Annotated in this window: 113 protein-coding genes and 5 tRNA genes (2 of these 118 running past the window's edge); 24 read left to right on the plus strand and 94 right to left on the minus strand. The window is 42.1% G+C overall.

Annotated features, from left to right (window positions below; translation table 11 throughout):
- From KF820_01925 to KF820_01965, 9 genes are all read right to left on the minus strand, one after another.
- Positions 1-79, minus strand: partial view of an ATP-grasp domain-containing protein gene (locus KF820_01925; GenBank protein ID MBX3457107.1) — the 5' end (the start) only. It extends 911 nt beyond the left edge of the window; only the first 79 of its 990 coding nucleotides appear in the window; the start codon lies at positions 77-79; its stop codon lies off the left edge, out of view.
- Positions 72-1,448: a UDP-2,4-diacetamido-2,4,6-trideoxy-beta-L-altropyranose hydrolase gene (pseG, locus tag KF820_01930; GenBank protein ID MBX3457108.1), complete on the minus strand. Its 1,377-nt coding sequence runs from the start codon at positions 1,446-1,448 to the stop codon at positions 72-74. The genes KF820_01925 and pseG overlap by 8 nt, the downstream gene beginning before the upstream one ends.
- Position 1,449: 1 nt before the next feature.
- Positions 1,450-3,474: an aminotransferase class III-fold pyridoxal phosphate-dependent enzyme gene (locus tag KF820_01935; GenBank protein ID MBX3457109.1), complete on the minus strand. Its 2,025-nt coding sequence runs from the start codon at positions 3,472-3,474 to the stop codon at positions 1,450-1,452.
- Complete coding sequence (locus KF820_01940; protein ID MBX3457110.1) at positions 3,471-4,298, minus strand: aldo/keto reductase; 828 nt, start codon at positions 4,296-4,298, stop codon at positions 3,471-3,473. The genes KF820_01935 and KF820_01940 overlap by 4 nt, the downstream gene beginning before the upstream one ends.
- Before the next feature lie 2 nt (positions 4,299-4,300).
- On the minus strand, positions 4,301-5,470 hold the full coding sequence (pseC, locus tag KF820_01945) for a UDP-4-amino-4,6-dideoxy-N-acetyl-beta-L-altrosamine transaminase (protein ID MBX3457111.1): 1,170 nt from the start codon (positions 5,468-5,470) through the stop codon (positions 4,301-4,303).
- On the minus strand, positions 5,470-6,477 hold the full coding sequence (gene pseB, locus KF820_01950; protein MBX3457112.1) for a UDP-N-acetylglucosamine 4,6-dehydratase (inverting): 1,008 nt from the start codon (positions 6,475-6,477) through the stop codon (positions 5,470-5,472). The genes pseC and pseB overlap by 1 nt, the downstream gene beginning before the upstream one ends.
- A gap of 47 nt (positions 6,478-6,524) precedes the next feature.
- Positions 6,525-8,249, minus strand: coding sequence for an ABC transporter ATP-binding protein (locus KF820_01955; GenBank protein MBX3457113.1), 1,725 nt, complete (start codon positions 8,247-8,249; stop codon positions 6,525-6,527).
- A 70-nt stretch (positions 8,250-8,319) separates the two neighbouring features.
- Entirely contained in the window at positions 8,320-8,820 is a 501-nt protein-coding gene (locus KF820_01960) for a transcriptional activator RfaH (protein MBX3457114.1), read from the minus strand.
- A complete protein-coding gene (locus KF820_01965) occupies positions 8,817-9,395 on the minus strand; it encodes a winged helix-turn-helix transcriptional regulator (GenBank protein MBX3457115.1) in 579 nt (192 codons plus the stop codon). Before KF820_01965 ends, KF820_01960 begins: the two co-directional genes overlap by 4 nt.
- A gap of 152 nt (positions 9,396-9,547) precedes the next feature.
- On the opposite strand from KF820_01965, the gene KF820_01970 reads away from it, so the two are divergent.
- Entirely contained in the window at positions 9,548-10,309 is a 762-nt protein-coding gene (locus KF820_01970; protein ID MBX3457116.1) for an SIMPL domain-containing protein, read from the plus strand.
- 2 nt (positions 10,310-10,311) lie between these two features.
- Here the strand turns inward: KF820_01970 and KF820_01975 are convergent, their stop codons facing one another.
- From KF820_01975 to KF820_02020, 10 genes are all read right to left on the minus strand, one after another.
- A complete protein-coding gene (locus tag KF820_01975) occupies positions 10,312-11,781 on the minus strand; it encodes an HlyD family type I secretion periplasmic adaptor subunit (protein ID MBX3457117.1) in 1,470 nt (489 codons plus the stop codon).
- Complete coding sequence (locus tag KF820_01980; GenBank protein ID MBX3457118.1) at positions 11,778-13,889, minus strand: type I secretion system permease/ATPase; 2,112 nt, start codon at positions 13,887-13,889, stop codon at positions 11,778-11,780. The genes KF820_01975 and KF820_01980 overlap by 4 nt, the downstream gene beginning before the upstream one ends.
- A 56-nt stretch (positions 13,890-13,945) precedes the next feature.
- The gene (uvrA, locus tag KF820_01985; GenBank protein ID MBX3457119.1) at positions 13,946-16,792 is read right to left on the minus strand and encodes an excinuclease ABC subunit UvrA; all 2,847 of its coding nucleotides are present in this window, start codon (positions 16,790-16,792) and stop codon (positions 13,946-13,948) included.
- A 38-nt stretch (positions 16,793-16,830) separates the two neighbouring features.
- Positions 16,831-17,757: a threonylcarbamoyl-AMP synthase gene (locus KF820_01990; protein ID MBX3457120.1), complete on the minus strand. Its 927-nt coding sequence runs from the start codon at positions 17,755-17,757 to the stop codon at positions 16,831-16,833.
- Entirely contained in the window at positions 17,758-19,152 is a 1,395-nt protein-coding gene (locus KF820_01995) for a nitronate monooxygenase (GenBank protein MBX3457121.1), read from the minus strand.
- 78 nt (positions 19,153-19,230) lie between these two features.
- Positions 19,231-19,800, minus strand: a complete 570-nt coding sequence (locus tag KF820_02000) for a DUF1013 domain-containing protein (protein MBX3457122.1) — start codon at positions 19,798-19,800, stop codon at positions 19,231-19,233.
- 144 nt (positions 19,801-19,944) lie between these two features.
- Positions 19,945-21,288 carry an MFS transporter gene (locus KF820_02005; protein ID MBX3457123.1) on the minus strand — a complete coding sequence of 448 codons (1,344 nt, stop codon included), beginning with the start codon at positions 21,286-21,288 and terminating at the stop codon, positions 19,945-19,947.
- A gap of 141 nt (positions 21,289-21,429) precedes the next feature.
- Entirely contained in the window at positions 21,430-22,185 is a 756-nt protein-coding gene (locus tag KF820_02010; GenBank protein ID MBX3457124.1) for a MetQ/NlpA family ABC transporter substrate-binding protein, read from the minus strand.
- Positions 22,186-22,189: 4 nt separating this feature from the next.
- Positions 22,190-22,828, minus strand: a complete 639-nt coding sequence (locus KF820_02015; GenBank protein ID MBX3457125.1) for an ABC transporter permease — start codon at positions 22,826-22,828, stop codon at positions 22,190-22,192.
- The gene (locus tag KF820_02020; GenBank protein ID MBX3457126.1) at positions 22,825-23,934 is read right to left on the minus strand and encodes a methionine ABC transporter ATP-binding protein; all 1,110 of its coding nucleotides are present in this window, start codon (positions 23,932-23,934) and stop codon (positions 22,825-22,827) included. Before KF820_02020 ends, KF820_02015 begins: the two co-directional genes overlap by 4 nt.
- A gap of 230 nt (positions 23,935-24,164) precedes the next feature.
- On the opposite strand from KF820_02020, the gene tssH reads away from it, so the two are divergent.
- From tssH to KF820_02040, 4 genes are all read left to right on the plus strand, one after another.
- On the plus strand, positions 24,165-26,762 hold the full coding sequence (gene tssH / locus KF820_02025; protein MBX3457127.1) for a type VI secretion system ATPase TssH: 2,598 nt from the start codon (positions 24,165-24,167) through the stop codon (positions 26,760-26,762).
- Between the two features lie 126 nt (positions 26,763-26,888).
- Positions 26,889-27,863 (plus strand): HlyD family efflux transporter periplasmic adaptor subunit, encoded by a 975-nt coding sequence (locus KF820_02030; GenBank protein MBX3457128.1) that lies wholly within the window; start codon positions 26,889-26,891, stop codon positions 27,861-27,863.
- Complete coding sequence (locus KF820_02035) at positions 27,856-28,779, plus strand: ABC transporter ATP-binding protein (GenBank protein ID MBX3457129.1); 924 nt, start codon at positions 27,856-27,858, stop codon at positions 28,777-28,779. Before KF820_02030 ends, KF820_02035 begins: the two co-directional genes overlap by 8 nt.
- Positions 28,776-29,906: an ABC transporter permease gene (locus KF820_02040; GenBank protein MBX3457130.1), complete on the plus strand. Its 1,131-nt coding sequence runs from the start codon at positions 28,776-28,778 to the stop codon at positions 29,904-29,906. The genes KF820_02035 and KF820_02040 overlap by 4 nt, the downstream gene beginning before the upstream one ends.
- On the opposite strand, the gene KF820_02045 is transcribed toward KF820_02040, so the two are convergent.
- From KF820_02045 to KF820_02280, 48 genes are all read right to left on the minus strand, one after another.
- Entirely contained in the window at positions 29,892-30,764 is an 873-nt protein-coding gene (locus tag KF820_02045; GenBank protein MBX3457131.1) for a phosphotransferase, read from the minus strand. The two genes, KF820_02040 and KF820_02045, sit on opposite strands and share 15 nt — an antisense overlap.
- A gap of 18 nt (positions 30,765-30,782) precedes the next feature.
- Entirely contained in the window at positions 30,783-31,124 is a 342-nt protein-coding gene (locus KF820_02050) for an alkylphosphonate utilization protein (GenBank protein MBX3457132.1), read from the minus strand.
- 375 nt (positions 31,125-31,499) lie between these two features.
- Positions 31,500-31,856 carry a 50S ribosomal protein L17 gene (rplQ, locus tag KF820_02055; GenBank protein MBX3457133.1) on the minus strand — a complete coding sequence of 119 codons (357 nt, stop codon included), beginning with the start codon at positions 31,854-31,856 and terminating at the stop codon, positions 31,500-31,502.
- 17 nt (positions 31,857-31,873) lie between these two features.
- Positions 31,874-32,893 (minus strand): DNA-directed RNA polymerase subunit alpha, encoded by a 1,020-nt coding sequence (locus KF820_02060; GenBank protein ID MBX3457134.1) that lies wholly within the window; start codon positions 32,891-32,893, stop codon positions 31,874-31,876.
- A 31-nt stretch (positions 32,894-32,924) separates the two neighbouring features.
- A complete protein-coding gene (rpsK, locus tag KF820_02065; protein ID MBX3457135.1) occupies positions 32,925-33,317 on the minus strand; it encodes a 30S ribosomal protein S11 in 393 nt (130 codons plus the stop codon).
- A gap of 14 nt (positions 33,318-33,331) precedes the next feature.
- Positions 33,332-33,709: a 30S ribosomal protein S13 gene (rpsM, locus tag KF820_02070; GenBank protein ID MBX3457136.1), complete on the minus strand. Its 378-nt coding sequence runs from the start codon at positions 33,707-33,709 to the stop codon at positions 33,332-33,334.
- Between the two features lie 12 nt (positions 33,710-33,721).
- Positions 33,722-34,381 (minus strand): nucleoside monophosphate kinase, encoded by a 660-nt coding sequence (locus KF820_02075; GenBank protein MBX3457137.1) that lies wholly within the window; start codon positions 34,379-34,381, stop codon positions 33,722-33,724.
- Positions 34,381-35,727 carry a preprotein translocase subunit SecY gene (gene secY, locus KF820_02080; GenBank protein ID MBX3457138.1) on the minus strand — a complete coding sequence of 449 codons (1,347 nt, stop codon included), beginning with the start codon at positions 35,725-35,727 and terminating at the stop codon, positions 34,381-34,383. Before secY ends, KF820_02075 begins: the two co-directional genes overlap by 1 nt.
- 16 nt (positions 35,728-35,743) lie before the next feature.
- Complete coding sequence (gene rplO, locus KF820_02085; GenBank protein MBX3457139.1) at positions 35,744-36,205, minus strand: 50S ribosomal protein L15; 462 nt, start codon at positions 36,203-36,205, stop codon at positions 35,744-35,746.
- A 10-nt stretch (positions 36,206-36,215) separates the two neighbouring features.
- Entirely contained in the window at positions 36,216-36,416 is a 201-nt protein-coding gene (rpmD, locus tag KF820_02090) for a 50S ribosomal protein L30 (protein ID MBX3457140.1), read from the minus strand.
- Between the two features lie 2 nt (positions 36,417-36,418).
- Positions 36,419-36,964, minus strand: a complete 546-nt coding sequence (gene rpsE / locus KF820_02095; GenBank protein ID MBX3457141.1) for a 30S ribosomal protein S5 — start codon at positions 36,962-36,964, stop codon at positions 36,419-36,421.
- Positions 36,965-36,973: 9 nt separating this feature from the next.
- Positions 36,974-37,333: a 50S ribosomal protein L18 gene (gene rplR, locus KF820_02100; GenBank protein MBX3457142.1), complete on the minus strand. Its 360-nt coding sequence runs from the start codon at positions 37,331-37,333 to the stop codon at positions 36,974-36,976.
- Positions 37,334-37,335: 2 nt separating this feature from the next.
- Positions 37,336-37,869 carry a 50S ribosomal protein L6 gene (rplF, locus tag KF820_02105; protein MBX3457143.1) on the minus strand — a complete coding sequence of 178 codons (534 nt, stop codon included), beginning with the start codon at positions 37,867-37,869 and terminating at the stop codon, positions 37,336-37,338.
- 12 nt (positions 37,870-37,881) lie between these two features.
- Positions 37,882-38,280, minus strand: coding sequence for a 30S ribosomal protein S8 (rpsH, locus tag KF820_02110; protein ID MBX3457144.1), 399 nt, complete (start codon positions 38,278-38,280; stop codon positions 37,882-37,884).
- 6 nt (positions 38,281-38,286) lie between these two features.
- Positions 38,287-38,592 (minus strand): 30S ribosomal protein S14, encoded by a 306-nt coding sequence (gene rpsN, locus KF820_02115; protein ID MBX3457145.1) that lies wholly within the window; start codon positions 38,590-38,592, stop codon positions 38,287-38,289.
- 11 nt (positions 38,593-38,603) lie between these two features.
- The gene (gene rplE / locus KF820_02120) at positions 38,604-39,143 is read right to left on the minus strand and encodes a 50S ribosomal protein L5 (GenBank protein MBX3457146.1); all 540 of its coding nucleotides are present in this window, start codon (positions 39,141-39,143) and stop codon (positions 38,604-38,606) included.
- Between the two features lie 13 nt (positions 39,144-39,156).
- Positions 39,157-39,477, minus strand: coding sequence for a 50S ribosomal protein L24 (gene rplX, locus KF820_02125; GenBank protein ID MBX3457147.1), 321 nt, complete (start codon positions 39,475-39,477; stop codon positions 39,157-39,159).
- The gene (rplN, locus tag KF820_02130; GenBank protein MBX3457148.1) at positions 39,477-39,845 is read right to left on the minus strand and encodes a 50S ribosomal protein L14; all 369 of its coding nucleotides are present in this window, start codon (positions 39,843-39,845) and stop codon (positions 39,477-39,479) included. The genes rplX and rplN overlap by 1 nt, the downstream gene beginning before the upstream one ends.
- Positions 39,846-39,855: 10 nt before the next feature.
- Positions 39,856-40,101: a 30S ribosomal protein S17 gene (gene rpsQ / locus KF820_02135; GenBank protein ID MBX3457149.1), complete on the minus strand. Its 246-nt coding sequence runs from the start codon at positions 40,099-40,101 to the stop codon at positions 39,856-39,858.
- An 8-nt stretch (positions 40,102-40,109) separates the two neighbouring features.
- On the minus strand, positions 40,110-40,301 hold the full coding sequence (gene rpmC, locus KF820_02140) for a 50S ribosomal protein L29 (GenBank protein MBX3457150.1): 192 nt from the start codon (positions 40,299-40,301) through the stop codon (positions 40,110-40,112).
- An 8-nt stretch (positions 40,302-40,309) separates the two neighbouring features.
- On the minus strand, positions 40,310-40,720 hold the full coding sequence (rplP, locus tag KF820_02145; protein MBX3457151.1) for a 50S ribosomal protein L16: 411 nt from the start codon (positions 40,718-40,720) through the stop codon (positions 40,310-40,312).
- Between the two features lie 22 nt (positions 40,721-40,742).
- Positions 40,743-41,420, minus strand: coding sequence for a 30S ribosomal protein S3 (gene rpsC, locus KF820_02150; protein MBX3457152.1), 678 nt, complete (start codon positions 41,418-41,420; stop codon positions 40,743-40,745).
- Positions 41,421-41,422: 2 nt separating this feature from the next.
- Positions 41,423-41,770 carry a 50S ribosomal protein L22 gene (gene rplV, locus KF820_02155; protein ID MBX3457153.1) on the minus strand — a complete coding sequence of 116 codons (348 nt, stop codon included), beginning with the start codon at positions 41,768-41,770 and terminating at the stop codon, positions 41,423-41,425.
- 2 nt (positions 41,771-41,772) lie between these two features.
- Positions 41,773-42,051, minus strand: a complete 279-nt coding sequence (gene rpsS / locus KF820_02160) for a 30S ribosomal protein S19 (GenBank protein MBX3457154.1) — start codon at positions 42,049-42,051, stop codon at positions 41,773-41,775.
- A 12-nt stretch (positions 42,052-42,063) separates the two neighbouring features.
- A complete protein-coding gene (rplB, locus tag KF820_02165; protein ID MBX3457155.1) occupies positions 42,064-42,879 on the minus strand; it encodes a 50S ribosomal protein L2 in 816 nt (271 codons plus the stop codon).
- Positions 42,880-42,881: 2 nt separating this feature from the next.
- Positions 42,882-43,190, minus strand: a complete 309-nt coding sequence (locus KF820_02170) for a 50S ribosomal protein L23 (GenBank protein ID MBX3457156.1) — start codon at positions 43,188-43,190, stop codon at positions 42,882-42,884.
- Complete coding sequence (rplD, locus tag KF820_02175; GenBank protein MBX3457157.1) at positions 43,187-43,810, minus strand: 50S ribosomal protein L4; 624 nt, start codon at positions 43,808-43,810, stop codon at positions 43,187-43,189. The genes KF820_02170 and rplD overlap by 4 nt, the downstream gene beginning before the upstream one ends.
- Before the next feature lie 31 nt (positions 43,811-43,841).
- Positions 43,842-44,483 (minus strand): 50S ribosomal protein L3, encoded by a 642-nt coding sequence (rplC, locus tag KF820_02180; protein ID MBX3457158.1) that lies wholly within the window; start codon positions 44,481-44,483, stop codon positions 43,842-43,844.
- A 14-nt stretch (positions 44,484-44,497) separates the two neighbouring features.
- On the minus strand, positions 44,498-44,806 hold the full coding sequence (gene rpsJ / locus KF820_02185; GenBank protein MBX3457159.1) for a 30S ribosomal protein S10: 309 nt from the start codon (positions 44,804-44,806) through the stop codon (positions 44,498-44,500).
- A gap of 60 nt (positions 44,807-44,866) precedes the next feature.
- The gene (gene tuf, locus KF820_02190; protein MBX3457160.1) at positions 44,867-46,057 is read right to left on the minus strand and encodes an elongation factor Tu; all 1,191 of its coding nucleotides are present in this window, start codon (positions 46,055-46,057) and stop codon (positions 44,867-44,869) included.
- A 31-nt stretch (positions 46,058-46,088) separates the two neighbouring features.
- Positions 46,089-48,164 (minus strand): elongation factor G, encoded by a 2,076-nt coding sequence (gene fusA / locus KF820_02195; GenBank protein ID MBX3457161.1) that lies wholly within the window; start codon positions 48,162-48,164, stop codon positions 46,089-46,091.
- 15 nt (positions 48,165-48,179) lie between these two features.
- Positions 48,180-48,653 carry a 30S ribosomal protein S7 gene (rpsG, locus tag KF820_02200; protein MBX3457162.1) on the minus strand — a complete coding sequence of 158 codons (474 nt, stop codon included), beginning with the start codon at positions 48,651-48,653 and terminating at the stop codon, positions 48,180-48,182.
- Positions 48,654-48,671: 18 nt separating this feature from the next.
- Positions 48,672-49,043 (minus strand): 30S ribosomal protein S12, encoded by a 372-nt coding sequence (rpsL, locus tag KF820_02205; protein ID MBX3457163.1) that lies wholly within the window; start codon positions 49,041-49,043, stop codon positions 48,672-48,674.
- A 353-nt stretch (positions 49,044-49,396) separates the two neighbouring features.
- Complete coding sequence (rpoC, locus tag KF820_02210) at positions 49,397-53,557, minus strand: DNA-directed RNA polymerase subunit beta' (protein ID MBX3457164.1); 4,161 nt, start codon at positions 53,555-53,557, stop codon at positions 49,397-49,399.
- A 22-nt stretch (positions 53,558-53,579) separates the two neighbouring features.
- A complete protein-coding gene (rpoB, locus tag KF820_02215) occupies positions 53,580-57,749 on the minus strand; it encodes a DNA-directed RNA polymerase subunit beta (protein ID MBX3457165.1) in 4,170 nt (1,389 codons plus the stop codon).
- A 216-nt stretch (positions 57,750-57,965) separates the two neighbouring features.
- Positions 57,966-58,340 (minus strand): 50S ribosomal protein L7/L12, encoded by a 375-nt coding sequence (gene rplL / locus KF820_02220; protein MBX3457166.1) that lies wholly within the window; start codon positions 58,338-58,340, stop codon positions 57,966-57,968.
- Between the two features lie 35 nt (positions 58,341-58,375).
- Positions 58,376-58,888, minus strand: coding sequence for a 50S ribosomal protein L10 (gene rplJ / locus KF820_02225; GenBank protein ID MBX3457167.1), 513 nt, complete (start codon positions 58,886-58,888; stop codon positions 58,376-58,378).
- 203 nt (positions 58,889-59,091) lie between these two features.
- Positions 59,092-59,778, minus strand: coding sequence for a 50S ribosomal protein L1 (gene rplA / locus KF820_02230; GenBank protein MBX3457168.1), 687 nt, complete (start codon positions 59,776-59,778; stop codon positions 59,092-59,094).
- A 4-nt stretch (positions 59,779-59,782) separates the two neighbouring features.
- A complete protein-coding gene (rplK, locus tag KF820_02235) occupies positions 59,783-60,211 on the minus strand; it encodes a 50S ribosomal protein L11 (GenBank protein ID MBX3457169.1) in 429 nt (142 codons plus the stop codon).
- A 100-nt stretch (positions 60,212-60,311) separates the two neighbouring features.
- The gene (nusG, locus tag KF820_02240; protein ID MBX3457170.1) at positions 60,312-60,842 is read right to left on the minus strand and encodes a transcription termination/antitermination protein NusG; all 531 of its coding nucleotides are present in this window, start codon (positions 60,840-60,842) and stop codon (positions 60,312-60,314) included.
- A 45-nt stretch (positions 60,843-60,887) separates the two neighbouring features.
- Positions 60,888-61,100, minus strand: coding sequence for a preprotein translocase subunit SecE (gene secE / locus KF820_02245; protein ID MBX3457171.1), 213 nt, complete (start codon positions 61,098-61,100; stop codon positions 60,888-60,890).
- 41 nt (positions 61,101-61,141) lie between these two features.
- Positions 61,142-61,218: transfer RNA gene (locus KF820_02250), tRNA-Trp, on the minus strand.
- Between the two features lie 110 nt (positions 61,219-61,328).
- Positions 61,329-62,519, minus strand: coding sequence for an elongation factor Tu (gene tuf, locus KF820_02255; GenBank protein ID MBX3457172.1), 1,191 nt, complete (start codon positions 62,517-62,519; stop codon positions 61,329-61,331).
- A 40-nt stretch (positions 62,520-62,559) separates the two neighbouring features.
- Positions 62,560-62,633 (minus strand) — tRNA-Gly (locus KF820_02260).
- Positions 62,634-62,680: 47 nt separating this feature from the next.
- Positions 62,681-62,766, minus strand: a tRNA-Tyr gene (locus tag KF820_02265).
- Positions 62,767-62,840: 74 nt separating this feature from the next.
- Positions 62,841-63,782 (minus strand): response regulator, encoded by a 942-nt coding sequence (locus KF820_02270; GenBank protein MBX3457173.1) that lies wholly within the window; start codon positions 63,780-63,782, stop codon positions 62,841-62,843.
- Positions 63,783-63,792: 10 nt separating this feature from the next.
- On the minus strand, positions 63,793-65,040 hold the full coding sequence (locus KF820_02275; GenBank protein MBX3457174.1) for a sensor histidine kinase: 1,248 nt from the start codon (positions 65,038-65,040) through the stop codon (positions 63,793-63,795).
- A complete protein-coding gene (locus tag KF820_02280; GenBank protein ID MBX3457175.1) occupies positions 65,033-65,728 on the minus strand; it encodes an iron-containing redox enzyme family protein in 696 nt (231 codons plus the stop codon). The genes KF820_02275 and KF820_02280 overlap by 8 nt, the downstream gene beginning before the upstream one ends.
- 129 nt (positions 65,729-65,857) lie before the next feature.
- On the opposite strand from KF820_02280, the gene KF820_02285 reads away from it, so the two are divergent.
- On the plus strand, positions 65,858-68,659 hold the full coding sequence (locus tag KF820_02285) for an ATP-binding protein (GenBank protein ID MBX3457176.1): 2,802 nt from the start codon (positions 65,858-65,860) through the stop codon (positions 68,657-68,659).
- A 6-nt stretch (positions 68,660-68,665) separates the two neighbouring features.
- Here the strand turns inward: KF820_02285 and KF820_02290 are convergent, their stop codons facing one another.
- Positions 68,666-69,316, minus strand: coding sequence for a toxin-antitoxin system YwqK family antitoxin (locus tag KF820_02290; protein ID MBX3457177.1), 651 nt, complete (start codon positions 69,314-69,316; stop codon positions 68,666-68,668).
- Positions 69,317-69,522: 206 nt separating this feature from the next.
- The gene (gene tssI, locus KF820_02295) at positions 69,523-71,817 is read right to left on the minus strand and encodes a type VI secretion system tip protein VgrG (GenBank protein ID MBX3457178.1); all 2,295 of its coding nucleotides are present in this window, start codon (positions 71,815-71,817) and stop codon (positions 69,523-69,525) included.
- Positions 71,818-72,040: 223 nt separating this feature from the next.
- Between tssI and KF820_02300 the strand changes: the two genes are divergently transcribed.
- Complete coding sequence (locus KF820_02300; GenBank protein ID MBX3457179.1) at positions 72,041-72,667, plus strand: outer membrane beta-barrel protein; 627 nt, start codon at positions 72,041-72,043, stop codon at positions 72,665-72,667.
- A 43-nt stretch (positions 72,668-72,710) separates the two neighbouring features.
- On the opposite strand, the gene KF820_02305 is transcribed toward KF820_02300, so the two are convergent.
- Positions 72,711-72,920 (minus strand): hypothetical protein, encoded by a 210-nt coding sequence (locus KF820_02305; protein ID MBX3457180.1) that lies wholly within the window; start codon positions 72,918-72,920, stop codon positions 72,711-72,713.
- A 73-nt stretch (positions 72,921-72,993) separates the two neighbouring features.
- Between KF820_02305 and KF820_02310 the strand changes: the two genes are divergently transcribed.
- From KF820_02310 to KF820_02320, 3 genes are read left to right on the plus strand one after another with little or no spacing between them, the layout of a single operon-like run.
- Entirely contained in the window at positions 72,994-73,326 is a 333-nt protein-coding gene (locus KF820_02310; GenBank protein ID MBX3457181.1) for a divalent-cation tolerance protein CutA, read from the plus strand.
- A 9-nt stretch (positions 73,327-73,335) separates the two neighbouring features.
- Complete coding sequence (locus KF820_02315; GenBank protein ID MBX3457182.1) at positions 73,336-74,460, plus strand: hypothetical protein; 1,125 nt, start codon at positions 73,336-73,338, stop codon at positions 74,458-74,460.
- Between the two features lie 58 nt (positions 74,461-74,518).
- A complete protein-coding gene (locus KF820_02320) occupies positions 74,519-75,085 on the plus strand; it encodes a hypothetical protein (protein ID MBX3457183.1) in 567 nt (188 codons plus the stop codon).
- A gap of 1 nt (position 75,086) precedes the next feature.
- Here KF820_02320 and KF820_02325 read toward each other — a convergent pair whose 3' ends face one another.
- Both KF820_02325 and rapZ read right to left on the minus strand, forming a co-directional pair.
- Positions 75,087-76,088, minus strand: coding sequence for an asparaginase (locus KF820_02325; GenBank protein ID MBX3457184.1), 1,002 nt, complete (start codon positions 76,086-76,088; stop codon positions 75,087-75,089).
- A complete protein-coding gene (rapZ, locus tag KF820_02330; protein MBX3457185.1) occupies positions 76,085-76,951 on the minus strand; it encodes an RNase adapter RapZ in 867 nt (288 codons plus the stop codon). Before rapZ ends, KF820_02325 begins: the two co-directional genes overlap by 4 nt.
- A 171-nt stretch (positions 76,952-77,122) precedes the next feature.
- Between rapZ and KF820_02335 the strand changes: the two genes are divergently transcribed.
- A complete protein-coding gene (locus KF820_02335; protein ID MBX3457186.1) occupies positions 77,123-77,557 on the plus strand; it encodes a copper chaperone PCu(A)C in 435 nt (144 codons plus the stop codon).
- A 48-nt stretch (positions 77,558-77,605) separates the two neighbouring features.
- Here the strand turns inward: KF820_02335 and KF820_02340 are convergent, their stop codons facing one another.
- Positions 77,606-78,664 carry a hypothetical protein gene (locus KF820_02340; protein MBX3457187.1) on the minus strand — a complete coding sequence of 353 codons (1,059 nt, stop codon included), beginning with the start codon at positions 78,662-78,664 and terminating at the stop codon, positions 77,606-77,608.
- 173 nt (positions 78,665-78,837) lie between these two features.
- Entirely contained in the window at positions 78,838-79,716 is an 879-nt protein-coding gene (locus tag KF820_02345) for a peptidyl-prolyl cis-trans isomerase (GenBank protein ID MBX3457188.1), read from the minus strand.
- Between the two features lie 162 nt (positions 79,717-79,878).
- Between KF820_02345 and secA the strand changes: the two genes are divergently transcribed.
- Complete coding sequence (secA, locus tag KF820_02350; protein MBX3457189.1) at positions 79,879-82,611, plus strand: preprotein translocase subunit SecA; 2,733 nt, start codon at positions 79,879-79,881, stop codon at positions 82,609-82,611.
- A 254-nt stretch (positions 82,612-82,865) separates the two neighbouring features.
- Here the strand turns inward: secA and yacG are convergent, their stop codons facing one another.
- The 3 genes from yacG to KF820_02365 all read right to left on the minus strand — a co-directional run bounded on the left by yacG (position 82,866) and on the right by KF820_02365 (position 85,501).
- Positions 82,866-83,015 (minus strand): DNA gyrase inhibitor YacG, encoded by a 150-nt coding sequence (gene yacG / locus KF820_02355; GenBank protein ID MBX3457190.1) that lies wholly within the window; start codon positions 83,013-83,015, stop codon positions 82,866-82,868.
- 51 nt (positions 83,016-83,066) lie between these two features.
- The gene (locus KF820_02360) at positions 83,067-84,308 is read right to left on the minus strand and encodes a polyhydroxyalkanoate depolymerase (protein ID MBX3457191.1); all 1,242 of its coding nucleotides are present in this window, start codon (positions 84,306-84,308) and stop codon (positions 83,067-83,069) included.
- 113 nt (positions 84,309-84,421) lie between these two features.
- A complete protein-coding gene (locus KF820_02365; protein MBX3457192.1) occupies positions 84,422-85,501 on the minus strand; it encodes a patatin-like phospholipase family protein in 1,080 nt (359 codons plus the stop codon).
- A gap of 117 nt (positions 85,502-85,618) precedes the next feature.
- Here KF820_02365 and KF820_02370 point away from each other — a divergent pair, with 117 nt between their 5' ends.
- The gene (locus tag KF820_02370; GenBank protein ID MBX3457193.1) at positions 85,619-86,428 is read left to right on the plus strand and encodes an MBL fold metallo-hydrolase; all 810 of its coding nucleotides are present in this window, start codon (positions 85,619-85,621) and stop codon (positions 86,426-86,428) included.
- Here KF820_02370 and KF820_02375 read toward each other — a convergent pair.
- The 8 genes from KF820_02375 to KF820_02410 all read right to left on the minus strand — a co-directional run bounded on the left by KF820_02375 (position 86,411) and on the right by KF820_02410 (position 97,754).
- Entirely contained in the window at positions 86,411-87,865 is a 1,455-nt protein-coding gene (locus KF820_02375) for a TrkH family potassium uptake protein (GenBank protein ID MBX3457194.1), read from the minus strand. The genes KF820_02370 and KF820_02375 overlap by 18 nt on opposite strands.
- A gap of 30 nt (positions 87,866-87,895) precedes the next feature.
- Positions 87,896-89,689, minus strand: coding sequence for a penicillin-binding protein 2 (gene mrdA, locus KF820_02380; protein MBX3457195.1), 1,794 nt, complete (start codon positions 89,687-89,689; stop codon positions 87,896-87,898).
- Entirely contained in the window at positions 89,689-90,198 is a 510-nt protein-coding gene (gene mreD, locus KF820_02385; protein ID MBX3457196.1) for a rod shape-determining protein MreD, read from the minus strand. The genes mrdA and mreD overlap by 1 nt, the downstream gene beginning before the upstream one ends.
- Positions 90,195-91,475 carry an MATE family efflux transporter gene (locus KF820_02390; GenBank protein MBX3457197.1) on the minus strand — a complete coding sequence of 427 codons (1,281 nt, stop codon included), beginning with the start codon at positions 91,473-91,475 and terminating at the stop codon, positions 90,195-90,197. The genes mreD and KF820_02390 overlap by 4 nt, the downstream gene beginning before the upstream one ends.
- Positions 91,476-91,676: 201 nt before the next feature.
- A complete protein-coding gene (locus KF820_02395; GenBank protein MBX3457198.1) occupies positions 91,677-94,151 on the minus strand; it encodes an autotransporter domain-containing protein in 2,475 nt (824 codons plus the stop codon).
- A 486-nt stretch (positions 94,152-94,637) separates the two neighbouring features.
- Positions 94,638-95,669, minus strand: coding sequence for a hypothetical protein (locus KF820_02400; GenBank protein ID MBX3457199.1), 1,032 nt, complete (start codon positions 95,667-95,669; stop codon positions 94,638-94,640).
- Positions 95,670-95,719: 50 nt separating this feature from the next.
- Positions 95,720-95,932: a hypothetical protein gene (locus KF820_02405; GenBank protein MBX3457200.1), complete on the minus strand. Its 213-nt coding sequence runs from the start codon at positions 95,930-95,932 to the stop codon at positions 95,720-95,722.
- 94 nt (positions 95,933-96,026) lie between these two features.
- Positions 96,027-97,754: a hypothetical protein gene (locus tag KF820_02410; GenBank protein MBX3457201.1), complete on the minus strand. Its 1,728-nt coding sequence runs from the start codon at positions 97,752-97,754 to the stop codon at positions 96,027-96,029.
- Positions 97,755-98,068: 314 nt separating this feature from the next.
- Here KF820_02410 and KF820_02415 point away from each other — a divergent pair.
- Positions 98,069-98,145, plus strand: a tRNA-Met gene (locus KF820_02415).
- 5 nt (positions 98,146-98,150) lie between these two features.
- Here the strand turns inward: KF820_02415 and KF820_02420 are convergent.
- Positions 98,151-99,524, minus strand: coding sequence for a substrate-binding domain-containing protein (locus tag KF820_02420; protein ID MBX3457202.1), 1,374 nt, complete (start codon positions 99,522-99,524; stop codon positions 98,151-98,153).
- A 153-nt stretch (positions 99,525-99,677) separates the two neighbouring features.
- Here KF820_02420 and KF820_02425 point away from each other — a divergent pair, with 153 nt between their 5' ends.
- Positions 99,678-100,397, plus strand: coding sequence for a methyltransferase domain-containing protein (locus KF820_02425; GenBank protein ID MBX3457203.1), 720 nt, complete (start codon positions 99,678-99,680; stop codon positions 100,395-100,397).
- Here the strand turns inward: KF820_02425 and KF820_02430 are convergent.
- A complete protein-coding gene (locus KF820_02430; protein MBX3457204.1) occupies positions 100,304-101,122 on the minus strand; it encodes a DUF2125 domain-containing protein in 819 nt (272 codons plus the stop codon). The two genes, KF820_02425 and KF820_02430, sit on opposite strands and share 94 nt — an antisense overlap.
- A 231-nt stretch (positions 101,123-101,353) precedes the next feature.
- On the opposite strand from KF820_02430, the gene KF820_02435 reads away from it, so the two are divergent.
- The 5 genes from KF820_02435 to glyS all read left to right on the plus strand — a co-directional run bounded on the left by KF820_02435 (position 101,354) and on the right by glyS (position 106,350).
- Entirely contained in the window at positions 101,354-102,235 is an 882-nt protein-coding gene (locus KF820_02435; protein MBX3457205.1) for a DMT family transporter, read from the plus strand.
- Positions 102,236-102,428: 193 nt separating this feature from the next.
- Entirely contained in the window at positions 102,429-103,043 is a 615-nt protein-coding gene (gene rpsD / locus KF820_02440) for a 30S ribosomal protein S4 (GenBank protein ID MBX3457206.1), read from the plus strand.
- A 242-nt stretch (positions 103,044-103,285) separates the two neighbouring features.
- Positions 103,286-103,362, plus strand: a tRNA-Asp gene (locus KF820_02445).
- A gap of 93 nt (positions 103,363-103,455) precedes the next feature.
- The gene (locus KF820_02450) at positions 103,456-104,325 is read left to right on the plus strand and encodes a glycine--tRNA ligase subunit alpha (protein MBX3457207.1); all 870 of its coding nucleotides are present in this window, start codon (positions 103,456-103,458) and stop codon (positions 104,323-104,325) included.
- A 3-nt stretch (positions 104,326-104,328) separates the two neighbouring features.
- Positions 104,329-106,350, plus strand: a complete 2,022-nt coding sequence (glyS, locus tag KF820_02455; GenBank protein MBX3457208.1) for a glycine--tRNA ligase subunit beta — start codon at positions 104,329-104,331, stop codon at positions 106,348-106,350.
- 11 nt (positions 106,351-106,361) lie between these two features.
- Here the strand turns inward: glyS and KF820_02460 are convergent, their stop codons facing one another.
- Complete coding sequence (locus KF820_02460; protein ID MBX3457209.1) at positions 106,362-106,928, minus strand: DnaJ domain-containing protein; 567 nt, start codon at positions 106,926-106,928, stop codon at positions 106,362-106,364.
- A gap of 11 nt (positions 106,929-106,939) precedes the next feature.
- On the opposite strand from KF820_02460, the gene KF820_02465 reads away from it, so the two are divergent.
- A complete protein-coding gene (locus KF820_02465; protein ID MBX3457210.1) occupies positions 106,940-107,224 on the plus strand; it encodes a BolA family transcriptional regulator in 285 nt (94 codons plus the stop codon).
- A gap of 10 nt (positions 107,225-107,234) precedes the next feature.
- On the opposite strand, the gene KF820_02470 is transcribed toward KF820_02465, so the two are convergent.
- From KF820_02470 to folP, 5 genes are all read right to left on the minus strand, one after another.
- Positions 107,235-108,419 (minus strand): ATP-binding protein, encoded by a 1,185-nt coding sequence (locus tag KF820_02470; protein ID MBX3457211.1) that lies wholly within the window; start codon positions 108,417-108,419, stop codon positions 107,235-107,237.
- 97 nt (positions 108,420-108,516) lie between these two features.
- Complete coding sequence (locus KF820_02475) at positions 108,517-109,284, minus strand: aminotransferase class IV (GenBank protein ID MBX3457212.1); 768 nt, start codon at positions 109,282-109,284, stop codon at positions 108,517-108,519.
- Entirely contained in the window at positions 109,284-109,850 is a 567-nt protein-coding gene (locus KF820_02480; GenBank protein MBX3457213.1) for an aminodeoxychorismate/anthranilate synthase component II, read from the minus strand. Before KF820_02480 ends, KF820_02475 begins: the two co-directional genes overlap by 1 nt.
- A complete protein-coding gene (gene pabB / locus KF820_02485; protein MBX3457214.1) occupies positions 109,831-111,219 on the minus strand; it encodes an aminodeoxychorismate synthase component I in 1,389 nt (462 codons plus the stop codon). Before pabB ends, KF820_02480 begins: the two co-directional genes overlap by 20 nt.
- Before the next feature lie 25 nt (positions 111,220-111,244).
- Positions 111,245-112,120, minus strand: coding sequence for a dihydropteroate synthase (gene folP, locus KF820_02490; protein ID MBX3457215.1), 876 nt, complete (start codon positions 112,118-112,120; stop codon positions 111,245-111,247).
- A gap of 54 nt (positions 112,121-112,174) precedes the next feature.
- Between folP and KF820_02495 the strand changes: the two genes are divergently transcribed.
- A complete protein-coding gene (locus tag KF820_02495) occupies positions 112,175-113,326 on the plus strand; it encodes a phosphoglycerate kinase (protein MBX3457216.1) in 1,152 nt (383 codons plus the stop codon).
- Here KF820_02495 and KF820_02500 read toward each other — a convergent pair.
- Entirely contained in the window at positions 113,306-114,109 is an 804-nt protein-coding gene (locus KF820_02500; GenBank protein MBX3457217.1) for an undecaprenyl-diphosphate phosphatase, read from the minus strand. The two genes, KF820_02495 and KF820_02500, sit on opposite strands and share 21 nt — an antisense overlap.
- 66 nt (positions 114,110-114,175) lie before the next feature.
- On the opposite strand from KF820_02500, the gene KF820_02505 reads away from it, so the two are divergent.
- Together KF820_02505 and KF820_02510 are read left to right on the plus strand one after the other, a co-directional pair.
- Complete coding sequence (locus KF820_02505) at positions 114,176-114,847, plus strand: glutathione S-transferase family protein (GenBank protein MBX3457218.1); 672 nt, start codon at positions 114,176-114,178, stop codon at positions 114,845-114,847.
- A gap of 61 nt (positions 114,848-114,908) precedes the next feature.
- Positions 114,909-115,343 carry the start of a hypothetical protein gene (locus tag KF820_02510; GenBank protein ID MBX3457219.1) on the plus strand. It continues 2,550 nt past the right edge of the window, so 435 of the gene's 2,985 nt are visible here — the first part of the coding sequence; the start codon lies at positions 114,909-114,911; the stop codon falls past the right edge of the window.

Consider the following 115,343-nt stretch of genomic DNA (forward strand, 5'->3'; position numbering starts at 1 on the left):
CATTTTTCTGGGCCATTTGTATTAAATAGCGGCCTGCTGCACCACCAACTCCGGTGATTAAGATCGTTTTTTTAGTCATTTTTAACCCAACAACAATTCTCTTCTCTTTTTACAAAACCTGCTTTAGCAAAAGATTTTTGTGAAGCCTGATTTTCTATATTAACATATCCGACAAGGGGCCTTTTTTCAAAACACCTTAAAATTACTTTTAATGCGCTTGTACCTATCCCTCGATTCTGAAATATTGGAATCACGTACCAATTGATCTCATATTCCGATTCTGTGTTCAGACTAACAGATATAAAGCCAGCATCATTCCCCATAAACTGAATAATATAAGCTACTTTCTCATTTATTATTGCCTGATTAAACCACTGCACATGCTCATCATAGGTTGGCACTTCTGGATTACGAAAATACTTGCGCAATCCAGGAATATTTTGCCACTCAAATAGAAGGTCAACGTCTCTTAAAGAGATCGGCCGAAGCGTTACATTTGCACAATTATTTTCAATTACTTTATTTATAATAGAATCAAAGTTCTGACCTAAACTCATAGTTAAAATCAAATTAATAAGTAAAGAAAAATCTTCTATATGGACAGCCTCGTTTAAATCAAATGATATCCCTTTATCCTTCATAAAATCAAATATCAACGCCTGGTTATCAGCCGTCTGGATAAGAACCTGTGGCAGCCCTAAATAAAGGCGTTCCCAGACACTACTACCCGCTGCACCGATACACAAATCGGCGTCGTACATGAGTTGAGCCATATCAGCATTCACATGAAAGGTAGCATCCAATTTATGCTCTAGAGCGTACTTTTCTAATGCCTCACGGTTAGCTGAAGTGAACCCTAAAACAATATCGATCTTACCCTGAAATTCACTTTTAACAATCATCTCAAGAGCTTTTAATGCATAATTTTTAGGATCACTACCACCGAGACTAACAAGAATTCTCTCAACTTTTGTTGTATTACGTCTCTTCTCAAGCGCTTTATCGCGCATTTGGCGAATTTCTTTGCGCAATAAAACATAGTCTATGCCCGTTAGAATTTCACAATGACTCGGCACTAAAGATTTATAGTCATCGACTGCACGGCCATAGGTTTGATCAAGCAAAATATCACAGTCATGCTGACGATTAGCAAGATCATCAATAACCAAGATTTTTCTCGCAAATTCGCGCATTTTTGATTCATAGTCATGATCTAAACCATAATGATCAATCACTAAAAAATCAGCTTTCTGACTCAATTCATCATCGGGATCAATTCTCTCGAATCGTGATAAGGCCGGGATAAAATCATAGGTTTCCTGAGTCGTAATGACTTTACAATTCCATCCTTTTTCAGCCAATTCATCTGCAATGACACAGGATCGGATTGCATGCCCCGCACCGACAGAAAAACTGGCTTCAAATCTGAAGAGAGCAATTTTGCTCATCCTACCTCACTTTAAACAGTGGTTTAATTGATGGTGTCTTCAAGATATCGAACAATCGATCTTGATGAACAGCATCGGCCACAATCCCACAAACATCTCTGAACGCATCCAAAATTTTGATCTGATCGACAGCGGTATGTCCAAAATTCACATTGAACGATCCGTTAATCAAAATTCCGCGTTTCAGCATCTCTTCTACAAATAGGGTCTTAATATCAAAACCGCTATACTTTCCGTAATCTTTATACGCCAGAATTTGCCACGGTGCTAAGCCTATAATCCCAATAACTTGGTCTAAATCATAGGATTTCAATATCGCTTGTGCTTGCGTCCCAATTTCTGAACCATAACTCCAAAGTTGATCCGTGACATTCTCACGAATGATTTTATCAACTGTCGCAATGGATGCAGCCAAGGATAACGCTTCCCCACCAAAAGTTCCAGAGAAGAAAATCTCTTCCATTTCTTTCATGATGTGATCTTGGCCAACGATTGCTGAAATTGGCATACCATTACCCATGGCTTTTCCAAAACAGGACAAATGCGGGGTTACGCCAAAATATTCTTGCGCACCGCCATTGGCAAATCTGAATCCGGTCACAACCTCGTCAAAAACAAAGACCGTTCCGTATTTTTCACATAGATCCTTTAGACCTTGCAAATATCCGGGCTGAGGTGCAGCTACATTGCAAGGCTCCATAATAAAGGCAGCATATTGCTCTGTTTTCAAAAGCTCTTCTGCCTTTTCAAGGTCATTATACGGTACCACTGAGGTCAATTCAGACACAGCCTTTGGAACACCTTTGTTTCGTGTCGTCGTCCCAATGTACCAGTCTTGCCAACCATGGTATCCACAAGCAATCACACGTTCACGGCCGGTGTGGGCTCGCGAAAGTCGGATAGCCGCCGATGTTACATCCGTACCGTTCTTAGCAAAACGTACTTTTTCAGCAGAGGGAATCAACTGGCATAACTTTTCAGCTAAAATGAATTCCAAGTCCGTGGCTAAACTAAATGAAATCCCGCGAGATAATTGGTCTTGAATCGCTTCATTAACATCCGGATCATTGTACCCCAAAACAACAGGCAATAAACCACTCACAAGGTCGACATATTCATTGCCATCCACATCCCAAACGCGCCCACCAACACCATGGGTGAGAAACATCGGGGATGTTCCTTCTGGATATTGAATATAGGACTTACTGAATGTTTGTGATCCGAGTGGAATTGTCCCAAGAGCACGTTTCAGCAATTCATTTGATATTGAAAAGTCTGTGTTAAATGTTATCTCTTCCTTTAAAGATTTAGCAAAACCTTCGTTACGTTTTTCGTCTGGGCGTTTGATTTCCGGATGTGCCGCAAGCACAGCTAAGACATCCCATGTGGTTGGCTCAGACTTACAATACGCAACAATATCAGAGATATAAGTCAAGTCTGCAGGGGAATCAACAGTCCAGCGATGATCGCTTAGATTGACTCCAACGCTCGGGACATTTTTAACGCGGAATTTGTATTGATTATTACGAATATACGGCGTTACATGTTCCCTATCACTTGGTCGTGTTGCGTTTTCATGGGCTTGGATCAGTGCTGCCATCGTGAAAACTTCGCAATCGAGTCCATCAGGCCACGTCGCCGGCAAAACATTTGACGCATAATCCGCCGAATCAGTTACCACCAAGTGTAAAACCTGAGATGCCAATGCTGGGTCAAGCAAAGGGCAGTCAGACGTAATTCGCATGATAATATCAGCCTTATAAGTTGTCGCTGCTTCATAATAGCGCGCCAGCACATCTGATTCGTTTCCACGAAAGCAATCGATCTGGTTGTTTTGGCAGTAATCATAAATAGCATCATCTTGGGACTCTGTTGATGTTGCAACAACAACCTGATCAATCAAAGCAATTCGACGAGCTCGGTCAACAACCCATTGGATAATTGTTTTATCCTGAAGCTTTTCCAAAACTTTCCCTGGAAAACGTGTAGATCCCATACGCGCTTGGATGATGACAACTTTATTCATGATAAAAACGTCCAGTTTTTGGGGTTAATAAGAGGGTGATCCACTGGTTGAAATTCAGGAACAGCAGTCTGATTCTGTAGAGCTTCAATAATTTGTTCAAGATCTTGTACGCTCGATACACCCAAGACCCAAGCAAACACAAAATCCTGCGCCATCGCCCAACTTAATAAGGAGGGCAATGTATTTCCTTGTATTTTTTTCTTCAAATCCAACCAATGAGTTTTTAAAGGAGCTAATCCCACAGGCAAATCATCAGCCAACAGAATGCCTTGTAAAAATAAAGACCGAGCATGAACTTCAATATTATTTGATCTTATAAATTCAACAAACGGGTCTGTCTTGCAGATTTGGTTAAACGGATTCAAAGGGATTTGAATAAGGTCAGGCATAAAATATGAGGCAAATGCATATAACTCCTCAGGTTCATAAATAGAAATGCCTAATTTTGCCTGTGGAAATGCACTTTTAAGACCTGTCATTAACTCTTGAATTTGTTCTGCTGAAACTTGAGCTAAATTCTGAGGATCATGAATCAAAATTCCATAATACGGGATTTGAGTTGCCGATAGTTTCTGGATAGCATCATTAACTTCATCAAGAACACTGATCTTAGTAATAATTCTTAGACCTTGCAAATCCTGCGGTGGAACGACTTCTGTTAAATTCCCATATCCCAGTGCCGTATCTAATCCGGAAAGCCCCTTAGATTTTGCATAAGACAAAACCTCGGATGCTGTTTTGGATGACAAGCTTTTGCCATCAGAAAGCACCCCATATGGCTTGACAAAATTAGCGGTTCCTAAAAGGACTTTTTGCAACATCACTATTATTTTCTTCCGCACAAGAAAAGTTGATTAACGACTTTTTGTTGGTCTTCCGTCGTCAGCCCCACATAAAGCGGCAAACTTAAACACTTTGAATAATAAGATTCAGCCCCCGGCAGAATAATCTCACCATACAATGCTTTATAGTAAGGTTGATGCGACAACGGGATATAATGAACCTGAGTTCCAATCCCTGCTTTTTTAAGATGCTCCATCACCTCAGCTCGCGTCATACCCAATTGATTGAAATCAATTAATACTGGGTAGAGATGCCAAGCCGTCTCAGACCACTCATGGTGGTGTATTTGCTGAACGATATTATTAGCAGCAAAAGCTTGGTTGTAAAAATCAATCATCGCTTGACGTTGGGCCTTAAAGGTAGCTAGTTTTTTCAGTTGACTCAACCCTAGGGCACAGTTGATGTCACTAACTCGGTAGTTATATCCCAAGTCGTGCATTTCATAATACCATACGCCTGTTTCTCCATCATTCAACCACTCAGATGGATGACGAACCATGCCATGGCTCCGCGCTAAACGCATGTTTTTTGCCAAAGCATCATCATTTGTTGTAATCGCCCCACCCTCACCCATCGCAATCGTTTTAACAGGATGGAAAGAAAATGTCGTGACATCCGAGAATGCATTCGCCCCTACCGGATAGCGAGTTCCATCAATAGTATAGACACTACCAACCGCATGCGCTGCATCTTCAATGATTTTCAGATTATGTTGACGAGCAACAGTGGCAATTTCTTTAAGTTTTTCGACTTGCCCTGCAAGATGGACGTTGACAACAGCTTTAAGGTTTTTATCCTTATGAGCCATAATGGCTGCAGATAGTGTTTCGGCTGTCATCAATCCCGTTTTCGGGTCAACATCCACAAAGACAACATCCGCCCCCACATAACGAGCCGCATTTGCCGATGCTAGAAAGGTAATAGCAGGGACAAGAACCACATCACCTGAACCAACCCCTAAAGCAAGCAAAGCCAAATGCAACGCTGTTGTTCCATTTGAACAGGCAATTGTGTGATTGGCTTGTACTTGGCGACCCAGCTCAGCTTCAAAAGCTTCAACAGCTGCACCGCCAGTGAGCCAATCCCCCTTTAGGACATTGACAACAGTATCAATATCATCTTGAGTTATTTGATGTCGACCATAAGGAATCATTATGCGTCAATCATTTCTTGAAGTTGTTCTGTTGTCAACCAATCATCATTGGTTTCACTAGAATAAACAAAACGTTCTGTTAGGTGCTTATACGGCACATCCTGACGCCAGTCTTTGACAAAACTCGGAAGAACAACATAGCGATCTTCGGTTTCAACTGTTTGTAATGCCTCATCAGACGTCAACATCCACTCATGGAGTTTTTCACCCGGGCGAATTCCAATAATGTGAGTCTTAACATCAGACTTAAGTGCCGTTGCTAAATCTGTGATTTTCATACTTGGGATGCGCGGGATAAAGATTTCTCCCCCTTGCATCAATGCCAAGTTCGATAGAACAAAATCAACACCTTGAGGTAAAGTAATCCAGAAACGAGTCATCGCATCATCGGTAATCGGCAAAGACTCAACACCATCAGCCAATAGTTTCTTAAAGAACGGCACAACACTTCCACGGGAACCAACGACGTTACCATAACGAACAGCTGAGAAGATGGTTGGATCTTCACCACGAATATTATTTGCAGCCACAAAGATCTTCTCTGCCGCAAGTTTACTTGCACCATAGAGATTGATTGGACTAACGGCTTTATCAGTAGAAAGGGCCAGAACCTTTTGAACCCCATTCTTAAGAGCTGCACGTACGATATTTTCAGCGCCAACAACGTTCGTATTGATGCATTCATACGGATTGTATTCAGCAATCGGAACATGTTTTAGAGCTGCGGCATGCACCACAATATCAACGCCACGGAATGCCATGTCTAGACGATCAAAATCACGAACATCACCGATAAAGTAACGCATACATGAATATTTCGATTCAGGAAATTTTTGAGCCATTTCATATTGCTTTAGCTCATCGCGGGAAAAGATAATCAGCTTTTTAGGTTTATAATTTTCTAAAACCGTTTTGACGAACTGATTTCCAAATGACCCAGTCCCACCCGTAACTAAGATTGTTTTGCCATCTAAATCAGGTTTTTTAATAAGAAAGTTTTTAAGCATTTTGTTTCCTTTGATTTACGAAGCTATTCAGGCCATAGACTGAATAGTTATTTCTTTTCGATCTCGACGATCTGCCCTTTATCCATTTTTACAATTCGATCACAGTCCTTCAGTGTCGTCAAACGATGCGCAATCATAATAACCGTGCGGTTTTGGCTAACTGAATGAATGGTCTCCATCACTTTTGCTTCGGTATCGTTGTCTAGGGCAGATGTTGCTTCGTCAAAGATTAAGACATCCGGATTGCGATACAAGGCACGCGCAATAGAAATTCGCTGACGCTCTCCCCCTGACAACCGAATACCACGCTCTCCGACAACCGTTTCAAGCCCTTCAGGCAATTGGTCAATAAATTTACGCAACTGTGCCGCATCAACAGCTTCACTAAGGCGTTGCTCATCGACTTCACTCTCACCAAAAGCAATGTTTTGTGCAATCGACGCATCTATCATATTTAAGCTTTGCGGAACATAACCAATATGCTGATGCCACTGCGGAGAATTCGCCGGATATTGACCATCGATAACAATACGCCCTTGCTCTGGTTTCAAAAGTCCTAAAATCATGTCGATTAAGGTTGATTTGCCAGAACCAGTTTCCCCTACAACACCAATACACTCACCCTTTTGAATCGACAACGTCACATTATTTAAGGCTAAGCGTTTTGTGTTCTGATATTTAAAGTTGACATCCTGTACATCAATAGATGACTTAAACGTCAAATCTGGTGCATCAACATAAGTATCTTTTAGAAAACTTTGATGATACTCTTGATAGACTCGATCAATGGATGGAATCGTTGATTTAAACAGATTTAACTGGCTAATCACCCGATTAAGACCAGGCATCAAACGAAATCCCGTATAAAGATAGCCTCCCATAATTCCCATCATGTCACGGGGTGCTTCATGGTTAAAACACATGATCGCCACAGCCGCGATAAAAATCCCGATAAACAAGACCTCAATCACCAAGCGGGGCGCAGTTGTAACCGCTGTTTGAATCGCTTGCACATGGGCTTTTGTTTGAAAATCCTCAGCAACACTATCGATAAACTCACGACGTTTACCCAAAAGAACTATTTCTTTAAAGCCATGAAAAAATTGAACTAACTTACCCCAAGCTTGTAGATCTGCCGCTTGAAGTTTTTGGCCATACCCATAAAACTTAGGCAACAAATACTTTGTTAAAAACAAGGCAATTATTCCACCAAGAGAAAAAATAGACACGGCTAGAACAGGATTAATATAAACGATCATACCCACCAGACAAACAAAGATGATTCCTTCTGACAAAATGGTCGCAACAGAAATCATCCCGCTCGTATAAACAAGATTAGAATCTCCTCCAATGACCTGTGCCCCTTGTGCAGCATTACGTGTCAAATATACGCTATAATCCATATTTGAATAAAGTTCCATCATGCGAAGTTTAAAATGGTAACTCATTTTCTGAACAGAAAAGTTTTGGAAGAAAATCTCAAACGCTGCAAAGACATTTTTAAAAAGATAAATAATCCCAACCATCAGGGCAACATAAACAACAGCCCGTCCGGCGGAAACAACCTCAACACCATATTTTGCAAAGTATTGTATCCCCAGCTCCGGATCATTCAAAACCTGAGCAAAAATAATAATAATGGACGCTGTCACCAATTCAAAGACAGATGTACCAACAGCAAATCCGGCAATAGCCAACCACTTGAGTTTTTCTTCCCGCTTGAGAAGACCTCTCATTTTCTTTAAGGCTGATACAATAGATGGCGTTGACATAATTCTTCCAATGCTACCGCAGTCCGGGTGAAAATCAACCAGACTACATCATAAATTAATAACTCTATTGCTAAGCGCGCTCAACAATAGAAAATGGCAGTGACACATGAGTCTCACGACCTAAGAACTTTAAGAGGACCTGCACCCGTTGCTGATCCGTCCAAGTTTGCACAATCCCAGTTTGTCCTTCAAAAGCACCGCGTAGAATTTGCACTTCATCTCCGGCAACTAAAGCCAAGGCTCCTTCTACAGGAAGAATCCCTGCTTCCTCTTGTTGACGCAAAGAATCAATAATACCAGCTGACACAACCGATGGTTTATGAGATTCCCCTGTCAGGACATGACTGACGCCGCGAGTTCCGTTTAAACTACGCCAAGCATCCCGTGCCAAATCCAATCCGACAAAGACATAGCGAGGAAAAAGAGGTACCAATACTTCATCAACTTTCCGAGCGTGCTTACGAATTTTCTTGATCTGAGGTAAATATACCTCAAAGCCCTGTTGCAGTAAATTTGTTTTCGCAACATATTCTTTATTGGGCTGAGTTTGAATAACACACCAGGAAATCATTTAGTTCCCCTTGAAATATGCAACAATGGAAGCGTCAAAATTTTATCTGGCACAATCAAACGACTGATGGTGTTATAAGTTGCTTGTGGCTCCACCACATCAGTTACCAAAACCCGATCAAAGTTAGTCAGATCATCATGGCAACTTACCACTTGAATTTTGATTTTATAAGACGTGCTAACAAGTTCTGCAATATCCGCAAGATCCCCTGCCCCAATCAAGGCCAATGACGCAACATCTTGAGACTGACACAATTGAAAGACCACATCGCATTGATTCTTGGCATCCCTAAAAAAACTCATGGATCGCGTCAAATAGTCACGAACCATAATTGTTTTCTCTCGCATTCCCTCAGGCGTTAAGAAGTATTTAATTCGTCTTGGTGAGATTTGACTCACGCGAATCCAACCTTTAGACGCGCATTTTTTAAGATACTGATTCATCAAACCCAAGGCAATTCCCAATTCATCGGCCATGGATCGTTGAGTCAATACAGGATTGCGCTCAATCTCAGTCAAGAGATGAACCAAAACTTTGGTTTCTGTTTCTTCGCGTGTATCCTGAAAGGCTGCCATTTAAAGATTTGATATTATTTTGTTCATGAACAAAACATAATATGGGAATAGCATTTTTGCAAGGGAAGTTTTAACCCTTGTTTCCCTCTTTTCTTTTGATTTAAATAACTTTAAAGTGATTGATATACCACTTAAACCTTTGGAACCAGATCATGTCAGAACAATCTAAGTCATCAGGGCTTTTATCACAAACCGGATTAGGCATAGCCTTAGGTATAGCCCTAATTGTCTGCACAGCACTTGCTACAAAAACCTATATTACGATTAAAGAGTCGCAAAATTATATCCAAGTTAAGGGATATGCAGAAAAGCCGATTGTCTCAGAAAGTGGTATTTGGTCAGGTACCATCAATGCAAGCAATGCTAATGCGGTTAATGCCTACAAAGCCATCGAAGAACAAAAACAAATAATGTTAAATCTTCTTAAAAAGGAAGGATATCCTCAAGATGATATTACTTGGGGAGCAATTTACCGCATTGCTGTTTATAAAAAGAGCCCTGACGGACAATATACAACCAATGAAATAGAAAGATACGAGCTATCACAAAACGTTGAAGTTGTATCCAAAGACGTCCAAAAATTATCAGGACTCCCTGCTAAGATTAATGATCTGAACCTCCAGGGACACGACGTTAGCGCTGGCTCTGTTCGGTTTTACTACCCCAGCGATAAACTTGACGCTTTAAAAGTCAGTCTTCTTGCTGACGCCAGTAAAAGCGCTAAGGAACGGGCAGACCAATTCGCCCTCAATAGCGGAAATAAAATTGGACGCCTCTTAAATGCACGACAAGGCGTATTCCAAGTCACAGCACCGAACTCAAGCGACATCTCTGACTACGGAACCTATGACACGTCGTCCATCAACAAAGTCGTGAAAATTGTAGTTACCATGACTTATAGCGTCAAAGAATAAGTTCAGCGCTCAGTAAAAGATCGATCGAACGTCTTTAAAATGGGTTTCAAGATGAATGCCATGACTGTGCGACGCCCTGTTTCGATATCCACGTTAACCTGCATCCCAGCGTTAATGTGGAGTTTCTTTCCATAGTGCTCGAGATAATTCTTCTTGGCACGAATATCGACTCGGAAATAAGGGCGTTCTTGTTTGTCCATTAAGGCATCGGCACTAACATTTTCGACAACTCCATCCAGTTGCCCATATATGGTAAAATCAAAAGTTGTGACTTTAATACGTACAGGCATATCTTTATGAACAAATCCAACATCATCCGGGGCAATTTTTGCTTCGATTAATAACTCATCATCTTGCGGAACAATCGTCATAATATCTTGTCCCGCTTGGATAACACCACCTTGAGTTTTGACAAGAGTTTCTTTCACAATTCCATCAATAGGTGACTTAATGTCTTGACGTTCCATGCGATCAATCATAATCGCTTTATTACTAGCAGTCTCTGCCAACTTAAACTCAGTATCTTTAAGTTCTCGTTGGGTTTGCGTATCATAATCTGATTTTACTTTTTTAATTTTTTGTTGAGACTGCTCAATAGCTGCTTTGAACTTTGGAAGCTGCTCGTTCAATGATGACATCTGACTTTTCAGCTCCAGCAATGCTTTTTTAGCTTCGATATACCGTAATTTAGAATATAACCCTTTTTCTGTTAGTTTTTGCGTAATTGTTGCCTGCTCTTCAGATAAGGGTAATTGTTCCTTAAGGAATTTTTCTTTTTCCTGAGCTTCTTTTAAAGCAGATTTTGCCGCCTCTAATTCTTTTTCAGCAATAACAGTATCATCTTTATATTTAGCAATAGCTGCATTATAGAGATCAATCTCTTGCTTAACAAGGTCAGGTAATTTTTGAACAAGATCCTCTGATGGTATAAAAGGTTGATTATTAGCTTGAGCTTTAACGCGTTGAATCGTAAGCTGAAGCCGCGCCTCATCTTCTTTATATTCCTTTAGTTTCGCTGCTGTTTGAGTAGAGTCAAGCTTAGCGATAATCTGCCCTCGTTTAACCCCATCACCCTCTTTCACAAGGATATCCGTCAGAATTCCCCCCTCAAGATTATCAATAACCTGAAGTCGTTTAGATGGCACAACCTGCCCTATTCCTTTGACCGTCTCATTAATATGAAAGAAACTCGCCCATAAAACAAAGATAACAAGGCCCCAACTAATAACACGCAAAATAAGACCCGATGGATTTGCTTCATATTTCTTCAAGATATCCTGTGTAAATAAACGATGACCTTCCGTCTGCTGAACAGTTTCACGATCCAAAGATCGATGTAAATATGCCTCTATTCTGACAGCAATATTTTGCTTAAAATTGGCTAAGAACACTAAGAGCTTATTCCAGCACTTCATTCCTACTTTTACATATCGCTTGAACAACTTAAGAGCTTCCTTTTTGGTCATTTTCATGATTCGGCTCCATCATTCTTTTTCATCTCAGTATTTTTCTGACGAACTTCGCTCAATTTACGCAAAACGTCATCTCTTGGACCATCCATAAACACCTGACCTTGCTCAACTAAGACAACGCGATTGACAATTCCCAAGGCTGTCATTCTATGTGTCACCAAAATCAAAGTTTGATCTGTTAGATAATGATTAAGCCGCTCTAAGAAATTAGCTTCGGATTGAGGATCCATTGAGGCTGTGGGTTCATCCATCAAAATAATTTTAGGATCAGTGATCAAAGCACGAGCCAGTGCAACGGCCTGCTTTTGTCCTTGGGATAGTCCCGATCCGTCCTCGCCGATCATCATATTAAATCCTTGCGGGTGCAATCGAACAAAATCCATAACACCGGCAAGTTCGCACACTTGCATAAATTTATCATCATCAACCTTCAGAAGGCCTGCCATAATATTGTGCCTTAATGTTCCTCGCCACAAGGTAATATCCTGAGGCACATAGCCGATATGGTTACGTAGCTCAAAAGGATCAAGTTGGCCAACATCAATGCCATCGACTAAAATATGGCCCGACGATGGCTGATACAGGCCCATGAGCAGTTTCTCAAAGGTTGTCTTGCCTGACCCAACACGACCGATAAAAGCAAGTCGACTTCCCGATGGAATATTTAGATTAAAGTTTCGAAGACTCTTAAGACGTTGCCCCGGATAGTTAAAATCCACATTAATGAACTCGACAGTCCCGTTAAGGTTAGGAATCCCTTGATAGCCCTGATGAGTTTGTCGTTCCTGCGGCATATTCATAATGTGGCTTAATTCACGGATTGAAAAAATTGATTGATTTATCCGACCAATAAGTCCTACGATCTGCGAAACAGGCCCTAAGGTTCGCGACGTTAGAATTGAACACGCAATCAACCCTCCGAAAGTTAAATCACCTTCTCCGATTTTATAAACCCCGGCAACAATAATCATGACATAGGCAATATTTTGAATAATCGATGTAATTGTCCCAACCACATGACTAAAATGCTTAAGATCATGACTCAGTTCAGCAGAATTCGTTAAAACATTTTCCCACTGGGTTTGGACTTTTGTGTGCATGTTAAAAGATTTTACAACTTCAAGATTTATTAATGAATTAATTAGGGTGCTGTATTTATTCTCACTGACTTCGTTTAGTCGTTTGACATAGTTGGACAAGGATGGTTGCACCAAAAAACTTACTAACAAAATCAGAATAATAGCAATAATGGGGATAAAAACTATATTTCCTGCAATTAAACCAATAACAATCAAGAGAAGAATTGTATAAGGCAAATCAGACAGCGTAACTAACGTTCCAGATGACATAAATTCACGTAAAGACTCAAATTCTTTCAAATGAAAAGCCATAGACGCTGAAGAGGCCGGTTTAAAGTCCATCCGCGCATTCATCAGTTTTTCAAACAGACTCGACCCGATTTGTACATCTGCTTTTTTACTAGCCTGATCAATAAAGTTAGATCGGATAATACGAAGTGTTCCATCTAATAAATAGATAAAAAGAACACCAATAGTTAGAACCCACAAAGTATCATATCCCTGATGGGGCACAACCCGGTCATAAACAGTCAGAGAATAAAATGTCGTAACAATCAAGAATAAATTAACTATTCCGCCTGCCAAACCTGCCTGGAAGTATAATGATTTGTGTTGTTTAATAATATTCCAGAACCAACCAAAAACAGAAAAGAAATCAGATTTAGGCCGCAATGTATGACTAAGGTGTATAACTGTATCTGTTGCAATATCATTGAATTCAATCAGAGTACATGTGGTTTTTGTATCCCAATCTTGGGGAGATATATAAGTAATATCTTCGCGACCAACCTTAGTAACAACGACAATGTCATCATTTTTCAATCGCACAAAGCATGGCAATGAAAAATGATATAATTCCGCAAGAGGGCGTCGTTCTTCCTTAGCCTCGAGCCCAACGCGAGCCGCCACCCGAGAAAAATACTCGAGGCTATTTTCGTCTCCTGCGGCAATCCCTGCCAAGAGAGATTCTTTAGTCTGAGGAGCCCCTTTTAAATGAGTGTAAAGCTCTAAGGCAGCAATGAGCGACATGGCATTCTCCTGTTGTGGAGAATAGTATAGATAAGATATGTTAAGGCTAAGTTAATTTAAGCAAGATACCCCTTCAAATATTGTCCCGTATAGCTTCCCTTAACCTTGACAATTTCTTCCGGAGTCCCGGATGCGACAACTCGCCCACCCTTATGGCCACCCTCTGGCCCCATATCGATGATATAGTCAGCAGTTTTAATAACTTCGAGATTATGCTCAATCACGATAACTGTGTTTCCTTGATCTACAAGGGTATGCAAAACTTCTAATAATTTGGCAATATCCTCAAAATGTAGTCCCGTTGTTGGTTCATCCAAAATATAAATGGTTTTACCCGTTGCTCGTTTTGAAAGTTCCTTGGCCAGTTTAACACGCTGAGCTTCACCTCCGGATAATGTCGTCGCCTGTTGCCCCACATGAATGTAGCCCAGCCCAACCCGTTGTAGTGTCTCAAGTTTATTACGAACCGATGGATGAGCATCAAAAAACTCAGTTGCTTCTTCAACGGTCATGTCCAAAACATCTGCAATAGATTTGTCTTTAAAACGAACTTCCAGTGTTTCCCGATTATAGCGTTTGCCATGGCACTGATCACACTGAACATACACGTCTGGTAAAAAGTGCATTTCGATCTTTAGAACACCATCCCCCTGACAGGCTTCACAACGCCCCCCCTTGACATTAAAGGAAAAACGCCCCGGTGCATAGCCACGCGATTTACTTTCCGGCAATCCTGCAAACCATTCTCGGATATTGGTAAAACAACCAATGTAGGTTGCAGGGTTTGATCGCGGCGTTCGGCCAATAGGTGATTGGTCGATATCAATCACTTTGTCCAAATGCTCAACCCCGGTTAATTCCTTGTAAGCACCGCCCGTCTCGCGACTTCCATTTAGTTTATTGGTTAATGCTTTATACAAAGTTTCAATCGTTAGTGATGACTTACCACCACCAGAAACACCCGTAATACACGTAAAAGTTCCAAGCGGGATTTCAATAGACACATTTTTTAAATTATTGACAGTAGCTCCTGTAAGCGTTAGCTTCTTACCCTTATGCCCTGCGCGCCGTTTTTCCGGTAAAGCAATTTTCTTTTTATGGGTTAAGTAAGCCCCTGTAATACTATCTGGAGAATTCATAATTTCCTGCGGCGTTCCTTGCGCAATAATCTGCCCCCCATGCGCTCCCGCCCGTGGCCCCATATCAATGACATGATCGGCCAAACGGATCGCATCTTCATCATGTTCAACCACAACGACAGTATTTCCAATATCCCGCAGATGTTTCAACGTCTCAAGCAACTTATCATTATCCCGTTGATGCAGACCAATGGATGGCTCATCTAAAACATACAGTACACCTGTCAACCCCGAGCCGATTTGTGATGCCAAACGAATTCGCTGACTTTCGCCTCCGGATAACGTCCCACTCGAACGCGATAATGTCAAATAATCCAGCCCCACATTGACCAAAAACATCAGGCGACTGTTAATCTCTTTTAGAATTCGATGAGCAATGTCTTGCTGTTTTTGTGTTAAATCAAGTCCTGTGAACCACAGTGCAGCCTCTTCAATAGACAACTGAGTCACTTGACCAATAGATCTTCCGGCAATCTTCACGCTTAAGGCTTCTGGCTTAAGGCGATATCCCTCACACGATTGACACGGCGTGGTTGTTTGATACTTGGTTAGCTCTTCCCGCATCCAATCGCTTTCTGTTTCCTTCCAGCGACGATCAAGATTCGGAATAACACCCTCGAACGGTTTTGTGGACTTAAACTTACGATAGCCGTCATCATACAGAATTGTTAGTTCTTGATCCCCGGTTCCATATAATAGCGCGTGCTGAAGATTTGACCCTAATTTTTCAAAAGGAGTATTCACATCCCCACCAAATTGCTCACAAACCGCAGCCAAAGTTTGTAAATACCATTCATAAACATGCGCAGCACGCTTGGATATATTATCGGCTGTTGACCACGGTGCGATCGCCCCTTGCTGAATTGTCAAAGCTGGATTAGGCACCACAAGTCGCAGATCAAAATTAATCTGAATCCCAAGCCCATCACATGTTGGACACGCACCATGGGGTGAGTTAAAGGAAAACAGACGAGGTTCAATTTCATCTAGCGTAAAACCAGAAACGGGACAAGCAAATTTAGAGGATAGAGTAAATGATTCCTTGGTATCAGCATTTTCCACATAAACCAAGCCATCACTCAATGATAGAGCTGTCTCTAGTGAGTCAGCTAACCGCGTAGCGACATCCGGATTAACAACAATACGATCAACAACAACTTCGATGTCGTGTTTAATTTTTTTATTGAGATCTGGCACCTCTTCTATATCATAAACAGTACCGTCAATACGGATACGCTGATACCCCTTTTTACGAAGATCAAGTATTTCCTTTTTATACTCGCCTTTTCGCCCCCGCACAATCGGCGCCAACAAAAGCAGTCGTGTTTTTTCAGACAAAGCCAAGATTCGATCAACCATCTGACTCACTGTCTGAGCTTCAATGGGCAGCCCTGTTGCCGGGGAATATGGCACGCCAATTCGAGCAAACAACAGACGTAAATAGTCATATAATTCCGTCACCGTTCCAACCGTAGAGCGGGGGTTTTTAGACGTTGTTTTTTGTTCAATAGAAATAGCAGGACTAAGCCCTTCGATGGAATCGACATCCGGTTTTTGCATCAATTGTAAAAACTGTCTGGCATAGGCTGACAAACTTTCAACATAACGACGTTGACCTTCAGCATACAGTGTGTCAAAAGCCAACGATGACTTTCCAGACCCACTCAACCCTGTAATGACAACAAGCTTATCCCGTGGAATATCCACATTAATATTTTTTAGATTATGTTCACGAGCACCGCGAATAGATATGGTTGAAGTCATGATAGTTACCCTAGTTGCCTATAAAAAAACAATCTAACTTAAGACGCCGCACGCCGCAATCGATCATTAATCGCTAATCCTAATCCATGATTTGGGATAGGCGCGACAGCAATCGCTAAAACGCCAGGATGATCCAGCTCGCGAATCATACGGAACAAATTTGCAGCTGCTTCCTCAAGATTTGCGGACTCACTTAAATTCAAATCACATTCCATTTGCCCAAAACCTAAGTACTTCTCACCGGACAACGGGGCAGCAACATTTAATCTGACTTTGACCGAGGGAGCATAATGACGATCCATCATCCCCGGAGCCTTAATCGCTCCGTCGTGCCCCCCAAGAATCACAGGACCAATAACATCTTGGATTCGTTCTATAGATAGACCACCCGGTCGCAAAATCACAGGAATATTGTCGCTTAGGTCAATAATCGTCGATTCAACCCCAACTTGCGTATTCCCCCCATCAATAATCAATGGAACTTTGGTCCCCAATGAGGCTTGAACATCTAATGCTGATGTCGGGGAAATTGTTTGCGATAAGTTCGCACTCGGGGCAGCTAGGGGTTTTGAATACGCTTTAATCAAAGCTTGTGCCATCGGATGAGCCGGTATGCGGACGGCTAATGTATCCAAGCCACTACTAGCCAACAATGAAATCTCGGAATCTTTATTCCGTTTAAGCACAAAAGTTACGGGGCCCGGCCAAAATCGATCAGCGAGTTTTTCAGCGCGTTCATCAAAATTAACATACTGTTTTGCTTGTTGCGCACTATGACAGTGGATAATCAGGGGATTAAATTCCGGACGCTGTTTCACTGCATAAATCTTAGCAACAGCTTGGTCATTCGTCGCATCTGCAGCCAATCCATAGACAGTTTCTGTCGGGATCGCAACAACATCACCAGCAACCAGGAGATGACAAGCTTGTTCTAATACTTCCGGTGAAAAAGCTTGGATATTCATTTAAAACCCAGTCAGAATCCGGTCAACTAACTGCTTAACGGTGGGGATAAATCCATTAGCATAGAATGGATCAGAGCCAAAACGATAAGCTTGATGCCCAGAAAATAAAAGATTCTGTTCCGGATTACCACCATGGCTGACATCTTGCAACGTTTTTTGAATGCAGAAAGAACGAGGGTCAGCCTTTTTACCAGTTGTTCCCGCTTCATTTTGCGCCCAATTACTAAAGTTACAGGCCGACAAGCATCCCATGCAATCAATTTGATCTTTGACAATCTGATTTTCATCAGCAGGGGTAACAAAAACGAGCGTTGAATCTGGTGTTCGCATTGCTTGGGTAAAGCCTTGAGCCATCCAGCTTTGAGCATTTTCTTTGTCATGCGATGTTACAAATACAATACGACCCCGTGCACCAATAGCAAGTTCTTCTGTATGATCGCCAAAAGCCTCAGTGGTAAAGGGGACCTGACGTTGAGAACGCCCGATTAATCCCCGTAAAAAGTCATTTTCAACAGCCGATGAGTAGAAACCTGTCGGGCTAAATCTATTTAGGTAGATATCACCTTCTTTTAACGTTAGAAGTTTCTTTTTCCATCCATCAGAAATTGTACTTTCTTGCGTCAAAAGTGGACGGGTTCCAAATTGAAAAGCAACAGGCCCGATCTCAGGATTATCAATCCAGTGCTGCCATTCACTTAACCACCAAACACCACCAGCCATAATAATTGGTGTTGCAGCTAAACCAACTTCGTTCATAACACGGCGCAATTCTTTAACACGGTCATACGGGGCTTCTGGTCTTTTAGGATCCTCGGTATTGGACAATCCATTATGGCCACCAGCCAACCACGGGTCTTCATACACAATACCACCCAAAAAGTCAGTAAATCTACCATAAGCACGCTTCCACAAGATAGAAAATGCGCGAGCTGATGAAACGATCGGATAATAAAAAACCTTATAGTGAGAACAAATCTCAGCCAACTTATAAGGCATCCCTGCCCCACAAGTCACACCATGAACCAGTCCTTTAACTTGTGAGAGAACGCCATGAAGGATAGGTTCAACAGCCCCCATTTCCCACAAAACATTCATATGAATTCGGCCATTACCATTTGACATCTCATGAGCAATCTTCGCCTGAGTGATCCCACCTTTAATGGCATAATTGATCAATTCATGATGGCGTTCACGGCGCGTACGACCATGATAAACAACAGGAATGAAGTTTCCATTTTCATCAAACGCATCAGCATTGACCGCTGAAAATGTACCAATCCCACCTGCAGCAGCCCAAGATCCTGCACTTTGGCCTGTTGAAACGGCAATTCCTTTACCGCCTTCGACCAAAGGGTAAACTTCTTTACCGGACATCATCATGGGATTAATAATCATTTCTTTTTCCTTATTGTTATTTTAGGCACCAACCATTCGCAGGCGATGCCGTTAATGACGCAACAATCAATAATTGCCTTACTCTTCTGCTGGATTCACAGAAGGCAGAACAGCACCAGTTTTTGCCAACTCAGCCTGAGCCTTTGCAATCGCTGCATCCAATTCACCTTGACGACATAAACCAAGATGAACAGGACTACGGGGTTTAATATTTTGGCTATTCCAGTGGGTTTTACCACGAACTGAATTAATCATATTCTTCGTTGTACCAAGTAATCTTGCTACGACAGCATCCGGCAATTCAGGATGGAATTTAATGAGCCAAGCAATCGCGTCCGGGCGGTCTTGACGTTTCGAAACCGGTGTATATTTACGGGTTTTCTTACCAAGAACGGAATCAGCCGTTACAATCGGATTCATCACAAGCTGTGCTGACGGATCCGCTTCACACCGTTTGATTTCTTCATCAGATAACTGACCAGCCGTAATCGGATCCAATCCAATCATACTACCACCAGACTCACCATCAGCAATAGCCTGAATCTCGAGAATATGCAACTGACAGAATTCAGAAATCTGATCAAACGTTAAGGCTGTATTTTCAACCAGCCAAATTGCTGTCGCCTTTGGCATCAGTGGGGCGGTCATTATCAAAGTCTCCACAAAAAATAAATTAATTACTTATAACAAGTTTTACTGCGTTTCACGATAAAATGCCACCCATTTTTTAAAAACCGCATTTTATCACAAAGCCACTCTATGAAGAGAGGTATGCTTGACTATTTCCTGCATCTAAGCTTTAGTGACTATCGTCGGCGCAGCTTCTTTCTTGTTAGGCAGCAACATAAAAATCGCAGCTAACGCAAGAGAACCAACAATCAAACTTCCTAAAAAGATGGTTTGAATTCCATAATGATGCGAGATAAAACCACCACCAGCCCCTGCTGCAAAAGACCCGATTGCTGCGATCAAGTAATAGGTACCAATTGCGGTTCCGCGAACGTCTTCATGAACATAATCCGTGATTAAGGACACAAACATGTTATGAACAATCCCCAATTGAATACCCCACAAGACAACACCAACAAAGAACATCGGCAAGCTTGTCGCCGTATACATGAAAAAGTCAGATAACGCTAGCGAGAAAACACCAAACAACATGACAGTTTTGCGCCCATACTTATCAGCAAACAAACCGCTGGGATAAGATGATGCACTGTAAGTCAGGTTGTACATACTCATAATAAGCGGGGCATAGGTTTTATCCATGCCAAAGGTATTGTGCGAATAAAGAACCATCAACGTTTCGCTAAATCGAGCAGCCATAAAAATCAAAACAATGATCATCAGTGTCCAATAATTCGTTCCCAAATTTTTTAGATCTTCAAAGCGAATCGGTCGACGACTTGATTTAATTTTGACAACCTGACCATCATTATCAACGTGTGACTTTGGCTCTTTGACATAAAAGGCCAGCACGATAAATGCTATAAATGCAGGGATTGAGGCAAGCCAAAAGACTTGCTGAAAATTATTAGCCGTATATAACATTGCTAAAAACCCAAGAATCCCCCCCATAAAGGACCCTGCCGTTCCAAGAGAGCGCATCAAACCAAAGCTAGCTGCCCGTTGCTCAACAGGCGCGACATCCCCAACAATTGCGTCACGCGGTGTGGCCTGAATACCATTCCCTACACGCTCAAATAACCTCGCAGCAAATACATTCACAAAGTTAGAAGAAATTGCCATCATCGGCTTGCTAATAACGGTCATAAAATACCCAACTAACATAATAGGACGACGGCGACGGAAATAATCACTAATGACACCAGAAAAGAGCTTCATAACAAAAGACAGCGCCTCAGCGGATCCTTCGACAATCCCAATAAGGCGCATATCCACCCCCAGAGATGTATTCAAGTACAAAGCTGACAAACTATAGATCACAATGTACGAGATATTGATGAGACACATAACCATACCAATCAACCACACAGTTGATGGGATTGCTTTCTTTTTGGACATCGTTTTATTCATGACACTTGACAAAAAAAAATCCTGCTGAGAACAGGAATCGGTGGGCAATTCGCCAAGAGATTGATGATCAGGATTTTCTTGCTTCAATTGTACTGTCATGAACCAATCCTCTTGAACTTGGGTTTGTAAAAATACACCCCTGATATAAGTATATAAAAAATTAAAATCAAGGCTGTTTTTTATTCAATATGATACTAACGTTTTTTGCACAGAATATTCAACACTCTTTTTTTAAAAAATTCATCCAACAAAAATCACAGCCCCCTTAAAAGTTTCGTCGACAAACTTTCGAACATCATTTGACTGGTAGATTTTAACAAGCGTCTTTACATCATCATTATCTTTAGTTGCTTCACGGACCACGATGATATTGGCATAAGGTGAATTATTATCTTCTGCAAACAACGCTGACTTTGGATCCATTTTTGCCAAAACAATCCAATCCGTATTAACCACAGCCAAATCTAAATCATCCAATGATCGCGGCAACTGTGGCGCATCCATTTCTTTGATAACCAAGTTTTTTGAGTTCTTAGTTATATCAAAAATCCCCGGGAGTTTTCTGTCTTTAAGCTCAATCAATCCTTGTTTTGCCAACAACAACAAAGCACGCGCACCATTCGTCGGATCATTCGGAATACCAATAATAGCTTTTTCCTTTAACGCGTCAACAGACTTAATTTTCTTAGAATATCCGCCCATCGGCATCAAGACAGTTTTCCCGACAGAAACGAGCTTAAATCCCCGATCCGCAACTTGGGCATCCAAAAAAAGTTGGTGCTGATAACTATTGGCATCCAGACTTCCCTCATTCAAGGCAATATTAGGCAGGACAAAATCATTAAACTCGACAACATCGATATCGATGCCTTGTTTTTTAGCAAGATCTTTTACTTTTTCTGCAATCATCGCATGAGGGCCAGCAGTTACGCCTAATTTAAAAGCTGCACAACTGTGCGTTATTATCAATGCAGCAAGAAATAATATTCTTTTCATCTGTTTATTTCCTTAACTTTGCAGCAAGCCAGTCCCCAATCATTTGGACAGATTGCACCATTACAACAAGAATGATGACAATATAAACTAACAGCTCTAATTCATAACGTTGGTATCCGTATCGAATGGCCAAGTCGCCAAGACCACCACCACCAACAGCACCAGCCATGGCAGAAAAACCGATCAGACTAACCATAACCGTTGTTACAGAAGATATAATAATCGGCAGTGATTCCAACAAGATAATATTCATAATAATCTGTCGGTCGGTTGCCCCGTAAGATTGCCCAAACTCAATTAACCCTCGGTCAATTTGCCTGAATCCATCCTCACACAACCGCGCCAAAATCAGTGTCCCAGCAATAGCTAGCGGCACTGAGGCCGCCCACATTCCAATAGTTGTTCCCACCAAAAACCGCGTCAGGGGCATTAACAAAACCATCATGATAATATAAGGAATAGATCGCACGCCATTCACCAAAAAACCAGCAACACCATAGGTAAATCGGCTTGGTCGCAAACCATAGCTAGAACGCACGTATAAAAACACAGCCAAAGGAACACCCAGCACAACACTGATGATCCCAGACACCGCAACCATCCCAAGCGTTTCCCAAAAGGATGAAATGACTAAATCAATCACAACCCACCATCCTTTGCCAAGTAACCTAATATTTCTGCAGCAACACCATGTTTACTAAAATGCGCCATCATCTTTTCCAAGACAGGATCGCTATACGGTGCTGACAACAGTAATGTCCCAAAAACACTTTGACGCAAGTGATCCATATTCCCTGCCAGAATACTGAGATTAACCCCATGAGTTTTAATCAAATCAGCAATAACAGGCTCACGCGACGATTTCCCCGAAAATACGAGTCGAATCAAAACATCCCCCATGACAGGACTCTCACTTAGATTTTCTTTGATATGATTCGGGAGTTCTTTTTCGAATAAATTTGCCAACAATTTCTTAGTAATCAGCTGCTGTGGATGCAACAGAATCTGCTCCAAATCCCCTTGCTCGACAAATTGCCCCTGCTCCATCACATAAACGAAGTCACTGATCTCGCGAACAACTGCCATATCGTGGGTAATCAAGACAATCGTCACCCCCAGATCACGATTCAATGCTTTAAGGAGAGCCAAAATATCTAAAGACGTCTGAGGATCCAAAGCTGAGGTAAACTCATCACACAGTAAAATCTTGGCATCATTAGCCAACGCTCGCGCAATCGCAACGCGCTGCCGCTGCCCCCCACTCAACTGATTCGGATAGCGATCCTCAAAACCCGCAAGCCCAACCTGAATTAATAAATCTCTAGCTCTCAATATAGCAGATTCAGAAGCAACACCCCGCCATTGTTGAGGAAGCATAACATTTTCCAACGCTGTGAGGCGCGTCAACAAATTAACTGACTGAAAAATAGTACCAACCTGACACAGCAAATCTCGTTGTTCTGAACTTGATAACCTTGATGTATCTTTCCCCAATATGGTTAAAGCTCCAGAATCCGGTTTTTCTAGCAAGTTAAAGCATCGCATTAATGTACTTTTACCAGCACCGCTCAAACCAATAATGCTATGGATTTTCCCCGCCTCAAAGACAGCACAAACCTTATCCAAAGCAGGGCGCGACGCCCCGGGATAAGTTTTAGAAATCTCAGTAATGTTAATCGCAGCTGTAATGGTTAAATCTTTCGTTTTTGTTAGTACATATACTATACGGTAATTTCCTATTTTAATCAATCAGGGGGTTTGGGGTATAGAAAGCAATATTAAACTCAAGGAACTAACTAAATAAATACGGAAATCTACTTATACCTCATTCTTTCTCCGCATACTTAAATTAAATCCGCCCAATTAAAACCATCTCTAATGTAAAGAAGAAGATCCTCACAATTAACCACAGCATTCACTGGACGAACGTCTCTATATTAGTTAAAATTATAAATAAATCAACTACGAATGAGACGACCATGGCAACTGAAATGAAAAATCTTGTCGCTAAACTTAACCACCCAAGCAAGCGTGCTCTTGAAGGGGCGGCAGCCATGTGTGTTGTCAAAACAAACTATAATGTTGAAATTGAACATTTCATCTACAAACTCCTAGAGCAAGCTGAAACAGATGTTCGCCAAATCCTAAGGCAATATGATATCGACATTGATTCCGTCAAACGTCATTTAAGTGGTGCCATTGATAAATTTAAGACAGGATGCACCGGAACCCCGGTTTTATCGCCCAACATTCTCATGCTATTGGAACATGCGTGGTCTATCTCGTCCTTAAAGCTTAATCAAACACAAATCAGAACCGCAGCTATTATCATGGCATTGGTCGACGTGGAACAAATTCGCGGAATCGTTTTAGAGTCGTGTCCTCTTATCCTAAGGGTTCCTCGGCATACCCTCCGCCACGACATTGAAACACTCCTTAAAGCCAGCCCTGAAAACCGGTTTGCATCCACAACCAGTAATACAACAGATCCGGAATCCGTAGGATTATCGCCGACAACACAACAGGAAACGCCAGCCCTTCAACAGTACGCAACCAATCTCAATGATTTAGTTACATCAGGGAAATTGTATCCCGTCTGCGGGCGCGACCGTGAAATATCACAGCTCGTTGATATCTTATCAAGGCGACGCCAAAACAATCCAATTCTTGTGGGGGATGCCGGCGTCGGGAAGACAGCTCTTGTTGAAGGACTTGCACAACGGATTGTCTCGGGTCATATTCCAACAAGCCTAGAATGCGCGCAAATTTATTCTCTTGATCTTGCATCATTGCAAGCCGGTGCCGGAATCAAAGGCGAATTCGAAGATCGCCTTAAGGCTGTACTGAACGACATTCAAGACTCAACACTTCCGGTCATTCTGTTTATCGATGAGGCCCATACTTTAATTGGCGCGGGCGGCACAGCAGGAACAGGTGATGCTGCCAATCTTTTAAAGCCAGCTCTGGCGCGCGGCGATCTGCGCATGATCGCAGCAACCACTTGGACAGAATATAAACGACATATCGAAGGTGATGCCGCTCTAACGCGACGGTTCGAGGTTGTCAAAGTGGCAGAACCATCGCTCGAAACAGCGGCCATGATTCTGCGTAATATTGCCCCATCCCTAGAAAAACATCACCGCGTTGAGATCCTTAATGAATCAATTGAAGCGGCCGTTAATCTATCTCATCGATTCTTACCGCATCGCAAGCTGCCCGATAAAGCAATCAACCTGTTGGATACAGCTTGTGCCAGAGTTGCTGTTGCCCGTAAAGGGATTCCTTTAGACATCGAAGAACTCGAAAGTAAAAAATCATTGATTAACATAGAACTGCAAATGTTAGCGCGTGAACATCGCAAAACACCAGACATATTAATGCGAACAAGCGCATTAAATGACGAGCTTAAAACCATAGAGATTACCCTTAAGAAATTAACGCAGCAATGGGATACGGCCCGTGATACGCTTAACCAAATGGAACAAACAATATCCCAAGCGACCCTTCCCAATATGGACAGCAAAACCGTTAGCCTTACTGATTTGCAAGCTTCCCTTGATCGTCAATTCTTGACACTCAATGCCTCTTATAATGTTGATCGCCGAGCAATCGCTCAGGTCCTCTCGTCATGGACAGGAATCCCGGCGACAACGATGCTCAGTTATCAAGACGGCCTTAAAATGGAAGATGTTTATAACCAGCTGTGCAACCGGGTTATTGGCCAGAAACATGCTCTTCACAAAATATCTCAAGCCGTTCTATCTTATTCAGCCGGACTCTCTGACCCCAATAAACCCATGGGTGTCTTTTTATTGGCGGGTCCAAGCGGCGTCGGTAAAACAGAAACGGCTCAGGCCTTAGCTCAAGTTCTAACAGGAACACAAGATAGTTTGATCCGCATCAACTTGTCTGAGTTTCAAGAAGCCCACACCGTTGCAACTTTAAAGGGAGCCCCTCCCGGTTATGTTGGCTATGGTAAAGGTGGCATCTTGACCGAAGCCGTCCGCCGCAATCCTTATAGCGTTGTCCTATTGGATGAAATTGAAAAAGCTCACCCCGATGTGATGAATCTCTTCTATCAAGTATTTGATAAGGGGATGATGGAAGATGGTGAAGGCATTGAGGTTTCCTTCAAAAACTGTCTGATCGTCTTAACATCCAATATTGGATCTGATATCATAACAGAATTGTGGGAAAAATATGACAATCAACCCAATGCAGACTTCTTTGCCACAGTTGAACCCAAACTTTGGCTCGCCCTTAACAAACGGTTTGCCAATGCGTTTCTTGCGCGCACAACAGTGATTCCCTACACCCCGTTGGGTATAGCAGAACTAGCTCAGATTACACGACTTAAACTGACAGAAATCGATGCTCGCCTTAAGAATCAACATAAAGCTGACTTGATTGTTATTGATGAAGATATTCAACGCATTATCGACATCTCTCAGAGTTTACAACAAGGGGCTCGTGCCATTGACAAAGTCTTATCAACGCAAGTTCTCCCGCGTATTTCTGAAAAGATTATGGCTGGGGGTGTCATTAAGGAGGTAAAATTGAGAGAGTTAGCAGGTTAAGGAAGTCACAATATCGTACACCGAACAAAACACGCATAACAAGAAAGATTATAAAGACATTAATCATTTCTTAAACCATAAGTCTTAGGATAAAACGAGGGGAAATACTAATGTATTATTATAGTAATGGCTCTATCAAAACAAAAAATTGCTATTAGCATAAGCCTTCTTTTTGTAATAATTCTATTATACAAGATTTTATCGCCATCTCCCTTCTTCCTCCCCGGATATATAGAAGGTAGATTCACTTATATAGCACCAACTCAAGCAGGCATTGTCACAGATATAAGAGTAAAACCAGGTGATCTGGTTGATGAAAACCAAGTACTCCTCAAACAAGATCCAATGCCACAACAAGAAAATGTCCAAGTAAAAAAACATCAACTTGAATCCGCTCAGGCAAAACTTGTTGATTTAGAAAAAGCCCGCCGTCCAGAAGAGATTAAAGCTCTGGAGGCTGCCGTTGAGCAAGCCAAAGCTGATTTAGTTTATGCTCAGGCTGAATATAACCGCAGTCAAGAATTAATTAAGCGCCATGCTGTATCCAAAGACCAATTACAAAGAGAATATTCGACATTTAAAAAACTTCAGGCCCGTATTATTGAATTAAATGCTCAACTGGAACTTGGAAAATTACCAGCCCGTGAAGACCAAATTATTTCCGCGCAAAAAGATGTAGAGGCCGCAAAAAACAGTTTAAAATCAGAAGAATGGTCACTCGATCAAAAAACAATAAAAACTCAGAAATCCGGGAAAGTTATTGATATTTATGTTCGAATGGGTGATTACCTTGCGCCAGGTTCTCCTGCTATTCAGTTTTTAACGCCCGACCAAATATTTGTAAACGTTTACGTACCTCAAGATAAAATCAACACATTAAAAACAGGGCAGAAAATATCATTTCATCTGGATGGCGATCCGACGTGGCATAAAGCTACGATTACGTATATTTCTCCTACAGCTGAATATACACCGCCTGTTCTATACACAGAGTCAGCACGACAAAAATATGTCTATCTAATCCGCGCAACACCGGATGATTCATCATTTTCATACCACCCCGGACAACCTATTGATATCGATATCACAGCCCATGACTAAATTTGCCATAGATGTGAAGAATCTTGAGAAATACTTTGGCCCCAAAAAGGTACTCAATGACCTGAGTCTCTCTGTGAAAGAGGGAAGTGTTTACGGGTTTCTGGGGCCAAACGGGAGCGGTAAAACAACAACTATGCGTATCATATGCGGCCTTTTAACACCAGATGGTGGCTCAGGAACCTGCCTTGGCTTTGACATAACCAAAGATTCTCAAGAAATAAAACAAAACATTGGCTACATGCCCCAACATTTTAGCCTTTATGAAGAATTAACCGTACGTGAAAATCTGAATTTAATAGCAAATATTTACACACCGGACAATCCTCAGCAATGTATCAAAGATACAATTGAGTGGCTGGGACTTGATGATTGGCAAAATCAACAAGCTGGCACACTCTCTGGCGGGTGGAAACAACGGCTATCGCTTGCTGGCGCTATTCTTCACAAACCCAAGCTGCTGTTACTTGATGAACCAACAGCTGGTGTCGATCCTATGGCTCGGCGTTTGTTTTGGAATTATATTTTTGATTTAGCAAAACAAGGTGTAACTGTTCTTGTCAGCACTCATTACATGGATGAAGCAAGTCGATGCAATGAAATTGCTTATTTATTTTATGGTGATATCCTTATGAAGGGAACAGGCAATCAAATCATCAAAGATTCAAAACTGGTCAGTTATGCAATACACCCCCCATATTCAGATGACCTTGAAACACGACTATTCGGCAACCCAGTTTTTGAACAGGTAGCTCATTTTGGCAATACCATACATGTTATTGGTAAAAACAAAAAAGAAATGGACACTTTTCTAAAAAAAATGCAAAAACAATCAGGAATAACTTATATGGAAACGATACCAGACCTTGAAGATATATTTGTCCACGTAACACAAGAGTGGGAAAACAAAAAATCATGACCTTGTCTTGGATAAAACTAAAAGCTCTTCTTGCCAAGGAATTCATCCAACTCTTAAGAGATAGAATCACATTTGGTTTTGTCTTAATTATGCCAATCATGCAATTGGTTTTGTTTGGCTATGCCCTAAATACAGACCCAAAAAACCTCCCTGCTATTATTCTCGATCAAAACAAAACCAACATATCCCGAAGTTTTATTCACCAGCTGGAAACCAGCAATTATTTTCGTATTCTCAATGAGAATTATGGAGAACAACAAGCAGAAAATGCAATGATAAAAGGACAAGCACTCTTTATCCTCAATATTCCCGCCAATTTTAGCCAAGACTTAATTAGAGGGCACCATCCAACCATCCTAATGACCGTTGATGCAACAGACCCGGTAACAAGCGCAAATGCTCTCGCGACGACTCAGGCTTTAAAATTAATCGGCCTACCCCATGATTTTGTCGGGCCACTCAGCTATCTTGCCCCGAAACAACCCTCATTTGATATTACCGTTCATAAAAGTTTTAATCCCGAAGGAATCACAAGTTATAATATAGTCCCCGGACTAATGGGCGTTATCTTAACTCTAACATTAGTGGTTGTTACCGGTATGGCCGTTACACGCGAACGAGAAAAAGGCACTTATGAACAATTACTTGCCATGCCCGTGAGTTCGCTGGAAGTTATGTTGGGGAAAATCACCCCCTACATCCTTGTGGGATATGCTCAGGTATGCGTCGTACTTTTAGCTGCAAAATTACTCTTCAATGTTCCATTCTTAGGGAGTGTAATTTTACTTTTTTTCGTCGTCACCTTATTCTCTAGCGCAAATCTCATGGTTGGTTATCTTTTTTCAAGCATTTCCAAAACCCAGATGCAAGCTACCCAAATGTCTGTTTTTTTCTTTCTACCGTCTATTTTACTATCCGGATTCATGTTCCCTTTCCAAGGAATGCCCTACTTTGCACAAATCATAGGCGAACTCCTTCCTCTGACGCATTTTGTTAGAATAACACGCGGCATCATGCTAAAGGGGGCAACATTTTCCCATATTTATAGCGATATAATTCCTATCATTATCTTTCTGGTCGCAGCCAGTTGGGTTTCTTTAAAGAAGTATAAATCAACCTTGGATTAAAGGGATTTGTTTTACAAAGCGGGTTGGATCTCCCTTATCCTCAACCTCCCAGCAAGCACCAAGAACTAATCGAACAAACACCCAGTCTAACACTATCTGTTCATCGACTTTGGCCAAAGTGGCTAAGCGTGATAGAGATAACGAAAAAGATTTTTTGGTCATAAACTGTGATGATACAGGTAAGGCAAATGCAGCGAGTTCAAACTCTTTTGGCCCAACGATTCCTTTTGGGTCTATGGCAACACCAACAGTTTGATGCGACAACACATTATCAAGATGCAAATCCCCGTGCAAAACAACTTGAGAATTTGAGTTAGCAAGCAATTTCTCAGCTAATACTCTAGCTTTTAAAATCAGCTTATTCGGCAAAGCGTCCACGTCTAAACGATCAAAAACCAGAAACCATTTTTGAATAGACTCAAAACCCTGAATACTAGAAGTTTTTGCTTTATAATAAAGGGAATCAGCGACCTGACTATATAATTGAATAGCCCGAGGCACATTTTGACTGGCAATCAAACTTAAGGGCTGACCAGGAATAACTTGCTCTAAGAGCAAAGCGCCCTCATGCTGATCACCCTGAATCAGGCGAACAATCCCCTGCCCTTCGAAATAGGTTAAAGCTCTAGTTTCATTTCGAATCACGTCAGAATCGATGCCTATTTTCAAACAAACGGGACCAAACTCGTCTGAATCAGCCAAAGCAATATAGTGCCAGGTCATATTAGAGACAGGCCGAACCTGAGTTAGCGCCCATTTTTCAGATAAACGCTCAACGATTCTTGGCAATTGTGCAAGCCACACACGTCCAGCACCTCCAGGTAAATTCAGTATATTAGTTTCAAAAGATGTTTGCATCCCGCAAGAGAATCCAGATTAACTTGTAACTTTTTTTACGTATTGTGACTTAAGTTCCATGCTTCCTCCCCCTTGCAGACGGCAGTCGATATCATGATCCCCATCAAGAAACCGTGTAATTTTAGCTTTGGTACCAACCTTTAAAACGGTAGAAGATCCTTTTACTTTTAAATCTTTAATTAAGGTAATGGAATCACCTACTTCCAAGGGGGTCCCATGAGCATCTTTAATAACCAACACATCTGAATCATCAGAATCTATAGAAGATTGAGTATGTCCACATTCAGGACAAATGATAAGCAAACCATCTTCATAGACATAAGGGGACGAACATACAGAGCAAATAAGGGAGTCAGACATAAGAACCTCAACAACTTACTTAAACACAATTGTCAGTTCGATATAAAAAACATCAGACACTCCCGTCATCTCCGACTAGCAAAGCTAGGGTTTCGCAGAAATGCTTAGCTTTGCTTGATTGGAGATCCACGAACGAAGAGAAGAGATTGGATTGTGGAGGGTAGAGAAATGAATTTATCTACTTTCCTCCCCCTCTACGTTCCCATCTCCGACACTGGATTCCCGATCAAGAAATTCTTAACGGTTTTTTTGAAAACCGAGAATCCCTAGCCGGGAATAACGGATTTTGTGTATTGGCCAATCTTCTTACTCAGAACTAACGTTAAATACAAAAAAGGGAGCTAAAAGCTCCCAAATTCAGAATATAGAGATCGATTAACGATCAACAAATTCGATAACAGCCATTGGCGCATTATCACCATAGCGGAAACCGTTTTTCATGATGCGTGTATACCCACCTTGACGAGCAGCAAAACGTCCGGCCAATTCATTGGTCAGCTTTGCAGCATGGGAGTCACTGCGAAGACGTGACGCTAGAATACGACGTGCGTGCAAATCACCTTTTTTAGCAATTGTAATCAAGCGTTCAATAATCGGACGCAATTCTTTTGCTTTAGGTAGTGTTGTTACAATTTGTTCACGTTCAATCAAAGCTTGGCACATGTTTGCAAACAAAGCTTGACGATGTGAAGATGTTCTATTTAATTTACGACCACTTAAACCGTGTCTCATTTTTATTCTCCAAAATCTTAATTAAATGGGTCTTCTAATCTTTTTGTAAGTTCTTCGATATTTTCTGGCGGCCAGTTTGGAATAACCATACCAAGGGTAAGACCCATTATTTCAAGAACTTCGCGAATTTCATTAAGAGACTTACGGCCAAAGTTTGGTGTCCGCAACATCTCATTTTCAGTTTTCTGGACCAGATCACCAATATAAATGATATTTTCATTCTTTAGGCAATTGGCTGAACGAACTGATAGTTCAAGCTCATCAACCTTACGAAGAAGATTTGGATTGAATGGAAGTTCAATTTTTCCTTCTTTCTTTTCAGCTGTTTTTGGCTCATCAAAGTTGATAAAGTTTGTCAATTGATCCTGCATAATACGAGCAGCAAGAGCAACAGCATCTTCAGGTTTTACAGAACCATCTGTACTGATTGTCATAACGAGCTTGTCGTAATCTGTCCGTTGTCCAACACGAGTTTGCTCAATTTTATAGCTAACACGCTTAACAGGGCTGAAAATTGCATCAACAGGGATCAAACCGATCGGACGATCATCAGATGATAGTGTATTCGCTGCAATATAGCCCTTACCGGATTCGATAGTTAGTTCCATATTCAGCTTTGCACCTTCATCAAGGTGGCAAATAATGGTATCACCATCAAGGATTTCAACACCGGCAGGACACTCAATTTGTCGAGCATAAACCGGGCCTTTTCCTGAAGCAGATAGCTTTACTTTCTTAGCGGTTTCAACAGTCGACTTCACTGACACTGTTTTCAGGTTAAGAATAATATCAGCAACATCTTCCATTACGCCTGGAATAGTGGAAAACTCATGCAAAACGCCATCAATCTTCACAGAGGTAATAGCAGCCCCTTGAAGTGACGACAGCAGAATTCGGCGCAACGCATTGCCTAAAGTTAGTCCATAACCTCTTTCAAGAGGCTCTACGATAATATCAGCATGGCGCAAATCAGCACTGCTGTACTTTACGTCTAGCTTATTTGGCTTAATTAACGCTTCCCAATTAGTCTGAAGCACTGGAATTCCCCACTACAATAAATTAACAATATTAGACGCGACGACGCTTTGGAGCACGGCAACCGTTGTGCGGGATTGGTGTTACGTCTTTAATGGATGTAACTGTAAATCCTGCAGCTTGAAGAGCGCGCAAAGCTGTTTCACGACCTGAACCAGGACCCTTAACAAATACAGAGATATTCTTAACACCATGTTCAGCTGCTTTTTTAGCGGCATCATCAGATGCAATCTGAGCTGCATATGGTGTTGACTTACGGGAACCCTTGAACCCCATTGCGCCAGCGGTTGACCAGGAAATCGCATTTCCTTTTTCATCCGTGATGGTTACGATGGTGTTGTTAAATGTAGAATTAATGTACGCGCATGCGTTCACTACATTCTTTTTTTCACGACGCTTTACGCGAGATGTATTCTTCTGTGCCATTATCTACTCACTTATTACTTCTTAGCAATTTTCTTACCAGCAATCGGAACAGCTTTACCTTTGCGTGTACGCGCATTAGTATGTGTTCTTTGACCGCGGACAGGTAAACCTTTACGGTGACGCAAACCACGATAGCAACCAAGGTCCATCAAACGCTTAATATTCATGGAAATTTCACGACGCAAGTCACCTTCGACAAGGTAATCAGCATCGATAATTTCACGAATACGTAAAATTTCTTGGTCAGACAATTCGTTTACGCGTTTGGATTCATCGACACCCAATTTCGCGACAATTTCTTTAGCCTTTACTTGGCCAATACCATAAATATATGTCAGAGCGATAATTACGCGCTTCTGAGTTGGTATGTTAACACCAGCAATACGTGCCACTGTTTTTTCTCCCTATATTTTAAAACCAGCCTGCGCCAAACTGATTTTTAAATCATTATTGACTGACACAGGATCTTTTGACGCATCTAGATCAACAACTAGATCTTTTTGCCTATAAAAGTCACAAACGGCCTGGGTTTGATCTAAATACGTTCTTACCCTATTCCTCAAGACTTCTGGTTGATCATCTGCTCGGCGAACAAATTCTGTCCCCTGACAACGATCACACACTCCATCTTGAAGAGGTCGTTTGTTTTTATCATGATAAACAGCGCCACACTCTTTACAGCTGAAGCGACCACTTACCCTGTCGACTAGTTGATCTAGATCGACTTGTAAATTAATTACAATACTAACATTCTCTCTTTGTACACCAAGTAGGTTATCAAATGCAAGTACTTGATTTAATGTACGCGGAAAACCATCAAAAATAATTTGTTTTCCTTTATGTGTATCAAGTTGGTCCTTAACAAGCGCGATAATAATATCGTCACTCGGAAAACTTCCTTGAGACATAATCTCTTTTACTTTAAGACCAATTTCAGAGCCCGAGGCAATTTCAGCCCGCAGCAAATCACCCGTTGAAATATGAACAAAGTTTCCGGTTTCCAACAAAAGCTCTGACTGAGTCCCCTTGCCAGAGCCAGGAGGACCAAATAACACCAGAATCATTATAGACGGCCTTTCATCTTAGCCTTCTTAATAAGGCCTTCATACTGGTGCGCCACTAAATGAGACTGCATTTGACTAATCGTATCGATCGTAACACTAACAACAATCAAAATACTTGTCCCACCAAAGTAAAACGGCAAAGCTACTTTAGATAAAACCAATTCAGGCAACAAGCAGATGGAGGCAAGATACAAAGATCCAATAACCGTCAATCGTGTCATAACATAGTCAATATAATCTGCAGTTGCTTTTCCAGGGCGAATGCCCGGAATAAACGTTCCCATCTTCCGAAGATTCTCTGCAGTTTCTGATGGATTGAAAACAATCGCCGTATAAAAGAAAGCAAAAAAGATAATCATTGCAGTCGAGCACAACATATACAGCGGCTTACCATGAGACATATACGAAACAAACATCCCTAACCAACTATCCGGGTTAGCAACCCCTGAAAAACCGGCAATTGTCGCTGGGAACAAGAGCAATGAGTTTGCAAAGATTGGCGGAATAACACCGGCACTATTAAGTTTTAATGGTAAATGCGTTGATTGTGATGTTGCGGGGCGATCCACAGCAACCTGACGCTTTGGATATTGAATCAAAATACGACGCTGAGCCTTTTCCATAAAGACAACATAACCGATAACAACAGCAACCATCGCCATAATGAAGATCAATAACCCCGTACTGATCGCACCTTCGCGAGCCGATACGAATGTTTTATAAAAAGATTGAGGCAAGTTCGCAACGATACCGGAGTAAATAATTAAGGATGTTCCGTTTCCGATACCGCGACTTGTAATTTGCTCACCTAGCCACATAATAAAGAGTGTGCCACCTGTCAATGTAACAATTGTGGAAAACTTAAAAAGGAAGCCCGGCATTACAACAGCAGACCCAACGCCAACTGTCATTTTTTCAAGGCCGACAGCAATACCAAATGCTTGAACAGAGGCTAATAGCACTGTCCCATAGCGGGTATACTGGTTCAACTTTTTACGTCCTGATTCACCTTCTTTTTTCAAGGCTTCCAGATGAGGCGAGACCGAAGTCATCAACTGAACAATAATACTTGCCGAAATGTAAGGCATAATGTTCAATGCAAAAATTGTCATACGACTAATAGCACCACCTGAAAACATATCAAGGATGCCGAAAAGTCCACCAGAGTTAGAAGCCGCAAACTCTTGAATTACGGCTGCATTCACTCCTGGCAAGGGGATGTAGGTACCAAAGCGGTATACAATCAAAGCCAATAATGTAAACACTATTCTCTTTTTTAGATCTTCAGCTTTTGAAAATGTCGAAAAGCTGAAACCGGATGCGAGTTGTTCAACTGCAGATGACATTGGTACCCCTACCCTCTTATGCTATAGCAACATTACCGCCAAGTTTTTCAACTTGAGCTGTTGCTGATTTTGTCGCACGAGTTACCTCGAACGATACTTTTTCTTTTAATGATCCTGTAGAAACCAAAGATACGGCATCGTACCACTTCTTCATGACACCAGATTGGATCAGAAGATTACGGTCGATTGTATCACCAGCTTTTACCAAACCATTTGCTAACAAGACATTGACCTTATCAAAGGTAAGTTCAAAGTACTTAGAAGCATGAATGTTGTTAAAACCACGCTTTGGAAGGCGACGGTAAATTGGGTTTTGACCACCTTCGAAACCATTAATTGCCACACCGGAACGAGCTGTTTGCCCTTTTCCACCGCGACCACAGGTTTTACCAAGTCCAGACCCAATACCGCGACCAACGATCTTGCGACGTGTGCGAGCACCTTTATTGTCTCGGATATCTGTTAATCTAATCGTCATTGCTCACACCTTACTCTACAACTTTAACCATATGCTGCAGCTTCGTAATCAAGCCACGAACAGCAGGAGTATCCTGAAGCTCACGAACTCGATTCACCTTGCCCAAACCAAGAGACTTTAGATAAAGTCTCTGTTTGGCGTCACGACGAATTGGGCTGCCTGTTTGCATAACTTTAATGGTGGCAACTGTTTCTTTTTTCTTCCCAGCCATTGTTATCTCCTTGTCATGGCACTGTCACGGCGCGCAACGATTTCTGGAATCTTACGACCCAACTTTGTTGCAACGTCACGTGGTGATGCAACATTAACCAAAGCGTCAAATGTAGCACGGACCATGTTATAATAGTTAGATGTACCAACTGACTTACTGACAACGTCTTGAATCCCGAGGGCTTCAAAAACCGCACGCATTGGACCACCTGCGATGATACCTGTACCAGCCGGCGCTGTTCTGAGGTAAACGCGACCGGCACCAAAATGACCTGTCAAATCATGGTGAATTGTGCGACCTTCACGAAGAGCAACACGCACCATGGAACGACGAGCTTGTTCAGAAGCCTTACGAACGGCATCTGGAACTTCACGTGCTTTACCGGAACCAAATCCAACACGACCTTTTCCATCACCAACGACGACAAGCGCTGAAAAGCGAAGATTCTTACCACCTTTTACAACTTTTGTAACACGGCGGACGCTAACTAATTTTTCGATTAATTCGACTTCTTCGCGCTGTTTTTCTGTATTTGTATTTTTAGCCATAACTTATTCCTAAAAGCTCAAACCAGATTCACGAGCTGCATCAGCAATTGCTTTAATGCGACCGTGGAATCGATAACCAGAGCGATCAAAGACGACCTCTTTAATCCCCGCTTTACTTGCGCGTTCAGCAATCAGCTTACCTACTAACGTTGCAGCTTCTAAGTTAGATGCGCTCTTAAGCTCACCCTTTGCAGATGCTTCAAGCGTAGATGCTGCTGCTAATGTTACTGATTTAACATCATCAATTAGCTGAGCGTACAAATACTTGTTTGTTCTGTGAACCGTCAAACGTGGTTTACAAGAACTTACCTTACGCAGTTTGGAACGAATACGTTCTTTGCGGCGCGTATGTAAATTTACTTTAGCCATTTTTACTTCTTCTTTCCTTCTTTTCTAAGAACGAATTCACCATCGCGAATAATCCCCTTACCCTTATAAGGTTCAGGCTTACGATATTCACGAATTTCAGCGGCAACTTGACCGACAAGCTGACGATCAAAACCAGAAATGGTCAAAGCTGTTGGCTTTTCAGATTTTGCAGTAATACCTGCAGGCAAATCATAGACAACATCATGGCTGAAACCAAGCTGAAGATTAATCTTGTTACCTTGTACGTTTGCACGATAACCAACACCAACCATATCAAGGTTAATGTTAACACCGTTTGTCACGTCGTTAACCATGTTCGCAATACGACGTTGCACTGTTCCCCAGTTAATGCGGGCAAGTTTAGAGTCATTTACAGGAGTTACTGTAACGACATCACCATCTTGTTGAACAGACACGACATCTTTGAAAACCAAGCTAAGCTTTCCGAGTTTACCGGAAACTTCAACTGAATTCTTAGAAATAGTTACCGAAACGCCAGCAGGCAATTTAATGGGTGTTTTTCCTACACGAGACATATCAAATACTCCTTAATATACTCTGCAAAGAACTTCACCACCAACGCCTTGCTGTTTAGCATCGACATCGGTCATAACGCCTTTTGGTGTGGAAAGGATATAAATACCCAAACCGCTCATATATGAACCAATTGCCTTGGATGGAGAGTAAACTCGCAACCCCGGCTTGGACACTCTCTGGATAATTTCGATTACAGGTTGTCCTTCATGATATTTGAGTTCAATATGAATATTCTCAATACCTTTACGAACAGTTTCTGTACGATATCCTCTGATATAACCTTCACGTGCTAGCACGTCAAGGACAGCTCTTCTAGCTTTTGAATTCGGAGACAACACAGATGATTTACCTGCGCGTTGACCGTTACGAATACGGGTCAACATATCTCCAATAGGATCATTTACAATCATTTATTCTTACCAACTTGATTTTGTTAAACCTGGAATCATACCCAAAGATCCCAATTCGCGCAAGGCGATACGGGACATTCTAAACTTACGATAGAATGCTCTTGGACGACCCGAAACTTCACAACGGTTGCGGAAACGAATCTTTGAGCTATTACGCGGAAGCTCAGACAACTTAATCGTTGCCTGAATACGTTCATCCAAAGATAGTTCTTGATTAGAAACAATGTCTTTTAACTTCTGACGGCGATTAGCAAACTTCTCTGCCATCTTTTTGCGTCGGTTGTTTGTATTAATTGAACTTAAACGTGCCATTTTAACATTCCTTAATTATAAAACGGGACATTAAGCTCTTTTAACAGAGCCTTTGCCTCTTTATCAGACTTAGCCGTTGTACAGACTATTATATCCATCCCACGAACTTTATCAACCTTATCGTAGTTAATTTCAGGAAAAATAATTTGTTCCTTGATCCCTAAGGCATAATTGCCACGACCATCAAAGCTTTTACCTGATACACCACGAAAGTCACGAACGCGTGGAAGAGCAATTGTTACCAAACGATCGAAAAATTCGTACATACGATCACGACGCAAGGTAACTTTTGCACCAATAGCCATTCCTTCGCGAAGTTTAAAACCAGCGATAGACTTCTTTGCACGTGTAATTACTGGCTTTTGGCCGGTAATGGCGGCAAGTTCATCAATTGCTGCTTGCAACTTCTTGCTATCTTGTGAAGCTTCACCAATACACATATTGACAACAATTTTGTCAAGTTTTGGAACTTGGTGAATATTCTTGTATTCAAACTCTTTCATGAGCTTGGATACGATCTTTTCTTTATATTCTTTATATAGGCGAGTCATATCTGCCGTAACCTCATATTACTTCGCCGCTTTTTTTAGCGATACGAACTTTTGAACCATCCTTCTGGACTTTAATCCCAACCTTTGTTGGCTGATCGGATTTTGGATCCAGGAGAGCTACGTTAGAAACATGAATCTTGGATTCTTTTTGTTCCAAACCACCAGCTGAAAACTGAGTTGGTTTAACATGCTTTGTAACCATGTTAACACCTTCTACGATCAGTGCTGATTCTTCCTTAAGAACCTTAAGAACTGTTCCTGTCTTTCCCTTATCTCGACCTGTACGGACGATAACTTTATCGCCCTTTTTCACTTTAAACTTAACTGCAGTCATTATAGCACCTCTGGCGCCAAGGAAATAATTTTCATATAACCTTGGTTTCTTAATTCACGGGTCACTGGGCCAAAAATACGAGTTCCGATAGGTTCATTTTGCTTGTTAATGATAACAGCAGCATTTGTATCGAAACTGATTTCACTTCCGTCAGCACGCTTAATAGCTTGCTTTGTACGAACGATTACAGCCTTGTGTACGTCACCCTTTTTCACTTTACCTTTTGGTAACGCATCTTTAACGGAGACAACAATAATGTCACCAACGGATGCGTAACGGCGTTTAGAGCCGCCAAGTACTTTAATGCACTGAACTTCTTTTGCACCTGAGTTGTCAGCGACATCTAACCTTGTTTCTGTTTGAATCATGACTTACTCCTTATGCACTAGCTTGGTCAGCGTAAAGCACTTGCCATTTCTTTGACTTAGAAAATGGGCGTGACTCTTCGATTTTTACCTTATCACCAGTTTTATAAGCATTATTCTCGTCATGTGCAGCATATTTTGCAGAACGAACGATATATTTTTTATAAACTGGGTGCTTAACGCGCTTTTCAACGCGAACAACAACCGTCTTGTCATTCACATCGCTAACTACAACACCTTCAAATATTCTACGTGGCATGTTATCCTCTATTTCGCTTTCTTTTGAGCAAGATACATCATAGCACGAGCAGCGTCGCGGCGATTCTTACGAATCAAAGATGTATTCGTCAACTGGCCAACAGATTTTTGGACACGTAGACCGAGTAGCTCTTTCTTAATTGACTGAAGTGAGTCGTATAACTCACTAACAGATTTGTTGTTAAATTCTTGCTTTTTCATAACTTACCTCAGCCAATTCTTCTTACAAATTTGGTTGCGATCGGAAGTTTAGCTGAAGCAAGCTCAAACGCTTTTTCAGCAACATCAGGCAAAACACCATCAAGCTCAAACAAAATCTTGCCTGGCTTAACACGGCATACCCAATATTCTGGACTACCCTTACCGCTACCCATACGGACTTCCGCTGGTTTCGTTGAAACAGGAACGTCTGGGAATACACGGATCCACACTTTACCAACACGGCGAATGTGACGTGTAATTGCACGACGAGCTGATTCAATTTGACGTGCTGTCATACGGCAAGGCTCCAACGCCTTTAGACCATATGCACCATACGCAACATCTGTACCTGCTTTTGCGTTTCCGTGGATTCTTCCCTTAAACGCTTTACGATATCTAGTTCTTTTTGGAGCCAACATTTCGTTATTCCTCTACCTTTTCTTATCGACCAGCAGGCGCATCAGCAGCTTTAGCTTCTAGCAAATATGGATTCTTTTCTAGAATCTCACCTTTGTAGACCCAAACCTTAATACCGATGATTCCATAGGTTGTCTTTGCTTCACCCAATGAATAATCAACATCAGAGCGCAATGTGTGCAACGGCACACGACCTTCACGATACCATTCCATACGCGCAATTTCTGCTCCGCCCAAACGACCAGAACAATTAACACGAATACCTTGTGCGCCCAAACGCAGAGCAGATTGCATTGCACGTTTCATAGCACGACGGAAAGAGACGCGTCGTTCAATTTGTTGCGCAATATTTTCAGCAATAAGCTTAGCGTCGATTTCAGGCTTACGAACTTCAACCAAATTAACGGTTACGTCAGTATTCGCAATATCGCTAAGCTTTTTACGTAGCTTATCGATGTCGGCACCTTTTTTACCAATCAACACACCAGGACGCGCTGTGTGAATTGTCAAACGAGCTTTTTTAGCCAAACGTTCAATCACAACTTTAGAAATACCAGCTTGGCCCAAGTTCTTCTGAACAAAGCGGCGGATTTCTAAATCTTGGTGCAAGTTTGTTGCATATTCTTTTTTTGCAAACCAGCGGGAATCCCACAGTTTGTTGATTCCGAGGCGAAGACCGACCGGATTAACTTTTTGTCCCATGGTTATACCTCTTTTTCAGTTACTTTAATTGTAAGATGACTAAAAGGCTTTTTGATCCCGACACCACGGCCTTTTGCTCTTGGACTAAATCTTTTCATGACGATGGATTGGCCAACGAAAGCCTCAGATACAACCAGTGTATCAATATCCATACCATGATTTGTTTCCGCATTAGCGATTGCAGATGCAAGTGTTTTACGAACATCAATGGCGATACGCTTACGGCTAAATGCCAAAACATCTAATGCTTTTGACACTTTCATTCCACGAATCATTGCTGCAACTAAATTAAGCTTGCGAGGGCTTACGCGAACATTACGCAGAATTGCTTGTGCTGTATTATTTTGCATAATTAACCTCTTTTAGCCTTTTTGTCTGCGCCGTGGCCGTAGAATGTACGAGTTGGTGAAAATTCACCAAACTTGTGACCGACCATATTCTCAGTAACATAGACTGGAACAAATTTCTTACCATTGTGCACACCAAAGGTGAGTCCCACAAATTGTGGGAGAATGGTTGAACGGCGAGACCACGTTTTAATAACGTCTTTACGTCCAGAGTTTTGTACAGCTTCGGCTTTCTTAAGCAGATAACCGTCAAAAAATGGACCCTTCCAAACTGATCTTGGCACGAGTAGTCTCCGTTATTTACTTCTTTTTCTAATAATACTTTTCGTCGTACGTTTATTTGTACGAGTCTTCTTACCTTTTGTCGGTACACCCCAAGGTGTAACTGGGTGACGACCACCATTTGTACGACCACCATGAGGGTGATCTACTGGGTTCATAGCAATACCACGAACACAAGGTCTCCATCCCATCCAACGACTGCGTCCAGCTTTACCGTAGTTACGGTTTTGATGGTCAGCATTAGATACTGCGCCTATTGTAGCATAACAGTTACCATTTACAAGTCTTAGTTCCCCAGAGGACAACTTAACGATTGTATTGGATCCGTCACGACCAGCAATTTGCACATAGGATCCAGCAGAACGAGCGATCTGGCCACCCTTACCAATCTTAAGTTCAAGATTGTGAATAATTGTTCCAACTGGAATATTCTTAACAGGCATTGCATTACCTGGCTTAACGTCAGCTGATTGGCTTGCGATAACTTTATCGCCAGCTTTTAAGCGTTGTGGTGCCAAAATGTATGCGTGTTCACCATCTGTATATTTAACCAAAGCGATAAAAGCAGTGCGATTTGGATCGTATTCTAGGCGAAGAATTTCACCTTCGACATCCAACTTGCGACGCTTAAAGTCAATGATACGATAACGTTGTTTGTGTCCGCCACCACGATTCCATGATGTGATACGACCATGATTGTTACGACCACCTGTGCGGTGTTGACCTTCAGTCAAAGCCTTGTATGGCTTACCTGCCCAGAGTTCTGAGCGGTCAACGTTAACCAATTGGCGTTGAGAGGGAGTCGTTGGTTTATATGTCTTTAAAGCCATTGTTATGCTCCTGCTGCAACTTCAATGGTCTGACCTTTTGCCAAGCGAACAAATGCTTTTTTAACATCTGAGCGTTGACCTTCACGACCACGAAAACGCTTTGTTTTACCCTTCTGAACAACCGTATTCACAGCTTCAACCTTAACATCATAAGCAAGTTCAATTGCTTGTTTAATTTCAGGCTTTGATGCATCGCGAGATACAACAAAAGCAACTTGGTTGTGTTCAGACAAACGTGTTGTTTTTTCGGTTACCAATGGGTAACGAATAACATCATACAGGTTGAAATTAACCTTAGTATTTTTTGTCATTTAAGCCTCTCTTCAAGAGCTTTTACAGCTTCTTTAGTAACAATCAGCTTTTCCTTACGCATAATATCATATACGTTTGCACCGTTGTGAGGCAAAACATCAAACTTTTCTAAGTTTGCTGCTGCACGAACAACTGGATTTTCGGAATTCGGAATTGAATCAATCAAAAGCGCACTTGGCGTATTCAATGTTGAAATAACCTTAAGTAAATCTTTTGTTTTACCTGATTCAACTTTAAAAGTATCGACAACAAGCAGTTCACCAGCTTGAGCTTTTGCACTCAAAGCAATTTTCAGACCCAATTTACGGACCTTCTTTGGCAGTGAGTAAGCATGCGAGCGAACAACAGGACCGAATGCAACGCAACCACCCCGGAATTGAACTTGGCGTTTACTTCCGTGACGGGCATTACCAGTCCCCTTTTGACGATAAATCTTTTTGGTTGATCCCTTGACATCCCCGACTTCTTTAGTCTTATGGTTACCAGAGCGACGCTTAGAAAGCTGCCATTCGATAACACGGGAGAGAATATCAACACGTGGCTGCAATCCAAAAATTTCTGGATTCAGCTCAATATTTCCGGCTTTTTTAGCCTCAATATTTACGACATCAATTTTCATTTTTTAAACCTATTCTCTATGTGCTCTACTTTTAAGCAGGCTTTTTAATTGCGTCACGGACGTAGACGACTCCACCTTGGGAACCGGGTACGCTACCACGGATAAAGATCAGGTTCTTTTCAGCATCAACACCATAAACGGACAAATTCATCTTTGTCACGCGACGTGCACCCATGTGTCCAGCCATCTTTTTATTTTTAAAGACTTTCCCTGGGTCTTGACGGTTACCTGTAGAACCATGGCTACGGTGAGAAACTGACACACCATGAGAGGCGCGCAAACCACCGAAGTTATGGCGCTTCATTGCACCAGCAAATCCTTTACCGACAGAAGTACCGGTAACGTCAACGAATTGACCTTCTCTGAAGTGATCTGCTTTTATTTCAAAACCTTGATCCAAAAGATTTTCTGCAGAGACGCGGAATTCTTTTAGGTGAACGCGCGGTTCAATTTCTTTCTTAGAAAAGAATTCACGCATTGGTTTTGTTACATTGTTAATTTTGGCTTTTTTAGCGCCAACTTGGATGGCATCATAACCATCCTTGGAATCTGCTGTTTTTTTGCCAACGACAACATTGTCGCTGACCTGGAGAACCGTGACTGGAACTAAAGTACCGTCAGCGGCAAAAAACTGCGTCATACCCACTTTTTCAGCGATAAGTCCAGTTCTCATTAGTCAAACCTTTATTAGAGTTTAATTTCAACATCAACACCAGCAGCCAAGTCTAGCTTCATCAAAGCATCAACTGTCTGTGGCAACCAGTCAACAATATCAATCAGACGCTTGTGTGTCCTGATTTCAAATTGCTCACGAGATTTTTTGTCAATATGTGGGGAACGGTTTACAGTAAAACGTTCGATTTGTGTTGGCAACGGAATCGGACCGCGCACTTTCGCGCCTGTACGTTTTGCTGTACCAACAATTTCCTTAACTGACATGTCTAACAGTCTATGATCATAGGCTTTTAGACGAATTCTTATGCTCTGGCCTTCCATATAAATAGCTCACTTTTCTAATATTTGCAAGGAGAGAATGAATCTCTCCTTATTTTTCAATTATTTTACGATCTTAGAAACAACACCGGCACCAACTGTGCGGCCACCTTCACGAATCGCGAAACGTAGACCTTCGTCCATCGCGATCGGGGCAATGAGCTCAACGTCCATGCGAATGTTGTCACCAGGCATAACCATTTCAACGCCTGCTGGCAATTGAACTGTTCCAGTTACGTCGGTTGTACGGAAATAGAATTGTGGGCGATAGTTCGTAAAGAACGGAGTATGGCGACCACCTTCTTCTTTTGTCAAGATGTATGCTTCGGCTTCGAAGTTTGTGTGTGGTGTAATTGTACCAGGCGCTGCCAAAACTTGACCGCGTTCAACATCTTCACGCTTTGTACCACGCAATAGAACACCAACGTTATCACCAGCTTCACCTTGATCCAATAGCTTACGGAACATTTCAACACCTGTACAGGTTGTCTTAACTGTGTCCTTCAGACCAACGATTTCGATTTCCTCACCAACCTTAACAACACCGCGTTCTACACGACCTGTCACAACGGTACCACGACCGGAAATTGAGAATACGTCTTCGATTGGCATCAAGAACGGACGATCTTTTGGACGTTCAGGTTGCGGAATGTAACGATCGACTTCTGCCATCAATTTAAGAATCGCATCGCGACCGATTTCTGGTTGCTTGTCTTCCAAGGCGCATAGAGCTGAACCACGAACAACAGGAATGTCATCACCCGGAAAATCATAAGAAGAGAGCAATTCACGAACTTCAAGCTCAACAAGATCAAGAAGCTCAGCATCATCAACCATGTCAACTTTGTTCATAAAGACAACAAGAGCAGGAACACCAACCTGACGTGCCAAAAGGATGTGTTCACGTGTTTGTGGCATCGGGCCATCAGCAGAAGAAACAACCAAGATTGCTCCGTCCATCTGTGCCGCACCGGTGATCATGTTCTTAACATAGTCAGCGTGTCCTGGGCAGTCAACGTGGGCATAGTGGCGGTTTGTTGTTTCGTATTCAACGTGCGCGGTAGAAATTGTAATACCGCGAGCGCGCTCTTCAGGAGCCTTGTCGATTTGATCGTACGCTGTGAATGTTGCTCCGCCTGTTTCTGCGAGAACTTTTGTGATTGCCGCTGTCAATGAGGTTTTACCATGGTCAACGTGACCAATGGTTCCGATATTGCAGTGCGGCTTATTTCTTTCGAACTTTGCTTTAGTCATTTTATAATCCTTTTAAGTCTGGCAAAAGCTATTAACTAGCTTTTGCAACAATTTCATCTGCTACGTGTTGAGGAACCTGTTCATAATGATCAAATTGCATTGTGAACTGGGCACGTCCTTGGCTCATAGAGCGCAACGTATTAACATAACCGAACATGCTTGCCAATGGCACCATCGCATTAACAACACGAGCATTTGCTCGTTGATCCATGCTAGAAATTTGACCACGGCGGCTGTTCAAGTCACCAATAATGTCACCCATATATTCTTCTGGGGTTACGACTTCAACCTTCATAATCGGCTCAAGAAGACGTGGGGCACATTTACCAATACCTTCACGGAATGCTGCACGGGCAGCGATTTCGAAGGCAAGAGCGCTAGAGTCAACATCGTGATAAGCACCATCAATCAATGTTGCCTTGAAGTCAATCAATGGGAATCCAGCGACGACACCGTTATCCATAGCGGAAACAAGACCTTTTTGAACGCCTGGGATGTATTCTTTAGGAACAGATCCACCAACGATCTTATTTTCAAACACGAAACCGCTACCAGCTTCTAGTGGTTCAAAAACGATCTTAACGCGACCAAACTGACCAGAACCACCAGATTGCTTTTTATGGGTATAGTCAACTTCAGCCAAACGAGTAATCGTTTCACGGTAGGCAACTTGAGGCGCGCCAACGTTAGCTTCCACTTTAAATTCACGACGCATACGGTCAACGATGATTTCCAAGTGAAGTTCACCCATTCCCTTAATAACTGTCTGACCACTTTCGATGTCAGATGTTACGCGGAACGATGGATCTTCTGCAGCCAAACGAGACAAAGCAAGCCCCATTTTTTCTTGGTCAGCCTTTGTTTTTGGCTCAACAGCAACTTCGATAACGGGTTCTGGAAATTCCATACGTTCCAAAATAACTGGCTTGGATTGATCGCAAAGGGTATCACCTGTTGTTGTCGCTTTAAGACCACAAACAGCAACGATATCACCAGCAAAAGCTTCTTTAATATCTTCACGAGTATTTGCGTGCATCAAAAGCATACGACCAACGCGTTCCTTTTCATCCTTAACGGAGTTATAGATGTAAGTACCCGTTTCAAGTTTACCAGAGTAGATACGAACGAAGGTCAAAGAACCAACGAACGGGTCTGTCATAATCTTGAATGCTAATGCTGAAAATGGATCTGTATCTGCGATCTTGCGAACCATTTCGGTTTCACCATCAACGGACGTTCCTTTAACTTCAACCAAGTCATCAGGAGACGGAAGATAATCAACAACCGCATCCAACAACGGTTGAACACCCTTGTTCTTAAAAGCACTTCCGCATAGAACTGGAACAAACAAGCTCTTCAAAACACCCTGACGAATGGCACGCTTAATTTCTTCGACAGAAATCTCTTCACCATTTAGGTACTTTTCCATCAAAGCGTCATCAGCTTCAACTGCTGTTTCTACGAGTTTTGCATGATATTCGTCTGCTTGATCCTTAAGATCTGCAGGGATCTCAACAACATCGAACTTTGCTCCCAAAGAGTCATCACGCCAGACGATTGCATTCATGTTGACAAGATCAACAACACCAACGAAATCAGCTTCGGCACCGATGGGTAAATACAAAACCAATGGGCGCGCACCCAAGCGGTCAACAATCATGTCAACGCAACGGAAGAAATTTGCACCCATGCGGTCTAGCTTGTTAACAAAGCAAATACGTGGAACACCGTACTTGTCGGCTTGACGCCAGACGGTTTCAGACTGCGGTTCAACACCAGCAACACCGTCAAAAACAGTTACAGCACCGTCAAGAACGCGCAAAGAGCGTTCAACTTCGATGGTAAAGTCAACGTGGCCAGGGGTGTCGATAATATTAATGCGGTGATCGTTCCAAAAGCAGGTCGTCGCAGCAGAGGTAATTGTAATACCACGCTCTTGTTCCTGCTCCATCCAGTCCATGACGGCTGTACCTTCATGAACTTCACCAATTTTATAGGATTTACCTGTGTAATATAGGATACGCTCGGTCGTTGTTGTTTTACCGGCGTCAATGTGAGCCATAATACCAATGTTACGGTATTTTGCTAGAGGATGGGTTCTTGCCATTCAATACTCTCCCAATTACCAGCGGTAGTGAGCAAACGCACGGTTTGCTTCGGCCATTTTATGGGTATCTTCACGCTTTTTAACAGAAGCACCACGATTATTGATTGCATCCAACAATTCACCAGCCAAGCGATCTACCATTGTTTTTTCTGAGCGCTTGCGGGAGCAAGCAATCAACCAACGGAAAGCAAGAGCTTGCGCACGATCTGGACGAACATCACAAGGAACTTGGTATGTTGCACCACCAACGCGACGGCTACGTACTTCGAGGGATGGTTTAATGTTTTCCAAAGCTTCTTCGAACATTTCTAGAGAGGATTTATTTCCACTCTTGCCTTGGATTTTATCAAATGCACCGTAAACGATCCGTTCTGCAACAGACTTTTTACCTTGGAGCATAATATTATTAATAAATTTTGCGAGAACGATGCTATGAAATTTAGCATCTGGATTGATTTCTCTCTTCTCAGCCGCGCGACGACGTGACATATTAACCTCTTAATCTTCTTACTTTGGACGCTTTGCACCGTATTTGGAACGTGCTTGCTTACGATCTTTAACACCTTGGGTATCCAATGTACCACGAACAATGTGATAGCGGACACCAGGCAAGTCTTTTACACGACCACCACGGATCATAACAACAGAGTGCTCTTGCAGGTTGTGACCTTCACCAGGAATGTATCCTGTTACTTCAAATCCATTTGTCAGACGAATACGGGCTACCTTACGAAGCGCCGAGTTAGGCTTTTTTGGAGTTGTTGTAAATACACGAGTACAAACACCACGCTTTTGAGGGCATGCCTCAAGAGCAGGAACTTTATTTCTCGAAACTTTCGGAGCACGTGGCTTCCGAATAAGTTGGTTAATTGTAGGCATGAGCCTATCCCCTTTTCTTTTACCTATATTACTATTCACACTAATAAGCTTGCCTGCGCAAGGTAACCAGTGCTGTCATCAATAACTATATTGTGCTAAATAAACAGCAAAATACAGGAACATACTGATGCCCAATAATGACACTAGTTTATTGCATAATAAGCACGCTTTGCAAATATGTCAACGACTTCGTTGACATATTTGAATTTAATTTCATGATTGGCATTATAGAAACTCTCAGAAAGGAGTAATACGGTTAATTCAAGGAAGAGGCTGCGCAAGCGTACATAAAAGCACGCGTGCAAAGCAGATATCTGTAGAATTAGCCGCAGGACCTTTTCTGAAAGTTGCCACTACATGTAGTTTGAGGATTTTTCAGCCTCATCAACACCTTGAGAGCGAGCTTCAATCGCTTCTTGATCACGATTACTGGCTAATTTGCGCAGGTTATTGATAACACTACCTGTACCAGCTGGAATCAAACGACCAACGATAACGTTCTCTTTCAAACCAATCAATTCGTCAGACTTACCGGCAACAGCAGCTTCCGTCAACACACGCGTTGTTTCCTGGAACGATGCAGCTGAGATAAATGACTTCGTCTGCAAGGATGCTTTGGTAATACCCTGTAGAACAGGTATACCTGTTGCAGGACGACGTCCCTGACTCATATTTTCATCAACCATCTTGAAGTATTCTTCACGGTCAATTTGTTCACCACGCACCAAGATTGTTTCACCCGGGTCTGTGATTTCATACTTTTGAAGCATTTGACGAACGATAACTTCAATGTGCTTATCGTTGATCTTAACACCTTGCAAACGGTAAACTTGTTGAATTTCACTAACAAGATAAGTTGCAAGAGCTTCAATACCTAATACGCGAAGGATATCATGTGGATCTGGATTTCCATCAACAAGCAAGTCTCCTTGACGCACAATATCACCTTCATTGACAGTAATGTGACGACCTTTTGGAATGAGGTATTCCATTGGCTGCAGATCTTCACTGCCCGGCACAATAACAATACGGCGCTTTGTCTTATAGTCCTTACCATATTCAACACGACCATCGAACTCAGCAATAATTGCTGCATCACGAGGGTGACGCGCTTCAAACAATTCAGAAACACGTGGCAAACCACCTGTAATGTCGCGTGTCTTTGTTGTTTCACGCGGCACACGAGCGATAATGTCACCTGCCTTAATGGTAGCGTTGTTCTCAACAGAAAGAATAGCATCAACAGACAAGAAATAACGAGCTTCGATCCCACTACTCAAGAGAACAGGTTGTCCCTTCTTATCACGAACGCTGATCATCGGACGGAGGTCTGAACCACGAGCCTGCTGTTTCCAGTCAACGACAACACGGTTTGAAATACCTGTTGATTCATCCGTTACTTCACGCAAAGAAATACCATCAACCAAGTCAACATAGTGAATGACACCCTCAACTTCCGAAATAATCGGAATGGTATAAGGATCCCACTCAACCAACTTATGACCTTGAGTAACTTTTTCACCTTCTTTAACAAAGGAACGTGAACCATATGGCAAACGAGCCCGCGCTTTTTCACGACCGTGGTCATCAACGATAACGATTTCACAGTTACGCGAAATAACCATATCCGCACCAGAGCTACTTGTAACAATATTCTTATTACGGAACTGAATTGTACCAGCGTGCGCTGCTTCGATTGTATTTTGTTCAGCACCACCTTGAGCCGCACCACCAATGTGGAACGTACGCATGGTAAGCTGTGTACCGGGTTCACCAATGGACTGAGCAGCGATAACGCCAACAGCTTCACCTGTGTTAACCAAGATCCCCCGAGCCAAGTCACGGCCGTAACATTTTGAACAGATGCCAACTTTGGCTTCGCAGGTCAAGACTGAACGGATATTAACGGAATCAATACCTGCTTCATCAATTTGGTCGAGCACTGATTCTTCAATCAAATCACCAGATGCCAAGATAACCTTTCCTGTTGAAGAATCAATGATATCTTCAGATGCTGAGCGACCCAAGATCCGATCGGCTAAGGATGCGATTGTCTCCCCACCTTCCATAACCGGAGTCATGGTAATTCCCCTACTTGTCCCACAGTCAAGCTCTGTAATAATACAATCTTGAGCAACGTCAACAAGACGGCGGGTTAAGTAACCAGAGTTCGCTGTTTTCAAAGCTGTGTCTGCCAAACCTTTACGCGCACCGTGGGTGGAGGTAAAGTATTCAAGAACATTCAAACCTTCTTTGAAGTTCGAGATAATCGGTGTTTCAATAATATCGCCATTCGGACGAGCCATCAATCCACGCATACCAGCCAACTGTTTCATCTGAGCAACGGAACCACGAGCACCAGAGTGAGCCATCATATAAACTGAGTTTACATGTTCACCAACTTTGGTTTTCGACATTTCCTTCATCATCTCTTCAGCAACACGGTCTGTACATTGTGACCAAGCGTCAACAACCTTGTTGTACTTTTCACCTTGTGTAATCAAACCATCTGCATATTGCTGTTCAAATTCAGAGACATATGCTTTGGTATCATCAATAAGCTTTTTCTTTGCTTCCGGAATGATGAGGTCATCTTTACCGAATGAAATACCACCACGTGTTGCATATTGGAAGCCAAGCCCCATCAAACGGTCAACGAAGATAACCGTATCTTTCTGACCACAATGGCGATAAACCAAATCAACGAGGTTACCAATTTCCTTAGACCCCAATTGTTGGTTGATATTGTCAAAGGTAACCTTGTCACTCTTTGGCAAGATTTGGCTTAGGATAACACGACCTGGGGTTGTATCAACACGCTTATAAACCACGGTTCCTTCTTCAGTATAATACGGAAGACGTGCTTTAATTTTCGTGTGCAACTCAACCAATTGGTTTTGCAACGCTAATTCTGCCTCAGCCAAAGATGAGATAATCATCCCTTCTCCAACCAAGCCATCACGGACTTGAGTTAGATAGTAAACACCCAAAACAATGTCTTTAGACGGAACAATAATCGGACGACCGTTTGCAGGGCTGAGGATGTTGTTTGTTGACATCATCAAAACACGAGCTTCAAGCTGAGCTTCTAAGGACAATGGAACGTGAACAGCCATCTGGTCACCGTCAAAGTCTGCGTTAAACGCTGCACAAACAAGTGGGTGAAGCTGAATCGCCTTACCTTCAATCAATGTCGGTTCGAAAGCTTGGATCCCCAAACGGTGAAGAGTCGGCGCACGGTTCAAGAGAACGGGATGCTCACGAATAACTTCTTCCAAGACGTCCCAAACTTCCGGACGTTCTTTTTCAACCATACGTTTTGCTGCCTTCAAGGTGCTGGCCAAACCATAACGTTCTAGGCGCGCATAAATGAATGGCTTAAAGAGTTCCAAAGCCATTTTCTTTGGCAAACCACATTGGTGAAGCTTCAATTCAGGACCAACAACGATAACGGAACGACCAGAATAGTCAACACGCTTACCAAGCAGGTTCTGACGGAAACGACCTTGTTTACCTTTGAGCATATCAGCCAATGACTTCAATGGACGCTTGTTAGCACCAGCAATCGCACGACCCCGACGACCGTTGTCAAACAAAGCATCAACAGATTCTTGCAACATGCGCTTTTCGTTACGAACGATAATGTCAGGCGCACGAAGCTCCATCAAACGCTTTAGACGGTTGTTACGGTTAATAACACGGCGATAAAGATCATTCAAATCACTGGTTGCAAAACGACCACCATCCAATGGAACAAGCGGGCGGAGTTCCGGTGGAATAACCGGAATCACATCCATAACCAACCATTGTGGATTTGTGTTGGACTCAATAAAGGATTCAAATAATTTAACGCGCTTCACCAGCTTTTTACGACGCATTTCAGAAGAGGTTTCTAACAACTCTTCACGCATCTCATCGCGCTCTGTTTCCAAATTGATTTGCCCCAGCAAGCGCTTTAATGCTTCTGCACCAATACCTGCGGTAAAAGCATCTTCACCGTATTCGTCTTGCATACGAACATATTCATCTTCTGAAATTAACTGGGCTTTGCGATACGGTGTCATGCCTGGATCGATAACAATATAGTTTTCAAAATATAAAACCCGATCGATATCTTTCAAAGCCATATCAAGAAGCAAAGCAACACGACTTGGCAATGATTTTGTAAACCAGATGTGAGCAACTGGGCAAGCAAGTTCAATGTGGCCCATACGGTCACGACGAACTTTGCTCAAGGTTACTTCAACACCACACTTTTCACAGATAACACCGCGATACTTCATGCGCTTGTATTTACCGCACAAACATTCGTAGTCTTTCACTGGACCAAAAATACGCGCACAGAACAAGCCATCTCTTTCAGGCTTGAATGTACGGTAGTTAATGGTTTCAGGCTTTTTGACTTCACCGTAAGACCAAGAGCGAATTTGCTCTGGACTTGCAATAGAAATCTTAATCGCTTCAAAACCTGGAGCTATTTCGCTGGTTTCGATTTTACGTAATTGGTTACTCATAACTATTCTCCGAAACTAATTTCTATTGCTCAAAGGACATATTTAGACCAAGAGAACGAAGCTCCTTGACCAAAACGTTGAATGATTCAGGAATACCAGCTTCCATGTTATCATCGCCACGAACGATCGCTTCGTAAACCTTAGTACGGCCAGATACGTCGTCTGACTTCACGGTCAACATTTCTTGCAAGGTATAGGCGGCACCATAAGCTTCCAAAGCCCAAACTTCCATTTCACCAAAACGTTGTCCACCAAACTGCGCCTTACCACCCAACGGTTGTTGTGTGACCAAGCTGTACGGCCCGATAGAACGAGCGTGAATCTTGTCATCAACCAAGTGGTGCAACTTAAGCATATAGATGTAACCAACAGTTGTTGGACGATCAAAACGCTCACCGGTACGACCATCAACAAGGTACTGCTGACCATTGCTTGGAATACCACTCGTATTCAGGGCACTGACGATATCATCTTCAGAAGCACCGTCGAACACTGGTGTTGCAATTGGAACACCTTTCTTCAGGTGGCGGCCAAGTTCTAGAACTTGTTCATCAGACATGGTATCGATATCTTTTGTATCCAGCTTATCTGTATAGACTTTCTTTAGCTCAGCCTTAAGATCAGCAACCTTACCTGCATTTTGTTGAATTTTTTCAACAGCAGAGGCAATTTGCTTACTAAGGCCAGCGGCAGCTGCACCCATGTGCGTTTCCAAAATCTGACCAACGTTCATACGTGACGGAAGACCAAGCGGGTTCAAAATGATATCAAGAACGGTGCCATCTTCCAAGTGAGGCATATCTTCAAGCGGTACGATACGGGAAACAACACCCTTGTTACCGTGACGGCCAGCCATCTTGTCACCCGGTTGAATCTTACGCTTAACAGCGATAAAGACCTTGACCATCTTCAGAACACCTGGTGAAAGTTCATCACCCGCGCGGAGTTTCTCAACTTTGCCTTCGAACCATTCTTGAAGTTTAGCAAATCCTTCATCCAAGTGACGCTTCATGGCTTCAACTTTGGACATCACATCATCGTTATCAACAGTTAGTTGCTTCCATTGATGCTGAGGAATTTCTGTTAAGATAGCTTCGTTAACCACAACACCTGTTTTGATCCCTTTAGGGGCAGATGTCAGTTTATGACCAGCAAGCATTTCTTCAAGGTTTTTATAGAAGTTGCGTTCCAAAATTGCTTTTTCAGCATCACGGTCTTTTGCCAGACGTTCAATTTCTTGGCGTTCAATCGTCAGTGCACGTTCGTCTTTATCAACACCACGACGTGAGAACACGCGAACGTCAACGATGGTACCAGAAATTCCAGGTGGAACACGCAAAGACGTATCACGAACATCAGACGCTTTTTCACCAAAGATCGCACGAAGCAATTTTTCTTCCGGTGTCATCGGGGACTCACCCTTTGGTGTCACTTTACCAACAAGAATGTCGCCCGCTTTGACTTCAGCTCCGATATAGATAATACCAGCTTCGTCAAGGTTACGAAGTGCTTCTTCACCCACGTTTGGAATATCGCGTGTGATTTCTTCGTTCCCCAATTTGGTATCACGAGACATTACTTCGAATTCTTCGATGTGGATAGATGTAAAGACGTCATCCTGAGCAATCCGTTCGGACAAGATAATAGAGTCTTCGAAGTTATACCCTTGCCAAGACATAAATCCAACAAGAACGTTGCGACCCAAAGCGAGTTCACCAAGTTCGGTTGCAGGGCCATCCGCAATCACGTCACCTTTTTTAACCAAGTCACCCTTTTGAACAAGTGGCTTTTGGTTAATACAAGTGCTCATGTTTGAGCGTTGGAATTTATGCAAGTTGTAAATATCAACACCAACAGAATCATCGCCTTCTTGACGATCTGTTGCACGAACAACAACACGGCGGCCATCAACACTGTCAACGATACCTGTGCGACGCGCAAGAACACACGCACCAGAGTCTTGTGCAACGGTTGCTTCCATACCTGTACCAACAAGTGGCGCTTCACTACGCAACAATGGAACTGCCTGACGTTGCATGTTTGATCCCATCAATGCACGGTTCGCGTCGTCGTTTTCCAAGAACGGAATCAAAGAAGCCGCAACAGAAACCAACTGCTTAGGTGAAACGTCACATAATGTAATATCATCCTTAGGCAAAATAACGAATTCACCCTGCTGACGGCAGGTAACCAAATCGTCAACAATGCTACCGTCTTTTGCCAAAGCAATATTCGCCTGCGCAATAATATGCTTAGATTCTTCCATAGCTGTTAGGTACACAATTTCATTGGTAACTTTACCATCTTTAACCTTACGATACGGACTTTCAATAAAGCCGTACTGGTTAACACGGGCGTATGTTGCAAGTGAGTTAATCAAACCAATGTTTTGTCCTTCAGGTGTTTCAATCGGGCAAATACGACCATAGTGAGTTGGGTGAACGTCTCGGACTTCGAATCCAGCACGATCACGGGTCAAACCACCAGGCCCCAAGGCTGACAAACGACGCTTGTGTGTAATTTCAGACAATGGGTTTGTTTGATCCATAAATTGAGACAATTGAGATGACCCAAAGAACTCACGAACAACCGCCGCTGCCGGCTTCGCATTAATGAGATCATGCGGCATAACTGTGTCGATTTCGACAGAGCTCATGCGTTCTTTGATTGCACGTTCCATACGGCTAAGGCCAACACGGTATTGGTTTTCCAACAATTCACCAACAGCACGAACACGGCGGTTACCTAAGTTATCGATATCATCAACTTCACCGCGACCATCTTTAAGTTCCAAAAGCATCTTAAGGATCGCAACAATGTCTTCTTTACGGATTGTACGAATGGTATCTGGACACTTCACATCAATACGGGAGTTCATCTTGACACGACCAACAGCGGACAGATCATATTTATCTGCTTCGAAGAACAGGCCGCTGAATAAGGATTCTGCACCTTCCAAGGTCGGTGGTTCACCCGGACGCATAACGCGATAAATTTCGAACAATGCTTCTTCACGATTGTTAATTTTATCTGCGTTCAAAGAGTTAACCAAATAAGCACCAACATTCACGTGATCGATTGAGAGAACCGGAATTTCTTTAAGATTTGCATTTGTTTCCAAAGCTGCAATTGTCTTAAGTGTTAGCTCGTCCCCTGCTTCTGCATAAATTTCACCGGTTGTTTCATTGATGAATTCTTTTGCCAGATATAAACCTTCAAGATTTTCAGTGGCGACAAGAATATCTTTTAAACCATCAGCAGCAAGTTTCTTTGCCATGCGAGGCGTAATCTTTGTACCGGCTTCGGCAACAACAGCTCCTGTGGCAGCATCAACCAAATCAGATGTTAACTTAACACCGCGCCAATTTTCTGCAACATACGCTGTCTTCCAGCCTTTTTTGTGTTTTGTATACGTGACTGTTGCATAGAAGGAGTTCAAAATTTCTTCGCGTGACATCCCTGTAATTTGGCTTGCAGGCAATGCTTCACCTTTTTCACCTGCTTTTGCACGCAAGACAGCTGTTTCAGCCGAATCAAGCGCCATCAAGAATGCAGTAATCGGAAGTTTGCGTCGGCGGTCAATACGAACATGAACCAAGTCTTTTGGATCAAATTCAAAGTCCAACCATGAACCACGATATGGCACAACACGAGCAGCAAACAAATACTTACCGGAAGAATGACTTTTACCTTTGTCATGATCAAAAAACACGCCAGGACTACGGTGCATTTGAGACACGATAACACGCTCAACACCATTGATGATGAACGTTCCATTGTCTGTCATAAGAGGCATATCCCCCATATAGACTTCTTGTTCTTTGATGTCGCGAATTGATTTTGCACCCGTATCTTCGTCGATATCCCAAACGACTAAGCGTAGAGTCAATTTCAGAGGGGCAGCAAAAGTCAAACCACGCTGACGGCATTCTTCTTCGTCATACTTAGGCTTGTCAAAGTCGTACTTAAAATATTCCAATTGTGATTTACCTGAGAAATCGGTGATTGGAAACGTTGATTTAAATACTTCATGAAGACCAATATCTTCACGCTTATTATAAGTCGTGGATTGTTGCAAAAATTTGTCATAGGATGACTTTTGCAATTCAATCAGGTTTGGCATTTTGGCTTCGTCGGAGATACGACCAAAGTTTTTACGAAATCTCTTCATTCCGGTAAAAGATCTTACCATTGATTCCCTCTTTAACAAGTCTATTAAAAATTAGTTGTCTTTTGTTTCATGTCATTTAGTAAACTCAGTTGCCCTTGATACAGTTAATTTGTAGCAACGTCAAATGAATAAACTATAGAAACGACCAAACAACTCTTTGATGAAGATCTGCTCTTCATTAAAGAGTTGTTCGAAGGTTGAGAGGAGTTTCCCCCTCTCACTGCATTCAGCAAACGCTTATTTAACGTCAACTTTTGCACCAGCTTCTTCAAGCTGCTTTTTAAGCTTGTCAGCTTCGTCCTTGCTAACGCCTGTTTTAACTGGCTTTGGAGCAGCTTCAACAAGGTCCTTAGCTTCTTTAAGACCAAGACCTGTAACTTCGCGAACAACTTTAATTACGTTGATCTTGTTTGCACCAGCATCAGCCAATACAACGTCGAATTCTGTCTTAGCTTCTGCAGCTTCAGCAGCCATACCAGCAACTGCAGCAACCGCTACAGGAGCTGCAGCTGTTACGCCCCAGTGTTCCTCAAGCTTTTTGGACAATTCAGCAGCTTCCAAAACTGTTAGTTTGGACAACTCTTCTACGATTTTATCTAGATTAGCAGACATTTATATCTCCTTCTGTCTTTTATCTTTTATCAAGGTTATTGATTGCTGCCACGGGCATTCAATACGCGTGCCACGCGGGTAGCAGGTTCTTTCGCCAATAGGGCAATACGGGTTGCTGGGGTATTAATAACAGCAAGAATCTTGGAGCGTAGCTCGTCAAGAGATGGCAATTTAGCCAATGCGTCAACACCTTTTGCATCCAGAACTTGTCCATCCAGGTAGCCACCAACAAGTTTCAAGCGATCGTTTTTATTTGCGAACTTCGCTGCAACTTTTGCCGGAGCAATTGCATCATCGGTAGAAAACGCCAACGCTGTTGGGCCTTCTAACAAAGATGACATCCCTTCTAGAGGTGTTCCTTGTACTGCAATCTTAGCGAGAGTGTTTTTCAAAACCTTGAACTCTGTACCAGCACCACGCATTTGACGACGTAGATCAGACACCTCGGATACTGTCAACCCTGTTTGATGGGTTACGACAACACACTTGGCGTTCATCAACTTTTCGCGCATTTGCGATACTAGCTGTTCTTTTTCTGAACGGTTCATGTTTTACACTCCTAACAGTTTATATTCCCTAGTTTCCCAGAGTTTATACCGGTTTTATCCGGTTATCTGTCCCAGAAGGAGTCAAATCCCTCTGTCTCTTACAGGCGGTTTCCCATTATCCCGAATGGGACCTATAGTCTTGGACAGCTGCAAAGGTTTCCCTTTGCATCTATCTACAGGGAGAAATTAATCTCCCTCCAGAATTATTCAGCAACATCAAATTTGACAGCTGGACCCATGGTAGAGCTTAGGCTCATGGACTTAACATAAGTCCCTTTAACGCCTGTTGGCTTTGCCTTAATCACAGCATCAACATATGATTTTACGTTTTCTAAAATAGCCTTTTCAGTAAAGCTCGCTTTACCTACACCAGCATGAACGATACCGGCCTTTTCTGTACGGTACTCAACTTGACCACCTTTTACAGATTTAACAGCTTCGGCAACATCCATTGTAACTGTTCCAAGCTTTGGGTTTGGCATCAAACCACGTGGACCCAAAATCTTACCAACGCGACCGACAAGCCCCATCATATCAGGAGTTGCGATGCAGCGATCAAATGGCATATCTCCAGCTTGGATTTTTTCCATCAAATCTTCTGCTCCAACGATGTCAGCACCAGCTTTCAAAGCTTCTTCGGCCTTCGGTCCCTTTGCAAATACTGCAACGCGGTATGTTTTACCGGTTCCGTTTGGCAATTGAACAACACCGCGAAGGTTTTGGTCAGCTTTGCGTGGATCAACGTTCAAGTTAATTGCAACTTCGATAGTCTCATCAAACTTTGCTGTTGCCCGTTCCTTAATTGTCTTTACCGCTTCTTCGAGAGAGTAAACTTTGGTTTTATCCAAGTTTTGAACGGCATTTTTTAGTCTTTTACCTACTTTTGCCATGTTCTTACTCCACTACTTCTAAGCCCATTGATCTTGCAGAACCTGCAATCATCAATGCTGCGGCATCAATATCATTCGCATTTAAGTCTTTCATTTTTACTTCTGCGATTTCACGGACCTGAGCCATTGTTACTTTTCCAACTGTTCCACGACCCGGGGTTTGTGAGCCCTTTGGAAGCTTAGCAGCTTTCTTAAGCAAGTAAGACGCAGGAGGTGTCTTCATCGCAAAAGAGAATGTCTTGTCAGCATAAACTGTGATGATGACCGGAATCGGCATACCAGGTTCCATGCTTTGGCTTTCTGCGTTGAATGCCTTACAAAATTCCATAATGTTTAGACCACGTTGACCCAAAGCCGGACCAATGGGTGGAGATGGGTTTGCTTTACCCGCGGGTACTTGCAACTTAATGTACCCTGTAATTTTCTTTGCCATAACTAACCTCAGTTATATTCTTGTTTATCCTGAGTCTGTGGTGCGATAGAGGCTCTATCTCCCACACACTACAAAACCCGCACGGGGCGGGTAAATCCAACTATTGCTTTTCGACCTGGTTAAATTCCAGTTCGACGGGGGTTGGACGCCCAAAAATCATGACAGACACCTTGAGGCGGGCCTTTTCGTTATCCACTTCCTCAACCACCCCACTAAAGGATGAAAAGGGTCCATCGCAAACCTTAATTTGCTCACCAATCTCAAAATCAACAGCATGACGTGGACGCTCTGCTGAATCTTGAACCTGCTTCATAATACGATTAACTTCAGCTTCGGAAATCGGCATCGGTTTCCCCTTTGCCCCAAGAAATCCTGATACTTTTGGTGTATTGCGCACAAGATGCCAAGATTCATCATTCAAATCAATCTTAGCTAACACATATCCTGGAAAATAATTTTTTTCGACAGAAACCTTTGCTCCACGACGAATTTCAACAACTTCTTCAGACGGCACAAGAATATCACCAAAATAGTCTTGCAAGCCTTTCTTCTCTGCTTGCTCACGCAATGTTTGAGCAACCTTCTTTTCAAAGCCAGAATAAACGTTTACAACATACCAACGAAGAGCCATTATCTATCCTCTAGACACTGCATTACGCAATCATCAAAAAAACCGTTATCCGGTGATACCGATCAAAAAATTAACAACGCGATAAGCGATTGAGTCAATAACAGCAAAATAAATCGCAGCAATCACCGCAAAAATAAAGACAAACAATGTTGTCAGTTTTGTTTCATTCCAGGATGGCCAAGTTACACGTTTTGCTTCTTGCTTAACTTCTGGAAAAAACTCTCTAGTTTGTTGAACAAAACTTTTATCTGTACTCATGTCTGACACTCAAACCTTGTATCGCAATAACATAAAAAAAATGGCAGGAGTGGAGGGTCTCGAACCCCCAACCTTCGGTTTTGGAGACCGACGCTCTAGCCAATTGAGCTACACTCCTGCACGTCTATAGACAATCTATATTCTTAGAATATATAGCGCATATTTCACGCCCTGTCCACAGAAAAAAAAGCGGCAACGGACGAATCCGCCACCGCACGATCACAAAAATTATTTTACGATCTTAGAAACAACACCGGCACCAACTGTGCGGCCACCTTCACGAATCGCGAAACGTAGACCTTCGTCCATCGCGATCGGGGCAATGAGCTCAACGTCCATGCGAATGTTGTCACCAGGCATAACCATTTCAACGCCTGCTGGCAATTGAACTGTTCCAGTTACGTCGGTTGTACGGAAATAGAATTGTGGGCGATAGTTCGTAAAGAACGGAGTATGGCGACCACCTTCTTCTTTTGTCAAGATGTATGCTTCGGCTTCGAAGTTTGTGTGTGGTGTAATTGTACCAGGCGCTGCCAAAACTTGACCGCGTTCAACATCTTCACGCTTTGTACCACGCAATAGAACACCAACGTTATCACCAGCTTCACCTTGATCCAATAGCTTACGGAACATTTCAACACCTGTACAGGTTGTCTTAACTGTGTCCTTCAGACCAACGATTTCGATTTCCTCACCAACCTTAACAACACCGCGTTCTACACGACCTGTCACAACGGTACCACGACCGGAAATTGAGAATACGTCTTCGATTGGCATCAAGAACGGACGATCTTTTGGACGTTCAGGTTGCGGAATGTAACGATCGACTTCTGCCATCAATTTAAGAATCGCATCGCGACCGATTTCTGGTTGCTTGTCTTCCAAGGCGCATAGAGCTGAACCACGAACAACAGGAATGTCATCACCCGGAAAATCATAAGAAGAGAGCAATTCACGAACTTCAAGCTCAACAAGATCAAGAAGCTCAGCATCATCAACCATGTCAACTTTGTTCATAAAGACAACAAGAGCAGGAACACCAACCTGACGTGCCAAAAGGATGTGTTCACGTGTTTGTGGCATCGGGCCATCAGCAGAAGAAACAACCAAGATTGCTCCGTCCATCTGTGCCGCACCGGTGATCATGTTCTTAACATAGTCAGCGTGTCCTGGGCAGTCAACGTGGGCATAGTGGCGGTTTGTTGTTTCGTATTCAACGTGCGCGGTAGAAATTGTAATACCGCGAGCGCGCTCTTCAGGAGCCTTGTCGATTTGATCGTACGCTGTGAATGTTGCTCCGCCTGTTTCTGCGAGAACTTTTGTGATTGCCGCTGTCAATGAGGTTTTACCATGATCAACGTGACCAATGGTTCCGATATTGCAGTGCGGCTTATTTCTTTCGAACTTTGCCTTTGTCATAACTTATACACCCTGTGATGAACTTGCTCATTAAAAAAATTGGAGCGGGTGAAGGGAATCGAACCCTCATAACCAGCTTGGAAGGCTGGGGCTTTACCACTAAGCTACACCCGCATAACTAGTTGAACTTTACCACTACTGATTTATGAAATCAACCAGGATGGTGGAGGGAGTAGGATTCGAACCTACGTAGACATACGTCGGCAGATTTACAGTCTGCTGCCTTTGACCGCTCGGCCATCCCTCCCGGTTCATACTTTCAATTATGTACTGGATTTACCCCTGTGATGTCAACACAGTTTTTTGAATTTAACGATTTTTTTAATCTACCAATTTTGTAACCGGTACGACTCTGTAGAAAAATTCATCCGCCCCTAATACGAGTGGCTCAATCGTACGAATAAGTTCACGCGTTTTATCCAAGTCATTATCCCCGGCATCAACACAAGGATGGGTACACAACGCTTTTTGATAGGCCCGTATCTGCTGGATCTCAGCATTAAGTTCTGAGTTTAAGCCAAATTCCGACTCCAAATCATCAGCCTGACAATCCAACAATTCCTGGTTAAACACGTACAAGACATGATATTGACCTTCTTGATCTTTCAACAAATAAGATCCAATTGAATCAAGAAGGTAGTATTCATTGATATCATATTCATCCAGAACTCGCTCTAGAAAATCAGCAAATTCTGGATACTTCAATGCTTGACCATACAAACTATGCCCAATAACGTGCATAAATACAGAAGATTCTCGCTCAAAGTATTGATGAGCCCCAAGTTCGAGTACTTCCTCTATACGATCATAAATCTCTGGGTCATGTTTTTTGACATAACTATTAATTTCGCCACGATTAAAGGCCTTAACAGCCAAACTTTCATCCGCAATCCCCGTCAGGAGTATTTTGTGCAAATTTGGTGAGCGAATTTTGCGCAACAACGTCAAACCATCCATATCAGGCATATCATAATCTGTAATGACAATAGAAACCCGTTCGTGTCGATTCTCATTGGAAATCTCACGATAAATTTCGTGCAAATTTGCTGAAAGAGCAGTCTCTTCGTCCTGAACCATCCATGGCTCAAACAAAGGTTGGTCCTGATTATTATTAATCCACTCCAAAGCATCCGTTGCAGCAGAAAAAGTCTGAACGCGGTACCCAAGGTCAGCGATTTGTTTACTCAAGACATCCAAAATCACCTGATCATCATCAACCAGAATGATTTGAGTTTTATATTTCATTGGGATTACTTTGGTCATCAGCGTTTCCTCACGACTTAACTATTGGAAAGTAAAGCATAAATTCAGTATATTCATTCATAACAGACTTACAGGTAATTTTTCCACCCAAATCTAACATAACGCGACGACAAAAAGCTAAGCCTAACCCCGTTCCATACTTTCGCTTACTATAAAAACGATTAAATAAGTAAGGTAATTCTTCAGACGGAACCCCTTTGGCCGTATCTTTAAAATGAATAATATTATACTTTTTAGTCTGGGTTACCCACACATAAATTTCACCTTTACGAGCAGCTTTTATAAAATAAAGCGCGTTCTTAATAAGATTGTAAAAGACATGCCTTATCAAATCAGGATCCCCATAAAACTCAAAATCCGAAAAGTCAGCAATATTTATTTTATCGGATTCTTGAGCAGACAACGGATACGTCTCAAAAGATTGACGAAGAATAGTTTGTATTAACAAAAGAGAGCCTTCACCCGGGGGTGTCACTTTCAAATTTGCCAACAACATATCAATAACAACCAAGGCATTATTGGTCGTTGCCATCAACCGATTCGGGCAATCGTTCACAGCATTTATATCTTCCTTAGTTAATTCAGGTTGCTGCAGCTTACTGCGCAACCACCCTGCCTCAAGGTTGATAACAGCTAAGGGCGTACGCATTTCATGAGCCACTGTTGCAGCTAAACCCCGCAAAGACGTGAGCTTTTCGTGCACAATTATACCCTTTTTATAAGAAAACAAACTCCCAATGACAACAGTCGCGAGCAACGTCATAAAAAAATCAAATAAAGTTATTTCCCCTAATTCAACAACAAATGACGGATATAGAAGGAAATAAATCAGATAGGCAAAAACACTCCCACTGATCAGAACAGCCAATGCAACGCCAGCATCAAAAAGTAAAAACACAAAAAATACGGCTGATATGAGATTCATCAACCACACAGCCGAAGCATGGTTAACCAGTGTCATAAAAGAAAAAAAGAACGGTAAACAGTATATGACTGTACCTAACCAATAAATCGATAGCACCTTGGTCTCAGGCCGAAAAAAGAACTTTGAAAATACAAGACCCAAACATAAAACTGTTGCCAATAATCGCATAGCAATATCAAGTTCAGCACCCTGATAACTCAAAGTAGGATTCCAAGCAACCCAGTAAAGGGGATAGTTCACAGCCATAACAATCCCGAAGAACCGCATCATAGGCTGCGAAATATCCACACTAAATAGTTTCTCTTTTAGGCGTATAAGCCAAAATTTATCCATTTGCTCTTTCTATCAACGCTGAGAGAGATCTCCACATCTTTAGTTGATGATAGGTGATAAAGTTAAAGGATTCCCTAACAAGATCGGAATTCTTTTCCCAAATCTCATTCAAATACCCTTCTGTTGTCTCAAAATGTTGCGCTTTTAAATGAACATTAAAAAAGATCAATCCTTTGCGTGATGTTCCAAATGACTCAGCTAAAACAGCCAAAGAACCATAGTCAACATTATCCAATCGTTCATAGGCAGAAAATGCCGCAAAACCATGTTCTGCAGAATGGCTGGCCAACCAACGCAAATGACCCTTGTTAAAGTCTTGAATCTCTGGCACGTAGGTTTTGCCCTCGACATATTCATCGGTCAAATCAACATCATGGCTTTTAGCAAACTCAATATACATTTGTTCATGAGAAGCAGCACCTCCGTTAAACTCCTCAGCAATATTATCAATAACGATCCTTTTGACTTCGCGGTTTTCGGCATGATTTCCCAAATACCACAAAAACTCATGAAAGTGTCCACGCGCATGATAAAAAATTCGAACAAATTTTTCAATCTGGGCTTTCGTCCATTTTGATGTAATTTCAGGATTAAAAATTGCGATCTTTTTTATTTCATCCCCATAAGCTGCTTCCCATTCAGCCATAAAGTCCACAACACCCCCGTATTGCATTTGCCTTGCTAACATTATATCCCTCTTTATGTTATAAGTTATTATTTCGCTGTTAATATAAACACTCTAACTGTAATTTTAAATCTTTATCTTATGCGTTATTTCATGTAAGACTGACAGAAAACCTTTTCCACATTAAAATCAATGACTAACGATCTCAAAAAAAATATCCTTGATATGTGGACGGCTCTTGAAGTTCTCTCACCTCAAGCGTTTTTACGCCCGGAAGACCTTGCTCTAGGAGACAAAAAACAAGCCCTTCAGATAACAAAAGAAGCTCTACCATGGGAGCCTCGCTATCAAAGCACAATCGATAATCATGCCCCTTTTTTTCAAGTGGTTCTTGGAACTATCAACCTTCCCCATGCCATGTCAGCTTTGCACAAAGTCTATACAGATTCAAATCCTGAACGTCGCCCAGTTCGCGGTCATGCCATCATAGCAACATTGACCCTCGATCAAACAGGACGTCTGATTGATGAAGATCCTATTTATATCTCTAGCTTTGCTTGGGCGCTTCCTATGGCCCTCAAAGGAAAACTTGATAAGCTAGGCGACTGGACAACAGTCGAAGCAGCCCTCAAAGCAAAAATCTATGCTGCCCTTGATAAAAATCAAGATCAAGATGAAACACCCCCAACAGAGCCCCACCAACTCTATGTAACGCACCAAGACATTCAAAATACATATGCGGTTTTACTTGAGTCACTCCGCCTGTCATCAGACATGACGCAAGCGCCTTATTTCACAGTTAAGTCCCTACAGTATGTGCGCCCACCACTGCCTAATGGCAAAACTTTTCAGCCAGATTCCCCTGAACCTCTTTTATTAAATTCATTCTATATGGATGATTTGCAGCTAGCAAAAGAACTCATAACAGATGAAAACCTCCCAAAATTGGCAGAGACATACCTTTCTCAGTCCCCCATAAAACAGAGGTGTCTCTTAAGCAGTCCAGCAGCTCTTGTGAACTCATTAGCTCCTACCTATATTCCCCCAGGCGCTTGGCCTCATCCGGGCGGACACACCTTAAACTTATTACAGCAAGCAGCTGTGAATATGGCCCTAGACTTGAAAGATAACCCCGGACTGTTATCAGTAAATGGCCCGCCGGGGACCGGCAAGACAACACTGTTAAGGGATATTATCGCAGCCATCATCACGGAACGTGCTCGTGTCATGTGTGATTTTGATACCCCAGCCGATGCCTTTATCGAGACGTCATTTGAGAAAACCGTAACAGGAACATCCTATAGCCCCTTTAAACTAGACCAACGGCTTAAAGGTTTTGAAATCCTCGTAACATCATCCAACAATAAAGCCGTTGAAAACATAACGGCAGAACTTCCCGCTAGAACAGCCATAGACACATTCAGCACAGCATCATACTTCAAATCATTTGCAGATACGACATTAGAAAAAGACACATGGGGATTGATAGCCATTCCTTTGGGCAATCGCAACAACCGTTATCAGTTTCGGCGCAATTTCTGGGCGGACAAAAAGACAGGATTTCGCAACTATCTCTATACCGTTCGTGGATTCCGTAAAAAGGGGGCCGATGTTACTGACCATTTTCCGGATGAGTCCTATCCCATTGGTAAAAAGAATGCCCAAGCAAAATGGGATAAAGCACGGCAAACTTTTCTAAAATCATTAGGTCAAGTCGATGAGGCGCTTCAAGAATTACAAACGCTATGTGAACTTGTTAATCAAGACCCTGTTCAACATGCCAAACAAATTGAACCTCTCTTAAAAAAATATTCCGGTCAACAGATAACGCTAGAGTACCTCAAGAACTCTCAGGAGAAAATCCACCTTACCACACCCTGGGTTGATAAGAGTTTAGCGCGCAAACGCACATGCGTTTTTGAGCATGCCATGGCCGTTCACAAAGCCTTTATCGATGCCGCACCGGAAGCTATGTTGAATAACATTGGCATTCTGTTCAGTGATTTCGGATCATCGTCCCTTGGCTCAGAAGCCGCTGACAAGCTCATCCCTGATTTGTGGTCAACCTTGTTCTTACTCATTCCGGTTATCTCAACGACCTTTGCCTCTTTGTCTCGTATGTTCCCTCGTATTGACTCTCCCTGCATCGGATGGTTACTTATTGATGAGGCAGGGCAATCTCTTCCACAAGCGGCTGTGGGTGCCTTAATGCGCAGCCATCGAGCCATCGTTGTAGGCGACCCCCTACAGATTGAACCCGTCATGCCTCTGCCTGACACATTGACCTCTGCCATCTGCAAACGCTTTAACGTGGACGATCAACAATATGCCCCTCCTTTTGCATCTGCTCAAAGTTTGGCTGACAAGATCTCGCCTATCGGGTCAACATTAGGGGAGTCAAAACGCAAAGTCGGACTTCCGCTATTAGTGCATCGACGCTGCAGCAACCCCATGTTCGATATATCCAACCGCGTGGCCTATGGCAACTTGATGGTACAGGCAAAAACGCCATCTGTATCACGACTTAAAACCATTATTGGTGAATCGCGTTGGATTCATGTTGAAAGTGAGTGGGATGAAAAATGGGCCCCCTTAGAAGGGGAAGTCGTTCTCAAAATTTTATATCATTTACGCCAAAATCACTGCGCACCCGACCTGTACGTCGTCACCCCATTTACTATGGTTCAAAACAAAATCCGAGAACGATTGCACACCAGTGGCATTTTAAATGGGTGGGTTGAAAACCCTCGGCGGTGGCTTTATGATCATGTAGGAACAGTTCATACAGTCCAAGGTCGCGAAGCAGAAGCCATCGTCTTTGTCTTGGGCGCCCAAGATCCAGAGCAAGCAAGAGCCCGCCTTTGGGCCGGGCAAAATCCCAACCTTGTTAACGTTGCTGTGACTCGCGCCAAAGAAGCACTCTATGTTGTCGGCAACCGTCATCTATGGAAAGAGTGTGGCTATTTCAAAGCACTTGATGAAGTAATGAGGTAACATATATTATGCAACCTCTGCCCCATTAGGCTTAAACTTCCGAGGTTTACGCACAGGCTTACCTTGGTCAAAGGTTGCAATTTCAGCAATCACACCATTTGGAAAATATTTGATCGTATCCCCTTGCAATTTATCATCTTTATATTTCTCATGGATAGCAACCGCTCCGGTATCAGGGAAATAGCTAAATGAATCTCCTTGCAACAAATCAACTTGATAAAATGATTTTTTAGTCATCGTCCCATTGGGGGCATAAACCTTCATATCTCCATGTTTCTTACCAGCCTTCATTTGAGTTGTTGCATTTACATCTTTACCATTCGGATAATAGATTGTTGTTGTACCATCTTGTAGGCCATCAACATAATTAGACTCCACAAAAATGGCGCCCTTTTTATACATTTTAGAAGAGCCTTCTAAAACCCCCATCTTGTAAGTTTGCTCTAATTCGATGTGCCCGTCACCATCATAAGCTTTATAAGGCCCATCAAGTTTAGCTGACTTAAAATTCATGTCTTTTTCAACTTTACCGTCGGGATAAAAAGTTTGGCAGGCTCCCTCGAGTTTTCCGTCCTTAAGGGTTGAGCGTTTAATAAGAAAGCCTTTTTTCTCGTCGTGTTTTTCTATTATACCATCTTTCGGTTTTGCTTCTGTCATAAAATATTCCTAATTATGATGCTTTGTGTTCCCCCTCAAGGAGAAAGGTGAAAATATATGAGGTCTAGTCGTTAGTTCCCCAGCAAATCTCAGAAATAAGTAATGCGGATGAATTTACGAACGAGGCTGCGTAAGCGTACATATAGTACGTGCGCAAAGCCGAAGTTTCGTAAAATTCGCCGTAGGACTATTTCTGAGATTTGCGCTTAGTTGATCTGAACCATACTCCCCTTAACCTGTGTCAACGTACTTGAACTACCGATCTTAACTTTACCATTTCCTGTGACTTCCATATCAGGACCACCGTCAAATTTACCTTTTGTTTGCCCCGTTAATTTAACTTCATTCCCGTCTCCTGTAAAATCACCCGTTGCATCAATTTTTGTATCTCCTGTCGATTGAAGCTTAATATCGCCATCAGCTGTCAATTTCATATCCCCGCCAGCCTTTAACTCTAGGTCATCATCTGTTGATATAGAAAGAGCACCTGTTACTTTAATAGTCAAAGCCCCTGAAACTGTTAATTCATAGTCTCCTGTAACCGTATGCGAAAAGTTAGCACTATTTTCATGAGATTCAGCTTCAACAACAGTAATATTACGCTTTCCAACAACATTTAATGTTTGGTCTCCCTGATCTAATTTAGTGGTCATACTCCCTTGAGTTAAGGTGATTTCCATATCCCCCTTAGTCAGAGTTATTGACTTATTGCCTTCATCCAACTGAGTAACCATATTTCCTTTAGTTATTTCAATTGTATTATCACCCTTCGTCATCTTAAGCGTATGGTCACCTTGTTTATCACCCTCTGCTTTAAGCTCAACAAGACGGCAACCCTTATTTAAAGTCAACGTGTCACTACCAATCCCTTTACCGGATTCTTTATCCTTTTTAGCAGTCTCGCCATGTAAAGTCACCGTACGATCACCCACCATAATGTCTGACGTATCATCGCCATCATTAATCTTAAGAGTTCGATTATCTTCAACAACCGTATTCATGTCTTTTTGGGCATGAATATAAATTTCCTCTTCGTCTTTCTTATCCTCGAACCGGAACTCATTATTACCGCCGCCACCTTTGGTTGTATTAGATAGGATCGTACTCTTTGTTGGCTCGTCTTTAGCATAAGGCGGCATATTATCACTATTATAGACGCAGCCCGTTACCAACGGGCGGTCTGGGTCTCCTTCAAGAAAGGTAACAACCACTTCCATACCAATTCGCGGTGTCCATAATCCCCCCCAACCACTGCCAGCCCAAAGTTGTGCAACGCGAATCCAGCAAGAGCTTTTTTCATCGTCACTGCCCTTTTGATCCCAGTGAAATTTAACTTTAATACGCCCATACTCATCACACCAAATTTCCTCACCTGACTTCCCTGTAACTCTGGCCGTCTGGGTTGAGGCAATCGTCGGTTTGGGCGTAATAATTGGCGCTCTAAAAGGAACATCTGCCGGAAATGCTTCAAATGTATTGGAGTAAAGACGCTCCTCCCCTGTTGCGAGTAAATTTATTTCATGGGTAACCTTATAAACAATATAGTCCTTATTCAAATCATCCCGAGGATGGTTTGTAACCGTAAATGTTTTCATCGGCGCTAATAACGGTGCGGAAGACTGCCCGGATATCATTTCTTTGCGCCACTCTAATTCTTGAATCCGATTTGTTGAGTAACCATCACCCGTTCCCCCGTCAGGATAATATCCGGGGAATCGATAAACCTCTAAGCCTTCACCTTCTCCTGAGGCATTGCTCAGCAATTTCGTCGACGCCGTCTCAAAGTTATAATCTGCTGTTTGAAATTTTTTACTGACGACTTGTTTAGCATAACGCAAAAATTGAATTTCATCATACCAAGGATCACGGTCACTAAAAGGCGTCATTGGCAATGCAGAATAAGCAGTCTCAGCTGTTGATGAATCATCACAAATAACCATTTCTTCACCACTGGCAGAATGGTCAAAGTAATAGGAAATACCTTCTGCCTCAAAGAGACGAGAAATGAAATCGAAATAACTTTCTCTGTACTGGACACAATATTCATATGGCGATTGCCCACAGGACGAGGTTTGATCTTTTTTCTTTGTAACCCCATATTGTCCCAAAAGATCATTAACAATATCCATAGCAGATTTTTCTTGAAAGATTTGATGATCTTGGCTGAATTTTAATACCCAAAATTTTGGGTATAACGTTGCATAGTACTTTGTTAATTCAACATTATTTCCCGCATTATCAATATCGACGGTAAAGCCTTGCGAGACCTCACCAACAATCCCTGCAAAATACCGCGTTTCTGAGCCATATTTGAATGCAACTTTAATTTCTTTACCAACAAGATCATCAAGAGCTAAATCAAGTTTTTTGGAGTGCATCTCGAGATGGATTTCAAACGGCATCGAAATGCCCTCAACACATCTTAACTTATCAATAATCAGCGTATCCGGACCTAATGGTGTCGTGACTGTTAAGTTAAGATCAGAGTGCTTGATATACATATTTCCCCCTATTGACCTCATTTATTTTCACTCGATACACACAAATACTCAATAAAAATATCGACAAATTATGTAAAAATGTGTGCCATTAGCGTCACACTTGATTTTAAAATAATTTTAGATAGATTGTTTTGATTGAGTCTGATAAACCAATAAAACTATTCTGTGATTGTGAAACGTTGAGGGAAAAAGTCCCCAACCTAATTTTTTAGGAGAGAGTAAAATGAAAAAATTTGCTTTAGCACTTATTGCAGCAACAGCAATTTCCGGTGCAAATGCTGAAATCGGAAGTGGTCTATATCTTGGTGCCAATGCTGCAATGGCATTCTTGTCAAGTGATGTAACCATCACAGATGGAACAAACACAAACAAAATCGACATGGGTCGTAACCGCGCTGGTGTTGGTATGTATCTCGGTTATGGGATTGCATCTGGCTGCATGTACTATGCCGGTGAAATGGGGTATCAATTTGAAAACTCAAGCTTCCGCTTTAACACAGCATCACCAGCTGTCAGTGGTAAGTTCAAAATTGACCATTCCTTCAACTTAGCCTTCCGCGTTGGCTACAAGTTTACTCCCGCAACAGTAGGATATATCCGCTTAGGCGCTGACTGGAACCGCATGAAATTGAGCGCGAATGTTGCTCGTCTATCCGACTCAAAATCACGCTTTAGCTTTGTTCCAGGTCTTGGTGTTGAAACATCAATCGCACGCAACTGGGTTGGTCGCATGGAATGGACCTATGACTTAGGTCGTACATTTAAGCGCGCAGTTCCTGCAAGCGTTACATTTGACGCAGACCGCGTTCACACACAATCTGTTCGTTTAGGTCTTGCATACAAGTTCTAATCTGAATCAGTTTCGAGAAAAACCTCCCGACTGGGAGGTTTTTTTATTCTGGAGCAGTCTCCTCATCATCATAATCAACTGGACATTCACCCTGACATTTATTTTTTTGACGTAGGCACCCTAATTCCTCGCTTAAACTATCACTTCTATCTTTACAAACAAAATAATGCGCCTGACATGTAACACAACATTCCAAAGGCTTATCAACAGGACAGACATTAACGATCGACACAGCAAAAATAAATGGTAGCATTTGCATACTCCTAGACTTAAGAAAACAAATATGTCAAAAATAAAAAAAGTCTATATAGATAACGGAAAAAATGATGACAACAAAAATATCAATTCTATACACAACAGTAACGTCATTAAACGTGGCTGAACCCATTGCAGCAAAATCAATTGAAGATAAACTAGCAACTTGTGTGAATATTATCCCGGGGTGTATGTCCATTTATGCCAAGGATGGCAAAATCATGAAGGGGACGGAATGTTATCTTATCTTTAAAACAACCACTGATAAAATAAACCTTTTAAAAGAGTGGTTGAAAGACAACCACCCCTATGATCTACCGGCCATTCTTGAATGGGACGCAACATCATCGCCTGAATTTGTAGAATACATTGAGTCAGCCGTCCGCAATTTCGGACCAAATTAAAAAATGCAGATGACTATCCTTTTCGTATTACTCCAGGTTTTATCACGAGCATCAGCAATTGAGCCTCCTCAACCACCACAGTCCCCAAGCCCCAAAATTTTATTTGAGTCACTCGTCATGGGCGATGATCAACAAACCGCTGACGGACGTCTGTGGTCTTTAATTTGCGGGACACTGGGTGATGCACGCGGAACATCATTTTCAACAAGCATGCTACCGGATTTTCCACCGCAATTTATTTCAACAGATTTGGCAATAAAGAGCCCATTCCCATTAGATTTTACCCCTTATATCGGCCGATATATTTGTTTTTATAAAATCACCGGTGATCAAAGCACTGGCTATTTTGCCATAACAACACACGGAAATAGTTTCTATAAGACCCCCTTATCAACAATGAGGTTTAGCGCTGAATTTAATGCATATCATTGGCCTGATACAGTTAAAAAGGTAAGTTTTTTCTATAACCTGCAGCACATCGGAACCCTTAAGAAAGATACCCCGAACATCGACGGTCGCCATAGCTTGAATGAGTCTTTTCCAAACCCGGAAAGCCATTATATTGATCCTGAGAGAATCACATTTACAATTCATTACGACGATAAAAGCAAATCTGAAGGGCACACATTAAACCCGGCAAATTGCACCCCTAGATTTAAACAGAATCTATCAGACGCAGGCCCATTAACACAAGTTCCCCACGCAATTCGCTTTATCCTTAATTTCAACCAATCATCCAACCTAAACGTTTCTTACCGCGGACATTTTGCTCTTAAACAATCGATAACAACCCCGTCTAGGTCCATTTTTGAATACGCACAACCAGACACTCCCGAAAATGATGAGGGCATACTAGACAGTTTACATACAACGACTGATCACACCTATGTTTTTGATACAGCTCAAGCACAAAAAAGTGACAATTACCCAACATACCTTGATTTAGCCCGAGATTATATGAAGCAAGCCTCAAGAAAATATAATATCCCCGTCCATATACCAACAGCCCTTAGGACATTAAGATCAAAAGGACTGATTCCGGCAAGCTCTTATCTTGGCCTCATTTTACTTGACCTACAAAAAGAGCTGAACCAACCCCCAGAAAATGTATACTATCCTGCGCCGTTAACTTGATTTTAACTTTTTAAACTATATGTATTATTGCGGAACCATAAATATGATGGAGGCAATAATGTATAGAAATCTAATTTATTCAGCACTATTTTCGGCACTTTTATCAACCTCGTCGTTTGCTGCTATACCTTCAGAACGCGATTCCTTGGATGCATTACAAGCATCACGGTATAGCTGGATGACAGACGGGCTTGATATGCAAGGTGGAGGAACAACATGGATTGAAATATTGGCTGATCAGGTTATTGATCGCATCGAACAACGCTGGAACATGCAAGGACAAGTTCGATCAGCCTTTCAAACAGCCTTGAAAGATCCACTCTTTAGATCAGCAGCTGATGAATTGATCCGCCAAACACCAGAAACATTCGTCACAACATTTCATTTAATCAATACCCACATGGAAAATCCTGTTGTTGCTAACGCATTCCAAAACTATGGCATATTGTCTGGGGTTATGGAGTTAGCCTTGTCCGTTGAGCAAGAAAAATTTGGGTATCTGCAGCAAATTTACGGGGGGCCCATTGATGCACGAAGCGCGGTTTTAAAACTTTGGCGAGCAGCTTCCAGTCCTGCTGAAGAGCGCCTTCGCTACGCTGCTGCTTACCGGTATGGGGTAGATTAGATCATACCCCACTCTCAAATTGCCCGACGATGTCCCGTGTCCAGGTGTGAATAGGCTGGTTAATCCAATGGTCGAGCAACTCAGGATTAGAAATAAGCTTGAGTTGTTTTAACAAAGCTGCCATAGCAACTTCGGCCGCCTTAAGATTACCATCATCAATCTTAAGACCAATCCCCCATTTTTTAGAGGGAATCCAACCGACAAAGACACCATCTGCGCCCATTTTCACAAGAACCTCACCCCCAGTTAATGAGATTACATCCGTACAAAATCGTCCTGATCCAGCAATAAGTTCGGGATACGTTTGTACTGACCGTGTTACACGCTCACAGGCAAGCCTCAAGTTATCCGACAACCCCACAGGGCTGGCTAAGCGAGCCATTCCCTTAGCCAAAGCAAGCATCGTCATACCCATCATTGGAATACAGCACCCATCAACTCCTCGTGGTGCTGTGTCTTTATCAATCCCCAAAATTTCAGCGGCAACTGACATGACATGGTCTTGGGTTGTGCTGCCCATCTGACTATAACCCTTGATCGGATATCCCATATATTTAGCCAACGTCATAAAACCGGCATGCTTACCGGAACACGCATTATGAAATGTCGTTGGATTCTGTCCTGCCGCCCGCAGTGCCTTATTAGCGCTCTTTCCCATAGGCGCATGAATGCCACACTCAAGGTCGTGATAAGATAACCCAAGACGCCCCAACCACTCTCGCACTAAATTTACATGAATATCCTCACCGCTATGAGATGCACAAGCCAAGGTAATTTCTTGATCGGTCACAGATAAAGCATCAGCTGCACCACTTGTGATCATGGCCAAGACATTGATCGGTTTTAAGGAAGACCGTGCATAGATAATCGATTGAAAATTGCCTGCTGCAGCCAAAACATCACCATCTGTATCGACAACCACATAGGCACCGCGGTAATGGTTTTCGATCAAATCGCCACGGCGTGTTTGAGCTAATATAGGATTATTAACATTGCCTGTCATGCGTCAATCTCCCGATGTTCTATAAAAACAGTCTCGCCCAGATCTTTCAGATATAAGGCAATTTGTTCAGCCATAAAAACGGATCGATGCTGGCCCCCAGTACAACCGCAGGCAATTGTTAGATAACTACGCCCTGAATTTTTGAACCCTGTTAATGTTGGCAAAAGCATATTTTTGATAGAGCTAAAAACACCACTCCATGATTTGTCATGAGTTAAAAATTTTGCTACAGGATCGTCCCTTCCCGTTAATGGCTGCAAATGTTCCTCGTAATGCGGGTTGTCAAGAAATCTTGCATCTAAAACCATATCAGCTTCGGGCGGAATACCACGGCGATAAGAAAATGACATGATTCGAATCTGCAATTGAGGAGACGTCGGGCGACCAAAGATATTTTTTAAGACACGCCCCAATGTCACAACAGAAAGAACAGATGTGTCAATTACATGGTCTGCTGCAGATTTAATCGGACTTAAACGCTCTCGTTCTTCTTGGATTCCTTCAGCCAGTGATTTTACGCCATAAGGATGACGATGCCGTGATACGTTATACCGCTTCATTAAAATGTCATTCTGACAGCCTAAATATAAAAGCCTAACCTCATAAAAGCCACGCAAATCATCAACAATTTCCAAGAAACTCTCTACTTCTGCACCAATAGCACGCACATCCATCCCTAAAACTAGAGGTAATGAAATCCTTTGGTTTTTAAGACCATCAATTAACCCCACAAGCAAACATTGAGGGAGATTATCGATAATTGTATATCCAAGGTCTTCAAAGACCTTAAGCGCTGTTGATCGACCGGCACCAGACATGCCCGTTACAAATATTAGATCCGGCAGTGTGTTCTTATCGGACATTAAAAACCTGTCTCTCTCACTGGAATTTTACGACCAATATAACATGAATATTATAATAGTCGCGATCAATTTAATATTTGGTTTAAAATGACCAAACATATGGGGCACTATGTCACGGTTTATTTCATGTACATCCTAAGGTATAAAAGAGAATAACCTACGGAGGAAATCATGCTAAAAACAATTTTACTATCCACTTTTTTAACAAGCATAGCTCTTGCTGATTGCTGTAACGACACAGCGCCCAAAGTTTCCATCGAGAACCCCATTATTCGCCCTGCCCAAAAAGGTAGAAATACAGGCGTCTACATGTCCGTTAAACTCCCCTGTAAAAAAGCAACTGATACGCTTCTTAATGCTGAATGTGAATTGGCAACATCAACAGAGCTTCACGATCACATTCATGAAAATGGCATTATGAAAATGCGCCCTGTGACAAATGTTGAAATTAAAAATGGCGAAGTTGTTTTCAAACCCGGCAGCCTGCATGTCATGTTAATGGGACTAAAACAGGATCTCAAAGAGGGTGAAACTATTAAAATCCGCCTAAATTTTGAAAAAGCAGGTGCTGTGGACGTCGACTATACTGTCAAGGTGCCCGCATAACAAGATAAAGCAATTAGCTATAGCGTGAATATTAAATTCACGCTTTTATTATTTAGAATGAGATCCACCAGGGACAAGATCGTTAACTTCACCCCCCAGAAAGCTATCTTCTTCTCGAACAATTTTCTTTCCACGCCCTAAACCAGAATAACTATCATCATCCAGAAAAAACTCGCCTCGGCTTCTCTTTCCAGACTCCTCATCACTCAAATCGTCATCACTCAAAAAATGGCAAATAAAATTTGAGGAAGGTATATCTTCATTTTCTTCTTTAATTTTATAGTCTACACTCGATAGGATCCCGTCAAATGGCACATAACCATTAAGCTTTTCAACAACGTCCTGAGGCTCTGTATAGGTATACTTATTATCAATCCCAACAACATACAAAGTTTTTAAATTAGGGTAAGGTCGAACCAAACGCAAATCATTCTGAAAAATGCCTGTATTAGAGCGAGACCCAACACTATCATCTGCAAACAACAGAACTTCCATCTCTGAAGCTTGCTCTGGGTCATAAAAATGCGGCGCCAATGCTTTTGCGCGAGAATAAGGATCATATGTGAATGCTCGATGAACAGAAACAACAGCACCATCTTTTAGAAAGTCAAAAGATACACCATTAACAACTGAGCGTCCCTTAGAAAAACTAGCACCATCCCCAATCACCCCATCAATGCCAAAATTTAATTTTAACAAACGCTGCATCGTTTCGGCAAAGCCAATTTTTGGATTGATCTGATATGATGGCCAAGCACTTGAAAAGATTAGATGGACTCCTGTTTTCCATAAATAATTTACCACAGAACGTGAGGAGCCACGTTCTTCGACAACTCCTGTATCCTTAGTTGGGTCCGCAAGACGAGTCAACGTTCCATCGACGTCTAAAACAACCCATATTTTGCGAGGGTCCATCCCTTGACTTATATGAGCGTTCACCAAAGGAACAAGAGCAGAAATCGAACTTGCAGAAGAAACGTGAGTCTCATATAAAGGGATAGTCAAAGAACCATTATCACTAGGTGTTCCGGGATCGGAGTTGTCAGCCGCATACAACTCACAAATTAAACTAGCAATAAAAAAAGCAAACAATTGATACAGAAACATCTTAGACAATCTCCAATAACGATCCATCAAGTAATGACCAGAATTATTTTGTCAATAATAAAGCGTAGAATAGTTTTTTGCACCTAGAAATAGAAAACATTAAGAATAACACGCTCTATTCTCAATAAAAAACCCAGCTTAAAGCTGGGTTTTTATGACGTTACCAAAGAATCTTAGGCAGCTGGCGCCGCTTTCGGTTCAGAAGCAACTGGTTTACCGTCCATATCAAACTTCTCAATTTTGAAGTCTTTACGAGCCTTTTCGATAACTTCTTGAGCATACTTCGGCATTGTCAAACCTTTAAGGTCGGACTTAGCTTCGTCAAACGTTGGTTTTTTGGCTGCACGACGATCAATTGTTTTAACAACGAAGAAAACAGATTCTTTTCCAAGCTTTTCTTCGACTGGCTTGTCAACCAAAACACCACCTTTTTTGCCTTCAAGAGCAGAACCAAGTGCTGGCGGCAATTCAGGAACTTTAACATAATCAGCTTTTCCGCCCTTTAGGTCAGCATCTTTTGCCTGACCTTCTTTCAAAGCTTTATCAAAATCACCAGATTTTGCTTTGACAAGTTTAATGAATTCTTCTGCTTTTTTCTTATCGCGGAAAATTGCTTGGTAGAAACTGACTTCATCCATATCAGGCATAACTTTAATTAATTCTTCATAAGCCTTTTTCAATTCAGCATCTGTTTGAAGTTTACCAATTTCCTTGTCCAACCATGCTTTTTGCAACATCGCTTCTTCACAGTCAGCAATACGCGCCTTGACTTCTTCATCCTTGTCTAGACCAGCTTTCTTAGCCAAATGAGTCACAATCGCCATATCAACTGAGCTTTGAACTAACGGATCAAAAATTTTGTCCATGGATTCGCCTTGCAATTGTGGTGGCAAAGCTTTCATACGACGCTTCAATTCACCAACAGTAATTTCTTTTTTCTTACCATCGATATCAACCTTAGCGACCACTGTTGAATCTTTAGTTTCAGCCATTGCTTGCATTGAAACACCCAAAGAGAGTGTAATAAGTGCGAGGCGGGAAAACTTTAACATTTCCATTCCTTTCGAAAAATTGCTATTCATATTTAAAAAGACAAAGCAAATCATTGAGTCTTTTTTAATTTAGATCTACACTAGATATAATACGACAAGCAAGAGTCAGTTTCAAAGATTAATATGGTTCTGGCATAAAACATAAAGGTTAAATTGTAAATGATAGTTTCTTTGCTCTCAAAAATTTTTGGATCCGCCAATGACCGCGTGGTTAAAAAATATCTAAAAGTAGTTGAAAAAATTAACGACCTAGAATCAACCTATGAGACCATGTCTGATGACGAACTAAAAGCTCAGACTCAAAGATTTAAAGATCGTCTTATCAACGGTGAAACTCTAGATGACATTTTACCCGAAGCCTTTGCCACTGTCCGCGAAGCATCTAAACGCACCCTCGGCATGCGACATTTTGACGTCCAGATGGTCGGTGGAATCGTTCTACACAACGGTATGATTACGGAAATGCGTACGGGTGAAGGGAAAACGTTGGTTGCAACTTTACCTGTCTATCTTAACGCGCTAACAGGCAAAGGTGTCCACGTTGTGACCGTTAACGATTACCTAGCATCCCGTGACTCTGCGTGGAATGGAAAACTTTACAACTATCTTGGCCTTTCTGTTGGTTGTATCGTTCACGGCATGTCAGACACCCAACGCCGTGAATCCTATGACAGTGATGTGACTTATGGAACCAATCATGAGTTTGGTTTTGACTACCTACGTGATAATATGAAATTCCGCATTGATGATATGGTTATGCGTCCATTCAACTATGCTATCGTTGACGAAGTTGACAGCATCATGATTGACGAAGCGCGCACGCCGTTAATCATTTCCGGTGCAGCCGAAGATTCATCTGACTTATACCGCAGCATCAATTTGATTATTCCAAAGCTATCGCCGGAACACTATGAAAAAGACGAAAAGCAACGCAGTGTCACGTTGAATGACGCCGGGATAGAGAAAATCGAAGAACTGCTGCGTGAGGAAAATCTGATCCAAGGTGAAACACTCTATGACATCCACAACATTAGTGTTGTCCACCACGTTAACCAAGCCTTGAAAGCTCATGTTCTCTTTACCCGTGACGTCGACTACATTGTCAAAAATGACAAAGTCATTATTATTGATGAATTCACGGGGCGTATGATGGAAGGTCGCCGTTATTCTGAAGGTCTACACCAAGCACTTGAGGCCAAAGAAGGTGTTACCATTGAGATGGAAAATCAAACTCTGGCTTCCATCACATACCAAAATTTCTTCCGCATGTATCCAAAACTATCAGGCATGACCGGAACCGCAGAAACTGAAGCACCCGAATTCGAAGAAATTTACAAACTACGCACCGTTGTGATCCCAACCAATCGCCCGATTGCAAGAAAAGATAACGATGACGAAGTTTACCTGACAGCCACCGAAAAATATAACGCCATGATTAAGCAAATCAAGGAATGCCAAGATCGTGGCCAACCTGTCCTTGTCGGGACAACCAGTATTGAAAAATCAGAAATGATATCTAAATTACTGACGACTCAGAAGATCAAACACCAAGTCTTGAACGCGCGCTATCACGAACAAGAAGCTGGCATTATCGCCGATGCCGGTGCGCCGGGTTCAGTGACTCTCGCAACTAACATGGCTGGTCGTGGTACAGACATTAAACTCGGCGGGAACCTCGAAGCGCGTATTGCCCGTGAAATTCACGGCTTGACGGACGAAAAAGAAATCAAAAAAGTCATTGATACAGCCACAAAAGAAATCAAGGAACTTGAAGAACAAGTCAAGGCCGCAGGCGGTCTATATGTCATTGGAACAGAACGTCATGAAAGCCGGCGCATTGACAATCAGTTAAGGGGTCGTTCCGGTCGTCAAGGTGATCCGGGAGAATCCAAGTTCTATATTTCATTACAAGACGACTTAATGCGCATTTTCGGGTCCGATCGCCTAGACCAAATGCTACGCCGTCTTGGGGTACAAGAAGGAGAAGCTATTTCTCATGCCTGGATTAGCAAAGCCTTAGAACGCGCACAACAAAAAGTGGAAGCACGCAACTTTGATATCCGCAAACATTTGCTCCGCTATGACGATGTTATGAATGATCAACGAAAAATCATTTATGAACAACGCCGCGAACTCATGCAAAGTCACGATATTTCTGAAATGATTGAAGACATGCGCGGTGATGTTGTTGAAGCGATTGTCCACCGTCATATTCCCCATGATTCACTGATGGAGCAATGGGATCTAGAAGGTCTGGCATCTGAAATCCATCGTGTATTTGGTATCACTATTGACGCTAAAATTTGGGCAAATGAAGAAGGTATTGCAGAACTTGAAATTATCAATCGTATTATCAGTGCAGCAAAAAAGCATATGGCTGCAAAAGAAGAGAAATATGGGGCAGCCATGATGCGAGCGGCGGAAACCAACATGGTTTTACGTCTTCTTGATAAATGCTGGAAGGACCACTTACTCACGCTCGATCAACTGCGTCAAGGAATTAACTTACGCGCTTACGCTCAAGGCAATCCATTGAATGAATACAAACGTGAAGCTTTCGTCCTATTTCAGGGCATGCTAGATGCGTTGCGTGAAGAAACAATTGGATCTTTGGCGCATTTCGAAATTGATGTCCCAGACGTCAATATTCTTGAGCAATTGCTTAATCCGGAACCAGATTTCTCGGGACTGGAAGAACAAACCCCGGATTGGTCGGGTGAGCCTCAAATGACCGATGCCGAAATCGTTGATATAAAACAGCAAAAACGGTCTCGCAAAGCAACTGATGGCGATGATCAAGACTCATGGGGACGCGTCCAGCGTAATGCAGCTTGTCCTTGTGGGTCTGGCAAGAAATTCAAGCACTGTCACGGTGCGATAGAAGCTACAGAGTAAGCCTTTATAGTGATGCCCCGTCCTTAGGAATAGGGCATCACCCTTTAAAACAACGATAAATTTAGTATCATGAGCGAAAAACTAACAAAAGAAGAAAAAGCCCGCCGCATGGCCGAAGCCCTGCGCGAGAACCTTAGAAAACGCAAACAACAACAACGTGAACGTGATATATCACAAGAAAAAGACACTGAAAATTGAGAAGCAATGCCTAGTCCCTCTAAAGGGACGGGTAAGACATAAGGTCAAAGAATGGGTTATGATTCTTCTTCATCCAAAACCACTGGTTCAGCAGGCACTTTATAGTCTTCATTTAACCACTTCAATAAATCTATGTTTTTGCAGTGTTTGGAACAAAATGGCGAGTATTCAGGAGCAGATGGTTTTTGACAGATAGGACAAGACATTTCGATATAGTACCTCAGATAAATATTTTCTACGGTACCAGATAACCGCCATCAAAACAACTTTGTCCCATTGTGTTCCCTTATAAAGCAATGAATCAGAGGCTGAATTTCTTCACGCCACCGTCTTCCGTTGAAAATACCATAATGTCCTGTACCAACTTGAACATAATGACTACGTAAACTGTCCGGCAAATTAGAACACAACCCATGAGCTGCAAGTGTTTGCCCCGGACATGAAATCTCATCAAGTTCACCTTCAACAGTCATTAACGCTGTTTTCTTAATCTTATCTGGTCTCACGAGATAGCCACGCCAATTTAATAATCCCTTGGGCAACAGATGATCCTTAAAAGCAATGCGAATACTATCCAAATAATAATCACCCGGCATATCAAGGACTGCTCTATATTCATCGTAAAATCGTTTATGAGCATCGGCCCCTTCTCGATCGCCTTTAATCAACTTAGTAAAAAGTTCCATATGGGCGTCACGATGACGTTTTACATTTAAGCTCATAAACCCTTGAAGAATCAAAAAACCAGGACAAACTTCGCGTCCCGAGCCCGCATAACCAGAGGGGATTTTGGTGATTAAATTGTTTTTATACCACAGCATAGAATGCTCTTCTGAAAAATCATTAACCGGGCCTGGATTAATGCGTGTATCAATCGGCCCTCCCATAAGAGTCATGGTTCTGGGCTGACTTGGCTCATTGTACTCGGCCAGCAAAGAGACTGCCGCTAATACAGGAACCGAGGGTTGGCATACCGCAATAACATGGGTATCCCGCCCCAAATAGCGCATAAAATCAAGCAAATAATCGACATAATTCTGAAAATTGAAATTTCCTTCTTTTAAGGGTACATCCCGCGCATTTTCCCAATCAGTAACATAAACATTATGATAGGGTAGCATCCCGCGCACTGTATCCCTTAACAGCGTCGCAAAATGTCCTGATAATGGTGCACAAATTAACACGTTAGGATCTTTTTGATACGCTCGGCCATTTTTATTATGGCGCTCAAACAATTTCAAAGAACAAAATGGTTTATGAAGGACGTTTCTTTCAACAATAGAAAGCACTTCATCATTACGAATTGTACTTTGCAAGCCAAATTCCGGCCGATCAAACGCCATTGTTGATCGACCAATCATTTCAGATGTTGCAGATAAGATTGAGGAATACGCATCAGCCTCTTGCGGCATTGCAGATGCGAACAATCCCATAGCATCTGACCAGACTTTTGCTGGCATCATCGCAGCGTTTTTTATTTCATTTAAATGATACAGCATAAGCCACCCTCGAAATATGAATCAAACTCATTCTAAAGGGACAGGGGTTAAGAAGGGGTAAATTCAGCAATAAAAAATCCCCCTCAAGGGGGATTCTTTATTGTTATCTAGTCTTATTTTTTACGCCATTTCTCACCAACAAAGTGTTCTCGTAATGGCGCCGTTGTTTTCTTACCAACATGTTCGTAGTTTTCTTTGATCCACTTATCAGCAGCAGCGCGACCTTTTTCAAACAAGTGCATAAAGAAATCCCATTCGGTGTTTAATTTGCTTGACCATCCTAAATCCGTAAAGGTATCTTCATCTTCAATCAAGTGCATAAAGACACGCTTTGTTTCTTTCGGATCTAACTTACCATCATCGATTAAATCAGAGATAAACGAAATAGCGCGCATTTCACGAACAACCGATGCGTTATTGGTTATTTCATTCAAACGATCACCAATCTCACGAGCTGTTGTTGGGATCTTCTCGCGTACTGTTGGATTCAATTGAATCAAAATAATATCTGGGCTTTCACAATCATAAATTAACGGGAAGAAGACCGGATTGCCAATGAAACCACCATCCCAATAATATTCACCATCCACTTTAACAGCATTATGAATCGTTGGTAGACAAGCTGTTGCTTGTAATGCTTCAATTTTCATTTCATCCAAACCAAAAATTCTAAGCTTTCCGGTCTGCACGTGGGTTGCACACAAATAAACTTTTACCCCTTTAAACTTACGAAGAGCATCAAAATCAAATGAGCTCGCAATAACATCCTTAAGTGGATCAATTTGTAATGGATTCAATTCATAAGGAGAAAACATACGACTCAGATAATCGAAAATCACAAATCCTGGTGAATGATACATCGTATATTTACCAAGAGCTTTATCAATAGGACCACGATGATTCAACGGGCTGTTTTTACCGGAATCACTAATTTTTTGCCAGAAAGCTTTTAGTTCATCACGAGCAGCTTGGTTTCCACCCTTCATTAATCCTTGGGCAATAGCAACAGCATTCATTCCACCCGCGCTGGTTCCAGTCAACCCTTCAATTTCAAAACGACCATCTTCCAATAGACGATCCATAACCCCCCATGAAAAAGCCCCATGAGATCCTCCCCCTTGAAGAGCAACCGATACCTTCTTTTTACCATTCTTTTTTTCAGCTTTGGCTGCTGATGGAATACTTTTATACATAAATTATCTCCCTCACAACTAATTCTTCATATTTATGATAATACTTTTGCGTCCTTAATAAATCGTTAATTTATATATATTAAGATAAACTAAGCTAGCAGAAAGAGGATCGTGATCATGGTTGATGTCGTATTTCATGGTACAAGGGGAAGTTTCCCCGTACACAGCGCCTATCACTTTAAATACGGTGGTCACACAAGCTGTGTTAGTATCGTCACAAAAAAACGATGGGTAATTCTTGATGCAGGGACAGGTATGATTGATGCCGGGAAAATTGCCCAAAGCCATAATTTTCAAAATTGCCATGTCCTCTTAAGCCATCTTCATCTTGATCATATTGTCGGCCTTCCCTCATTCGCACCGCTATGGTCACCTAATTTTACCCTTAATATTTACTCTTGCGCAGTTAATCCGCTAAAACAAATTAGAACCATCGTGTCACCACCATACTTTCCTGTTGATTGGAAAGATATCCCTGCAACAAAAAATATAACGAACTTCCATTCTGGTGAAACCCTAACAGCGGATCTGGATTGTCATGTTGACACAATCTCACTGTCACACCCGGGCGGGAGTTGTGGCTATCGTCTGCGTTTCGACAACCACAGAATCTGCTATATAACAGATACAGATTTGCCAAAAACCTTAAGAGAAAAGTTGACTAAATTCATTAAAAACTGTGATCTCCTTATTTTTGATAGCACCTATTGCGACAGCGAATATGGCCCTGTTTCAGACTTCGGTCATTCAACATGGCAAATGGCTTGTAATCTTGCAAAAGAAGCCAATGTTAAGCTTTTGGCCCTATTCCATCACGCCCCCAACCATACAGATGATTTTATTGACAAACTTGAGGAAGAAGCTAAGAAAATTTTCCCACGAGTCTTTGCAGCGCGATGCGGACAAACCCTAACGCTTCCAGAATGACGGCATTAAAAGAACAAAGATCGTCAGTAATTCAAGACGCCCCAATGTCATCCCAATCATTAAGCTCAGTTTAGCACCACTATCTAAACTCGCTAAACTTCCTGATGGCCCAATAAGTTTAGTCACACCGGGACCTGTATTACTCAAGACAGCAATAGAAGCTGAGAAAGCATCAATTATGCTTAAATCAAAAAGTGTCAGAACCCCAGCAAGACAAAATGCTGTAAAGAAATACAATGTTGTAAAGGTTAACACCGAACTTGATACAGATTCAGGAATTTTCTGCCCTTGATACAAGGGAATAAATACACCGTGTGGACGACGCAACTGTCGCAAATGCGTCAAAGCTACATGTCCCAAAACCTGTATTCTAAATACTTTTAACCCCCCTGCTGTTGATCCTGTGCATCCTCCAATAATACTAACAATCAATAAAGCTAAACAAGGGAACGCCCCCCAAGTTGTATAATCAATTGTGGTAAACCCCGAAGATGTCGCTAGGGAAGTCACAACAAAAAGGGATTCACGGAAAGCCTTTATAGGGGAAATACCTAAATGAGCCCAACTCCAGACAAAAAGAATCACAACAAAAAACGAGATTAACCTTAGAAACATTTGGACTTGGGAATCAAAAGCAATCGCTTTAGCATGTCCATGCCAAAGTCGAATAAATAAAACAAAGGTAAAACTTCCTAAGATCGAAAAAATAATAATGATAAATTCAATGACCCATGATTTATAAAAAGCTATCGACGCATCTTTTGTCGACAAACCACCCGTAGAAACTGTAGACATGGCATGGCAAATTGCATCAAATGGTGTCATCCCCGCCAAATAAAGCGAAAAAAAACAAGCGACAGTAAAAAATACATAAATTGATGTGATGGCTGAACTAATTTGCGATACGCGCGGCAAAATCTTTTCAGACTTATCGGAAAACTCACTACGGAATAGCTGCATTCCGCCAATACGCAACGTTGGCAAAATAATCAAAGCCATTAAAATAATCCCAGTCCCACCCAGCCATTGCAGGATAGAACGCCATAACAACACGCCTTTGGAAGCAGAGTTTAGCTTGGCAATAATTGTTGAGCCCGTTGTCGTAATCGCAGAGACAGCCTCAAACCAAGAGTCCAGATATGTTAGATTAAGATCTGACCAATATATTGGTAATGCTGCAAATAACGGTGTGATAATCCAACATAAAGCCGTCATCAAAAACGCTTCACGAACTTTTAATTCAATTTTATCTGTTGATCTATTAGCCATGGCAAGTAGACTACCCAAAGCCCCGGTTAGAAAGAAGGCAACAGCAAACTCTTGCCATCCGTCTGTCTTAAATACAAATAGCTCAGCAATTAAGGGAATTAACATCGCTGCTGCCATAGTACTCAACAGCATTCCCAGCAAATATAGAACAGGACGAAATGCAATCATATGTTCATCATATCATGTTGGTGTCAACGTTCAAGGAGTTAAAATCTGCTGGGCTGTTAAAAGAACATCACGTCCCACGGGTGCTGCAACGCGCCCGCCACTTCCACCATGCTCAACCAAGACCGCTGCAACAAAGCGCGGTGCATGTACTGGTGCATACCCTACAAACAAAGCATGCTCACGGTGGTGCCACGGACGACTCGCTGTATTAGCTAACCCCATAGCACGATCTTGCTCTGTAATTCGACGAACTTGAGTTGTTCCAGTTTTACCAGCCATCTCCATCCCCGCGGTTTCAATCCGATGTCTGAAAGACGTTCCCCCCCCTTCATTAGAAGCCTTATTCAAACCCAGTTGAATAAGAGCCAAATGCTCTGGATTAATATCTAGTTTTGGAAATTCCTGAGGAGCAAGAGCCAACAGTGATGGGACAACCACCTTCCCCGAGGCCAGCCGTGCCGTCATAACAGCTAGTTGTAGAGGGGTTGTCAAGGTATACCCCTGACCAATACCGGCATTATAACTTTCCCCCAGTGTCCATTTTGATTTAAATCGTTTTTTCTTCCACTCCGTTGTCGGGATCAAACCTGATTTTTCCCCGGGTATTTCAATACCCGTAGCCTGTCCCAACCCTAACCGCTTAGCCATATCCGCAATAGCATCAATTCCGACTAATCCGGCAATATGGTAAAAATAAACATCACAGGATGTGGCAATTGCTCTGACTAAATCAACGGATCCATGCCCCCCCGTCTTCCACGTCCAACAGTGAAATTTATGAGTCCCCAGCATGGTATGACCACAACAAGACACTGTCGTATTCGGCTTAATAACTCCCTTTTCAAGCGCAGCCAAAGCCGTCACCATCTTAAAAGTAGATCCAGGGGCATATTGCCCTGCAATTGGCTTATTAACAAGCGCATGTCGAGGATGATTTAAAAGCGCTCCCCAATCTTTTTTTGAGATCCCATTAACAAATAAATTCGAGTCAAAACCCGGCGTTGAAACATAGGCTAACACCCCACCTGACGCGACATCTAAAACAACCGCCGCACCACTTTCTTCTTGGGATAACCGATGATATAACGTTTGCTGAAGATCAAAGTCCAACGCTAGTTTTTGTTCTTTCCCTTGAAGACTTTCACTCGTTGACAATTCCCGCACAATACGCCTATAAGCATTCACTTCAACTTGTTTAATTCCCGGCATCCCTCTCAAATCTTCTTCAAGATACTTTTCTAAACCGGATTTTCCTAACTTAAATCCCGGCTGTTCTAAAAGAGGAGTTCCATCTAGATCTTTGTCAGATGGCGTTGCCACATATCCCAACAGATGGCAAGTTTCAAAAGGAAACGGATAGTATCGATTCCGACCTGTTTCAATAAATACCCCCCAAACATCAGGAAGTTTAAGCTCTAAAGACGTGACTTCAGCCCAGGACAGATTTTCCTTAATAGATACGGGCATAAAGCGTGGTTTCTTTTTAATTGAAAGAGCAATTTTATCAACTTCGTCATCAGTTAGATTAAGAAGAGGTTGAACTTGTCTTAAACAATCTTGCCAATCATCCGCCTCATCCCGAATCATCACCGCACGATATATGTTATGATCAGAAGCCAAAACTTTACCGTATCTATCTGTAATTAATCCTCGGATCGGCAGTGTTAAGCGCGAGTGAATCCTGTTTTTATCGGATAGTTTTTGGTAATGTTTATGCGATAAAACTTCTAAATAAAACATCCGCCCGACAACTGTTGTCATCAATGCGGTTTGAATCCCACCCAAAATAAAAGATCGACGGGTAAAAACTGTTTCTTTATCCATTAACCAAAAGCTTTCTTTGGGTATTGATCAATCAATCGCTGTATTTTCAGGCTAACGATTGACATTATCGGATAAAAAAGGATATTCGCCAATATCGGTCGGATAATTCTAGACAAGGGCAACATCCCGCCTTTTGCCAGCGTTAAAACTCCCCAAAATAAAAGCGTATTCATTACTGTAAATAACATAAAACCTAAAAAGACCGCCCAAAACCCCTTTTCCAGAACATGGCGCCGAAATAGACTAACCACACATGATATCATCATTAACTCAATAATTCCAACACCCAACGGATACCCCATGGTTGCATCACGACATATCCCTAAGATGATAAAAATACGCCGCGACATAAGGTCGGGACGATACAACGTCCATAAATAAATGACAATTGACAAAAAATTGGGGACAACCCCCAGTTTCTTCCAAAAAGGAAGAACGCCCAATAAAATTAAACTTGATAGAAAACAAAACTCAATAAAGCATTTTCTTATATTAACTATGTTCATCATACCTGCGTCATACTAAGATCTAATTTCAACCATTTTTGACTTTGATATCTGCGATAAAACAGCAATAAGTTCACCGCAGCATAGCAAACAACAACACCCCAGACACGCCCTGGTGAAACATCAAAATACAAAGTCACAAGCTTAATCGGAATAACAGCAAAAAACCACGCTGTACACGCATTCACAACCATAATAAATTTAGTATCACCTGCAGAAACAAGAACGCCGGATGTTACCCAAACTAATCCGTCAAACAAAAAGAATAGCCACAATAATTGCATAGCCTGAGAAAAATAAAGTGCCAGATCGCTATTTTCAGGAATCATAAAGGGTCTGGCCAAAGTCTGAGGACTAATGATAAAAGGAATAATTAATAAGATCATCACACCAAAATGGACTTTCACCCCATTAACAAGAACACGCTTTATTCGATCAACTTGGTGACTTCCGATTAAATTGGATGATATTGCAATAATTCCTTTTTGCAACCCTTCAGTAAAAAATGAGAACAATAAAAAGAATGTACTACAAAGATTCTGGATTGTGATATAGTCTCCGCCCAAACGAGCTAAGATATGAGCAATCACAGACCATGCCCCTATTTCCAACATATGCCCTGTCGCAGCCGGTGTTCCAACCTTTAAACATCCCCATACCATCGACAAATCAAGAGAGAGTTTGGCTGTGCCAAACTGTTTGCGATTTTCCGGCAACAGAAATAAAACAAATAAGACTAAGACCTGCACGATGGATGCAATCACTGTTGCATAAGCACTCCCCACAGCCCCCATCGGCTCAAGGGATAACACCTCAGAACCGAAGATAAAACAATAGTTCAAGATTACATTCAGAAGGTTACCAATCACGGCAGCAATAGTAACAAAGATTGTTTTCCCTTGCCCCACATAGAAACTTGACAATGCTGTGAAAAGCGCCTGTAAACACCCAAAATACATGATGATTTCAAAGAAAGGCAAACCATACTGGTGCAATGATTCTGGAATTAATACCCCTGACAAGAAAACAGCTATCCCGACAAAAATGATCTGTGAACTAAGAGCAAACCATATCATCTGCCAAACAGGCTTTCCCAGTTTATCATACTGTTTCAAACCATTGAATTGCCCGACATAAACCTCTGCAATAGAGGTTATCGAAGCAACACCAAATTGGAAAACCGCGGCAATCATACCCGCAGTTGCAACACCATTCATGGCATCTAGGGAATATTCAGATAACATAACCCTGTTGACAAACAACATCACATGCGTTGACATAAAAGCCATCATCATTGGCAAAGAGATTCGGATTAAACTCCGTATTGACGTATCATTGAGTACTGACATCATATTGATTTAAATTTGTTGATGTTTCTGAATTAAAGCATATCTTTAGTTTTTTTTAAACACTGAATTCATTAATTGTATAAGTTCATTTGCCTTTGCTTTAGTGCAATAAATGGCTGTACCATATTCAAACTAAAGCATCCAATCCACACGCACCAAGGCTTGGTGATTGCGTTGATTAGAGCCAATGTCCCCCTCATAGGCCAGAGTTGCAGAAATACCTTTAAAGGGGGTAACTGTCAAACCAATATTTGGGTTGGCAAGAACACGGTTCTTGTTGCGGGTTCTGACCGTGAACACACCGCCTTGACCCACAAGATTGGCCGAAACCTTTTGATAGGAACCTAAAGCTCGGCGGTAGGTTATCCCTAGACGCGCAAAGCTGTACACAGAGGTTTCATCATGCCAATACCATAGATTAGCTAGCTGAACCCCACCTTTACCTTGGACAGCAGTGCTATTGCGGCTTTTCACAGCCACATTCTGCACTCCAGCACCCTGTTCTGTATAACCATTTTCCCGCATGAATAAGGCGCCAACACTGACATACGGTGTCATCACAAGTGATCGTCGAGTCAGGGATATATCTTTACCCACCTCTGCTAAACCGCTAACATGATGACCATCATGTTTGTGATGTGCAATAGCAGGGATTACGGTCATAATACGGTTCGCTTTAAAACGGTGATGACCATAGGACGCAGCACCATTAAGATACCAAGCCTGGGCTTGCCACAGACCATAAAGACTGAATCTGGCAGAGTCTACATTGCCTCTGGCACCTATGCCCTTCATTTTATATTTGCTGAGACCATAGCCTGTTGTGACACCCAATTTAAAAGTGTTAGATAAAGCATAGTCTAGACCAATACTGGTGCCGTAGGTACTGCCATCTAAGCCTTGGACAGCGAGTCCTGACGGATCAGCGACATTGTTTTGACTAAAGCGTCCGGCGCCTCCTTGGATCCATAAATTTATTTTTCCCATATTGACGCGGGCAGAAACCGGAAGATGTTTGGGGTCTGGATCGCGGGCAATTGCATGAGCGACAGTTCTGACTCGATGTTTATTGCCAAAGAGCTGAACAAAACTTTGCTTGAGAGAGCTGACCTGATGGACAAGATTAGCCATAACTTGTCCTGATTGTTCAACCAAACGATCCATTCCAGCCCAAGTAAATGGCGTTGCCATGCTGTTTAGTTCTGTGTTACCAACAAAGTTAGAACGCTGTGTTTCCTGAGCAGGACTTAATTGATTAAGCGCCTCCTGTAATTGAGGTTTAGCCAAAGAATTGAGTTCGGTTTTTAGGCCATCTGGTGCATTCTGATCCAGATATATTGCAACTACCCCAGGATTACCTACGGCCACAAGAGAACTAAGGGAAGCAGATCGAACAGTAAGTTGAATATTCGTTGGATTATAGGAGAGATCATAGAGTAAAGTTGAACCTGTCGTTGAGACCGAAACGAACTGTCCCGTGCGACCACCTGGTGCTGTTAAAAGTGTATACACAGTACCTGGACTATATGTTCCTGCACTAACATTGATTAATAAAGAGGCATTGCTTATGTCCACGACACCAGTATTTGCTGTCAAATAAGATGTAGTTGCCGATGCTAAATCAACTTTATACACCGAGCCATTGTCTAAAGTTAAGGAGTGAACAGATCCTGTCCCACTAAGTGTACCGCCAGAGTTAACGGTAACAGCAGAATTTGTAATGGCCGTACCAACAACAAGTTCACCACCGATGACATTAGTTGCTGGAGAATAGGTTTTTGTGCCTGTAAAGATGGTTTTTCCGGCCCGAATATTAACAGCAGAAGCTCCATTGGGTACCGACGAATCAAACAAATTATTGCTAAAATTATAATTGCTACTTGTGTGATTAAAGTTAATGGTTCCAGTACCTTGTTCGAATTGAATAGAGCCCGTAATGGTTCCTGCTGTTGAGGCCGCACTTAAGGCGTCAGCACCAATATTAAGGGTCCCATTGCCACTAATATTGCCACCAACAACGATTATGTTGTTGGAAGTGTAAGTTCCTCCTGTGAGGTTCAGCGTACCGCTACCACCTTGACCGATATTAGTTATATTGTTAGAGACGATACTGCCACCCGTAAAGTTCAGGGTGCCAGTGCTGCCATCATTGGAAGCAATAACGATATTGTTAGAAGCAATAGTACCTCCAGAGATATTTACGAGGCCAACACTCCCATTGTCGCCACCGATGAAAGTGGTGAATGTGGTTGAAAGAGAGCCCCCAGAGATATTTAGTGTACCATTATTGCCACTGTTGCGGCCAATATAAAAGTTCTGAGCCTGCGCTGTTGTCCCTGTCTGGATTGTTGCTGTATACGGGGCTGATGTTGTTGATCCAATAAGATCGACTGTTGTCAAAGTTGCTGATGTTGGAACACCACTGGCCCAGTTTCCACCATCATTCCAATCTGTACTGTTATTTCCTGTCCATTGCGTTGCATACCCTGATACTGTCAGCGGAATCATTGCTAAACAAAGAAGTAATGATGCATTCAAGATATGATGAAGAAGTTGCTTGAATAGGTATAAAGAAGAATTATTTTTTTCTGATTGGATTGACTGCATTATTCACTTCCTGAGCAAGAATGGAAACCATTTTCTATAAAATAAACAAGAAAACGCTGTCACCTCAGTATTTGTGCCAATCAAACTTACTATGATAACCCCAATCTTGTTGTCTATCGAATATTCTACAGCTCAATTCTCTGGTAAACTTATAATCTAACGGCCTATATCTATACTCTGGCAAGCATTTTTTCTTGTGTCAATTTGCTATTCAAAACCTTAACAAAGGCTAATAATTCTTATTGTTTTTGCGATCCCAAAAATAAAGAAGCAATACAAAATATCGCCCTCATAATTGGAAGCGACCCAGTTAAATAGATTGATTATCCTTGTTTATATGAGTAAGTTATCCCACATTTCTCCTTGTATGTAGAGAGGAGATAATGAAATGAGACACTCTTGTTTAAGGCAGATAAATAAAAGGAGCTGCAAACATTATTTCAAAATGCAAAAATTTGATTTATCAACAATTAAACTCATAATAAATCATTCTTCTTGTCCTGTCGCTATCTTACCATCACCTTGCCCGTGTTGATGACTAAGGTATTGACGATAGGCTACCAGTATTTCAGGAACATCATATGAAACCGGTGTCATCGCAGCACTTGGGAATAGTTCGGCAAATTTTTCACGTGCTGCGTTTATATATCCAACACCATCTCCGCCAATTTGCTGATGAAACGGTAAACGAATGAATGAAAAAACATAATCATAAGTTTTTTCAATACCGGAAACTGCTCGAGACTCTGCACTTAAATCCTCAGAATCAAACGGATTTGATTTTTCTAAATCAATTTTCGGCACTGAAACATAGCCAAGCCAGTCTGCCTCAATTCGCCATTCTTTAGATCGTTTCTTGTGACGTGCCGTACTGCGAACATAACGGTCCTTTACCCCTCCCTCGCAAAGATAAGGATATTTTTCATGGAGTGCTGCTAATAAGTTATTTTTCCAAACGCCCAAGACTCTCAATGCTTTTGATACTCGTTCATCACGACCTTTCTCGAGTTGAGAAGCTTGTTCTTCACCTAAAACCCTTGGATTAAATTGCCTTTTTTTACTTTCCTGCAAACCATCAATTGCCTCAAATATCATTTTTTTACAAGCCTTGATAAAATCAATACTTATAAGGGCCAATTCATACCGTAAAGTCATTTGAATTGCACTTTTAGCAAGAGCAATAAAAACACTGTTGTTAACATGCTGCGCCTGTGAATCATTTAATATCTGACTCGATTGGCGAGCATGACCATCGATTTCGGCAAGAGAGCTGTTAACACAAGAGCGCATATTTTCTAAATCAAAACTACAAACCGCCTCATTATACTCATTGTCAAAAGTCTTAGGTGCTTCGACTAAATGGTCTCCGGTTGTAGCGACAACTTCTTTGACGTATCCTGATGCTCCGGATGAAAGGGCTGCCCCCGCCATTGTCGCAAACAATTCAGCACTAAAAGACGGATTTACCCATAAAAAAAAACCAATAAGCACGATTTTAGGAGATACAATCTTACTCATTTTTTCCTCCTTTATAGTTTCTCCCCACAATATGCAGGGAGAAATAAGAACTATTGACCAGCTGAATACGCCCCAATAACAAGAGCAGCAGTAACAATCATGCCCGTTGTGAATTTAGCCCACCCACTTCCCGGTAAAGGTCGTTGCTCTTGCTGAACTTCAGAGATTGGTAGCTGAATATTTTCCTCAGCAATCCTCTCTTGGCTATTCACTAAAGGGACAACATCCCCTGATGAATCGGGCAAACCATGCTGATTATCCATAGCGTTCTCCAAAAGAAAACCACCGGCTATCGAAGGAGCACCCTCACAATAATCTAAATCATCATAATTGCTTAGGTGACCTTCATAATCAGACCTACCGATGCCGATTTTTTCCGCCTCTGCCTCCCTTATTTTTTTTTTGCACCCTTGGGGCTGAAGATGAACTAGCGGCCGGCTGAGTTACAGCAGAGGCGACTGCCCTTGCTTCTCCTGAAGACGCTGCATTACCGACGAGAAGTCCACTCGATGATTGCGCCCCACCAAGCCTCTGGCGTAACCCTGCGGTATTAGATGCCCCAAAAACATCGTCGGCCAGCCGATAGTCTCCTGTAAGAAGAGGATTGACTAAAGGCGGAAAACTTGGTTGAAGCGGTAATTCGCTTGAGGGGAGTGAATCATCACTACCGTTAGCATCGTCAATTAAGTCCTTTTTTTTTTCAAGCTCTCCGTTAACGGCATCAGCAACGCGCGCAACAACCTCAGACTCACCGGGTGTCAATGAGGGGGTTGATGAAACAGGTACATCACTTACTGATGAAGAAGAAACGTCCTTCTCTATGACTGTCTTAACGGCCTGAGCCCCATCCGTTGCCTTTACTTCAAGTTCCTTGCTTTTAGCAACTTCTTTTTCATGAACACGTTTTATTATTTGCTTATACTCTTCATCAGATACATCGAGCAATCCCTTAATAACACGTGACTTGCGCAACGTATCTTGAATCTCTGAATCTGATGCAGGTGTAATAAGAGCAAAAAGTTCATCAAGTACAGATTGACGAGCTAAAGTTCCAAGCGTTGGATATTTTGTCGATAAGATTTTATCTAATTCTTCGAATTCAAGATATTCAGAGCGAACTGTTGGGTGACCACTCCATAAACGTAATACCGTTTTTACACCACTTGTACCAAGCGGTTCAAAGATATAAGAATATTTATCCTGCAATGATTGAAGGGCTTCATTTTTTGTCGCCAACATTTTCGTTTTTTCCAATTCGAACTGACGATCTAACTCTGCAATTTCCGAATCAACAGATTTATTATAGGACTCTCTCTCTTCTGCCAACACCCTTAGTCTATCTTCTAATGATTTAATAGAAACGCTCGTATCGCCCTTGCGTGTAGGATTCTTTTCTTTTTCAGCCAAAGAATCTAACCTCGTTTTTTGTTCAGTTAAATCACGTTCTTCTCGGTCAAAATCCTGATTCTTAGCTGAACGCGCTTTTTCTTTTTCCTCTTTATCAAGCTTTAGTTTCTCATGTAGCTCAGCCTCTTTTTTAGCATTTTTCTCAGAATATTCCTGTTCTGTTGAAACATAAATCTGACGATATCCCTCAGATATAATTCCATAATCAACTAATGTTTGAGCTAACCAAGTCTGAAGCGCGACCTTATCAGCTTTACTTGTAAGAGTCTCACCTTTTGCATCAGCTGTTGCCATTGAATAAACCCAATCAAACGCACTATAAGCTTGCTGAGCAACACTGACTACAAAATCAGAATCAATCACAGATGCTTTTGCTTGCAAGCCATTAAGCCAAGTTAATTCTGCTGGAACTGATTTTCGCCAATCCACCATTAAATGGCCAAGATTTCGGTTTGATGCAACCGTTATTGTATCACCCTCATATCGACTCCGCTGTACCGGAGTATAGTTAAGGTCACGCCTTTGGGAGATTTGACCCGCGTTATGGGTTCGTATCTTTTCTACAATCTGCTGATCCGATAAAGTATCCGCGCCAAACGCAACAGAACATACACCCAAAGCCAACGATACAGCAACCGTCCTCGCTATTTTCACTACCTTTACGCCAGATACTTTCATCAATAATCTCCTCAATGTTTTTGACACACATACTTTTAAGAATACAGGACAAAGTCTTAATTTATTACGAAGGCTAAAACCGCCCTAATTTCGATTCTAGACATATTTAAATAAAATTGTAAGCAATTTTTTGCAACAAAATATCTGTTAATGCGTATCTATTTGTTATAAAAATATAATTATAAGTAATATTATTTCGTTTCAGGCTTTTTTACGTCAAGAAACACCTGTTTATAAAAAAACTACCCCTGAAATAATATAAAATAACTATTGATTATGAGGATAATACTCTGCTATAAATAATCATACTTTGACGCGGGGTAGAGCAGCCCGGTAGCTCGTCAGGCTCATAACCTGAAGGTCGTAGGTTCAAATCCTGCCCCCGCAACCAAATCCTTAACTAAATAATTGCTTCCAGCTTGGCTCTGACACTTCTTGTTCAGGCAAAGAATTGTTATCAGAGATCGATTCATTTTCGCGCGCCGGCACGTCAAAAGATTCATCCGCCCCTGAATTAATATCCCCAATATCTTCTTCAAAAGGCATCGCCTCTAAATTGCCAGATTCACCCTTTGTATTCTGCAACTGATCATCGATCGTTGGCTCAATTGTTGGCGCTTGCGAATCAAAACCCTGGTCACTCCTCCCCACAACTCTATGGTCCAAAGGAGTACCAGCAAAAGCATCCGGCAACTCGGGTTCAACAGGTGATTCCGGTAACGGTAATTTGGCATTTCGAACAAACGAAATAGCCTGATCAACAAAATCTGTTTGATCGAGCATAAAATTAGGTCGATCCGCCTTAAGAAGCTCAAACTGCTGAGCGCGTCGCATATCATCAACAGACAGAAACCCTGCCAACTCAGACAAATGCGCCGCCTGGTTCTGTGCAGAAAAGATATAAAGTAAAAACCTCTTAAGAGATTTCACCCTTTTCAACGAATCCATTTTAACATACATATATATTGGGGATGACAAAGGATATGAATCATCCCGAATTGATTCGTATGTTGGTTTATGGCCATCCACAGCAATAATATATTTTTGAGCATTAGGATCCAAAAGAATGTCGGGGGAAGCAAAAGCAATAACGCCACGCTCACTTGCAATTTTTTTAATAAGATCAGCATTCGAACTTTGCTTTAAATCACCCACAGCCTGATCTGAGCGCACCCCTAAACACAAATCCCGAAAAAGCTTAGGCTGTTCTGTTTTTAAAGCCATAATCTGAGGGTTCATATGGCAGCCCTTAACCAAAACACAATCTTCAAATACATCACGCAAGTCAGCATTTGCCCCGGGAACCAAGACTTTAATAGGAACAGCCGGCAAATCATAACCTGACTCAGAAAGCTCAGACCACGTATAAACACTATTTATCTTTACACGCCCATCACGGTAAGAAAATTTTGTGATTGCCGAATACAGTTCCCGTGCGGAGATGTTTGTCAAATTTAAATCAGGAGATGCCAAAACAACAATTCCCCCGTGACCAAGCTCTAACTCCACAAAATCATTGATATGATTCAAAGAACAGGCACGCAGATCAGAAAACGTCATCCGCCGATGAGCAACTAAAACATCCGGGCTATTATTATCAGGTTCACAAAAATTAACAATTGATCGCGTCCCAATTCTCTCAACAACAAGGGGAGCCAAACTCTCCTTTGATCGGCGACCATAGGCATCAGAAAATTTAGACAAAATTGTATTTGCAATAGGATAACTAACAATCTTCGCCTGCATTTTTGCTGCACAAGACAACGTCATAGCAAAAAAAATCCCGACAATTAATCGGTGATAACCGCCACCCATTTCACCACACTAAAAAACAAATTCTTTAATATTATTAAAAATCATTTACCTTTCATTAACAATTGCATTCATAATAGTTAATGAAATATCTCACACGATGAAGATACGATGGATATATCTGACTTAATCCGATTCTATAAAACGCCGTTAGGAAAAATTGTTAGCGAAGAACTCGTCACATTCATTCGGGCAAACGACAAAATCGATGACCACCACTTATATGTAGGCTTTCCATTTAGCTTTACCAAAACCTCATCTAAACTTGACATTTATTTAATGGATAGAAATATTGGCGCAATCCGTTATCCATCCACAAAATGCAATAAAGTAGCGTTAACAGACCTAAATGCAATTCCTCTTCCTGATGAATCGATGCAACAGATAACGGTCGTTCATTGCCTAGAATTCGCAACAAACCCAAAGAAATTTATGCGAGAATTATGGAGAGTCCTTACCCCCGAAGGAATCCTTAAAGTTATTGTACCAAATCGACGAAGCATCTGGTCACATTTAGACATCAGCCCTTTTGGACATGGAAATCCCTATAGCATGAGCCAGCTATCAACGCTAGCCAAAGAATGTCAGTTTGACATTACCTTAAAACAAAGAGGATTGTTTATCCTCCCTCACCAATCATGGCAACCGTCCCTTATAACGCACGTGCAACAATATCTAGTAAAAAACATTACCCCAAAACTCAGCGGCGTTATTATCATGAACCTAACAAAACGTGTCTACTGCAGAACTTTACCAAACGAACGAAAAAGACTCCCTACCTCCGAATCAATAATTCGGGCAAAAGCATCATCTTTTGAGGATCGTGGATAAAGTTTGATCGGCCCTAAATAAAGCGCACCTTTTTCAAAACTCAACGGCAAAGATATTTCCGACTTTTGATTATGAGCACTACCAATAAATCCCTTAATCATCATAATTTGTTTATCTTTCAACAAACGCACTTCTTTCAAAAACTCAAGAACAGCCAAAGGATTGACAACAGTTATCGTAAATCGCCCTATTAAGTCATCTTGACAAATTAATTCCCCTTTGATGCGCAGTTGTGCCCCCGATACGCCTCCTGCAAGTTGCGGAATACCGATATTGATAAATGTTCGACCTTCTTTAATCTTGTGGTCAAAGGAAAAGTCGACTCTAGGGACAACCATTGTCGGTGCATCGAGGCTATAGACATTAACAAGAGTTCCACCTGTCAAATTGACCTGATCAAACCAAACCGATACATCCCCTAAAACACGATCAACATGCCAAAGCTGACTGCCCCTTGGAACAAGGTCGACGTGGACAGACGGCTTTCCAAATAAATCAACAGCCATCGTACCTTTGATATCAACCGGATCAGGAAAAGCTGTCACTGTCAGGTGCTTAACAGATATGTCACGACCGGATGTTTCAACTGATTTTACCTGAACATTCGGCTCGAGCTTTTTCAACTTAGTAATAGCTTCACTCATAACGAGTGGCTGAACAACAAAAACCTCTAGTCCCTTGACGCATAGAACCAAAACCAAAATTATATAAATAAGTTTACGCATAACACCTCTCCCATCGTATAGTCGTTCCCGTTGATTTCCCGACAAGCAATCAGATGCAAAGTTATGACCTAAACACACGAGTGGCGATCAGACAAGGTCAGAAAGTCAAAGTGGAATAACTATATATAAAGTTTCTCGCGTTTACCTGTACCCGTCAAGACATTGGTTTTACTTTCCATAATATAAAAAAAATGAAATGATAAATTATAACCTCATCAGAGCAAAATCGAAATGAGCAACACCGATACACCGAACTCCACCCCATGGTTAGGCCCCCTCTTTATGGCCGTTGGCGTCTTCTTCTTTGTTAGTGTCAACGCCCTCATTAAAGCACTAGATCATAAGGCTCCGTCTGAACAAATTCTCCTTTTCCGCTTTGCCTTTGCAACTATTCCTTGTCTGATCTTTACCGTCAGTCAAAAAAAATTACTCCTTCTTAACCTTAAGCTCATAAAAGCGCATACTATACGCGGATTTCTTGGTGCCATAAGCCTATTCATGCTATTCGAATCGATCCGCCTTCTCCCCTTATCCGAGGCCGTCACGATCTCCTTTATTTCAGCCCTATTTGTAACACTTTTCGCAACCCTATTCTTAAAAGAACATTGCTCAGCGAAACAATGGTTATATATAGCCTTAGGATTCTGCGGGGTTGTTTTAATTGCAAAACCGGACGGTACGAGTTTAAAACTAGGCATTCTATTCGGTCTTGGCAGTGCGGCTATCGAAGGGGGGATGATTATTCACACACGATTCTTAAGTCGGACACTCCATCCCATACAGATTGCCTTTTACTATGCCGTATTTGCAGCCCTGCTCTGTTTACCGTTTGCCTATCAAGTATGGCAATCTTTAACGATTACGGACTTTTCTTTACTTGCCTTAGTTGGTATTGGTGGCGGCATTGGTCAAATATTCATTTTTAAGGCTGCACAATTCGCACCTGGCAATAGATTAGCACCGATGATCTATACTCAAATCATTTGGAGCTTAATCTTTGATAGGGTTCTATTTCATACTGATATCTCCACTACAGCTTATGCAGGGATTGGCTTAATTGTTTTGTCTGGCCTTGCTTCAACCAGAGAGCATAATACCAGTTCGCAGAAATAAATTTGCCGTAGAATTTATTTTTGAGAACTAGGATAAAATTGTTTCTTTTCAATGATGACTGTTGTATATTAAGAGAAGTTTATTCACCGTAATACAGTGATTAACGGAGTACAGCTGGATTTTCCAGCGATAGTCATTCCAATGGAATGGCTATATTATTTTAATAAAATATATAAATATATAGGTATATTGAATGACAAAGCGCATTAACGCTAAATACAAGATTGATCGTCGCTTAGGCGTTAACTTGTGGGGTCGCCCAAAGAGCCCAGTTAACAACCGAAGCTATGGCCCCGGTCAACACGGACAACAACGTTCCAAGCCATCTGACTACGGTATCCAGTTGCGCGCAAAACAAAAACTAAAAGGCTACTACGGTAACATTAGTGAGCGCCAATTCCGCCGTTTGTATCAGGAAGCTATTCGCCGTCGTGGTGACACATCTGAAAATCTGATCGAACTCCTAGAACGTCGTTTGGATGCAGTTGTGTACCGCATGAAATTTGTCGCAACCGTTTTCGCTGCACGCCAATTGGTTAACCATGGTCACGTAGCTGTTAATGGTAAGCGCGTCAACATCCCATCCTTCCAATTGAAAGATGGTGACGAAATTACTCTGATCGGAAAGATCAAAGAAAACGTCAATGTGTTGACATCGACACAATCCAATGAACGCGACGTTCCAGAATACATGACCGTTGATCACAAGAAAATGGAAGGTAAGTACATCCGCGGACCGAAATTCGCAGAAGTTCCTTACCCAGTCCATATGGAACCAAACTTGGTTATCGAGTTCTACTCTCGCTAAATAGGTTATGCTTCACAAAAAACCTCCCCTTGCGGGAGGTTTTTTTATTTTTGATTATTTGATATCCTCTCAGAAAAAGCCTGTATTTTTATCCCCCCTCGCCCAATATAATTTTATTCACAGGATTAACACAAAAAAATTCACAACATTTTTTCGAAATGCTGTAACAAATATGTTGACAGCAGGGGGTGGGGTGCGATAAATAATAGGAAGTCATCGCAAGATGGCTTCCCGAATAAAGCGGGGGTGTAGCTCAGTTGGTTAGAGCGTCGGCCTGTCACGCCGAAGGTCGCGGGTTCGAGTCCCGTCACTCCCGCCATTCATTTCCCCCCGCAAATTCATAAATCAAGTCTTGACCAAAAAGGTGCTTTTCGATAATTTTGAGTATCAGCAAAATTATTCAGAAAAAATCATGCAAGCGAACAAATCTTTCCAACATATGATTCTAGGGCTTCAACAATATTGGGCCAACTGGGGATGCGCAATTTTGCAACCCTATGATGTCGAAATGGGGGCAGGCACTTTTCACCCGGCCACCACCCTTCGCTCTCTTGGCAAAGATCCGTGGAATGCAGCTTATGTCCAACCCTCTCGCCGCCCAAGTGACGGTCGGTACGCAGAAAACCCAAATCGATTGCAACATTACTACCAATTTCAGGTAATTTTGAAACCCGCACCGGCAGACCCTCAGAATTTATATCTCGAATCCCTTAAAGCCGTTGGCTTTGATTTAACAAAACATGATATCCGCTTTGTCGAAGATGATTGGGAAAGCCCAACACTCGGTGCTGCAGGACTGGGCTGGGAAGTTTGGTGTGACGGGATGGAAGTCACTCAGTTCACCTATTTCCAACAAGTCGGCGGTATTGACTGTGACCCTGTTTGCGTTGAAATCACTTATGGCCTAGAGCGCTTAGCAACGATTGCGCAAGGTATTGATAATGTCTATGACCTCAACTGGAATGGCCAAGAGGGCGATAAGAAACTAACTTATGCCGATGTTTTTAAGCGCAATGAAATTGAGTTTTCGCACTATAACTTCTCACACGCGACAACTGACAAACTCTTTCAGCAATTCAAAGATGCCGAGGACGAATGCCAAAACCTATTAGATGAAGGACTTGCCCTCCCAGCCTATGACCATTGCATTAAAGCAAGCCATTTCTTTAATTTACTAGATGCCCGTGGCGTGATTAGCGTTGCTGAACGCGCCAGCTATATTGGACGAGTCCGAGCTCTTGCTAAGGGATGCTGTCAAGTTTACGTCGGAGAAGGAGCCTGAATCATGACAAACCAATTCATCTTTGAAATCCTATCCGAAGAAATCCCGGCGCGCATGCAAGTCAAAGCTGCCAGCGATTTTAAAGTTGCTTTTGAAAACAAGCTTACTGAAACAGGCCTATCATTTAGTACTGTTGAAACGCACATCACGCCTCGTCGCTTAGTGGCTTGCATTCACGAAATAGCAAAAAGCACAGTCGCCACAAAAGAAGAACGCCGAGGACCGCGCCTTAACGCCCCAGATGCCGCACTTGCCGGGTTTTTGAAATCCACAGGTCTGCCCAAAGAGCAATTAACCCAAAAGGATGATTATTGGTATGCCTTGATTGAATCTGTCGCCAGCCCAGCAGACTCGATTTTACCAAAACTATGCCGCGATATTATCCGTGACTTTAGCTGGCCTAAATCCATGCGTTGGTATGGCGCCCCGCAAACATGGGTACGCCCTGTCCGTGGGATTATGGCGGTCCTAAATGGACAAACGTTGCCATTTGATGTCCCGGAATTTGGCCTAAAATCCAGCAATACAACATCGGGCCATCGATTCCTATCCTCGGGAACGTTTGCTGTCAGTGATTTCGACCAGTATAAATCTGAACTTTTAAAGCGCCATGTCGTTCTTGACCATCAAGATCGTCAAACCTCAATCCTTAAATCTCTTACAGATCAAGGACACACTAAAGGCTTTACCCTTGAACATGACGATAAGTTGCTCGAAGAAGTCGCAGGGCTGTCAGAGTTCCCACAACCCATTTTAGGAACGATTGATGACGCTTTTATGCACCTCCCTAAAGGGGTACTCGCAACATCTATGCGCGTCCATCAGAAGTATTTTATCTATACGGACAAATCCGGGAATGTCGCCCCAATCTTTGGGCTTGTGGCCAACACCATTCCAAGTGATGATGGTGCAACTATGCTCCGCGGATACGAGCGTGTCCTCAAAGCCCGACTCAGCGATGCAAAATTCTTTTATGAACATGACCTTAAAATTGCCCTGCGGGATCAATTGCCACGACTTGACTCCATTGTCTTTCACAGCAAACTTGGTAGTTTGGGCCAACGCGTCCAACGGTTAATTAAGCTTGTTGAAACCCCTCATGCTAAACGCGCCGCTGAGCTTTGTAAATCAGACCTTGTGACCTCAATGGTTGGCGAATTCCCTGAACTGCAAGGCTATATGGGTGGTGTTTATGCAGTTGCCCAAGGCCAAGCATTAGAGGTTGGGCAAGCGATTGAACAACACTACCAACCAGCAGGACCAAATGATACGTGTCCATCAGCACCAACGGCGATTGAACTTGCTTTGGCTGAAAAACTCGATACACTCGTTGGCTTTTTTGCCATCGGTGAAATTCCAACAGGGTCTAAGGACCCCTATGCTTTGCGACGCGCAGCTTTGGGCATTCTTCGCCTGATTCGCGAGAACAGCTTATCTGATCTAGCTCTCTTACCTAAAATATCACGGGCTTTTGGCCTCTACATGGATCAAGGCATTTCTATCGCGACAGATTTTACACCGCAGCAAGTTCTAGACTTCATTCTTGAACGTCTTGCTCATGCCCTTAAATCCGAAGGCCTTCGCCATGACACAATCGAAGCCGTCATCAGTTCAACAAACTGTGGCGATAATGTTTGTGCTATTGTTGAGCGAATTAAAGCCTTGAATACCTACTTAACAAGCGATGCCGGCACCTCCTTAAAAGCTGCATTTAAACGTGCCCATGGGATTTTACCAAAGAATGAAACCTTTGTTGTCCACCCTAGTCTGTTTAATGAAGCAGTTGAAACAAAACTCCACAGCGAGCTCATGACTGTTTCGAGCCAATGCCAAGATTACTTAGCACGGCATGATTATGCAAATCTCATGCAAATTCTCGCGAATCTAAAGGAACCTATTGATGCCTTCTTTGACCTAAAAATCAATGATGATAATCCGGAAATTCGTAAAAATCGTTTAGCTTTGTTAGCGATGATGATTGAACAGACGTCAGTTATTGCTGATTTTTCAAAACTAGAGGGGTAACTCCCTCTCCCTTATGGAAAAGGATGAGCTTTCAAACGCTCATAAGCATCCTTAATCGCCCGAAATTTCTCTAGAGCATCCGGAGATTTATTCGTGTCCGGATGATACTGTTTTGCCAATGCGCGATACGCTTTGGTTAAATCATCGGCAGAAAATCCCTCACTCATTCCAAGCAGATCCATATCTTGGTACTGCTGATTCGATAACCGGTGTGGTTGGGGACATCGTGCGCTCTTTTCAAATATGCCCAAAGGATCATCAAATTCAGCAGTTAGTTTCTTGGTTTGTCCCTGATTACCCAATGGCCAAGATGGACGTTGCCAGACAACATCAGACAGCCGTTCTTCAAGCTGTTGTGCCTCGCTCATCCCCTGGTAATAATTCCATTTCGCATTATAGTCCCGTACGTGATCCAAACAGAACCACAACCAGTCCTGCTGACCTCGTTCCAATTGATCGCGCGATCGTGGTGCTCGATGCTCTGCAGGCAATGTACACTCAAAATGATCACATTGCTTTCCATCAGGTGACGTCTGTGGATTGCCTCGATCGAACCATTGTGATATCTTTTCAAACATACGAAAATTATGTGACAGTTTTTACCTTTAAACAAGAGTTTTACACGGATATGCTAGAACAAATCATTATCGAGAAATTAACCCGCGAGCTTTTACCAAAACATCTTGCCGTTCACAATGACTCGCACAAACATGCGGGCCATGCCGGTGCCGGTGTTGAAACGCATTTTCGCATTGAAATATCCTCACCCGACCTAAGTGGATTAAGCCGCGTAGCAGCCCATCAACGCATTTATCAAATCCTAGACCAAGAAATGAAAAATGGGATTCACGCCCTTCAGATCATTATAAAATGACCCAAAAATCTCATTTTCTAAAAGCAGGAATTACTCTTTTCATAAATTGATCAAATAATGGAACAGAAAATGCAATGCTGCCATATTCAGGACTATAAATCATCCCTTTTTTAATCAACTTATCTCTAAGAGGGGTTAACGCTGTTGTTTTTGAATTCATTATTCCCGCAATATCGCCTACACGAACTGCACCATCACCAAATTCAGCCATTGCCCTTAGATACTCTTGCTCCTTAGGGGTCAAACGATCCAGACGAACTCTAAAAAAACTCCTGTCAAGTCTTGTAATAACTTTTCCTGTAGCTTCTTCAACAATTCCTTTTGTGATAGAAAGTTGAGTTGCAATATTCCAACACTGATATCCCCACTCCTGAACAAAATAAGGATATCCTTTCGTTAAGTCATAAATAAGATCCAAAGCCTCATCCGTGAAACTCATTCCTGATGCAACAACAGGATCCTGCAATGCTTTAGCAACTTCTGCCCTACTTAATGCACCGATTTCTGGAAAGTAAAACAATCTTTCTGCATATGTTTTGGAGTCACCAGATAAAGCAGGCAAGATAGGCAACCCTGCCGCCACCAAAATAATTGGTAACTGCTTTTGTTGCATCTTGTGCATCGCCATAATAAGTGCACTTAACTCTTTCTGGCTAAAATATTGAAGTTCATCAATCAAAAGAATTAAAGCCTTATTTTTATCCTGTACAGCTTCACCAACAACGATAAAAAGATCCGCTAAATCTAATTCTATATCTCCTGTATCCGCAATACCCTTTTCAGGATCTATATCTAAACCTAACTCAACTTCGCCTAATTTGATTTTAATTGCAGACACAAAACTTTTTAAAACAGCCAAAATACGTTTTGTTTTCTCGCTTAACGTATTACCGCTTTCCAAACGGTAGGCCAAACTTCTTAGTCTTGGAATCAAATGCTCGGCCAAATTCTTATCTTCATGAGCTTCAATAAAAATAGAGTGATATTGTACATCAATAGCTCGTTTTTCAAGCTCATTTAATAATACCGTCTTGCCGACCCCACGTAACCCTGTGAGCACAAAACTTTTTTCTGGGCGTCCTTGGAACACTCGAGAAAACAAAATTTCACTTTCTCTTAGTATTTCTTCTCGGCCAACTAATTCTGGTGGAGGCGCCCCAGCTCCAGGAGAAAATGGATTACGAATAGGATCCATATCTTGTCCCTCACAACAACAACTTATAATAACTTATAATAACTTATAACAGACATTACTTATAACTGCCTATAACTTTTTATAAACTAATATCTTTTCAAGAAAAACCACAAAGAACAACTTCTTGCAATCCGATTAAACTATTACTCAGGAAAATTCGACTTGCTGTTTCAAGATCATGCCGTGAGATATGATCTATTCTAACAGGCACACCAAATCGTTGCATTTCTTGAATAATTTTAGCCCGCATAACACCCGGCAAACAGCCGTCCGTCAACGGAGGAGTAATCATCTTGCTTTCTCGGATAATAAAAACATTAGCAACCGTGGAACAAACAAGATATCCCTGAGCATTAAAAAATAAAACGTCATCTAACCCCTGATCTTGGGCTTCGATCGCCCCCAAAAGGGCCAACTGATACCCCAAATGTTTGATTCCCGATAAGGGTTGAGACATAACATGCGTATAAGCAGAAATACCCACTCGATTTGCCCTCGCTTCACGACGATAGGGACTTGTCGTCACAAACACAGTTGGTTGCGGTTGTAATGGGGGTTTGATCCCGCGCGATGCTACGCCTCGGGTACAAGTAACACGAATTGCAGCTGATTGCGAAGACAGTCCATTCGCCTCGAGCACCTGATGGATAATAGCCTTAAATTCAGATAAAACCCAATCAACAGGGATTTGAAACAGAGCCAAGCCTTTCATGAGACGATCATAATGAGGCTTGAGACATTCGACTTCATTTCCATCGTAATACAGTGTCTCAAAGACCCCATCCCCTAAAGTAATTCCTCGATCCTGAATAGAAACTGACGCTTGTTCAAGCGGGGCCAGATCACCGTTTAGATATACGAACATCATCTCCCCCTTAAAAAATTTGCTAAGAGTTGGTGGCCAAAATCCGTCAGAACCGCCTCCGGGTGAAACTGGACACCCTCAATATCAAGAGTTTTATGGCGCATTCCCATAATTTCGCCATCGGAACTTTCAGCCGTAACCTCAAAACAATCAGATAAACTCTCACGATCAACAACTAACGAATGGTACCGCGTAACATTCAGGGGGTTAGGCGCACCTTTAAATATCCCCTGCCCCGTGTGAGAAATACGATGAACTTTCCCATGAATTGGTTTTAAGGCACGCACCACCTTTCCACCAAAAACCTGACCGATTGCTTGGTGCCCTAAACACACACCCAAGATAGGAATCCTTCCGGCAAAATACCGAATTGCCTCACAGGAAATTCCGGCTTCATTAGGAGAACAAGGCCCTGGTGAAATAATAAGGTGACTTGGGTTTAGATGCTTAATTTCAGCAATTGTCATAACATCATTTCGGGCAACGACGACTTCATGACCTAACTCTTTTAGATAATGAATCAAGTTATACACAAAAGAATCATAGTTATCGATCATTAAGATCATGATTAAGTGCCCTCTTCATCCCTTTTGCCTTTGTCCGAGTTTCTTCATATTCTGCCAGTGGATCCGAATCAGCAACAATCCCCCCACCAACTTGGAACGTTAACATATCTTTCGTTAAAACAAATGTACGAATAGCAATATTTAAATCCATACTTCCGTCAAACCCAATAAAACCAATTGAACCACAGTAAACACCACGACACGTTGGTTCAAGTTCTGAAATAATTTCCATTGCTCGAATTTTAGGGGCTCCTGTAATCGATCCGCCGGGGAATGTTGCTTTTAATAAATCAATACAAGTATTCCCATCATCCAACTGCCCCACAACCGTACTAACTAAATGATGAACTGTGGCATAGGTTTCTACATCTAACAACTTTGGAACCTTAACAGACCCGGGCGCACAAACACGCGACAGATCATTACGCATCAGATCAACGATCATCAGGTTTTCAGCGCGATCTTTTTCAGAATCCATTAAATCAACCGCTAATTGACGATCATGAACCGGATTTTTCAAATCTCGACGAGCAGTCCCTTTAATTGGTTTGGTCTCAACAGCATCCCCTATTAACTTTAAAAATCGTTCAGGTGACGCGCTCGCAATAACATGGTCTTCATCCTTAATATAGGCTGCAAAGGGCGCTGTATTTTTTTGTCTTAATCGACGATATAGATTATAAGGATCACCTGCATAATGGGTTTGATAGCGCCGTGTTAGATTAGCTTGGTAAATATCACCGGCATAAATATAATCAATTACTTTTTGCACTAATGGTACATATGAATGGCTATCAAACGGGGAATATAAATTCCCACCTCGGAAAGGCACTTCCCATGGATAAACCTTGTCTTCAAATAATTTAGTTTTGATTGCATTCAATCGGTCTTGAGCTACCTCAACAGATCCCGTCGGCAACCCACTTGAAAAAATCCAAGCTTGACGTCGCTTATGATCAAACGCAAGAACAACATCATAGAATCCTACCATAAAATCAGGAACATTTAGATCATCAACCATTGCCCTTGGAATAGCTTCTAAGGTTGCTCCAAACTCATAAGAAAAATATCCAGCAAGCCCACCTTGAAATGGGGGAAGATCAGGGAGTGTCTCTAATGGATACAGCAATAATTCTGCTTGCACTTGCTCTAATGTAATAGGGTTATCTCGAGTTGACCTTAGGATTTTCCAAGGCTCAATAGCAATGTAGGAATACCGCCCCCAGTCAACCGTTGTCAAAGCACTATCAAGGAACACAGCACCAACATCGTCTTTAACTTTGGCAAACAGTTCTACAGGATCACCATAGGGAATTTCTTGAACGAGTGGTTTCAAACAAGAGCGTTTATCAGAATTATGTAGATCCATATAAAACCCCCTTCGCTATTAATCTCTACCTTGCTTTTTGGATTGCATCCACAATTCTAACAGCCTGCACTGTTTCCGCAACATCATGGACCCGAACAATATGAGCCCCTTTCATAATTCCTATTGTGGCAGCAGCCAAACTCCCTGGCAATCGCTTTTCCACAGAATCACCAGCCACATGGCCAATAAATGACTTTCGTGAAACACCGAGTAACACGGGATAACCTAAATTTCTAATACGATCAAGATTGCCAATTAGTGCAAGGTTTTGGTCTTGGGTTTTGGCAAAACCAATGCCCGGATCCAAAATAATATGATGTCGTGTTAAACCACGGCTGATGGCATGAATAGCCAGCCGATCTAAATCATCTGCAACAATAGAATCAATACTTAGACCACATTTATTCAAAGGATCTGTTCGATCTATTTGCTGAATAGAAGAACCTTGCTGCGAGTGCATAATAACCACAGGCACATTTTCATCCAGTGCCACGCTAGTCATATCCGGATCCATCATCAAGCCACTAACATCATTAATAATGGTTGCCCCTGAACGGATAGAGGCACGCGCAACATCAGCTTTAGATGTATCAACGGAGATTAAAACATCAGGAAACTCAGAATGAACAGCTTCGATCACAGGAATAACACGTGCCAGCTCCTCTTTCAGACCAACGGGTTTGGCTCCTGGGCGGGTACTCTCACCACCAATATCAAGGATATCTGCTCCTTGCTGAATAAAGACACGTGCCTGATCAACAGCCTTTTGGATATAATCACTTGTTACCATGACGCCATCGCCTGAGAATGAGTCCGGCGTTACATTGATAATGCCCATAACTTTAGTTGGGCGTGTCATTAAAGATAAACTAAATTCTTCTAGATTTTCGATTCTTGCCACGGTGAATAAACTTCGCTAATTTTATATTATACTCTTTACACTGTGATCCAGATTATGAACCAACTTCCTTTATTAGATCAAGTAGACATAACAAACAAAACTGTCCTTGTCCGCCTTGACTTAAATCTTCCCTTTCAAGATCAACAGGTTAGCGACGACACCCGCATTCGTCGTTCTCTGAAAACATTAACTTATCTGATTGATCATCAGTGTAAAGTTATTATCCTAAGCCACCGCGGACGGCCAAAAGGCGCACCAAACACAAGCTTAAGTTTAGAACCGATTGCTCATGTATTAAAAAATTATATCGATTGTCCGATTTCCTTTGCAGCAGATTGCATTGGAACACTCGCTTCATCGGCGATACAAGCAGCCCCGCATGGCAGCATCATTCTATTGGAAAATCTTAGATTCCATCCCGAAGAAGAAAAAAATGATCTTACTTTTGCCAAACGACTCGCATCTTTAGGGGATATTTATGTTAACGACGCATTTTCTTGCTCACACCGTGCCCACGCATCTGTTGTTGCCTTAGCCCAACTTTTGCCGGCCGTAGCCGGATTTGGCATGCAGGAAGAACTAACCGCCCTTAACGGTGTCCTCAGTACACCTGAACGCCCGTTAATGGCTATTGTTGGCGGATCCAAGGTATCGACAAAATTAGATCTTTTAAACAATCTGATTACAAAAGTTGATTATCTGGTTTTGGGTGGCGGCATGGCTAACACATTCTTACTCGCCCAAGGACAGGGTATTGGCGCTTCGCTAGCAGAACCTGATCTCGCAGAAATTGCTTTAGCTCTTTTAGAACAAGCAAAAAACCAGAACTGCACGATCATCCTACCAACTGATTTTCAAAGCCCCCCTGATTCATTCAAAATCATGGATATTGGCGCTCAGACTGCACAAAGGGTTAAGACAGCACTTGATCAATGCAAAACTCTTGTCTGGAATGGCCCTGTAGGCGTTTTCGAAATCCCCCCCTACGATCAAGGATCAATTGCAATCGCTCGCCATGTTGCCCAATTAACCAACAATAGGAAATTAATTAGTGTAGCCGGCGGTGGAGACACGCTTGCCTGTCTAAAAAAAGCTGGGGCAGAAGAGCAATTCACCTACACCTCAACTGCAGGCGGAGCATTCCTAGAATGGCTTGAGGGGAAAAAACTACCGGGCATTACAGTTCTAAGCAAAGATCAGGAGTAAAATCCCTAAAATGATTCGGTAAACAGAAAAAACCATCAAACCATGTTTTGTTAAAAACCGAATAAAAAAGTGAATAGCTGTCAAACCAAACAGGAATGAGAGCACCACTCCTAAGACCAGGTCACCCATAATAATCGGATGTCCATCTTTGATCGCATCAACACAGGAAAGAACACCTGCGCCTAAAATTGCCGGAATTGATAGCAAAAAGGCAAACCGAGCACTCGTGACGCGATCGAACCCAAAAGATCGCGCCGCCGTCATGCAAATCCCCGAACGACTTGTCCCTGGGATTAGCGCAATAGCCTGAGCCAGACCAATGACAAATCCTTTTGTCCAATCGACTTTATCAAGCCCTAAAAGTTGAGGCCGACGGTCTGCTACCCACATAAGCATACCAAAAAATATACTTGTTCCGGCAATTAAATATGTACTGCGAACAAAGTCCATCCCCATTTTCTTAAGTCCAAACCCAATGAAGACAGCAGGAAGCGTTGCCACAATAATAATCAGCCCTAACCGCGTTTCAGGTGTTAACTTTTGACGAGAAAAACCCGAAAAAACATAGCCAAAAAAATGCGACAGGAGCTCAAGAACATCCTGCCTAAAGTAAATAAGTACAGAAATCAATGTCCCTATATGAACAGCCACATCCATATCAAGGCCCTGATCTTGCCATCCCAACAATTTAGGTACTAAAATCAAATGACCTGATGATGAAACAGGCAAAAATTCAGTCAATCCTTGAATTAAACTCAAGACAAAAATTTCAAAATAAGACATAATAAACTCAATAGGGTTAATTTCGTCAACTGTATCATTTTTACAGGGCTACGTTAAGGGTGTTTTATGCGCACGTTGTATCATTACATGCTGTGTCCATTCTCAAGAAAAATTCGCCTTGTCTTAGGGGAAAAACGCCTTGATTTTGATGTTGAAATTGAACGCTTTTGGGAACGTCGCGAAGCCTTTTTGACCATGAATCCCGCGGGTCAAGTCCCAGTATTTGTTGACTTAAACGGAACCGTCCTAGCCGACAGCAGTGTTATATGTGAATACTTAGAAGAAGCCTATCCCGAACGCCTTCTGATTGGCAATGGGGTTGCCCACCGCGCCGAAGTTCGACGGCTCGCCGCTTGGTTTGACGGCAAATTTGCCCATGAAGTCAGCCTGCCTCTCATTTTCGAAAAAACACTCCGTCGCTTTATGCGTGAAGCTGGCCCAACAAACTCCCAGGCTATCCGACAAGCAAAATCAATGATCAATTATCACCTTGACTATATTTCATGGCTTATTGATCGTCGCAAATGGCTAGCAGGCGATGATTTATCCTTGGCAGATTTAGCAGCAGCGGCTCACTTATCCGCCATTGATTACCTTGGCGATGTTCCTTGGGACAATCATGAAGTAGCTAAGGATTGGTATATGCGGATCAAGTCTCGCCCCTCTTTTAGACCGATCCTACAAGATCGTCTAGGTGGGCTGACACCTGCAGAGCATTACCAATCTCTTGATTTTTAACTATTTTTTAAACAATCTCCTATAACCTTTTTAGTACACTCGTACCTATAGGCGATATATCATGGTCAAATTTTTGATTTTACTAGCCCTAATGACAGGCTCCTCCTTTGCTAAATTCAGTGATTATCTTCCGTGGAATCGCCCCACAACACCAACGCTGAAGAATCTCCTAGCCTTACAAGACGCAAGAGATGCCGTAACCGAGCAACGCAAACAAGCAACTACCGCAATTAATACTATGGATTTACAAGAACTACGGCGCCAAATACGCCTTGAAGATGATCAAATTGAACAGCTAAGGCAAGAATTTGACCAACGACTTGATAATATCCGTCGCGATTATATTGGTCTTCGGAATGACCTACAAAATCGCATGGACAAACGAACACAAGACTATAAAGATGCTCAACGTAGATTAAAGCGGCAAAAGAAACTTATTGATTTCGTTGCAACGTGGTCAAAGCGTTACGCCATTCTTGCAAAAAACCTTATAGAT

The organism is Candidatus Paracaedibacteraceae bacterium, from assembly GCA_019636055.1.
GTDB lineage: Bacteria > Pseudomonadota > Alphaproteobacteria > Paracaedibacterales > Paracaedibacteraceae > Paracaedibacter.

What these genes read in the sequence shown, in the direction of transcription:
- pseG (MBX3457108.1), bottom strand. Translation starts at nt 1,448, where the DNA reads ATGAGCAAAATTGCTCTCTTCAGATTTGAAGCCAGTTTTTCTGTCGGT.
- KF820_01935 (MBX3457109.1), bottom strand. Translation starts at nt 3,474, where the DNA reads ATGAATAAAGTTGTCATCATCCAAGCGCGTATGGGATCTACACGTTTT.
- pseC (MBX3457111.1), bottom strand. Translation starts at nt 5,470, where the DNA reads ATGATTCCTTATGGTCGACATCAAATAACTCAAGATGATATTGATACT.
- pseB (MBX3457112.1), bottom strand. Translation starts at nt 6,477, where the DNA reads ATGCTTAAAAACTTTCTTATTAAAAAACCTGATTTAGATGGCAAAACA.
- KF820_01955 (MBX3457113.1), bottom strand. Translation starts at nt 8,249, where the DNA reads ATGTCAACGCCATCTATTGTATCAGCCTTAAAGAAAATGAGAGGTCTT.
- KF820_01960 (MBX3457114.1), bottom strand. Translation starts at nt 8,820, where the DNA reads ATGATTTCCTGGTGTGTTATTCAAACTCAGCCCAATAAAGAATATGTT.
- KF820_01965 (MBX3457115.1), bottom strand. Translation starts at nt 9,395, where the DNA reads ATGGCAGCCTTTCAGGATACACGCGAAGAAACAGAAACCAAAGTTTTG.
- KF820_01970 (MBX3457116.1), top strand. Translation starts at nt 9,548, where the DNA reads ATGTCAGAACAATCTAAGTCATCAGGGCTTTTATCACAAACCGGATTA.
- KF820_01975 (MBX3457117.1), bottom strand. Translation starts at nt 11,781, where the DNA reads ATGAAAATGACCAAAAAGGAAGCTCTTAAGTTGTTCAAGCGATATGTA.
- KF820_01980 (MBX3457118.1), bottom strand. Translation starts at nt 13,889, where the DNA reads ATGTCGCTCATTGCTGCCTTAGAGCTTTACACTCATTTAAAAGGGGCT.
- uvrA (MBX3457119.1), bottom strand. Translation starts at nt 16,792, where the DNA reads ATGACTTCAACCATATCTATTCGCGGTGCTCGTGAACATAATCTAAAA.
- KF820_01990 (MBX3457120.1), bottom strand. Translation starts at nt 17,757, where the DNA reads ATGAATATCCAAGCTTTTTCACCGGAAGTATTAGAACAAGCTTGTCAT.
- KF820_01995 (MBX3457121.1), bottom strand. Translation starts at nt 19,152, where the DNA reads ATGATTATTAATCCCATGATGATGTCCGGTAAAGAAGTTTACCCTTTG.
- KF820_02000 (MBX3457122.1), bottom strand. Translation starts at nt 19,800, where the DNA reads ATGACCGCCCCACTGATGCCAAAGGCGACAGCAATTTGGCTGGTTGAA.
- KF820_02005 (MBX3457123.1), bottom strand. Translation starts at nt 21,288, where the DNA reads ATGACAGTACAATTGAAGCAAGAAAATCCTGATCATCAATCTCTTGGC.
- KF820_02010 (MBX3457124.1), bottom strand. Translation starts at nt 22,185, where the DNA reads ATGAAAAGAATATTATTTCTTGCTGCATTGATAATAACGCACAGTTGT.
- tssH (MBX3457127.1), top strand. Translation starts at nt 24,165, where the DNA reads ATGGCAACTGAAATGAAAAATCTTGTCGCTAAACTTAACCACCCAAGC.
- KF820_02030 (MBX3457128.1), top strand. Translation starts at nt 26,889, where the DNA reads ATGGCTCTATCAAAACAAAAAATTGCTATTAGCATAAGCCTTCTTTTT.
- KF820_02035 (MBX3457129.1), top strand. Translation starts at nt 27,856, where the DNA reads ATGACTAAATTTGCCATAGATGTGAAGAATCTTGAGAAATACTTTGGC.
- KF820_02040 (MBX3457130.1), top strand. Translation starts at nt 28,776, where the DNA reads ATGACCTTGTCTTGGATAAAACTAAAAGCTCTTCTTGCCAAGGAATTC.
- KF820_02045 (MBX3457131.1), bottom strand. Translation starts at nt 30,764, where the DNA reads ATGCAAACATCTTTTGAAACTAATATACTGAATTTACCTGGAGGTGCT.
- KF820_02050 (MBX3457132.1), bottom strand. Translation starts at nt 31,124, where the DNA reads ATGTCTGACTCCCTTATTTGCTCTGTATGTTCGTCCCCTTATGTCTAT.
- rplQ (MBX3457133.1), bottom strand. Translation starts at nt 31,856, where the DNA reads ATGAGACACGGTTTAAGTGGTCGTAAATTAAATAGAACATCTTCACAT.
- rpsK (MBX3457135.1), bottom strand. Translation starts at nt 33,317, where the DNA reads ATGGCACAGAAGAATACATCTCGCGTAAAGCGTCGTGAAAAAAAGAAT.
- KF820_02075 (MBX3457137.1), bottom strand. Translation starts at nt 34,381, where the DNA reads ATGATTCTGGTGTTATTTGGTCCTCCTGGCTCTGGCAAGGGGACTCAG.
- secY (MBX3457138.1), bottom strand. Translation starts at nt 35,727, where the DNA reads ATGTCATCTGCAGTTGAACAACTCGCATCCGGTTTCAGCTTTTCGACA.
- rplO (MBX3457139.1), bottom strand. Translation starts at nt 36,205, where the DNA reads ATGACGATTAGATTAACAGATATCCGAGACAATAAAGGTGCTCGCACA.
- rpmD (MBX3457140.1), bottom strand. Translation starts at nt 36,416, where the DNA reads ATGGCTGGGAAGAAAAAAGAAACAGTTGCCACCATTAAAGTTATGCAA.
- rpsE (MBX3457141.1), bottom strand. Translation starts at nt 36,964, where the DNA reads ATGGCTAAAAATACAAATACAGAAAAACAGCGCGAAGAAGTCGAATTA.
- rplR (MBX3457142.1), bottom strand. Translation starts at nt 37,333, where the DNA reads ATGGCTAAAGTAAATTTACATACGCGCCGCAAAGAACGTATTCGTTCC.
- rplF (MBX3457143.1), bottom strand. Translation starts at nt 37,869, where the DNA reads ATGTCTCGTGTAGGAAAAACACCCATTAAATTGCCTGCTGGCGTTTCG.
- rpsH (MBX3457144.1), bottom strand. Translation starts at nt 38,280, where the DNA reads ATGATTGTAAATGATCCTATTGGAGATATGTTGACCCGTATTCGTAAC.
- rpsN (MBX3457145.1), bottom strand. Translation starts at nt 38,592, where the DNA reads ATGGCACGTTTAAGTTCAATTAATACAAACAACCGACGCAAAAAGATG.
- rplE (MBX3457146.1), bottom strand. Translation starts at nt 39,143, where the DNA reads ATGACTCGCCTATATAAAGAATATAAAGAAAAGATCGTATCCAAGCTC.
- rplX (MBX3457147.1), bottom strand. Translation starts at nt 39,477, where the DNA reads ATGACTGCAGTTAAGTTTAAAGTGAAAAAGGGCGATAAAGTTATCGTC.
- rplN (MBX3457148.1), bottom strand. Translation starts at nt 39,845, where the DNA reads ATGATTCAAACAGAAACAAGGTTAGATGTCGCTGACAACTCAGGTGCA.
- rpsQ (MBX3457149.1), bottom strand. Translation starts at nt 40,101, where the DNA reads ATGCCACGTAGAATATTTGAAGGTGTTGTAGTTAGCGATGTGAATGAC.
- rpmC (MBX3457150.1), bottom strand. Translation starts at nt 40,301, where the DNA reads ATGAAAAAGCAAGAATTTAACAACAAATCTGTTAGTGAGTTATACGAC.
- rplP (MBX3457151.1), bottom strand. Translation starts at nt 40,720, where the DNA reads ATGTTGGCTCCAAAAAGAACTAGATATCGTAAAGCGTTTAAGGGAAGA.
- rpsC (MBX3457152.1), bottom strand. Translation starts at nt 41,420, where the DNA reads ATGGGACAAAAAGTTAATCCGGTCGGTCTTCGCCTCGGAATCAACAAA.
- rplV (MBX3457153.1), bottom strand. Translation starts at nt 41,770, where the DNA reads ATGCAAAATAATACAGCACAAGCAATTCTGCGTAATGTTCGCGTAAGC.
- rplB (MBX3457155.1), bottom strand. Translation starts at nt 42,879, where the DNA reads ATGGCTTTAAAGACATATAAACCAACGACTCCCTCTCAACGCCAATTG.
- KF820_02170 (MBX3457156.1), bottom strand. Translation starts at nt 43,190, where the DNA reads ATGACAAAAAATACTAAGGTTAATTTCAACCTGTATGATGTTATTCGT.
- rplD (MBX3457157.1), bottom strand. Translation starts at nt 43,810, where the DNA reads ATGAAAATTGATGTCGTAAATATTGAGGCTAAAAAAGCCGGAAATATT.
- rplC (MBX3457158.1), bottom strand. Translation starts at nt 44,483, where the DNA reads ATGAGAACTGGACTTATCGCTGAAAAAGTGGGTATGACGCAGTTTTTT.
- rpsJ (MBX3457159.1), bottom strand. Translation starts at nt 44,806, where the DNA reads ATGGAAGGCCAGAGCATAAGAATTCGTCTAAAAGCCTATGATCATAGA.
- tuf (MBX3457160.1), bottom strand. Translation starts at nt 46,057, where the DNA reads ATGACTAAAGCAAAGTTCGAAAGAAATAAGCCGCACTGCAATATCGGA.
- fusA (MBX3457161.1), bottom strand. Translation starts at nt 48,164, where the DNA reads ATGGCAAGAACCCATCCTCTAGCAAAATACCGTAACATTGGTATTATG.
- rpsG (MBX3457162.1), bottom strand. Translation starts at nt 48,653, where the DNA reads ATGTCACGTCGTCGCGCGGCTGAGAAGAGAGAAATCAATCCAGATGCT.
- rpsL (MBX3457163.1), bottom strand. Translation starts at nt 49,043, where the DNA reads ATGCCTACAATTAACCAACTTATTCGGAAGCCACGTGCTCCGAAAGTT.
- rpoC (MBX3457164.1), bottom strand. Translation starts at nt 53,557, where the DNA reads ATGAGTAACCAATTACGTAAAATCGAAACCAGCGAAATAGCTCCAGGT.
- rpoB (MBX3457165.1), bottom strand. Translation starts at nt 57,749, where the DNA reads ATGGTAAGATCTTTTACCGGAATGAAGAGATTTCGTAAAAACTTTGGT.
- rplL (MBX3457166.1), bottom strand. Translation starts at nt 58,340, where the DNA reads ATGTCTGCTAATCTAGATAAAATCGTAGAAGAGTTGTCCAAACTAACA.
- rplJ (MBX3457167.1), bottom strand. Translation starts at nt 58,888, where the DNA reads ATGAACCGTTCAGAAAAAGAACAGCTAGTATCGCAAATGCGCGAAAAG.
- rplA (MBX3457168.1), bottom strand. Translation starts at nt 59,778, where the DNA reads ATGGCAAAAGTAGGTAAAAGACTAAAAAATGCCGTTCAAAACTTGGAT.
- rplK (MBX3457169.1), bottom strand. Translation starts at nt 60,211, where the DNA reads ATGGCAAAGAAAATTACAGGGTACATTAAGTTGCAAGTACCCGCGGGT.
- nusG (MBX3457170.1), bottom strand. Translation starts at nt 60,842, where the DNA reads ATGGCTCTTCGTTGGTATGTTGTAAACGTTTATTCTGGCTTTGAAAAG.
- secE (MBX3457171.1), bottom strand. Translation starts at nt 61,100, where the DNA reads ATGAGTACAGATAAAAGTTTTGTTCAACAAACTAGAGAGTTTTTTCCA.
- tuf (MBX3457172.1), bottom strand. Translation starts at nt 62,519, where the DNA reads ATGACAAAGGCAAAGTTCGAAAGAAATAAGCCGCACTGCAATATCGGA.
- KF820_02270 (MBX3457173.1), bottom strand. Translation starts at nt 63,782, where the DNA reads ATGACCAAAGTAATCCCAATGAAATATAAAACTCAAATCATTCTGGTT.
- KF820_02275 (MBX3457174.1), bottom strand. Translation starts at nt 65,040, where the DNA reads ATGGATAAATTTTGGCTTATACGCCTAAAAGAGAAACTATTTAGTGTG.
- KF820_02280 (MBX3457175.1), bottom strand. Translation starts at nt 65,728, where the DNA reads ATGTTAGCAAGGCAAATGCAATACGGGGGTGTTGTGGACTTTATGGCT.
- KF820_02285 (MBX3457176.1), top strand. Translation starts at nt 65,858, where the DNA reads ATGACTAACGATCTCAAAAAAAATATCCTTGATATGTGGACGGCTCTT.
- KF820_02290 (MBX3457177.1), bottom strand. Translation starts at nt 69,316, where the DNA reads ATGACAGAAGCAAAACCGAAAGATGGTATAATAGAAAAACACGACGAG.
- tssI (MBX3457178.1), bottom strand. Translation starts at nt 71,817, where the DNA reads ATGTATATCAAGCACTCTGATCTTAACTTAACAGTCACGACACCATTA.
- KF820_02300 (MBX3457179.1), top strand. Translation starts at nt 72,041, where the DNA reads ATGAAAAAATTTGCTTTAGCACTTATTGCAGCAACAGCAATTTCCGGT.
- KF820_02305 (MBX3457180.1), bottom strand. Translation starts at nt 72,920, where the DNA reads ATGCTACCATTTATTTTTGCTGTGTCGATCGTTAATGTCTGTCCTGTT.
- KF820_02310 (MBX3457181.1), top strand. Translation starts at nt 72,994, where the DNA reads ATGACAACAAAAATATCAATTCTATACACAACAGTAACGTCATTAAAC.
- KF820_02315 (MBX3457182.1), top strand. Translation starts at nt 73,336, where the DNA reads ATGACTATCCTTTTCGTATTACTCCAGGTTTTATCACGAGCATCAGCA.
- KF820_02320 (MBX3457183.1), top strand. Translation starts at nt 74,519, where the DNA reads ATGTATAGAAATCTAATTTATTCAGCACTATTTTCGGCACTTTTATCA.
- KF820_02325 (MBX3457184.1), bottom strand. Translation starts at nt 76,088, where the DNA reads ATGACAGGCAATGTTAATAATCCTATATTAGCTCAAACACGCCGTGGC.
- rapZ (MBX3457185.1), bottom strand. Translation starts at nt 76,951, where the DNA reads ATGTCCGATAAGAACACACTGCCGGATCTAATATTTGTAACGGGCATG.
- KF820_02335 (MBX3457186.1), top strand. Translation starts at nt 77,123, where the DNA reads ATGCTAAAAACAATTTTACTATCCACTTTTTTAACAAGCATAGCTCTT.
- KF820_02340 (MBX3457187.1), bottom strand. Translation starts at nt 78,664, where the DNA reads ATGTTTCTGTATCAATTGTTTGCTTTTTTTATTGCTAGTTTAATTTGT.
- KF820_02345 (MBX3457188.1), bottom strand. Translation starts at nt 79,716, where the DNA reads ATGTTAAAGTTTTCCCGCCTCGCACTTATTACACTCTCTTTGGGTGTT.
- yacG (MBX3457190.1), bottom strand. Translation starts at nt 83,015, where the DNA reads ATGTCTTGTCCTATCTGTCAAAAACCATCTGCTCCTGAATACTCGCCA.
- KF820_02360 (MBX3457191.1), bottom strand. Translation starts at nt 84,308, where the DNA reads ATGCTGTATCATTTAAATGAAATAAAAAACGCTGCGATGATGCCAGCA.
- KF820_02365 (MBX3457192.1), bottom strand. Translation starts at nt 85,501, where the DNA reads ATGTATAAAAGTATTCCATCAGCAGCCAAAGCTGAAAAAAAGAATGGT.
- KF820_02370 (MBX3457193.1), top strand. Translation starts at nt 85,619, where the DNA reads ATGGTTGATGTCGTATTTCATGGTACAAGGGGAAGTTTCCCCGTACAC.
- KF820_02375 (MBX3457194.1), bottom strand. Translation starts at nt 87,865, where the DNA reads ATGATTGCATTTCGTCCTGTTCTATATTTGCTGGGAATGCTGTTGAGT.
- mrdA (MBX3457195.1), bottom strand. Translation starts at nt 89,689, where the DNA reads ATGGATAAAGAAACAGTTTTTACCCGTCGATCTTTTATTTTGGGTGGG.
- mreD (MBX3457196.1), bottom strand. Translation starts at nt 90,198, where the DNA reads ATGATGAACATAGTTAATATAAGAAAATGCTTTATTGAGTTTTGTTTT.
- KF820_02390 (MBX3457197.1), bottom strand. Translation starts at nt 91,475, where the DNA reads ATGTCAACGCATGTGATGTTGTTTGTCAACAGGGTTATGTTATCTGAA.
- KF820_02395 (MBX3457198.1), bottom strand. Translation starts at nt 94,151, where the DNA reads ATGCAGTCAATCCAATCAGAAAAAAATAATTCTTCTTTATACCTATTC.
- KF820_02400 (MBX3457199.1), bottom strand. Translation starts at nt 95,669, where the DNA reads ATGAGTAAGATTGTATCTCCTAAAATCGTGCTTATTGGTTTTTTTTTA.
- KF820_02405 (MBX3457200.1), bottom strand. Translation starts at nt 95,932, where the DNA reads ATGGATAATCAGCATGGTTTGCCCGATTCATCAGGGGATGTTGTCCCT.
- KF820_02410 (MBX3457201.1), bottom strand. Translation starts at nt 97,754, where the DNA reads ATGAAAGTATCTGGCGTAAAGGTAGTGAAAATAGCGAGGACGGTTGCT.
- KF820_02420 (MBX3457202.1), bottom strand. Translation starts at nt 99,524, where the DNA reads ATGACGTTGTCTTGTGCAGCAAAAATGCAGGCGAAGATTGTTAGTTAT.
- KF820_02425 (MBX3457203.1), top strand. Translation starts at nt 99,678, where the DNA reads ATGGATATATCTGACTTAATCCGATTCTATAAAACGCCGTTAGGAAAA.
- KF820_02430 (MBX3457204.1), bottom strand. Translation starts at nt 101,122, where the DNA reads ATGCGTAAACTTATTTATATAATTTTGGTTTTGGTTCTATGCGTCAAG.
- KF820_02435 (MBX3457205.1), top strand. Translation starts at nt 101,354, where the DNA reads ATGAGCAACACCGATACACCGAACTCCACCCCATGGTTAGGCCCCCTC.
- rpsD (MBX3457206.1), top strand. Translation starts at nt 102,429, where the DNA reads ATGACAAAGCGCATTAACGCTAAATACAAGATTGATCGTCGCTTAGGC.
- KF820_02450 (MBX3457207.1), top strand. Translation starts at nt 103,456, where the DNA reads ATGCAAGCGAACAAATCTTTCCAACATATGATTCTAGGGCTTCAACAA.
- glyS (MBX3457208.1), top strand. Translation starts at nt 104,329, where the DNA reads ATGACAAACCAATTCATCTTTGAAATCCTATCCGAAGAAATCCCGGCG.
- KF820_02460 (MBX3457209.1), bottom strand. Translation starts at nt 106,928, where the DNA reads ATGTTTGAAAAGATATCACAATGGTTCGATCGAGGCAATCCACAGACG.
- KF820_02470 (MBX3457211.1), bottom strand. Translation starts at nt 108,419, where the DNA reads ATGGATCCTATTCGTAATCCATTTTCTCCTGGAGCTGGGGCGCCTCCA.
- KF820_02475 (MBX3457212.1), bottom strand. Translation starts at nt 109,284, where the DNA reads ATGTTCGTATATCTAAACGGTGATCTGGCCCCGCTTGAACAAGCGTCA.
- KF820_02480 (MBX3457213.1), bottom strand. Translation starts at nt 109,850, where the DNA reads ATGATCTTAATGATCGATAACTATGATTCTTTTGTGTATAACTTGATT.
- pabB (MBX3457214.1), bottom strand. Translation starts at nt 111,219, where the DNA reads ATGGATCTACATAATTCTGATAAACGCTCTTGTTTGAAACCACTCGTT.
- KF820_02495 (MBX3457216.1), top strand. Translation starts at nt 112,175, where the DNA reads ATGAACCAACTTCCTTTATTAGATCAAGTAGACATAACAAACAAAACT.
- KF820_02500 (MBX3457217.1), bottom strand. Translation starts at nt 114,109, where the DNA reads ATGTCTTATTTTGAAATTTTTGTCTTGAGTTTAATTCAAGGATTGACT.
- KF820_02505 (MBX3457218.1), top strand. Translation starts at nt 114,176, where the DNA reads ATGCGCACGTTGTATCATTACATGCTGTGTCCATTCTCAAGAAAAATT.